The organism is Pseudomonas sp. F007 (genome assembly GCF_057814275.1).
Genome location: NZ_JBVATA010000005.1, coordinates 115343 through 230685 on the forward strand (window position 1 = coordinate 115343; position 115343 = coordinate 230685).

The window sequence follows — 115343 nt, forward strand, 5'->3', positions numbered from 1 at the left end:
GATGGCGCTACTGCGCACCCTTGGCGAGGCCTGGCCGGCCGCAGTGGACCGGGCTACCCTGATTGCCCGCGCCTTCAATCTCAAGCTCAGTGACGAGTCTCATCGCGCGCGCCTGCGAGTAGAAATCGGCCGTCTGCGGGTGCTGCTCAAACCCCTAGCCGAGGTCAGCGCGACGGCCCACGGCTATGCCTTGATCACCCGCGGTCAACCCGGGGTGGCGGTACTGGCGTGGCCACAGGACAACCCCCACGGCGACGTCCTGGCCCTGCTGATGGACGGCCAGGCCTGGTCCAGCTCAGCCCTGGCGCTGGCCTTGGGTATCAGCCAACGCGGCGTGCAGCGCGCACTCGAGAGCCTGGCCAGCGCCGGCAAGGTGCAGGCGTTCGGCCGGGGCCGGGCAGGGCGCTGGCTGATCCCGCCGCTGCCGGGATTCGCGACGACATTGTTACTCACGCCGGCGCTGCCCAATGATTAGGCTGCAGACTCAAGCCCAGATGAGGATGTCCAGATGAAACAGTCAGGCGCAAGAATCGATAAAGAATACGGCCCCTTCGACGGTGTGCAGAGTGTCCATGGCGTGACCTGGGACGGCGAGCGTGTGTGGTTCGCCAATAATCAGGGACTCACTGCGTTCGATCCGCAGGACGGCAAGACCCAGCGCAACTTCACCATGCCCGCCGATGCCGGCACCGCGTTCGATGGCCGGTACCTGTACCAGATCGCCGAGAACTCGATCCACAAGATCGATCCGCAGACCGGCGCCATTCTCAGCACTATCCCCGCGCCGGGCGGTAGCGATTCCGGGCTGACCTGGGCCGAGGGTTCGCTGTGGGTCGGTCAGTACCAGGACCGCAAGATTCACCAGCTCGACCCGCAGACCGGGAAGATCCTCCGTACCCTGGAATCGAATCGTTTCGTCACCGGGGTGACCTGGGTCGACGGTGAGTTCTGGCACGGCACCTGGGAGGGTGAGGAAAGCGAAATCCGCCGGATCGATCCGCAGACTGGCGAAGTGCTCGAGAGCCTGCGCCTGCCTGAAGGTGTTGGTGTGTCGGGGCTGGAGTCGGATGGCGGCGAACGGTTTTTCTGTGGCGGTGGCAACAGCGGCAAGGTACGGGTGGTTCGCCGCCGTTGAACCCGGTCAATGCTCCTGCGCCAGCGCCTTCAGGTAATCGCCGAAACCACCCCGGGCCCGGCAATCCAGGCGGCTGCTGGTGCGCACACCGTTGAGCGCGGTCCAGACGATGCTTGCGCCGCTGCGCTGCAGGTCCTCGATCAGGTAGCGATCCTCATGCACCGCCAGGGGCCGGAAGCCACCCACGCGCCGATAGGCTTGCGCACACACTCCAAGGTTGGCGCCGTGGATGTGCCGATGGCCTTCACCGGGCTGGTAGAGGTTCTGGTAGCGCTGGCGCACCTCGGCAGAATGCTGCGGGTCCCACTCCTCGATACTCACCGTGCCGCACACCGCATCGGCATTGAACGCCAGTTGCTGGCGCAACCAGTTGCGTGGCACTCGGCTGTCGGCGTCGGTGCAGGCCAGCCAGCGCACGCCCTGGTCCAGCAAATGGGCGGCACCGGCGTGGCGGGCGTAGCCGACATTGCCGGCGTCGATGGCCAGGGTCTGTACCCCGCAGGCGCGGGCAATTTCCCGGGAACGGTCGGTGCAGGCGTCGAGCACCACCAGGATCCGCACCTCTTCACCGGCGTCATCGGCCGCACACAATAGGGCTTCGAGGCAGTCCCCGAGCAGGGCTTGTTCATTATGGGCAGGGACGACGACGCCGATCATAGGCATTGCTCCTCAAGGTCCAGGCCGCCGGGTTGGCGACTCCAGAGTTCGAGCCGGAAATCCGCTTCCTGGTGCTGTACCAGGCGCGTCAGGTGAAGTCGCGCCTGCAACTGCTCGTGCACCTGATGCCCAGTCTGCGGGCACTCGGCCATGGGCTGCAGGAAATGGCAGGCCAGCAGTGAACCCTGGGCACTCAGGCTGGTTTGGGCCTGGTCGATGACCTGTTGCCAGTCGCCGCTGTCCAGGTAATAGCCAAACTCGCTGAGGATGATCAAATCGAACTCGCCCGCGGGCCAGTCAACGGGCAAATGCCCCTGAATCACCTCGACCTGCGGCTGCGTATGCAAGCGCTGGCGGGTCAAGGCCACGGCGCTGGCGCTGGCATCCATGCACAGCAGGTGCTCGCTGCGGGCCGCCAGCAGAATGCTCAGTTCGCCATTGGCGCAGGCCGGCTCGAACACCCGCGGGTAACGCTGGCGGGTCAGTGCCGCAAGGGTCAAAGCGCGCTTGCGTTGTTCGTACCAGCGGTGGCGCAGGGCCCAGGGGTCGGGATTGGCGGCGAACATCCGCTCGAAAAAACTCGTATCCAGGCTCATAGGAACACCAGTTCGAAAGGTTGCAACAGGCGCTCAAGCGTCGCCGGCGAGAGAATCGCCGGGCGCCCGGTGCTCGGGTCGGCCGACACCTGGCTGCGGTGGGCAGCGAGGGCCGCGCGTTTGCGTTTGAGCCGGTGCGCCGGCAGTGCCAGCTTGCGCGCGCGCAGCCAGGGCAGGCGCGGATCCTCGGGGTGCGCCCAGTGCCAGGCCCACACCGGAACCTCCAGCAGTTGCGCCTGACATTGCCAGGCGGCACTGGCACAGGCACGGCCCACGGCTTCGTGATCGCAATGGCCGTCGTGGCGCCAGGTGGTGAGCACGCGGTCGCCGCTGCGCAGGCTTGCACAGAGCTGTTGCAGCAAGGCGTCATGGCTGTCGGCAACCGCGCTGTCGGCCAGGCCCAGGCGCAGCCATTCGACAGTGCGCGGATCGAAGCCCAGGTGCGACAGGGCGTCGGCGCTTTCTCGCGGCCGCTCGACACGCAACCGTTCCTCTGGCCACAGCGCCGAGCCGGGATGACTGCCGGTGCCGTCGGTCACCGATATCAGGAGCAACTCGCTGTCGTCCGCGGCCAGATGGGCCAGCAGGCCACCGCACATCAGCACCTCGTCGTCCGGGTGCGGCGCCACCACCACCAGCCTGCGGCCGGCGGGCAACAACAGGTCGCGGGAAATGTTCGGCACCCCTTGCAAGGCCCGCGACGCTTGCCATTGGGCGAGGGTGGTGCCGGCACCGTGAAAGGTTTTGTCTGCATCGGCGCTCATAGGCCCCAACCCTGGCGCCCATCGGCGCCCAACTGTCGACCCAGTTCCGCCAGGTCACGCTCGGCATGGCTTTGCCGGATGAACACCGGCAAGTCGGCGCTCAGGCGAGCGAACTGCGGATCGCGACAAAAAGGTGTCGCCCCCAAGGCCCGGCCGACATGCCAGAGCACCTGTTCCACCGCGGTTTCGACCTGGGCTCGAGTGCGGCGCACGGTCAGCTCGGCATCGGCGTCGGGCTGGTGATCGATCCATGCTGCGCACTGCCGCAGGCTGGCGGCGGCGCCGATTAGTGCCGCATCGACGGCTCCCAAATGGGCCTGGGCGTGCGGATCCTCGCGCGGACCACTGCACTGTTTGCGCAGACGCTCGGCCAGCGCCTGCGCCGCGCCATACCAGCAGGCGGCGATCCCCGCGCCGCCCTGCCAGAAACCCGGACGCTGGACATAGGCGCCCGTGTCGCCGACGCAGTCCGCCCACGCCTGGTCGAGTTCGACATTGACGCTGGCGGTGAGCGCCATGCCGCGGGCTTGCCAGTCCTCACTGCGCAACTGAATGCCCGGTTGCGCCAGGGTCAGCGCCACCAACTGCGGCCGCTGCTGTTCGTCCCAGGCGGTGAGCAAGGCGTGCTCGATCTGCAGCGCGCCGGAGCACCAGGCTTTGGTGCCGCTCACGCGTACTCGGCCCCGTTCGCGGGCGACGATCCGCACTTTGGCGTTCGGCGGTTCAGCGGCCCAAACCCCCCAGATACCCGCCTGGTTCAAGGCCTGTGCGTGCAATTCGGCGAGTATCGCCTGGGCGTCGGTGTGCCCTTCGTACAGCTTGAGCAGCGCCAGGTCGGTGCCGGCAACCTGCGCCAATCTGCGCCAGCGTTGCAGCGTCTGGCCATGACCGGGCAGCGGCAGGTCGGCGTGGCCTGCCTCGATGCAGGCGTGCAACAACTCGGGCACACGCCGGTCCAGTTCGAGAGGGGCCGCACGCCCGGCGAATTCAGCGAGCAATTGGCTCATGGAGTCCTGCACAGTCGATACGTCCATCATCCTTCTCCCCACTGTCTACGCGGCGGCTGTGCCTGCATATGCATTGTGAGAGGTGGTTCTTTGCGGAGTTCAAATTCTTTGCGCCGGGCTGGATGCCCCGTCTGTCGGCCATCGAGGAAATATTCCAAACCTTCGACACGACCTCGCTTCCTACCTGTACAGGCTTTGATTTATCACGCTAACGACCCGGAGGTCGGCCATGTCAGCGCACAACTCACGCAACCAGTTCGCCATGCAAAACCCCCTCACGCAGTACCCCCAACCGCCGTTTCCCGATCAGCCGCAAGCGGCACCGGGCCTGGACAGCAAGATGATCCCGGAACCGGACCACGGCGAAAAAACCTACCAGGGCTCGGGCCGACTGGCCGGGCGCAAGGCCTTGATCACCGGCGCCGATTCGGGGATTGGTCGGGCGACGGCTATTGCCTTTGCCCGTGAAGGCGCGCAACTGGTGATCAATTATCTGCCGGTGGAAGAGCCGGACGCCCGGGAGCTGATTGCGCTCCTCGAAGGCGAAGGGCACGCGGTCAAGGCGCTGCCGGGTGATTTGAAGGATGAGGCGTTCTGCGTCGGGTTGGTGCAACAGGCGCATCAACATTTGGACGGCCTGGACATTCTGGTGAACGTTGCCGGCAAGCAGGTGGCGCGCAAGGACATCCGCCAGATCAGCAGCGAGCAGTTCGACGCCACCCTCAAGACCAACGTCTACGCGCTGTTCTGGCTGTGCCAGGCGGCCGTCGGGCTGATGCCGGCCGGGGCGACCATCATCAATACCGCGTCGATCCAGTCCTATCAGCCGTCGGCAACCTTGCTCGACTATGTGACCACCAAGGCCGCTATCGTCGCCATGACCAAGGCCCTGGCCAAGCAGGTGATCGAGCACGGCATCCGGGTCAATGCCGTAGCGCCGGGGCCGATCTGGACCGTGTTGCAACCCAGCGGCGGCCAGCCCCGGGAAAAAATCGCCGACTTCGGCGGTCACACCCCTATGAAGCGCCCCGGTCAGCCCGCAGAATGCGCGCCACTCTATGTGTTCCTGGCCTCCCAGGAATCCAGTTACATCACCGGCGAAGTATTTGGTGTGACCGGGGGCAATCCGCTGCCGTAGCCATGGCTTGTCATCTATTCTCATCACCTCGGAACCCTGCATGCGACCTGCCATGAGCGAACAAGCGAAGAACCCGCTGGAACAATCGCGCCTGAAACTGTTGATCGACTCGGTGGTGGACTACGCCATCTACATGATTGACCCCGAAGGTGTGGTCTCCAGCTGGAACGCCGGCGCGGCACGGATCAAGGGCTATACCGAGGCAGAAATCCTCGGCGCCAATTTTTCCTGCTTCTACACCCCGGAGGATCGGCGCAACGGCCTGCCGCAACGGGCCTTGCGCACGGCGGTCGAAGAGGGCCGCTTCGAAGGTGAAGGCTGGCGGTTGCGCAAGGACGGCACGCCGTTCTGGTCCCATGTGGTGATTGACCCGATCCGCAGCCCCGAGGGCACCTTGCTCGGCTTCGCCAAGATCACCCGCGACCTCACCGAGCGCAAGGCTGCCGAGGAAACCCTCAAGCAGAGCGAGCAGCAGTTCCGCCTGCTGGTGCAGAGCGTTACCGACTACGCGATCTACATGCTCGACCCCGAGGGCCGGGTGAGTAACTGGAACCTCGGCGCGCAGCGGATCAAGGGTTACATGCCCCATGAGGTGGTCGGCCAGCATTTTTCCCTGTTCTACACCCCCGAGGACCGCGAGAACGGCGAGCCGCAGCGGGCGCTGGAAGTGGCGATCCGCGATGGCCGTTTCGAAAAGCAGGGCTGGCGTGTGCGCAAGGACGGCACTCGATTCCTCGCCCACGTGATCATCGACCCGATTCGCGGCGAGACCGGTAAACTGCTGGGCTTTGCCAAGATCACCCGCGACATCAGCGAGTCGGCCCAGGCCCAGCGCGAGCTGGAAAAGGCCCGCGAGGCGCTGTTCCAGTCGCAGAAACTCCAGGCCATCGGCCAACTCAGTGGCGGTATCGCCCACGACTTCAACAACCTGCTGACGGTGATCCTCGGCAACCTGGAGTTGCTGCGCAAACGCGCCGGCGACGATCCGAAGGTCCTGCAACTGCTGGACAATGCCGCCCTCGGCGCCCAGCGCGGCGTGTCCCTGACCCAGCGCATGCTGGCGTTCGCCCGTCGCCAGGAACTCAAGACCGAGTCGGTGGCCTTGCCGCGCCTGCTGGAAAACATCACCGGACTGTTGCGCAGCTCCCTCGGGCACCTGGTGACCATCCAGTGTGACTTGCCACCGGACCTGCCGCCGATCCTGGCCGACGTCAACCAACTGGAACTGGCGATCCTCAATCTGGCGACCAACGCCCGCGACGCGATGCCCCAGGGCGGACGGATCCTGATCCAGGCGGTCGACTCGCAACGAAGCCCGGTGCTGCCCCGCGGTCTGCCAGACAAACCTTACGTCTGCCTGTCGATCAGCGATAACGGCCAGGGTATGGATGACGCTACCCTGGCCCAGGCTACCGATCCGTTCTTCACCACCAAAGGGGTCGGCAAGGGTACGGGGCTGGGCTTATCGATGGTGCATGGCCTGGCTGAGCAACTGGGCGGTTGCCTGGTGCTCAAAAGCGAACCGGGGCAGGGCACCTGCGCCGAACTCTGGTTGCCGCAGGCGATTGCGGCGGCGTCCGCGGTCACCCCGGGGGCCCAGCCGGAGGTGTCGGCACCGAGGCGCTTGCGTGTGTTGCTGGTGGACGACGACAACCTGGTCCTGACCAGCACCTCACTGCTGCTGGAAGACCTCGGCCATCAGGTGATCTGTGTCACTTGCGCCACTGAGGCCTTGCACGTGTTCAAGAAGCGCGACGATATCGACCTGCTGATTACGGACATGGCCATGCCGCTGGTGGACGGCGCGCAACTGGCGCAGGCGATTCGCGCGTTGCGCCCGGACTTCCCGATCATCCTCGCCACCGGCTTCGCCCAGCGCCTGGACGGCTTCGTCGCCAACCTGCCGCGACTGGCCAAGCCGTTCAATCAGTTGGCCCTGATGGAAGTCCTCAACAAGGCAATGGGTTGAATCGGGGCGGTCTTCAGGAGGACAGGTTTTTTTCCTTGTAGCGTTCATAGCCGACGAGCAGCGGCTGGGTGCTCAGGCCGTGCAGCAGGATACTCAGGGCAACCACCGACAGGGTGAAGCCGGTGCAGAGGTTGGCAATGTCGGGGTCGAGGCCGTGGTTCAGGGCGTAGAACAGGTAGAACAGGCTGCCGATCCCGCGGATGCCAAACCAGCCCACCAGCAGCCGTTGCCGGCGGTCCAGCAGCGAGCCCCAGGGCATGGCCAGGACGCTCAGCGGACGGATCAACAGAAACAGTGCCAGCGCCACCGGCAGGGCGCGCCAGTCCCAGTGATTGAGCAGCACCACCCCCAGCAGGGTCACCAGGAACACCTCCATGGCGCGCTCGACAATGCTGCCGAACGCCAGCATGTCACCCATCATGATCCCGGCTGCCACCTGGCTGTCCTCGAGGTTTTGCCGGTCACCGTGGATCGCGTGCTCGGGCTCCACGTGCTGGTGGCCGACCACCGGCTGCACCAGATGTTCGGAGGGCGTGTGGGCGCCGGTCAGGGTGACTTCGGCCTGGCGCAAGCCGAGGCCGGCGGCGAACACCGAGAGAAAGCCGTAGCCGTTGATCGCTTCGGCCGCGACATAGGCCAGGGCGATCAGGGCCAGGCTGAGGTAGTCGTTGGGTGATGAAGTGCTGTCGTCGTTGCGCAGGCGCAGTGACAGGGTCAGGCGCCCCAGGCCGCGGCCCATCCAGTAACCGGTCAGCAACCCCGCCGGCACCGCCCAGAGCAGGTCGCCCAGCACCCAATCGGCCAGCCAGCCGCTGTCACCGGGTTCGTGGCGCAGCAGCAACAGACCGAGGATCACGAACGGAAACGCCACGCCGTCGTTAAGGCCGGCTTCCCCCGACAGGCCGAAGCGCACCCGGTCGTAGTCCTTGGCGTCGTTGACCTGGACCAGCGAGGCCAGTACCGGGTCGGTGGGCGCGAGGATTGCGCCGATCAACATCGATGCGCCCCAGGGCAGCGCCAGCCCGTAATGCAGCAGCAGGCACACGGCGCCGATGGTCAGCAGCATCACCGGGCCGGCCAGCCCGAACGCAACGCGCCACGCGCGCTTTCCCAGGGCCAGGCGCAGCTTCAGTCCACCGACAAACAGCGAGAATAGCACCGCGACTTCACTCAGGTGTTCCAGCCAGAAGGACGCGTCCTTCAGGTCCAGTTGCAACAAGCCCAGGCCGCCCGGCCCGATGGCGATGCCCAGCAGCAGGCACACCGCCGAGGTAGTCACCGGCAGCCAGCGTAACCAGGAGGAGGTCAGTGCCAGGGTCAACAGGACCATGCCCAGGACGGCCAGCCACAGGATGAAATTCATCGGTGAGTCCTCTGTTCATCCTGTGACAACGGGTGGGGTGGAGGAATTCGATTTGGCCGGTGGGTGGGTGTGGCGCATACCCTCGTAGGAGCTGGCTTGTCGGGCCGCCGCATCGCAGCGAAGAGGGCGTGTCAGCCAGCGATGATGTCCTGTGCCACCGCCTTCGCCAGCAAGCTGGCTCCTACAGTAAAGCGAGCATTCGCGGTGGTATGAATAGGTTCGACGTCAGGAAGCCAATCCAACTCCCCCCAGCTTTTTCCTTGCCCCCAACTACATAAATCATCATTTCGCTAAACCCCCGCCCCGAACAGAATGCGCCCAACCCCCCACCAACTTTCAGAAGTGCGCAGACATGACAGTTGAAAACATCCAAATCGATACCCTCGTTGTCGGTGCCGGCCAGGCTGGCGTGGCCATGAGTGAGCACTTGGGCAAGCTCGGCGTGCCGCACCTGGTGGTGGAGCGCAAGCGCATCGCCGAGGCCTGGCGGACGGCGCGCTGGGATTCGCTGGTGGCCAATGGTCCGGCCTGGCACGACCGGTTCCCGGGCCTGGAATTTCCCGGCCTCGACCCGGATGCCTTCGCCACCAAAGAACAGGTCGCCGAGTACTTCGAAGCCTATGCGCGGAAAATCAACGCGCCGATTCGCACCGGGGTCGAGGTGCAAAAGGTCCAGCGCAATGTCGAGCGTCCTGGCTTCACCGTGCAGACCAACGATGGCGTGATCGAGGCCCGGCACCTGGTGGTCGCCACCGGCCCCTTCCAGCGTCCGGTGATTCCGCCGATTGCCGGCGAAATAGCCGGGGTCACGCAGATTCACTCCGCCGACTACCGCAACCCGGGGCAACTGGCCGACGGCGCGGTGCTGGTGGTGGGCGCCGGTTCGTCGGGGGTGCAGATTGCCGATGAACTGCAGCGTGCCGGCAAGCAGGTGTACCTCTCGGTGGGCGCCCATGACCGTCCACCGCGCAGCTACCGCAACCGCGATTTCTGCTGGTGGCTGGGGGTGCTCGGCGATTGGGATGCCGAGGCCATGCAGCCGGGCAAGGAACACGTAACCATCGCTGTCAGTGGCGCTCGCGGTGGCGAGACCATTGATTTCCGCCGCCTGGCCCAGCAAGGCATGACCCTGGTTGGCCTGACCCGCGCCTTCGACGGCGGCGTCGTCAGCTTCGAGGCGAACCTGGCCGAGAACATCGCGCGTGGCGACGAAAACTACCTGGCGCTGCTGGATGCCGCCGACGCCTACATCGCCCGCAATGGCCTCGACCTGCCGCTGGAACCTGAAGCGCGCCGGATGCTGCCCGATCCTGACTGCATCACCCAGCCGATCCTCGAACTCGACCTGCACGCGGCAGGGGTCAGCACGATCATCTGGGCCACCGGCTACACGGTCGACTACCGCTGGCTGCAGGTCGATGCCTTCAAGGACAACGGCAAGCCGCAGCATCAGCGCGGCGTGTCGAGCGAGCCCGGGGTCTACTTCGTCGGCCTGCCATGGCAGTCACGGCGGGGCTCGGCATTTATCTGGGGGGTCTGGCATGACGCCAAGCACATCGCCGATCACATCGTGAAGCAGCGCAGCTACCTGGCCTACCGCGATGCCGGACAACGCCAGGCCGATGCCGAACAATCGATCATTTCACTGATGCAGCCCGCCAGCCTCATGGGAGTCCGTTGATGCCTACTCACACCCGCATCCGCATGTTCAATACCAAAGACACTTACCCCAACCAGACCCTGGACAACGACCTGTGCCAGGCCGTACGCGCCGGCAACACGGTGTACGTGCGCGGCCAGGTCGGCACCGATTTCGATGGCCAGCTGGTGGGCCTCGGCGACCCGCGAGCGCAAGCCGAACAGGCGATGCGCAACGTCAAGCAGTTGCTGGAAGAGGCAGGCAGCGACCTCAGTCATATCGTCAAGACCACCACTTACCTGATCGACCCGCGCTACCGCGAACCGGTGTATCAGGAGGTCGGCAAGTGGCTCAAGGGCGTGTTCCCGATTTCCACCGGGCTGGTGGTCAGCGCCCTCGGCCAGCCGCAGTGGCTGATGGAAATCGATGTGATCGCGGTGATCCCCGAATAAGGAGTTGGTCATGACTTTTTCCATCGTTGGCCGCTGTGCCGAAACCGGGCAACTGGGGATCGCTATCAGCTCCTCGAGCATCGCCGTCGGCGCCCGTTGTCCCTGGCTGCGCGCCGGAGTGGGAGCGGTGTCGAGCCAGAACATCACCTTGCCGGCGCTGGGCCCGCAGATTCTCGACGGCCTGGCTGGAGGATCGGCGCCGGCCCAGGCCCTGGACCACGCCCTGACGCGCAATGGCTATAGCCAGTTCCGCCAGGTCGCAGTGATCGATGCCCAGGGCCGTACCGCGCTGTTCAGCGGCAGCCAGGCGCTGGGCACTCACCATGCCCTGGCTGGGGAACAGTGCGTGGCGGCTGGCAATTTACTCGCCGAGCGCGCGGTAATCGAGGCCATGGTCGCGGCCTTCGAGCAGAGCGAAGGCTGTCTCGCCGCGCGGCTGTTAAGTGCCTTGCAGGCCGGGCAGGCGGCGGGAGGCGAAGCCGGCGAGGTGCATTCGGCGGCGCTGTCGGTGGTCGAGGACCTGACCTGGCCAATCGTGGATTTGCGGGTCGACTGGGCTGACGAAGATCCCATCGGCCAGTTGGCTGAGTTGTGGCGCGCTTATCAACCGCAACTGCAGGACTATTTGACCCGTGCCCTCAACCCGACCCTGGCGCCCAGTTACGGAGTGCCCGGCGATGAGTGAACTGCGCAGTCGCGCGCTGCTCGCGAAGCTGGTCGGGTTTGCCACGGTCAGCCGTGATTCCAACCTGGATTTGATCGAGTTCGTGCGCGACTACCTGCACGGTCTGGGCGTGGCGTGCGAGCTGATCTACAACCCCGAGCGAACCAAGGCCAATCTGTTGGCCTCGATTGGTCCGGCGGTGGCCGGTGGGGTGGTGCTGTCCGGGCATACCGACGTGGTGCCGGTGGAGGGCCAGGCCTGGACAGTCGAGCCGTTCTGCCTGAGCGAGACCGATGGCAAGTTGTACGGCCGTGGCACTGCCGACATGAAAGGTTTTATCGCTTCGGTGCTGGCCGCCGTTCCGCTGTTTCTCGCCGCCGACCTGCGCCGTCCGGTGCATCTGGCGTTGTCCTATGACGAGGAGGTGGGCTGCCTCGGCGTGCGCAGTCTGCTGCAAGTGTTGCCACAGTGGATTGCCGCGCCGGCGCTGTGCCTGATCGGCGAGCCCACCGAACTCAAGCCGGTGCTCGGGCACAAGGGCAAGCTGGCGATGCGTTGCCATGTGCGCGGCGCCGCCTGCCATTCGGCCTACGCGCCCTATGGGGTGAACGCCATCGCCCAGGCCGCGCGGCTGATCGGCCGGCTCGACGAGATAGGCGCCACCCTGGCTGAACCCGAATTGCGCGACGAGCGTTTCGATCCAGCGTATTCCACGGTGCAGGTCGGGGTGATCGAGGGTGGCACCGCGCTGAACATCGTGCCGGCCGATTGCCGCTTCGATTTCGAAATTCGCGCCTTGCCGGATTTCGCGCCGCAGACCGTCGTCGATGAATTGCAGCACTACGCCCAGACCTCGTTGCTGCCAGCGATGCAGGCAGTGCAGGCCGACACCGCGATTCGCTTTGAAGCACTGTCGGCCTATCCGGGCCTGGCGACTTCCGCCGACAGCCCGGCGGCGCGGCTGCTGGCTCAGCTATGCGGCAGTGATGCCTACGGCACTGTGGCCTTTGGCACCGAGGGTGGGTTGTTTGACCAGGCAGGCATCCCGACGGTGGTCTGCGGGCCCGGGAGCATGGAGCAGGGGCACAAGCCTGATGAGTTCGTCAGTGTCGAGCAGATGGTGGCCTGTGATCGGCTGATGGATCGATTGGCGGATTGGCTGTGTACTGGTGATCTTTGAGATGGTGATAACACTGAGGGTTAAACTGTGGGAGCCAGCCTGCTAGCGATGAGGACTCCAGCTACACCGCATCAACTTCATCGCCAGCAGGCTGGCTCCCACAAAGAGTTCGCGCCGATAGCGGGGGCACCCCTCAATCCCCCAACGGCACCACCAGCGTCAACCAACTGTTCCAACCATCCGGCCGGTTCTTCGCGTCGAACTCGTAATAACCCTTGAGATTGACGTACCACAGATCCTTGCCGATCTTGAAAAAATGCCCGGCCTGGGGGCCAATACCGCTGACCCGGGACTTGAAGTCGCCCAGGGTCGCGCCGCTGCCACTGTCGCCGGTGACCTGATGGTACACGTAGCCCACCAGCCCGAGTTGGGTCTGGTCGGTGATGAAGTGCGAAGCACTGAGGTCGAGGTGGGCGTCGATGCCGTTCTGGTAATGGGTGTCGGAGTTCTCCCAGTTGTAGGTCATGCCCATGACCGCGGAAAACTCGTTTTTCTTGTCGAACCAGGTGTAGCCGCCACCGGCATCCAGCGCTGCGTGCCCGAGGCCGATGTTCACCAGGCGATCCGGATCATAGGCGCCCACCGGCAGGTTGCCCATGCTGTAGACCATCAGGTTGTGCACGCCGTAATTCCACTTCAGCGTGCCCAGCCCATAAATGTCGCTGCCGCCCTTGAGCGCGTCATCGGTGCCGCCGGAGAAACCCCGGCCGGTGGGGCCGGTGCGGGTCAGGTCAACGCTGGCTTCACTGCGACCCACCGCGGCAATCACCGAGATCGCGGCCTGGGCACCCAGCAGCGGTTCGGCAAAGGTATAGGTTGGACTGGCGAATAACAGATCGGCGCTGGCATCCAGGCCAAAAGTGGTGCGCCCGCCCCGTGGCACGGCCTTGTTGCGGTCGTCGCTGGCACTGACGTGGTAGTACGTGAGCGGCAGGCTCCAGCCCGGCGTGGTCGGCGCCGCAGCCAGCGCGCCGAACTGTCCGGGCAGCCAGAAGCTGATGCCGCCGTCATCCGCCAACGCGGGCATGCTTGCCAGCGCTATCGCCAAACCTGGCAAAATCCTTGTGTTCAGTGTCATCGAGCTCTCGTTTCTCGGCTTGCCATAGTACGGCGTAGGATTTATAGCTCAGTTACTGCAGGAATACATAGCGCATTGGACAGCGAGGCGATTCAACGCCTTGCGTCGTCATTGCTGACGTCTTCGCGGGCAAGCCCGCTCCTACAGGTTCCGGGTCGACTGCTCATCCACACAGCAACGATTGCGCCCGGCGCGTTTCGCCGCATACAGGCAGGTATCCGCGGCCTTCAGCAGGGAGGCGGGGCTGACGCTCTCGCGGCTGGGCTGGCAGGTGGCGACGCCGGCGCTGGCGGTGACCTTGCCCAAGGGGTGTCCGGCATGTTCGATCTGCAGGGCGCGAATCGCCTGCAGGATATCCTCGGCCACCTGCAGCGCGCCGCTGCTGTCGGTGTTGGGCAGCAGCACGGTGAATTCTTCGCCGCCATAGCGCGCGGCGAGGTCGCTGGGGCGCCTGATCGCCTCGTGGATTGCGCCACCCACCGCGCTCAAACAGTCGTCACCGGCAGCATGGCCGTAGCAGTCGTTGTAGCGCTTGAAGTGATCGACATCGAGCATGATCAACGACAGGGCCGAGCCGCTGCGTTGCGCCAGGCGAATCTCATCGGCAAGCGAGCTGTCGAGCCAGCGCCGATTGCCCAGGCCGGTCAGGCTGTCGGTCAACGCCATGTCGTGCAGGGACTGGTGGGCGCGGCGCAACTCCCGGGCAATGCGCATTCTTTGCCGCAACTGACTGAGCACGATCAGGCCGAAAATGCCGAACGCGGTAATCAGCGACAGCAGCACGATTCCGGTCTTCAGCAGATCTTCGCGCCAGGGCGCAATGATCGATTCGCGCGACAGTCCGGCCTCGACCACCAGCGGATAGGACTGCAGGGCGCGGTAGGCATACAGACGTTCAGTGTCGTCCACCACCGCCTTGACTTCGGCAAAGCCCTGATCCGCCAGTGGCAGGTAGCGCTGGAAGATCTCGCTCTGCGCCAGGCTCTTGCCCACCACATCGGCCACGAAGGGCCGGCGCACGAGGATCGTGCCGTCGCGCAGGGCCAACACCAGCGCGCCCTTGCCATCGATCTTGAAGTCGCCGTAGTAATCGACGAAATAACTGACCTTGACCGTGCCCAGCAGCACCCCGGCGAAGGAGCCATCGGGATTGTTCAGGCGCCGCGAGATCGGGATGATCAGGTCCTCGGTGGAGCGGCTCTTGACCACCTGGCCGATGCGCATGCTGCGGTCGTCATGGCTGCGGTGGTACTGGAAATAATCGCGGTCGGCGTTGTTCGCCGGATCGGGAATCGCTTCTTTGTCAGTGACTATCCATTGCCCATCCGGGCCGTAGATAAACAGCCCATGCAGCTGCGGCATGATGGTCGATTGCAGCACCAGCAACTTGTGGATGCGTTGCACATTGATGCTCTGCAAACCGTCGCCTTCGACCCGCTCGGCCAGGGCGGCGGTCAGCACGTCCATCTGGCGGATGGTGTCTTCGGCGTGCTGGGCGGTGGCCCGCGCCAGGTTGGTCACCGAATCGCGGGCGGTGGCGAAGGCGGCGCGGTAGTCGCGCCAGGTGCGCCAGCCCTCGACGGCGAGAAAGGCGACAATCACCGCCAGCATGAAACTGACGATCAGGCGGAAGGTGGCTCGGCCCCTGATGGGGCTGGCCGGGGAGGGTGGAGTGAGGTGATCGAGGCTGGGTGCTGGCGGCTTGCGACCGGGCATTCGGGTGTCCTTGTCAGGAGCAGGTCAATGCAGTCTAGATCAGGCTGCTATAAAGGATGCCCGTGGCCGCCGAGACCTTTGTTAGACTCGCAATCTTTTGCCCAGAGGACCCTATGCAGATCAACGGTGAACGCGCCGCCACGGCCTGTGGGTTGGTGGCGATTCTTTTATGGAGCACGGCGTCCGGGTTGATCAGGAGCGTCAGCGAGATTTTCGGCCCCTTGGGCGGGGCGGCGTTGATCTACAGCCTGGGCGCGATAATGCTGGTGATGTTCCTCGGACGCCCGCGCCTGCGTTCGACTTCGACCTTTTACCTGATCGTCGGCACCGCACTGTTCGTTGCCTATGAGGTGTGCCTGTCGCTGGCCCTGGGCTATGCGAGCAACAGCAATCAGGCGATCGAACTCGGGGTGGTGAATTACCTGTGGCCGTGCCTGACAGTGTTGCTGGCGATTGTCATGAACGGGCAGAAGGCGCGTTGGATCATCGTGCCCGGGACGGCGCTGGCGCTGTTCGGGATTGTCTGGGTGGTCAGCGGCAACGGCCTGTCGCTGTCCGGGATCGTCGCCAATGTGCAGTCCAACCCGCTGAGCTACAGCCTCGCGCTGGCCTGCGCGATCACCTTCGCCCTGTACTGCAACGTCACCCGGCGCTATGCCGGCGGGCAAAGCCTGGTGGTGCTGTTTTTCATCATCACGGCGCTGTTGCTGTGGACCAAATACGGTTTCAGCAGCGAGGTGCTGCCGGCGTTCACCCTGGGCGGCTGCCTGCAACTGCTGGCCGCCGGGATTGCCATGGCCGGCGGCTATGCGTTGTGGAATATCGGCATCATTCGCGGCAACCTGACGTTGCTCGCGACTGCGTCCTATTCGGCGCCGGTACTGTCGTCGGCCTTTGCCGCCGTGTGGCTGGGCGCCAGCTTGACGATGCAACTCTGGCAAGGGGCGGTGCTGGTGACGGTGGGCTCGCTGATCTGCTGGCTGGCCACTCGCGAACGCAATGCTTCAAAAACCGAGTGACTGGTACCAATCCGCGTAAGGCGAGTGGCGGACCTGACGCTGGTTGAAGTCAGGGCTGCCATCGTCCCACCACACCGGCCCGCGCTCCCCCAGCGCGACCTTGGCCTGATCCACCGCGGCGCGTGCCGCCGCCAGCTGTTCGGGATCCGCCGATTGTTTCGCCGCCTTCACCGCCCGCCGTGCGTCCATCAACTGCTTGACCAACTGTTGGCGCAGCGCTTCATCCAGGGCCGGATTGGCACACCGCCAGAGCTGGCCCTTGACCACGAAGTAACGCCCGTCGGGGGTGCTGGGGTATTTCATCGGTGCTCCTGTTCACATGCCGTTGGCAAACTCCGGATCGTCCGGCTTGAGCCGTTGATTCAACTCGGCCATTGCCTTGGCATACTCGGACAGGACCTTGAGCGACCAGTCGGCACGGCGGCGGATCCGTTGATCTTCGACATCGACAGCCTCGACGCCGTTCATCACCGCTTCCACCTGACGCACGATTAGCTGCTCGGGCAGGTAGCAGATCCGGCAATTCTTGTAGCTCGAGGCGCGCAGCTCGGACAGCGGGTAAGCGCCGCCCTGGCCCGCGGAAATTGCCGGCTTGTGGCCCATCTCGCGATAGCCGGCGTGGACGAACAGGTTTTTCAGCGCCGGGCAGGCCATGCCGTGCCATTCCGGGCTGAGCACCACCAGCGCGTCGGCCTCGCGCAGTAGGGCGCCATGGTCGGCCCAAATGCCATGTTCGTCCTTGGCCGGCCATAACGGCAGCGGAGCCAGGCCGAGGTCGATGATCCTCGGGGCAGGGCATAGCTGCAGGGCTTGCAGGCGTTCAGCGAGGTAGTGGGCGACTTTCGCCGATTGACTTGCAACCTGGCTGGAACCGGCGATCAACACGATATTCAGGCTCATTGCGCCAGTTCTCCTGCGGGTGCTTTTTGCCCCTTGGTTTTTTTCCGGCGCGCCAGTGGCCAGAACAGTTCTTCCTGCCAGGTCACCGGGCGCATGTTTTCGATGCCGTAGTGTTCTGGACGGCGGCGGGTGATTTTTGCCGAGCCGAACAGCACGTCCCAGAAGAACAGCAGGTTGCCGAAATTGCCCTTGTAGTGGGTGACCCCATCGTCGGCGTTCAAGCCGTGGTGGGCGGAGTGAGTGGCAGGGGTGGAGATGGTCCGCTCCAGCAGCCACATCAGCGGGCGCAGCAGGCGGATGCGGTACAGCTTGTCGTCCCAGGGCACGCTGCTGTGGGCGGCGAAAATCACCAGCATCTTGACGATCAGGTAGCCGAAATACACCGGGGCCAGGCCCATGTACAGCAGCACGCCGGAGAACCACAGGCCGGGCATCAACAGGTAGTAGAAGCTGTTGTTGCGGTAAACGATGCGGATGCTCATGTACGGCGCCGAGTGATGGGCGCGGTGCAGCGAGTAGAGAAACGGCACCTTGTGGCTGAGACGATGCCACCAGTACTGGGTCATGTCGTCGAGCACCAGGAACAGGCCCAGGCCGAGCGCCCAGTGCAGGCCGCTGAGGCTGTTTTTCAATTGCGGGGCGAAATAGCCGAGCAGGGCAGCGCTGAGAAAGGTCACCAGCGGCAGGGTCACGCCCATCAGCAAGCCGGAACCGAGGATTTCAATGATCACGTCACGCCGTTGGCCACGGGGTTGGCGAAAGCAGGCGCAGGCGATTTCGAGGAGGATAAAAGCGATCAGGATGGCGGCGATGATCGGGATCGGACTGTTGGTTATTGTTGTTGTATTCATGGCACTCTCTGGTTGCGGCCGATAATGGCAATGCCCTCCAATAAGAAACCATGAGCCCTGCACCCGCCATGCGCGAAACGGACAGAATCCCCCGAGAACCGGCCAAGCCCTCGCCCGAACGCTTTCACCGTGGTCCATTGGGCCGGGTGCTCGAGCGTTACCTGCAAAGCCGCAGCGCGCAAGAGCGCAGTAACTACAGCATGGTCGCCCTGGAGCAACTCTGGGCCAGGGCCGCGGTGCACGATCCGGCGATCGGCCTGCACCTGTTCGGCCATTTCACTCGCCAGGACTGGCACGTGCTGGCCCATGCCTGCCTGTACAGCGCCACCCATGAGGAGGCGATTCGCTTCTGGGCGCGTTATGCGCCGCTGGCGTCGGACATGGACAGCATCGTGCTGCTCGAGGAGGGCGATGAACTGGGCGTGGAACTGCGCATCGACGCGCCGTCCAGCCTGGTGCGCTATGTGGTCGAGCACTACTGCGTGATGTCCCTGAGCGTGCTGCGCATCGGCACCGGCGTGACCTTGACGCCCTCACGCGCCTGTTTCGCCCATCCACGTCCGGTTTATCACACCGAATACGCGCAATGGTTTGGCGACACGGTCCAGTTCGACTGCGGGTACAACCGGCTGTATTACCCACGTTCGACCCTGAAGATTGAACTGCAGACCCACAATGCCGGGATGATGGAGGTACTGCGCCAGGAGCTTGATCGGCGCCTGGCCCAGCAGCAGCGCCTCAGCGGTTGGGCGGGCAGGGTGGCGCAGGGGATCCGCCAGCAATTGCTGGCCTGCCAGGCGCCCAGCCTCGAAACCCAGGCCCAGGCCCTGCACCAGAGCCCGCGGACCTTGCGCCGGCGTCTGGAAGAGCAGGGCCTGAGCTTCCGCCAGTTGCTGGATCAGGTACGCGCGGAGCTGGAGCAGTACCTGGAGTTGCAAGGCAACAGCCGCACGCAGATTGCCGGGCAGCTGGGCTACAGCGATCTGGCGGCCTACCTGCATGCGCGTAAGCGCTGGCGGGGGTGAGTCAGATACACCGCATCAAATTTTATCGCTAGCAGGCTGTGTATCAGTCTGCAGATTTATTGAAAGTGCCAACCTCATCGCGACGATAAGACGATTCAACAGGCTGGTGATCAAGGCGAACAACCCGGGAAGAGCAATCCTCTGGATTGCTTGCCTGATTCTCTGTCTGTCCATGTCAACAGGTGATGTGCAGCGACCACCGATGGTGCGAATGGCCGGAACCTGTAGGAGCCAGCTTGCTGGCGAAAAAAACCGAGACCGCCGCGCGCATCCTGACTGCACGCGTCATCATTGACGTCCATCGCCACGGTGCGACGATTCGACAAGCTGGCTCCTACAGGGATTTGTGAGCGCCACAGTATTGATGCCTGGCCCAAGACCTGTAGGAGCTGGCTTGCCAGCGAAGGGTCCATCAGCCACACCGCATCAATTTCATCGCCGGCAAGCCGGCTCCTACAGGGTTCTGTGCAAGCCCTGCAACACCGGGTGCAGGCGCTCCAGGGTCGGTGGACTGCACACCTGCATCGGCTCGCGCAATTCATTGGCCATAAAACCCTGGACACTCAACGCCGCCTTGACCACCGCCGGATTGGGCTCGGCGAAGGCGATCTGGATCCACGGTAGCAACTGGCGGAAGCTCGCACGCGCCGCAGCCAGTTCACCGCGCTCCATCTGCTGCATCAACCGCACATACCGATCGGCATGAACATTGGCCGACGCCGAAATCGCCCCGGCGCCGCCGAGGGCCAGGTGACCGAGAATCTGGATGTCTTCGCCGGTCAGCACCTCGACCTGAGCATCGGCGATCAGCGCCAGGGTGGTCTCGATATCGCCGCCGCAGTCCTTCACCGCCGCAATGTTCGGATGGCGCACGATCCGCCGCAAGGTCTCGCGCTCGATCCGTGCACCGGTGCGATAAGGAATGTCGTAGAGCACCAGCGGCACCGACGACGCATCTGCCACACGTTTGAAAAAGGCTTCCAGGCCTTGCTGCGAAGGGCGGATGTAATAGGGGGCCGGCACCAACAGGCCGGCCAGCTCACGGCGCTGGATCTGCTGCGCAAAGGCGAGGATGTCCTGCAGATTGTTGCCACTCAGGCCCATGATCACCTGGCTGGAAGGCGCCCATTGCAGCACTGCATCCAGCACCGCCAGTTGCTCGTCCTCGCTCATGGCCGCTGCCTCACCGGTGGTGCCACACACCACCAGGCCCCTGACGCCATCCGCAAGCAGCTTCTCGACCAGGCCCTGCAAGGCTTCGAAATCGACCTGCCCGCCACGAAACGGCGTGGCCAGTGCTACCCAGATCCCGCGAAAATCAGACATGCATGTACTCCCTAGTCAGACCGATTAGTCGTCGTCAGAGGAGTGATGGGAATCAAGCAGGGGGAAGGGTCGCCGAGTGCTTTGTGTCCTGTCAGCTCATCTGACGGGACAGCGCCCCGGTCAAATGAGCGACTGTTTCTTCGATTTATTGGCAACCGACACGCATGCGCACGCCTGGGCAGGAAAGCCCGGGGCAGTCAGCAGAGAGTCGGTGATGCGGATCATGGAGGATCGCTTGCCAAAATGTGTTGCCGGATAATGCGCAGCCTCGTTGCGGGAAGTCAACGAGGATTTGCGCCCTGATCGAACAAGGCGCTTGCACGCTGTTGACCAACCGAAGAACAAACCTGCCCGGCGTGTCCGTCCATTCAGTTGCCCGAGCGAGCCAGCGCTGTGTCTGAAATCGACACCGGCAGCTGCTGCATTCACCCAGAAAAACCATTGGATTAACGCTAGCAGCAGGCTGGTGAAAACCCCAGTTTCAGCTAGCGTGAAGGAACCAGCAATTCAGCCTGCGCCCAATCAGGGCGGGCCACAAACGCCGCGCATCGGAGACGACTGCATCATGGCATCCACCCGCAAGGCTGCGCGTAAAACCGCTGCCAAAAACCCGGTAACTCCCACATTCCGCTCACGCGATGAACGCCTCGCTGACGGTAAGCGTTTGCGCGACAAGGTCCCCAGGGAAGAGCACGCCAAGTGGCAGGCGCCCGGACGACAGCGCAACGCCGTGGCGATCCTTGAACAGTCCAACCGTGACCGGCTGCAGGAACTGGTACCGATTCGCTACGGACGGATGTTGCGCAGCCCCTTCACCTTTCTGCGGGGCTCGGCGGCGCTGATGGCCCATGACCTCTCCAAAGGGCCGAACATCGGTGTGACGGTGCAGGCCTGCGGCGACTGCCACCTGCTGAATTTCGGCCTGTTCGCCACCCCCGAGCGCAACCTGGTGTTCGACCTCAATGATTTTGACGAAACCCTGCCGGCGCCCTGGGAATGGGACATCAAGCGCCTGGTGGTGAGCTTTGCGGTGGCCGCGCGTGACGGCGGGGCGACTGACGCCCGTGCGCGCAAGATTGCCATCGCCTGCGCACGCGGCTATCGCGAACAGCTACGGCATTTTTCAAAGATGAAACCGCTGGAAGTCTGGTATTCCCGTCTCGACGCCCAGGCGTTGCTGGACACCGCGCCGGACGCCAAGGCCCTGAAATTCCGCCAGCAACTGTTCGAGCGTGCCCGCGAGCGGGTCATGGAAAGCGTCTTTCCGAAGATCGCCGGGCAGGTCGCCGGCCAGCCGCGCATCGTCGACCAGCCACCGGTGATCCAGCACGTCGCAGACCCCGAGTTCATGGTGCGGGTGCATCAGGGAGTGGCGGCCTACCGGAAAAGTCTCAGCGACGAGCGCCGGGTGCTGCTCGATCGCTATCGCCTAGTGGATGCCGCACTCAAGGTAGTCGGCATCGGCAGCGTCGGTACGCGCTGCTACATCGCGTTGTTGTTTTCCGAGGAAAACCACCCGCTGATCCTGCAGTTCAAGGAGTCGTGCCGCTCGGTGCTGGAGCCCTATGCAGGCAAAAGCCAGTTTGACAATCAAGGCCAGCGGGTGGTGATGGGGCAGCGCCTGATGCAGTCTTCCAGCGACATTTTCCTCGGCTGGGTGCGCGGCCCCGCGGGCTATGACTTCTTCGTGCGGCAACTGCGCGACATGAAAATGTCAGTGCCGCTGGAGAACATCAGCGCCACCCAGCTGGAACGCTACGCAGAACTCTGCGCCCTGACGCTGGCGCGGGCCCATGCGAAATCCGGCGACGCGTCGACCATCTCCGGCTACCTGGGCAAAAGCGAGGTGTTCGACGAAGCCCTGGGGGATTTTGCCTTGCTCTATGCCGACCAGACCGAACGCGACCACGCGCAACTGCTCAAGGCTGCGCAGAGTGGGCGGGTGCATGTCTTGCATGAGGAGTGACACGGATGCTCGATTTTATCCTCCACGCCCTGCGTTCCAATCCGGAAATCGCCGTGTTCCTGGCCATCGCCCTGGGCGTGCTGATCGGCCGAATCCACCTTGGCAGCTTCCACTTGGGCTCGGTAGCCGGTGCCTTGCTGATGGGCCTGCTGATTGGGCAGATCGGCATTGAGGTGCCGGCAGGGCTGAAGTCGGTGTTTTTCGTGATGTTCATCTATGCGGTCGGCTTCAAGAGCGGCCCGGAGTTTTTTGGCAGCCTCAATCGCGGCACGCTGAAACTGGTGGCGTTGTCGATTGTGCTCTGCGCCACGGCGTTGGGAGCGATCCTGCTGATGAACGCGATCTTCGATTTTGACGCCGGGTTCACCGCCGGCCTTGGTGCCGGCGCTTTGACCGATACGGCGATCATGGGCACCGCCACCAGCGCCATCAATCAATTGGCAATCGACGAAGCGGCCAAGGCACAACTCAACAGCCACATGGCGATCGCTTACGCCATCACCTACCTGTTTGGCACCATCGGCCTGATCGTGTTTGTCGGCAGCATTGCGCCGAAGTTGCTCGGGGTGGACCTCAAGGCCTCAGCCCGAGAGCTGGAACTGGAGTTGGGCATCGCCAAGGACGAGGACGCGATCAGCGTGCCCTATACGCGGATCGTGGTGCGTGCTCATCGGGTGTCGGCCGAGGGCCAGGCCAATGGTCAGCGCATTGCCGACCTGGAGCGCCAACATGAGTCCCTGAGCATCGAGCGGGTGGTACGGGCCGGGCAGGTGATCGAGCGCGACGAGGGCTTCGTGCTGATGGCCGGGGATATCGTCGGTGTGTACGCGCTGCGTGAGGCGGTCGGCACCCTCGGTGAGTGGGTCGGGCCGGAAATCGATCACCCCGAGTCTTTGTCATTCGCTACCCGCCAGGCGGACATTGTCCTGACTGCCAAGGAGTTTGCCGGCAAGACCATCCATCAAGCCCGGCAACGCCTGGAAAATTCCCGGCGCCTTGGCTGCTTCCTGATTTCCATCACCCGCCAGGGCTATGATCTGCCGCTGTTGCCCAACACCGTGCTGCGCCGTGGCGACGTGATCAGCGTCACCGGGCGCACCGCCAGTGTCGACGCGCTGGCGCAACGTCTGGGCCGGGTGCGCGAGAGCAACTACAAAAGTGACATCGCCATGCACACCCTGGGCATGGTGCTCGGCTCCTTGCTCGGGCTGCTGTCGACCCATATCGGCATGATCCCGGTGGAACTGGGCGTTGGCGGCGGGGTGCTGGTCGCGGCACTGGTGATTGGCTGGTACAACTCGCGGCATCCGGAAATCGGCGCCTTGCCACCGGCGGCGCAGTGGGCGTTTTCCGAGTTCGGCCTGACCGCCTTCGGCGCGGTGGTCGGCCTGTTGGCCGGGCCGGCAGCCTTTGCGGCGATGCAGGAGCAAGGTTTGGCGCTGTTGGTGTCGGGCGCGGTGGTGACTATCCTGCCGCCGCTGGTGGCCCTGTATTTCGGCCGTTATGTGCTGCGCCTGCACCCGATGATTCTGTTTGGCGGCTTGGCCGGGGCACAGACCGAGGCGGCGTCGATGAACAAGATCATCGAGCAATCCGGCAGCAACACCCCGGTGATCGGTTTTACCGTGTGCTACGCAATCTCCAACGTGCTGCTGGCGGTGTGCGGGCCGATCATTGTGTTCATGGTGGCGGGCTAGTGTTCAGAATCCGCTTTCACGCATGAACACCGCCGCCAGGTGAGTGGCACCGTCGGCCAGCAGGCTGCGCCGTTCGCCTTCGATCTTCAGGTGACCACGGGTTTCACGCAGGCTCGGCAAGGGCTCATCCAGTTGAACCAACACCTGGAACAGCGCGCTGCCCGGCACCAACGCGTGTTCGGCGTCGGTGGTCACCACCGGGCCACCGAAACGCGACGACAGCATGCGATGGGACAGTTGCCCGGCGCGGGTGCTGCCGATCTGCAGGACGTGACCGCGCAGCGGGCTGGCCTGGCCGTCCGGGTAGAAGCGCACGGGGTCACCGACCGCCATGCGGTGGACCTGGTCTTGCGCGACGTAGGCATCGACCTGCCAGCTGCGTGGGTCGATGAGGATCCCCAACGGCTCCTGGCGACCGATCCACTGGCCGGGTTTCCAGTCCGGATTGACGTCCATCCAGATCCCGGCAAACGGCGTTTGCAGGTTCAGCCGGGCCATTTCCGAACGAGCGGCGCGAGCCTCTTCGAATTGCACGTTGAGACGCTGGCGGGTCACCGCATCCTCGGCCAGCCCAGCGGGATCGGCCAGCAGCCCGGATAGCCGAGCCGCATAGCTGCGGGCATTGGCTTCGCTGCTGCGCAGGCGCGAGGCGATGTCCGGCTCGTCGAGTACCACCAGATTCTCCCCGGCCTGGACCGGGCCGCCCGTGCGGATCGACTGCACCCGGGCCGGGTAGGGCGCATAGACCCGCAGTTGCTGCTCAGCGCGGGCCACGCCCACCCCATCGATCTGGCTATGCCAGGGAATCGCCAGAACCCCGAGCAGCAGTATCAGCGCGCCGTAGAACAGCAGCTTGCGTTTGCCCGGCACGGCGGCGCGTTGTTGCCACCAGTGTTTCAACTCGCGCAGCACCGGCATAGCGATAAACCAGGACAGTTCGACCATGAACAGGATGATCCCCAGCAGTTTGAAAAAAAACAGGTATACCGCCAGGGCGATCCCGAGAAACAGCACCAGCCGGTAGAGCCAGGTGACGATGGCAAACGCCACCAGCAGCCGGCGTTGGCGTGGCGGGAAGGCTTCCGGCCAGGCCTCCTGCAAGCCCAACAGATTGCGGCGCAGGGTGACCCGGGCCAGCGCCGACGAGCGCTCATGCAGGTTGGGAAAATCCAGCAGGTCGGAGAGGATGAAGTAGCCGTCGAAGCGCATGAACGGGCTGGCATTCAGCGCCAGGGACAGCAGCCAACTGGTGGTTGCCAGATACAGCAGTGCGTTGCGCAGGGCGCCTGGATCGCACAGCGCCCAGCCCAGTGTGGAGAGTCCGGCCAGCGACAGCTCGGTGATGATTCCCGCCGAGGCAATCGCCAGGCGTTGCCGTGAGCGGCTGAGCTTCCAACTTTCGCCGGTGTCGGTGTAGAGCATCGGCCACAGCACCACAAAGGCAATGCCCATGTGGCCGACACGCAACCCCAGGCGGGTCGCCACCAACGCATGCCCCAATTCATGCAGGGTCTTGGCGACGATCAGTGCCAAGGCAAAACTGAACAGGCCCTCGGTGGAAAACGACTCGACCACGGCATGGGTGAACACGTCCCACTGCTGCAGCACGAGGATGATCCCCAGCAGGCTCAGGCCCAGTACCAACAGCCCGGTCAGCGGGTGGAACAACCAGCCCAGGACGCGAGCCAAGTGCTGCAACGGCTGTTGCGGACGCAGCAGCGGAATGCGGAAAAACAGGTAGTGGTGCAGCCACCAGCGCCAACTCAACCAGCTGCCTTCTTCACCTTTGGCTTGCAGTTTGGCCAGGGCGGCGGGACCGGCCCGCAGCAATTGGTGCTGCTCGAGAAACTGGCGGAAGTCGAGGACCTGTTCGACATCCGGCTTGAGCGCAGTGCCTTCGCCGATCTGTTGGCTGATCTGCCGTGGCGATTGGCCCCAGCGCAGCAGGCACTCGAACTCCAGCCAGCCGATGCGGTAGAAGCGATTGATCACCGTGTCCTGGATCACCCAGGCCGGTTCGCCATTGCTGCCGTGGGCGGCTTCGCTCAGGCGCAGGTCTTCGCGCAATGGCGGTACCGGCAGATCGGCGGGATCGAGCATTACCAGCCGCTCCAGGCACGCAGCGTCGCCAATGGCCGACGCAGCAGGTAGTAACCGAGCATCACCCGGCCGCCATACAGCTTGGCAGTGCCATGCAAGCCGAGGCGCGCGTGTTCCGGCGTGCCTTCAATGCTTGCAAGTAGACGGTAGGCAACCACGCCCTCATCGCTGGGCCGTGCCTGGTAGCTGGTCTCGAGGATCGTGCCCTTGAGCGGACTCAACGGGTACGCGGTGAGAAACAGCGTGACCTCGGCCCCGGGTTCGAGGGCGATGGCATCGGCCACCGCCAGTTGGATCTGCATTGCCGGCTGGCTCGGGTCGGCCACCTGCATGATGCGCTCACCGGTGACCACCGGCTTGCCCAGCCAGTCGTTGGGGTCGCTGAATACGGCGACCCCGGCACGTGGTGCCAGGACCTGGGTGCGCTTGAGTTGGGCCTGCACCGCCGCCAGTTCGGCCCGGCGTTGCTGGGCTCGGCCCTGGAGCAGGGTCAGTTCGCTTTTGCTTTGCGGGTTGTCGAAGGCGCGCTGGCTGGCGGCGAGCAGTTCGGCGTCGGCCACCGCGACTTCCTTGCCGAGCACTTCGGCGCGGCTGCGCAGAGTGGTTTCGTCGAGGGAGAACAGCGGCGTGCCGAGCTCCACCGGTTGGTTGGGACGGACTTTGATCTGTTCGATCACGCCGTCGATGGGCGAGCTGATGATCTGTGCCTGGCGCGAGACGATCTCTGTCGGCGCCAGGGCGGTTTGCCGCACGGGCAGGAACAGCAGCGCGCCGAACAGCAGCAACGCCACGAGGGTCTGTCGACGGCTGGGGCGCCAGCGACTCAAGCGGCGCTGGCGAGTCAGCGCCGCCCAGCAGTAACCCCAGGTGCCCACCAGGCCCTTGAGGTGCTGCCACAACACCGGTGGCGGTTCGCGGTCGAGCAACAACAGCAGCAGTCCCAGGCGCTGGCCCTGATTGGCAATCGGAATGCACCACAGGCCGGTCGGCCACCATTCGCTCCAGCCGTCGCTGATGTCCGCCGGCGGTGCGGTACTGTCCTGGCTCAACCACAGGGGCTCATCCTCGGTCACCTGGGCAGCGACCCAGCGGCTGGCCCGGCGCAGCCAGACCAGGTAGGGCGAGTCTTCGCTGGGCCGCGACAGGCCGGAAACGTTGAGCAGTTCCAGCGACTTGTCGTGCTGGGCAAACACCAGCGCCTGATGGAATTTGAGCAGCGGGTGCAGATCATTGGCCATGCTGAACGCCAGCGCATTCAGGGTATCGGCGGCCAGCGCCTTGTCCCGCAGGGCGTCGAGTTCGAGCAGCAGGTGAGGGTGGGGCAACGACTCGTTCATGGTCATGGCTGGGCACTGTCGTGCTGGGCCGTTTCCTCGTTGAAGCGTGCGGTGCCGCTCATGCCGGCCATCAATTCCGGGTATTTGTTGTCGAGGCGCGCTTCCAGCTCGACGGTTTGCGCCACCGCATCGACCCGCGAGTTGATTGCGCTGATTGTGGCTGTGTAGCTCTTGCCGGTCTCATGGATGTTGACCTGCAACGGCAGGCCGGGCTTGAGGGTTTTCAGCAGGTTCGACGGCACGTTCAACCGTACCTTCAGTGCGCCGTCGCTGACCAGGTCGAACAGCGGTGTGCCGGCGGTGACGGTCTGGAAGGGTTTGACGTAGACCTTGGCGATGCGCCCGGAAAACGGCGCCAGCACCTGGCAGTAACCGCTCTGGGCCTGGCCCATGGCCCGGGCGCCGTCGGCCTTTTGTACTTCGGTGTTGGCCATCGACACTTCAATGTCGCCCACCGCATTGAGTTTGCGCAGTTGCTTCTTGGCCTCCAGATTCTGCCGGGCCATGGTCAGCTCCGCGGCGGCAACATTGCTGCGGGCATCGGCTTCGCTGCAGTTGAAACGTGCCAGTAATTCGGCCTTCTTCACCTGCTCGCCAAACCCGGCGGGCAGTTCCGCCAGGGTGCCGCTCATCTGGCTGGACAGGGTGGTTTCCAGTTCGGCGGCCAGCAGCACGCGAATGGCGCTGGCGCTTTCCGGCGCGGGGCTGTCGTCGGCGTGCACCGACAACAGGGGACAGACCAACAACAGAGCCCCGGCCAGGGACTCAAGGGCGGTTTTGCGCATTCGGCGTTCCTTGCTGAGTGATGAGCAGGCGTTGCTGCTCCTGTTCGTTCAATGTGCGCTGGATTTCCCGGGACAGGGTCTTGATGTCGTGCTTGTCGATTTCGTTCGGCAGCACGTCCAGGCCAATCGAGTTATACAGCCGACCCCAGGCCGCCTGGGCGCTGGAGAACGCCGCCTCGCGCTGGTAACGCGAAAGCAGGTAACGGCCTTCGGAGCGAATCACCTCCAGCTCAGAACCCAGGGCGCCGGTTTTCGCCGCCTGGGCGTAGTCGAGCAGGCTGCGGTCGACCCGCAGGCTTTCCTCGGTGAACTCCACTTCCTGACGTGCCAACTGATAACGCAGGGTGCCGACTCACACTTGAGTGAGGATCGCCATCGACAGCGCGACGCGGCGGGTGTCGTCGGTCTCGCTCTGGGACTGCTGGGCGGCATTCAGTGAAGGCAGTTGCAGCAGGCGCAGCAGGTTCATCGACACCTGCACCCCGGTGTTCATCCAGTCGCTGTTGTACAGGTACTTGTTGGAGTCATAGCGATAGCCGAAGTCGACGCTGACGTTGGGCCAGAGCTGTGCCTTGGCAATGTCCAGGTCCTTCTGGTTGACGCGTTTGCGGTACCACTCCTCCATGATTTCCGGACGGTGCTCCAGCGACAGCTGTTCGAGCTGGGCCATGCTTTGCCGGACTTCCGGCAGGCGCGGATCGGTGCTGTCGGCGAGGACCATTTTCGAGCCCGGCGGCAGCGACATCAGGGCCGCCAGTTCGGCCTGGGCGAACTCCAGGTCCTGGCGGCGCACGGTCAGCAGGTAGATCGAGTCGAGCAGGGCGCGTTGATAGGCGAGGATCTCCTGCTGCGGCAGCAAGCCCCGTTGCTCGGCCTCGCGGGCGGAGGTCAGCGCGGTGTGGGTGCGCATCAGCAGCTTGTCGACTTCCGGCATCAGCCGTTGCGCGCCCAGGGCTCGCCAGTAGGCATTGCGCACGTCCTGCAGGACGTTCTGCGCAACCTTGCGCCGGCGCTCCTCGGCCATCAGGATCTGGTCGGATTTCTGCTGGGTGCGGTAGTAGGCCACGCCGAAGTCCAGCAGGCTCCAGCTCAGGCCCAGTCCATAGAGCTGGCGATAACGCTCTTCGGAGGTCGAGGGCCGCAAGCTGACCTGGCGGTCTTCGATGCCGATCGAGGTGCCGCCGGAGTCGTTGTTGCGTCCGGCGTAACCGGCCGAGGCCACCAGTCGCGGGAGCATTTCGTGGCTGGAGACGTCGCGCAAGTCCGAGGCCAGGGCGCTTTCCATCAGTTTCAGGCGGTAGTCGAGGTTGTATTTCAAGGCCCGGGCGGCCGCATCGTAGAAGGTCAGGGGCGCGGTCACCGGTTCCTGGGCGGAATACATGCGCGACTGGTCGGCGAGCATACGCTGACGGTTTTCCTCCTCGGTACTCGGCTTGGGTTCCAGTGAAGAACAGGCACTGAGCAGCAGGGTCGAGACAATCGCCGTACTGAGAATCCGATGGGCATTTTTCTGCATGTGCATTCCCTTGTGTGCTTGGAAAATGGTGGGCCAGTTCACGTCAGTTGCCCTTATTGGTCGGGTGCAGGCGCTGGCCGGCGTTGCGCAGTTGCGCGCTGAAACCGCGTCCCTGCTGCTGTGGGTGGCGCTCCTCGACCTGCGCCGGGCCACGCAGCATGTCGTGTGCCCCCGTGGCAAACAGCGACGGGTCGCCAAGCAAGCCGTCGGCGGTCAGCTCGGTGCGGCCCTGGCGACCGAGGATCCACAGCAGGTCGAGCTCGCTTTCGATGCGGCTTTCGCGTACCGCTGCCGCGACGAACTGACCGGGCACCACGCCCAGGCCATCGCCCAGCGAGTCGCTGCGCAGTTCGCCCGTCAAGACCAGCGCCATGTTGCTGCCGTCGGTATCCCAGGAGGAGAGTTCATTGAGCCGTGCATCACGCTCGACTACCGGGGTAATGAAGATCGCCGGTTGCGGGTCGGGAGGCAGCAGGTTGCGGTTCTGGTTGTTCGGGTCGCGGGCGAACACGTCGATGGCCGGTGCCGGTATGAACGGCGTGGCGATGTCCAGGGTGATCCGCAGTTCGGCCTGGTCGCTGGCACCGCTGAGGTCATTGACGGTGTAGGTGAACACGTCCTGCAGCACCTGGCCGAGACCGGCTGCGGCGAGGACTTGCGGGTTGCTCTGATCGATGGTGTAGGTGTAGCTGCCATCGGCATTGAGCACCAGGGTGCCGTAGAGCCCGGCAATCGGCTGGCCGATCACCCCGGCGTTGCCGCTGCCAGACTCGGCGCCGCTGCGCACCGCAACCACTTGCAGGCGGTCGTTGCCGTCGACGTCGCCATCGTTGGGCAGCACGTTGCCGGTGGCTTGCGGCGCCGGTGTCTGGTCGCTGGCGGTGTTGCTGTCGTTCTGCGCTACCGGGGCATCGTTGGCACCCTGGATGACCACCGTCAGCCGTGCATCGGCAGTGGCGCCTGCGGTATCGCGCATGCGGTAGGTGAAGGTTTCGCTGAGGGTTTCGCCGGCGGTGCGCAGGGCCTGCACGGTGGGATTGCTGTTGTCGATCAGGTAGCTGTAGCTGCCATCGGCATTCAGGGTCAATTGGCCGTAGCGGCCAATCAGCACCTGGCCGGCCGCGGCGGACTGGCCGGTTTCGCTGCTGACCTGCAGCACCTGTTTGCTCTCGCCATTGGCCACGCTGTCGACATCGCTGTCGTTGCTCAGCACATTGCCGACGCCATTGCTGCCGGGCGTGCCGTTGGCCACGCCGCCGGCTTCCACCGCAATGGCACCGTCATCCACGGCGACCGGGGTGTCGTTGCGGCCGTCGACGGTGATCTGCAACTGTGCCTGGCTGGTGGCACCAAAGATGTCGACCAGGGTGTAGCTGAACACTTCGCTGAGGGTCTGGCCGCTTTGGCGCAGGGCTTGTACGACCGCAAGGCTGTTGTCGAGGGTGTAGGTGTAGCTGCCGTCGGCATTGATCAGCAAGTCGCCATATTGCCCGCGCAAGGGTGTACCGAGAGTGCCGACGGTGCCGATGTCGGTAATGGGACCGGTATGGATGCCGATCAGATGCAGGGTATCGCCTTCGTTATCGCGGTCGTTGTCCAGCACGTTGCCGTTCGGGTCGATGCCGGGCTGGCTGTTGCCGATGCCACCGGCCTCGATCGCGGTGGCGGCATCGTCGGCGGGAATCGGCGCGGTATTGCGGCCACGGATGATGATATGGATTTCGGCCAGATCGTTCTGCCCACCGCGGTCGGTCACCTGGTAGGTGAAGTGTTCGTCGAGGAATTGCAGCGGCCCCAACGCCAGGACGGTCGGGTTGAGGGAGTCGAGGTTGTAGGTGTAGTTGCCGTCGGCCCCGATGATCAATTGCCCATAGAGGCCATTGACCAGGGTGCCATTGCTGTTGTCGGTGCCTGGATTCACGCCTGCCAGGCTGCCGCCCCCCGCTTCAGTGCCGAAACGGATGCCGGTGACCAGCAGGCTGTCGCCCTGGTCGACATCGGTGTCGTTGGGCAGGACATTGCGCGTCGGATTGACCCCGTTGCCGGAGCCGTCATCGGCCACCGCCAGGGCCAGGTCGTTGTTCGCCACCGGCGCATCCCAGGCGCCGTCGATGCGGATGCTCAGTTGTGCGACGTCGCTGGCGCCGGCGGTGTCGCGCAGGCGGTAGGTGAAGGTTTCCACCAGGGTGTCGCCGACTTTCAGCGCCTGCACGGCGGCCAGGTTGTTGTTGACGACGTAGCTGTAAGTGCCGTTGGCATTGATCGTCAGGGTGCCGTACAGGCCGGTCAGGCTGTGGCTGATGCCGACCGTGTCGAACGCACCGCCAGCGGCTTCCGAACCGGTGCGAATGCCGTTGACCAGCTTGAGGTCGCCGGCATCGACATCGGTGTCGTTACTCAGCACATTGCCGGAGGGATCGAGCCCCGGCGTGCCATTGAAGGTGCCGCCGGCCTCGATGGCGACGGTGCTGTCGTCGACGGCCACCGGGTTGTCGTTGGCACCACGAATGGTGATGGTCAGGGTCGCGGTGCTGGTGGCGCCGGCGAGGTCGCGGATACGGTAGGTGAAGGTGTCGGTCAGGGTCTGGGCGTTAGTGCGCAGGGCCTGCACTTGCGGGTTGTTATTGTCGACCACGTAGCTGTAATTGCCGTCGGCCCCCAGGGTCAGGGTGCCGAAAGCGCCTGCGAAAGCGGTGCCGATCACGCCCACCGACGCGCCCTGGTTGAGCCCGACCACCGTCAGGACTTCGCCATTGCCGTCGACATCGCTGTCGTTGGCCAACACGTTGCCGCTGGGGTTGACGCCGGGAGTGGCGTTGGCCAGACCGCCAGCCTCGATGGCGGTGTTTGTATCGTTCTGGGCAATCGGCGTGTCATTGCGCCCTTGAATGCTGATGTTCAGGGTGGCGACATCGGTGGCGCCACTGGCGTCGATCACCGTGTAGTTGAAGGCATCGGCCAGGCTGTCGCCGGCGCGCAGTGCCTGGACTTCGGCCATGGAGTTGTCGAGGCGATAGCTGTAGCTGCCATCGGCATTCAAGGTCAGCCAGCCATAGGTGCCGCGCAGTTCACTGCCCAGGGTTCCGGCGGTGCCCGCGCTGTTTTCGACGCCGGTACGCACCGAATCTACGGCACGGGTTTCGCCATAGTCATGGGCGGGCAGGTCGCCCGGCACTTCGCCGCCGTCGACGTCGGTGTCGTTGGTCAGCACGTTGCCGACCGGGTCGACCCCTGGCTGGTTGTTGTTCAAGCCGCCGGCTTCGATGGCCGTCGCGCTGTCGTCGGTGGCGATCGGGTTATCGTTCTGGCCGCGAATCAGCACGAAGATATCGGCGGTATCGGTTTCCGGGGTCGGCCCGACTTCATCGCTGATGGTGAAGATGAAGCGTTCCAGCAGCAGATCACTGCTGGTGCGCAAGGCTTCTACATCGGCATTGTCGTTATCGACTTCGTAGGTGTAGCTGCCGTCGGGGAAGATGGTCAGCCGGCCATACAGCCCCGTGACGGTGGTACCGCTGGCGAGGACGGCGACGGGTGGCCCGCCGTCGACCTGGATGAAGGTCACGGTCAGCGGGTCGCCGTCCGGGTCGGTGGAGTTCACCGTGGCATCGCCGGACGGATTGACCCCTGGCGTACCGTTGGCGACGCCACCTGCTTCGGTCGCGATCGCGATCACGTTCTGTGCCACCGGTGGATCGTTGACCCCATGCACGGTAATCACCAGTTGCGCGGTGTCGGTCAGGCCGTTGGTGTCGGTGATCCGGTAGGTAAAGAACTCGGTGAGTGTTTGCCCGGCCGAGAGTGCCTGGACATCGGCATTGGTGCTGTCGACGTCGTAGATGAACGAGCCGTCGGCGCCGAGGGTGAGGGTGCCGTACAAGCCGGTGACCACCGTGCCATTGGCCGAAGTGGTGCCGCTGGCGACGCCATTGAGGGTGTCCGTCAGCGGGTCGTAGCTGGCTTCGCTTTTATTGATCACGCCGTTGACCAGCAACTGGCTGCTGGGGCGGTCGGTGGCGTCGACGTCGGTGTCGATGCCGTTGCCGCCCGCTTGGTCGATGGGGCCTGGGCGACTGGGGAACAGGATGACGTTGCCGGTCGGGTTGACCTCGGAGTTGATGCTGTTGGTGGGCTCGGCTTGCGCCTCGGCGGCATCGTCACTGGCCACCGGGTTGTCGTTGGCACCCTGGACCACAATCCGCAGCTGCGCGACATCGTCCAGGCCGCCGGTGTCGGTCAGTCGGTAGCTGAAGAACTCGACCAATTGCTGACCAGGGCTCAGGCGCTGCACGGTGAGATTGTTGTTGTCGACGATGTAGGTGTAGCTGCCGTCGGGGTTGATGGTCAGGCTGCCGTACAGGCCGACGACTGTGGTCGCGCCGGTCACCGGGGTAAAAGTGCCAGTGCCGGCCTCGGCCACCGGGCGCACCGCGGTCACGGTGCGGGTCTCGCCATTGGCCACGCTGTCAACGTCGATGTCGTTGTCCAGCACGTTGCCCGTGGCGTCGCTGCCCGGCGTGCCGTTGGACACCCCGCCGGCCTCGATGGCCACGCCGTCGTCGTCGACGCCTTGCGGGGTGTCGTTGGCGCCCTGCAGGGTGACGGTCAAGATGGCGCCGGACTGCGCATCGGCCAGGTCGGCGACCACGTAGCTGAAACTCTCGACCAGGGTCTGGCCGACCAGGCGCAGGGCCTGGACCGCTGGATTGTTGTTATCGACCACGTATTCATAGGCGCCGTTGCTGCCGATCAGCAAACGCCCGTATTGGCCGGTGATCACCACCACCCCCGAGACCGGCACCGCAGTGCCGGCCACCGAGACCAGGTGCAGGCGGTCGGCATTGGTGGCGATGTCGACGTCAATGTCGTTGCTCAACACATTGCCACGCGGGTCGATACCCACCGTGCCGTTGTGGGTGCCGCCGGCCTCGAGGGCTGTCGCCACATCGTTGACTGCAATCGGCGTGTCGTTGACCGGGGCAAGGATAATTTGCAGGCTGTCGGTGTCGCTCAGCGCATCGCCTGCGCCGCCCGGAATGCCGTCGCCATCGGCGTCGCCAAAGTTGCCTTGATCGTTAGTCACCACGGTCAGGGTGTCGGTGCCGTTGAAGTCCTGGTTGCCCAGGTAGCGCAGGCTGGCCAGGGCGAGATTGAGGTCGGCCTGGGTGCCGCTGAGAGTGAGGTTGGCGCTGTTGGCCCCGCTGACGGTAACACCCGGCACCGTGGCGCCGAGGAACAGCGTGCCGTGGGTCACGCTCAGGGTGATGGTGAGGTTGCGATCGTTGATGTTGGGGTCACGGTCGGCGTCAATGTCGGCGACGCTGATGCCGGTGATCGCCAGTACCACGTCTTCCTGGCCGTTCTGGGTGCCGGGGAGGCTGTTGACCGGCGCGTCGTTCTGTTCGACATAACCGGCGTTGGCCGCCTGGCTGTCGGCATCGCCCAGGGTCAGGGTGACCTGGCCGAGGGTCCCTGCATCGCTGTCGACCCGCACCCGCAGGTCGCCCAGGGGTTGCGGGTAGCTGATCAGGCCGGCCGGCACGTCGATGCGGAATACCCCCAGGGGCAGCACGCCGAAATGGTACTGGCCGTTGGCGTCGGTCAGGGTGCTGAACGTCAGGTTGTCGCCGGTGGTGTCGAGCAAGCCGTCGGCACCGGCCCAGGTCAGGGTCACGGTCTGCCCGCCAAGGCCGGCGCCATCGGGCGTGGCGCTGGCGGTGGGCGAGGCAGTGTCGTTCCACAGGGTGCCGCTGATGATTCCGAGGCCGGCCGTGTCGCGCAGGATGTACTGGTTCGGCCCGACGCTGCTGCCGTCACGCTCGCCGTCCACCGTACCGTCGACGCCGACGCTGTTGCCGCCCCAACTGGTGAAGTCTTCCGGCAGGCTGCTCCAGGTCAGGGTCGCGTTGCTGCTGGCGACAATGGCCGAGTTGGGCACGGTCACCTGGTAGCGCACTTGCACCTGGGCGCCGACATCCAGTTGGTCGAAATTGACACTGATCCCGCCCGTGGTGCTGAACGTCACGCCGGCCGGCAGGTTGCCCGGGCCAAAGCTGACGCCGTTGATGCTGACACTGACCAGGGTGTAGTTGCTGCCGCCGGCGAAGCTGTCGACGATCTGCGCGTCGAACGCCGCGAGGCCGCCGTTCTGGGTGAAGCTCAATTGCACCGTAGCGTTGCCGGTGGTGCCGGTGGGGTTGGGATCGAAGGCGACGATGCTCTTGTCGAGGCCGCTGAAGCTCGGCTCGACCAGGGTTTCGAACACCGTGTCGCTGTTGGCACGTCCGGCGCCGTTGACGAACTCCCGCGCGGACACGCCGAGTTGGGCGCCGGCGACATTGCTCGCGATATTGCTCACGCGTACGTTGAACTCGATGGAAATACCTTCCAGGTCGTCGTCGGTGCCATTGCCGTTGACCACGTTGCCCAGGTCGAAGGTCACGGTCTGGCTGCCATCTGGGTTGGTCACAATGTTCAGGCGGCTTGGGTCGAAGATACCGGTGGGCGCCAGGCCCGAGAGGTCCGGGGTGATCGGCAGCGCTTCGGGGCTGTTTTCGTTGCCGTCGACATTGAGCGAGCCACCGACGATCAGGTTAGCGTCGCTGCTCAAGCCGCCGTTGGAAATAAAGGCAATGCGCAGGGCGTTGACCAGCGCATCCGGGGCGATGAACTCGAGGCCGTTGGCCAGGGTGATCTGGATCTGGTAGTTGGGGTTGTTGCCTTCGGGCACCAGCACCACCACCCGGTAGCGGATGACTTCGCCGACCGTCACCTGCTCGACCAGGCCGTTGGTCGGGTTGGGCGCAGCGGTGTCCGGCAACCCGCCGACCCGCGACACCTCGATGGCCTGGGCCACCGGAATGACCAGGGTCGAGGCATTGCGGTAATCGTTGAGCGTGCCGCCATTGATCAAACCGTCGACGCCGCTGCGCTCGCCGGTCACCGTGCCATCGAGACTGGTCCATTGCACCGCTGCGACGTTGGCGAAATTCGACTGTGACGCGGCAGTCGCGTTGACGATGCCGGTGATGCTGAGGACGATGCTGCCGCCCTTGGCGATGTCGATATTGGCGCCGTTGACCGTGCGCAACTGTCCGCCGACCAGCTCGAAATCGACGCCGCCGTTGTTGGTTGCGCCGTTCTGGTAGAGCACCCCGGTCAAGGTCAGGCCGTCGAGCTGGCTGGGCAGGTTGTCGAGGAAACTGATGTCGAACGCGCTGAAATCGTTGCCGGTGTTGCCATTGCTGATAGTGATGGTGAAGCTGACGGTGTCGCCCTGGTCATAACCGCCCAGGCCGGCGATCGAGGTCAGCACCTGAGTCACTTGCAAAGTCGGTTCGCGCACGGTCACCGTCGGCAGGCCGCCGCTCAGGGCAACGTTGCGATCCACCGGCACAGTGCCGTTGGGCGTGTCGCTGTCGGGGTCGCTGAAGGTCAGCTGCGCATTGTTCTGCAGGGAGACGTTGGCCTGGTTGGGCAGGACGTTGTCGGCCACCAGTTGCAGGCGGATCACGAAGGTGTTGTTGCCGGTCTGGTTGTCGGCGGCCACGCTGGAGACACTGAAGGTCCAGCGCGCATCCACGCCATCGCCGCCCAATGCGCCACCGACACCGGCAAAGCCGCTGACCACCACGCTGCCGGCGAAGTCCGCGCCGAGGGCGCCGCTGCCAGCGCGGGTGGTGATGATCTGGTAGCCGAGACCGTTGTTGAACGTAGTGTCCAGGCGCATTCCCGGTGGGATCAGGTCATCGATGCGCAGAGTCTGGGTGCTGCCTTCGGGCAGCGTAACAACGATGTCGTAGCGCATGCTTTCGCCGATCACCAGGTCGCTGCCGGTGGTATGGCTGGCGCTGGAGTCGCCGTTGTCGAGGCTGCCATCGGCAAACACCTTGCTGATGACCGGCGCGGCGATCTGCTGGTTGGCCAGGTCGCTCAAGTCGACCGGGGTAAAGTCGGTGCCACCGTTGACGCTGGCGTAATTGCTCAGGGTCGCCGTCGATTGCAGGGAGCGACTGGCTTCGATGGTATTGCTGACCAGCACGTCATAACTGATCACCACCAGGTTGGCGCCGCTGCTGTCGGCGGCAGTACCGCTGCGTCCGGCAAGCAAGGACGCCTGGCCGCCGGCGTCGAGGAAAGTGATCTGGTTACCGGTGACGCTGTAATCGGTGCCGAGCACCAGCAAGGTGCCGTCGCCCCGGTAGATCTGCAGGTTGGCGGCGGCCAGGCTGCCGCCCACGAAACTCAGGCCGCTGGGCAGGGTGATGCTGGTGGTGACATCGAAGGCGCCGCCGCCACCGGTGTTTTCGATGGCGGTCACCAGGCGCAGGCTGTCGCCGCCGTCGATATTGACGATGTTGCCGTCCACCGCCGCAAGATCGGTGACGCTGCCGTTGAACGGTACGCCACTGCTGCCCGGCGGGTTCCAGCTGCCGCTGGTGTTGCTCACCGTGCCGTTGGAGCCGGACACCACGCCATGCTTGATATTCAGCACCGGCTCGGCCACCGAGACAATCGCCACCACATCCGAGGAAATCAGCGTGCGGTCGGTGAGGGTGGTTTGCTGGCTGGATTGCGCCAGGACGTCGAGGGAACGCTGGTCGGCGAAGGGTTGGTCGCCAACCCGTACGGTAAAGCGCACGACGATGCGACTGCCGGTGGTGTCGGCGGTGACAAAGCTGCCGAAATCGAACACCAGCGAGTTACCGACGCCACTGGTGACGCTGATCACGCCACCGGCATTGGTGTTGCCCGGTCCGACCTGCCATTGTCCGACATCGCTGCCGGTGGTCCAGGTCACGCCGCTAACATCGAACAATGGTAGCGGCAGATACGCCGTCAGCTTGAATTGCTCGTAGTCGCCGGTGACCAGGTCGTAGCTGAGTTCGAAGGTCACTTCATCGCCGGGGCGCAGTTCGCCGTTGCCGGGTGGCGTGCCGTTGTTGACTTCCACCAGGCTGATGTCGACGGTGCTGGTGGGAATGGTGCTGGTGGTGGCGGAGCCGTCGGTTTCGCTTTCGCCGGTGAGGTTGAACGGGTCGAGCAGCAGCGTGCCGTCGACCACGGCGCTGTTGCCCAGGTCATCGCCTTCGTTGATCTCCGAATGCGGCGCACCCGATGGCGGCTTGTAGGTCTGACCGACAATCGCCGAATAGCTGAGCACCGCCAGAACTGCACCTTCGAGGGTGTCGTCGAAGGCCAGGTCGCCGTTGAGCCAGCCGCGTATGTTGAAAAATGCATTGCGCAGCGACTGGCCGATATCGAACGCCATGGAGGTGCTGCCGTCGGCGTTGATCACGGTGCTGATGACCAGGGCGATCGACTGCGCCACGCCATTGATGGTCACCGTGAGGGTCGGCGTGCCGGTCAGGGTCTGGCCGTCACTGAGCTGGTCGCGCACGATCAACTGGCCTTCGTTGAAGAAGTCCTTGCCGAAGGCGAAGTAGTCGGAGATCGCCAGGTTGAGGCTGTACTGCAAGGTGTCGCCCGGGGTGATGCCGGCATGGCCGACATCGACTTGCACGGTGGCGGTCTTGAGCAAGGTGATGGATTTGGCGATGAACTGCACCGGGTCGCCGCTGCCACTGAAATCGATGGTGGTGTTCGGCGCGGTGACGTCGCGCGGATCCAGTGGCACCCATTGGCCGGAGGCGGTCGGGGCGGGCAGTGTGATGGTCACGGCATCGCCGGACACCGGGTTGATGATGGGTTGGCCGTCGGCATCGACTTCCGGCACGTAGAACGCGACAACGGTGTCGGTCTGCGCCGCGAGGTTGTCGTATTGCACAGTGAACGCATCGATGAACACGTCGTTGGCGGCGATCAGCACGGCGATTTCCGCAGGATTGCTGACCACGGTGCCGTCGTGCAGGGTAATCGAGGTCAGGCGTCCGCCGGGCCCCGGGGTGATGGCGGTGACCTGGATGTTGTCCGGTAGCGGTTGCGTGACGATCACATTGGTCAGGGTCTGGCCCGGCGCGGGGGTGACGGTGACGGTCAAGGTGCGGCCATAGTTGGGGCCGGTGGCGGTTTCGCCTTCCGGAGTGTTCAGCGTCTGGTCGAAAGTGATCACCGTCGGATGCACGACGAAGGCCGCGGTGGCGGCTTCGATCAGGCTCGGGTCGTTGAGCGGGTTGTCCAGGGCGTCGTTGCCGAACTCGAAGCCGCCGCTGGCGCGGATAGTCAGGTCCGGGCTGCCATCGGAGAAGCTGGTGTCGGCCAGATTGCTCAGGCTGGCAGTGATCTGCACCGGGATCACCGGTTGCAGGTTGCTGACGCTGGCGAACGGCAGCTCGATGACCACCAGGGTGTCGCCGGCACGCATGCCGTAGGTCGCGGCGTTAATCACGATGAAGTTGCCGCTGGCGTCCTTGGCCAGCGGGTGGGTGGCGTTGCCGGCGGCATCGAAGGTCACCGAGTGGGTGATCAGGTTTTGCCCCAGGTAGCTGGCGGAGACAAAGCTCACGCCGTCATCGCCGTCGCGCCCGGTTGCCGGCAGCGCCAGGTTGATAAAGGGCGCAAAACCGACCTGGGTCGAGGTGTTGCTGAAGTTCACGGTGAAGGTAAAGGTATCGCCGAGCAGCACGTCGCTGCCGCTGGTATCCAGGGTTGCACTGGGCGCGGCATCGGCCAGCAGGCCGTCGAAGTTGGCCATGGCGAGGCCGCTCAGGGCGATGCTTTTGTCGATATCGCCGACCCGGGTTTCTAGGGTCCAGTCGCCACCTGCGGCGGCGCTGCCGGTGTCATTGCTGGAGGCGGCGACGTCGGCGCCGGTCCAGCGCGCGAGTTCGGTCACCAGGGTCCTGCCAGCGGCGCCGGCGCCAACGTCACAACCATAAAGCTGGATGTCCGCACCCTGGTTGAGGTTGTTGCGCCATTGCTCGAGGGTTTGTCCCAGTTACCCGATGTTGTCCGCAGTGACCGTGCGATTGCCCAGGGTGAACTGTCCGGCGGCGCCGTGGGACATGACCTGGATCGAGTCGACCTTGCCCAATTGCGCCAACGCCGCGGAAATCGCCGCCAGGCCATCTTCGCCGCTATTCACCACAATGGCCGTGACGTTGCCCGGCAGTTGCGCCAGCAGTTGGTCGCGGTTTTCGATGCGGCTGTCGAGCACCAGCAGGCTGCGGGCGGCCGATGGCGCCTGCTCAGTGGCAGCACGCCCTTCGGTCGCCGTGGCTTGGGGAACATGGGCGTCGGTCGGGGCGGGGGCGCTGGGATCGGAGTGGGTCTGCTCGGTGGCCGCCGAGGCCGCCGCACCGTCGAACAGAATTCGCGGTTCCAGGGCCAGTGCCTGGCGCTGCGGACGCAAATGGGCGGCGAAAACTGGACGCTCTGATTTGTGCATCGTGTGGCCCTCGAACTGCGCGGTAAACCATTCCATTGATAGACAAGCCCGCTACCGGACAAATGGAGCGTAGGAGTTTTCTGACGGTTTACAACGTGGCTGCGAACTCATCGCAGTGAGGATGAAGACGTCAAACTGTTGGCGGGGTGTGGCTGTGAAAGCGGTAGCGGCGACAAGGTGTTGATTGGCCTTGTCGCCGGGTCAGGTTCCGCCTGCGCCAGACACAGGCAGAGCCTGGATCACCAGATTTTGAAGGTGTAGTCGATATTCACCCGCGTTTCGTTATCACTCCTGAAGGTTGACGCCGGCCCTTGCTGGTTTCGGTAGAACGCTTCTCTGAGCCGAAAGCCCAGGCCTTTCGCCGGGCCGGACTGGATCACATAAGCCAGTTCGAGGTCTTTCGATGACTCGGTGAGATCATTGCCGCCCAGCGCGGGTAACTTGATGTTGTCGCCGTGCAGGTAGCGCAGCATGCCCGTCAGGCCAGGCACGCCAATGGCGGCGAAGTCGTAGTCGTACTTGACCACCCAGGTTCGCTCCTTGGGGTTGACGAAGTCCGCACTCATGGTGCCGTCGCTCAGTACCACAGGCTCGCCGCCGGCGATGTAGGGAAAAGCGCTGTCGCCAGACTGCTGCATGTAGCCGAGCCCGAGGCTGTGACCGCTCCAGAGATAGCTGAACATGCCACCGATATTCAGGTTGTCGACCTTGCCGGCCCTGGCCTGGCCATCGTCGCGACTGTTGAACAGGCGAATGTCCGATTTCAACTTGCCCGCGCCCAGCGGCAGCGTATGCAACACGCCGAAGAAGTCCTGGGTATAGATGTCGCGCAACTGCGCATGGATCAGCCGCAGGGTCAGGTTGTCGGTCCAGCGGTAGTCACCGCCATAGAAGTCGAACCGTTCGGAGCTCGCTCCCGCTCTGAAACGACCATTGGGCGATGCCAGGGCAATCGGCTGATAGTCGGTGGAGTCGCGCAGATTGACCCGATCCATGCGCCCGGCATGAACCGTCAGTTTGTCTACGTCATCGGAGATCAGGTAGGCCCCACGGAACGATTGCGGCAGTAGCCGGGCGGGGCTGGCGTTGATCACCGGCAAGGCTGGAAACTGGGTGCCGATGGACAACCGGGTCCTGGAGATCCTGCTTTTCAGTGCCAGTCCCAGCTCCGAGTATTCGTCCCGTGCCTCGCGGGTCACCGGGTTGTACGCCAGCAATTGGGTGCCAGTGCGATCAGGCGACGAGTCGAGCTTGAACCCGGCCAAGCCCGTGACATCGACACCAAACCCCAGCGTGCCCTCGGTGAAACCGGAATTGGCCTTGAAGATAAACCCCTGGGCCCATTCGCGTGCAGCGGAGTAGGGGCTTTGTCCCTTGTAGTCGCGATCCAGGTAAAAGTTGCGGGTGGTCAGCGTCGCGCTGCTGTCCTTGACGAAGTCGGCCAGCGCACTTGGCGCCAGCAACGCCGCGAGCAGCCCCAGGCCGGTCGACCTGAAGTTGAAAGAGTTGATGCACATGAAATATCACCTTCTTGTTGTTATGGGTGATCCGCTCAGGCGGCAGGCTTGAGTGCAGCCCGTACCGTTAAATGACTGTTCATCAGCCACACCGCGACGGCCGCGACCACAAATGCGCAGGCGAACAGCAGGTAGAGATCGGCGGGCCGCCAACTGGCATCGATCAAGCGGCCAGCCACCAGCGGCGAGAGGATTGCCCCGATCCGGCCCATGCCGATGGCCCAGCCCAGTGCCGTGACGCGCTGCTCGGGCCCGTACAGGCTCGGTGTCAGCGCATACAGGCCGGCCACGCAGCCATTCACCAGAATCCCGATCATCAGCACCAGCGCGAACGCCAGGTTGAGGTTGTCGGTGAAGTGCACGAAAAGTCCGAGAAACAGGGCGTTCAGGCACAGATAGCTGATCAGCACCCTTGGCAACCGATAGCGTGCCGCAAGCAGGCCGATCAGCGATGTGCCGACGATTCCGCCGACATTGAGCAGTACCCCGGCCGTGATGCCCTGCTGATTGGAAAGTCCGGCTGAAACCAGCAGCTTGGGGGTCCAGCTCATGACGAAATAGAAGCCGAACATGACCAGGAAGAATCCCGCCCAGACCAGCAGGGTGGAGCGCAGCAGTTCCCTGGAAAACAGTCCGGCAAAGGTCGCGCGCCAGGAAGCCTGGGTACTTGACTGTAGCGGCGGCATGGCGGTGACTGGCTGAATTCCGACTTGGCTCAATAGTCGATTGAGCCGCTGCAGGGCATTGCGCGGCTGCCGCGCGACGAGAAAGGCGATGGACTCGGGAAGCAGCCAATACATGACGGGCAGCACCATCAAGGTAACGATACCGCCGTACAGGAACACCGCGCGCCAGCCCAGGTGCGGAATGATCTGCGCGGCGATGAGGCCGCCGATCGTTGCACCCAGGGCGTAGGCGGTGGATTGCAGGCTGATCGCCAGGCTGCGCCATTTGCGGTTGGCATATTCCCCGGCAATCACGTAGCTGCTCGCCAGCACGCCGCCAATACCCAGGCCCGTCAGGAAGCGCAATCCGCCAAGCATGCTCACGGACGATGCCTGTGACGACGCCAACATCCCCAGTCCGGCGATGGAAATGCACAGCAGAATCAGCGGGCGACGGCCAAAGCGGTCAGCCCAGGGTGCGATAAACAACGAACCCAGCGCCATGCCGATCAGGCCGGCGCTCAACAGGTAACCCAGTTGAATGCCACCAAGCCCCCACTCGATGGATACGGAGGCGGCGGTGAACGCCATTACCAGTACATCAAAGCCATCGAGCATGTTGATCAGGAAACACAGGGCAATCACCACCCACTGGAAAGCCTCCATGGGTTTTTCTTCCAGTTGCACACTGATGGACCGACTCATGGGGTAGCCCTCCGGTTTTTTTGGGCCTGGGGTTTTGTGCAGGCGAACGGGTTCGTCCTGCTGATGAGGAGATTTGAACGATTCATTGGGCACCTTATTGTTTTTGTCGGGCGTGCAGCGCATGGCTCGGCCAGGAGCACCGAGCGGTAACGGCATACCGATCCCTTGGCGTGGATCGGCAGCAGTGGGTCAGTTCAGGCGACAGTCAGTGATGGGTGGGCCATCAGGACTGTTGGCGCAGTTGTTCGATAATCCTCCGGGCGCGATTGGCGCCCACATCGACATGGATATCGACCATCGGCCGGTCGCCGAACTCGAGCATGTTCTGGTACTGCGCTTCGATCACCCCTTTGTCCTCGTCAAAGGTCAGCACCGTCTGTTCGACCACTTTGGCGGCTATGGCTTCGCGGTTGTCCTTGGGGTTGGTGGCCATGGTCCAGAAGTAGTGGCTGGTGGTTTCGGTTTCCGGGGTCACGCCGTGGAAACCGCGCATGTGGAAGCCGCCACGTTGCGGGTCATCCAGTGACTCGGTGCCGGCGTCGGCGGCGCCGGTCCAGATCCGCAGGTGGCTGACGTGGAACTCGATTTCCTGCCAGCGATCGACCTTGCCCTGGAACGGGTAGGCGGCGGTGTAGGTGGGCGGCGGCACCGAGCCGGGCATGTGGCGGGTGACCTTGACGTGGGTGTCGTCGCTGTCGACACGCATCTGCGCGTTCATGTGGATGCTGGCGTTGCCGCCGATGGTGCGCAGGTGCACGTAGCCCAGGTGGCTGAGGTCCAGCAGGTTGTCGTGGATCAGCTGATAGGGCGCATCGTAGTGATAGGCGCCGCCTTCAAAGAGGTATTCGTCGTTGCTGTGAAACTCATAGGCCGGCGGCTCGCTGGAGGGCTGCGGTTGATCGGCATTGCCGAACCAGACCCAGATCAGTTGATCGCGCTCGCGTACCGGGTACGCCGGGACCTTGGCTTTCGACGGGACTTTCGCCTGGCCCGGCACTTCCAGGCATTGGCCGTCACCATTGAACAGCAGGCCGTGATAACCACAGCGCACGCCGCGTTCTTCCAGGGTGCCATGGGACAGCGGCAGGGCTCGGTGGCAGCAGCGATCTTCCAGCGCTGCCGGCTGGCCATCGGCGGTGCGGAACAGCACCAGCGGCTTGCCAAGCAAGGTCCGGCCCAGCGGCTGGTCCTTGAGCTCCCAGGCGAATCCGGCAACGTACCACTGATTCAACGGAAATTTCGGCAAGGCGGCGGGTGCTGCAACTTCATGGGCGAGTGTCGATGTATTCATGACGATCTCCAGTGATCAGGCTTGTTGTTATCGGTAGTCATAGGTCCAGCACCAGGCGTGGACTGCGCGAGCGCGAACAGCAGGGGGTGAAACTGTCGTTGCGAGCGTGCTGCGCGGCGCTCATCCACTGATCGCGGTGCTCGGGCTCACCGGCCAGCAGCGCAGTAATGCAGGAGCCGCAGATGCCTTGTTCGCACGAGCTTTCAATCGCCACATCGTGCTCCAGCAGCACTTCGAGGGCGGTCTGGTGCGCTGGAACCTGCAGGATTCGGCCCGAGCGCGCGAGCTCGATCTCGAAGGGCTGATCACCTTCGAGCACCTGCGGCGGCGCGGCAAAGTCCTCGCGGTGGATCTGCTCATCGCTCCAGCCGCAGGCCTTGGCGGTGCTCTGAATGTGCGCCATGAAACCCGCCGGGCCGCAGACGTAGAGCTGGTCGTCCTGGCTGGCCGCCGCGAGGATCCGTGCAGCATTCAGGCGCTGCTCCGGCGGACCGTCATCGACATGCACCTGGACGTGGGCGGCGAACGGCGCCTCGCCCAGCAGCTCGGTGAACGCCAGGCGTTCGAGGGAGCGGCCGCAGTAGTGCAGTTCAAAGGGCTTGCCGGCGGCGATCAGGGCGTGGGCCATCGCCAGGATCGGCGTGATGCCAATGCCGCCGGCGAACAACAGGTAACGCTGGCCGCCGAGGTCCAGGTCGAACAGGTTGCGCGGGGCGCTGATGACGAGTGTCGAACCCTGAGCAATGTCAGCGTGCATGCCCCGGGATCCGCCCCGGGAGGCGGGTTCATTGAGCACTGCAATCAAATAACGGCCGCGCTCATGGGGGGCATTGCACAGCGAATACTGGCGGGTGAGGCCGGGCGCGACCTGCACATCGACGTGGGAGCCGGCGCTGAAGGCCGGCAGTTCCGAGCCATTGGCCGCGATCAGTTCAAAGCTGCAGACGCCGTCAGCTTCAGGGGTTTTACGGGAAACATAAACTTCGAGCATGAGTGTGACCCCACCGCAGGTGTGCAGTGTTTCAAAGGCTATGGAGGGTGTGCCGGGATTAGCGGGGCAGGGCAATCAGGACGGCGGAGGAGGGAACAGGCAAGTCATGGCAGGGAACCTCGCAGTTCTTATTGTTGTACGGCGCGCTTATGATGCAGGCGCGCAATCGTGGTGTGATTGTCATCCTAAGCTTTTTAGTTGCGGTGTCAACTAATTCAATCGACGTGCAGGAACCGTTTGTCATGACCCCAGCCTCGCCCCTCAATCTGGATCGCTACGTTCCCGCGCTCCTGACCTTCCTCACCAACAAAATGTCGAGTGGCGCGTCGGCCTGCTATCGCAAGCATTTCGGCATCGGCATTGTTGAGTGGCGGGTGTTGTCGATGCTCGCGGTCGAGGACCGGATCAGCGCCAATCGGGTGGTGCAGGTGGTGGGCCTGGACAAGAGTGCGGTCAGCCGTTCGTTGCAGGCGCTGGAACGTGACGGCTATGTCTCGACTGTGGTCGATGCCAAGGACGCGCGGCGCTACACGGTGTCGCTGACGGCTACCGGGCGTGAGTTGCATGACCGGGTGCTGGTGGTGGCGCTCAAGCGTGAAGAGCAATTGCTGTCGGCCTTGAAGGAAGACGAGGTGGATCTGCTGATCGGCTTCCTGCACCGGATGAGCGGGCAGTTGGATGCGGTGAATGCGATAGAGCCGGATGTTCAGGGGTAGTGGATAACGCCCCTGACCCTCTCAACAACCGGTGTTCTTCTCAAGGTCGATCTTTATCTGATCAGCAATAAGCTCGGCAAGGTGCCGCACCTGCTCGGTCAATGTCTGCCGCGAACGGTGCACCAGTCCGATATCCCGGTGGAAGGTGTGGGGTCCGAGATCGAGCGCGCGTACCCCTTGCGGCCAGTCCTGATGGGGCGCTGTCTGCGGCACCAGCGCTACCCCCAGGCCGTTTTCAACCAGTTTGACGATGGCATCCAGCTCATCCAGTTCGCACACTTCATGCAAGGTGAAATGCATCTGCCGCAGAAAACGATCGACCTGTCTGCCGCCGAACGAAGATCGGTCATACCGAATGAATGGCTGGTTGCAGAGTAGCGTCGACCAATCCTCTCCCGACATCTCGCGTGGCACGATCAGCCGATAGGGTTCAAGCGCCAGTGTGGTCCAGCGCAGGTCGCTCTGCAGGCTGAAGGGCGGGCGAATGATCGCAGCCATGTCGATTTCGCCAGCGTCCACCAGGTTGACCAACTCCATCGACAGGCCGGGGATTACCCGCGTGCGGCACTGCGGGCAGTGTCGATGAAACCTGGCCAGGGCATCCGGTAGATAGGAGCGCTGCACTGACGCGATGGCGCCGATGTTCACCAGGACGCTGGCAGCCGGTCCTGTCGTGCTCGTGCCGAGGTTGTCATACAGGCGAAGCAGGTCTTGCGCTTGCAGGAGTACTTGATGGCCCCTTCGGTTGAGGTGTGCCGAGCGGCCCTTGCGGTCGAAAATCTCGAAGCCCAACTCGGCCTCCAGACGTTGGATCTGCGCACTGACGGCCGCCTGGGTCAGGCCGATCCTGTTGCCCGCAGCGGCGAAAGTACCTTCCCGGGCAACCGCGATGAGTGTCTTGAGTTCTTTGATCATTCACAAATATTAATTGTGTTTCTAAGAAATATATATTGATTTTTTTACTGGGTGGCCCGTCCTACGATGCACCCATCCCCCGGCAGCTGACGAGCCTATTGCTGATGTCGGTGGGCGGCGGAACGTTAAACGTCGCTTGATGCGCGGTTCCTCACCAACAATAAAATCCATTGGAGTTCTGATGAGTCTCTCGCCTTTCCACCTCGCAATCCCTGTTTACGACCTTGCTGGCGCACGCACTTTCTATGGTGAAGTGTTCGGGCTCGAAGAAGGTCGCTCCAGCAGCCAATGGGTCGACTTCAACTTTTTCGGTCACCAGCTGGTTATTCATGAACATCCAAAGACCGCTTCGCAAGAGAGTGTCCACAGTAATCCGGTAGACGGCCACGATGTGCCAGTCCCGCATTTCGGAGTCATCTTGGGCTGGGAGCAGTGGGAGGCCCTGGCCGAACGCTTGAAGTCATTCGGGACCGAGTTTGTGATTGAGCCGTACATTCGATTCAAAGGGCAGGTCGGCGAGCAGGCCACCATGTTCCTGTTCGATCCGTGCGGCAACGCCCTGGAGTTCAAGGCATTCAAGGATATGAGCCAGCTGTTCGCCAAGTAATCAAAAAACGCCCGGCACAGCGCTGCTGTGCCGTTGGATCTCAAGTGAGCTGGAAGCTCATGACTCTAGCAACTGCAAACGCAGTCCTCTCATTCAAACAAGAAGGCTAGACATGAAACGTATTCCCCTGGTGTGGCAAATAGTTGCCGGGCTATTGCTTGGCGTGCTCGTCGGTTGGTACTTCAATACACACCCGCAGTATCAGGCGTGGGTGAGCGCTGAACTGTTGAAACCCCTTGGCGACATTTTTATCAAGATGATGAAGATGGTGGTCGTGCCCATCGTGTTCTGTTGCATGATTCTCGGCATTGCCGGCGGCGGCGATAACAAGTCCTTTGGGCGTATGGGGGTCAAGTCGTTGACTTACTTCTTTGCGATCACCGGCCTGGCAATTGTTATCGGCTTATGTTTCGCCAACCTGTTCGAGCCCGGAACGGGCACGGATATTTCGGGGATATCCCATGGCGCTGCAGCAATTACCCTGGAGCCGTCCAAGGGCGCCCTGGTGATCTTGCAAAACATTGTCCCTGACAATGTCGTTGTCGCAATGTCGGAAGCGAAACTGCTCTCGGTTTTGTTCTTCGCGGTCCTGTTGGGCCTGGCATTGAACGCGCTACCACCGGAAAAAAGCGCACCCTTCATCGCGGTTATCCAGAGCCTGTCTGATGCGATGTTCAAGGTTGTCTCGATCGTCATGGCGTATGCGCCCATAGGTGTGTTCGGCATGATCGGCGCTACTGTCGCGACCTTTGGCTTTGCCTCGCTACTGCCGCTGCTCAAGCTGATTGGCGTGGTCTATCTGGCACTGATTGTGTTTGCCTTGGTGGTGCTGGGCGGTATTTGTTATTTGATCGGCGAGAACATCTTCACGTTGATCAAGTATTTTCGCGATGAACTGATCCTTGCGTTCTCGAGTGCCGCGTCGGCAGCCGTCATGCCGCAGTTGATGAGCAAACTTGAAAACTATGGCGTGCCACGGCGCATCGTCAGTTTCGTGGTGCCGGTGGGTTACGCCTTCAATCTCGATGGCGCGTCGATATTCCTCGGAGTGGCGACGATTTTTGTCGCGCAACTGTATGGCATCGAGCTGTCGCTGTCGCAACAGATTCTGCTGGTGGTGACCATGGTGCTGACCTCCAAGGGTGCTGCCGGTGTCCCTGGATTTGCCATCATCATCCTGTCCGCCACCCTGGCCTCTGCCGGTCTTCCATTGGAAGGGGTCGCGCTGATTGCGGGGATCTTCAGGATTATCGACAGCGGGACCACGACCTTGAACGTACTGGGCAATGCCGTTGCGCCCTTGGTTATCGCCAGGTGGGAGAGGGCGGATCTGGAGCCCTGCCGATTGGACCCACTGACGCAAAAAAACTGACACGACGTCGTCAGTCGAGCATTGAGGGTGATTGCCAGCTGAATTTCCATATCCCCGCGGCCATACGGCGCGGGGGAAACATGCCATCAGGAGTAAATCATGAGCAACCCAACCTACGTCGAGGAATACAACGCAATCGTCGAGGTGCTGAGTCAGTACAACGAAGGGGGCGCCAAGGCCGACAGCGCATTGATGAAGCCTGCTTTCAACGAACAGGCGACCATTTTTGGAGTCGATGAAGGCAAGCTCACCGGCGGTGCCATCCAGAAGCTGTACGACGTGATCGACAACGCTTTCCATCCCTCGCCGAACGCCAAGGCCGCCATCGTGCGCATCGACATCGTCGGCACTGCTGCCAGTGCCCGGATCGATACCGACAACGTCTCGGGATTTTGCTTCACTGACTTCTTCAACCTGCTGAAGGTCGAGGGCAAGTGGACGATCGTCAGCAAGATCTACCACACCCATCCGAGCGCCTGACCCTTCGTTCACCAGGGGCGAGTCGGGTTATCCCTCGCCCTCTACACGCTTCGGTCAGAGCCGATACTCGTCACGTCGCAGCACCAGTATCGTGACCTCGTAGACCAAAACGATTTTTCCCTCGGCAGTAGCGACCTCAACCTTGAATACCGTCCATCCACGCTCCGGGTTGCGGGTGTGTGGCAACGAGCGAACGACTTGTGTGGAGAGCTCGAGGCGGTCGCCCGCCACCACCGGGGCGACCATCCGCACACCATCGATCTTGCCCCCCGCCACGACATGGGTCTGCAGCAGCAAGGCATCGCACATCAGGCGTTGCGAGATCGCAAAGGTCTGAATGCCGCTGGCGCAATGCACGCCCAGCGGGCTGTCGCGGGCGAGATCGGGGTCCATATGCATGTCGAGCGGATCATACTCGGCGGCGAAGGCGATGATCTGTTGGGTGGTGATGGGGGCCGATTGCCTGGCGGTCCAGGTTCTATTCAGCGTCAGGTCTTCCCAATAAAGCGTTTTTTCTGCCACGTTGACTCCTGGGTTCCGTGTCCATTCTGGCGGGGCATGATAGCGGCGCATCGCCCGATCGCGCAGAATCGATAGTCTCGCAGCCCAGCGCCCCCGACAATGTCCGCAGGCTTCAGCCTGGCTGGATGATTTGGACAGTGCGCAGCGTATGTTCAGGCATAGGCTGTACAACAATGGAAAAAGGAGAACGCAGAATGGACGTTAAATGCACATCGATTGAGGACGTACGTCGGCACATCGATCAAATCGACCGCGAGGTGGTGGCTTTACTGGGTAAGCGTGGCAAGTTCGTCACCCAGGCGGCGGCTTTCAAGAAAACCACCGATGACGTGCGTGCACCGGCCCGTGTCGAGCAGGTGATCCACAAGGTTCGCGCCCTGGCCGACGAAACCGGCGCTTCGCCTGAAGTGGTGGAGAGGGTCTACCGGGCGATGATCGCGGCCTTTATCGAGGAAGAGCTGCGCACGCATGCTGATCTGGCAGGCCGCCAGGTACTTCGGTAAGCCCGAGGTTGAGGGAGCCTGCTAGCGATGAAGTTGATGCGGTGCTGCTGATTCCCCCTTCGCTGGCAAGCCAGCTCCTACAGGTTTTGTGGTGGACGCTGGATAAATGTGCAACGCATGACTCTGTAGGAGCCGGCTTGCCGGCGAAGGCGGTGTGTCTGATGTACCGAGGTGTCTGGTTCGCTGGCAAGCCAGCTCCTACAGGTTCTGTGGTGGACGCTGGATAAATGTGCAACGCATGACTCTGTAGGAGCCGGCTTGCCGGCGAAGGCGGCGTGTCTGATGTACCGAGGTGTTTGGTTCGCTGGCAAGCCAGCTCCTACAGGTTCTGTGGTGGACGCTGGATAAATGTGCAACGCATGACTCTGTAGGAGCCGGCTTGCCGGCGAAGGCGGTGTGTCTGATGTACCGAGGTGTCTGGTTCGCTGGCAAGCCAGCTCCTACAGGGGGCTTGAAAATCTGCAATGGCCGAGACCCTCATGAAATTTCCCGAGCATTTAGCCCAACGCGATGTCTACCGGCTCAGGAGTCTCGACACCACCGTCGAGCAATAGCCAACCAAGAGGAACACCCCATGAAAGTGCTGATGGTTCTCACCTCCCACGACCAACTGGGCGACACCGGTCTGAAAACCGGCTTCTGGCTTGAAGAGTTCGCCGCGCCTTACTACGTGTTCAAGGATGCCGGTGCCGAAGTGGTGCTGGCGTCGCCGGCAGGCGGTCAGCCGCCACTGGATCCGAAGAGTGCATTGCCTGACTCCCAGACTGAAATGACACGTCGCTTCAACGCTGATCCAGCGGCCCAGCAGGCGTTGGCCACGACCGTCAAGCTCGATACGGTCAATGCGATGGACTTCGACACGGTGTTTTACCCTGGTGGCCATGGTCCTCTGTGGGACCTGGCCGAGTCGCAGACCTCCATCGACCTGATCGAGTCCTTCGAGCGTGCGGGCAAGCCGATCGGTTTTGTCTGCCATGCGCCGGGGGCGCTGCGTCATGTACGGGCGGCGGATGGCGAGCCGCTGATCAAGGGGCGCCGGGTCACCGGTTTCACCAATGGCGAGGAAGCGGCCGTGCAGTTGACCGATGTGGTGCCGTTTCTGATCGAAGACGAGTTTCAGCGTCTGGGCGGGCTTTATGAAAAGGGCGCCGATTGGGCACCCTTCGTGGTTGAAGACGACAAATTGATCACCGGCCAGAATCCCGCCAGCTCCGAAGCAGTGGCCAAGGCACTGCTTGCTCAGTTGAAGTGAGGGAAACCTGTAGGAGCGGGCTTGCCCGCGATTGCGGTGTGTCTGAAACACCGCGGCGCCTGAATCGCCAGCAGGCTGGCTCCTATAGAGGCTTTTACAACGCCGCTCTCACCTGCAGTCCAAACACCAGCGCATTGTCGATGTCCTGCCCGGAAAACGCCCCCGGCTCGATGATGTACTGCAGGTTCGGGCGCAGGGTCAGCCAGGAGGTGGCCTGGTAGCCGTAGCCCAGTTCGATCAATTGTTCGGCGCTGTCCAGGTCAGGGAACGCCGAGCCGTTGGCCTGCGCGGTGTCTTGCTGGACATCGCGGCTGCGTGGATTGGGCACCGCACGGCCGTAGCCCAGAGCGAGGGTATCCCGGGGGCGGCTGACGAACGGTTGGTACAGCACCAGGCCGGTGCCGTACCACTTGCTGAACGGCGAGGCCGCCTCGCTGGCGGCCGAGTACTGACCGAAGGCATGCAGGCTGCGAGCGCTGGACGCTGGCGAACGCCACAGGGCTTGATCCACAAGAAGGTAATGGCCGCCACGGCCAGACACCTGGTCATCGCTGCCGATGCGCTTGGCGTCTGAGCTGTCGTAGTAGTAGCCGACCTTGTACTCGCCAGGCAATTCGCCGGCGCGCTTGTACACCAACTCGACGGGAACCACGGTACCGGTGGTGTGCTTGGGCCCCAGGTGCCAGGCGCGGCTGGAGTTGCCGTTGCTCTCGGGGTCGACATTGAACGCCGAGACACGCAACTGCCAGGCAGGCGACAGGTCGTATTTGACCCGCACGCCCAGGTGGGCATTGGGGTAGTTGGTCCAGCCGCTGCCGCCGGACATGTTCAGCGGATGGCCGCAGAACCCGGCGTTCATGAAGTTGCAGAGGATGCCGCTGTCGAGGCCACCGAGGTCGTTGCCCATGGCCATGTAGCCCAGTTTCACGTTCAGCGCCGGGGTCAGCAGGTTGCGTTCATAACTGAGTTCGGTCAGGCGGGTGTAGAGCCCCCCGTAGTTCTCCTGGATCGGCAAGCGGTTGCCCACCAGGTCCTCGGAAGCGCTTTGGCCGCGGCGGTCGTTGATGCTCAACTGGACCTTACCCGCGTTGTCCAGGCCATACAGCTTGTCCAGGTCGAAGCGGGCGCCGAGCTTGATGTTCTGCGAGTAGCGTGCCGAACGATGCAGGCCGCCATCGGCGTTATAGGCGGTTTCGCCGCTGTAGTCGCCGGTCAATGTGACGCCATCTTCCTCCATCTGGTGGCGCAGGCCGCCCCAGTCACCGCTCAGGGTACTGCGCGAATCGTTGGCGGCAAAAGCGGGCAGGGCGGTAGTGCAGGTCAGGCCAATCAGCAGGCCTGTCGTCGAAACGCGAACAGCGAAAAACATGAAAATCTTCCAGATCCAATCTTCAGCGATAGCGCAATGCAACGCGGCACCCGCAGGTGCCGCGCCGATTACAGTGTGAGCGCCCGCGACCGAGGCGAGCGCTGATGCTTATGGCAGGGCGTAGGCCATGACGTAGTCGCCACGATCGGTCGACTGGCGTGCGCCACCGGCGGTGATCACGACGTACTGCTTGCCGGTCTTCGGCGAGACGTAGGTCATCGGGCCGCCCTGGCTGCCCACCGGCAGGCGCGCTTTCCACACTTCTTCGCCATTGCCGCTGTTGAAGGCGCGCAGGTAGAAGTCCTGGGTGCCGGCGATGAAGATCAGGCCACCCTGGGTCGACAGGGTGCCGCCGAGGGTCGGCAGGCCAATTTTGATCGGCATGTGCATGCGGATGCCCAGGGGACCGGTGTCTTCAACGGTGCCCACCGGCACTTGCCAGGCGACCTTTTGGGTCTTCATGTCGATCGCGGTCAGGGTGCCGAACGGCGGTGCCTGGCAAGGAATGCCGGCCACCGAGAGGAAGCGGTTCTTGTTCACCGCATAGGGCGTGCCCTTGAGCGGCACCGCGCCCATCCCGGTGTTCAGCGCTTCGCCGCCGCCCGCCGCCTGGCCTTTGTTCTGCGAGGGGATCATCTGAATCCACAGGCCCAGGCGCATGTCGTTGACGAAGATGAATCCGTGCACCGGGTCGGTGGAGATGCTGCCCCAGTTCATCCCGCCCAGGGAACCCGGGAAGCTCAGGGATTTATCGGTGCCCGGCGCGGTGTACAGGCCGTCGTAGCGCATGCCCTTGAAGTCGATGCGGCACAGCAGTTGGTCATACGGGGTGGCGCCCCACATGTCCGACTCGCTCAGGTGCTGGGCGCCGATCTGCGGCATGCCCACCGATTTTGGCTGGGTCGGCGAGTAGGGCTCGTTGGGGATGTTGGCGGCCTTGACCGGTACTTCCTTGACCTCGGTCAGCGGCTTGCCGGTGGCGCGGTCGAGCACGTAGATCTGCCCGGCCTTGGTGCCGATGACCAGCGCCGGCACGGTTTTGCCGTCCTTGGTGAAGTCGATCAGGCTCGGCTGCATCGGCAGGTCGAAATCCCAGAGATCGTTGTGCACGGTCTGGTACACCCAGCGTTCTTCACCGCTGCTGGCATCCAGCGCGAGGATCGAGGCGCCGTAGGTGTGATCGAGCTTGCTGCGTTCTACACCGTAGATGTCGGTGGACGAGCTGCCCATCGGCAGGAACACGGTGTTGGTCGCCGGGTCATAGGACATCGGCGCCCAGCTGTTCGGGGTGCTGCGCACATAGGTGCTGCCTTCGGCCGGTGCATTGCGATCCTGCGGGTTGCCCGGATCGAACGCCCAACGCTGGGCGCCGGTGATCACGTCGAAACCACGGATCACGCCGCCAGGCATGTCGGCCTGCACGTTGTCGGCGACACGACCGCCGACTACCACCGTGGTGCCGGCCATCAGTGGCGCGGAAGACAACTGGTAGTAGCTGTCCGGCACATCACCCAGACCGGCCTTGAGATCGACCTGGCCGTTGTTGCCGAAACCCCGGCAGAACTCGCCGGTGTCGGCATCGACCGCGATCAGGCGGGCGTCGATGGTGTTGGTCAGCAAACGGCGCTGGCAGTTGGCTGCTGCCGCCGGTTGCGCCTCGATGATGGTCGAGCTGCTCGGCTGGGCAATCGGTTGGGTGGCATCGAAATACGCCATGCCACGGCAGCGCTGCCAGACTTTCGACTGGGCGTTGATCGAGTTTTTCCACAGCTCTTTACCGCTGTCGGCATCGAGGGCGATCAGGTTGTTGTGCGGGGTGCAGATGAACACCTTGTTGCCGATCTGCAGGGGAGTGAGCTGGTCTTCGGCACCGTTGCCATCGCTCTCGGCGACGTCACCGGTGTGGTAGGTCCAGGCCACTTGCAACTTATCGACGTTGCCGCGATTGATCTGGTCCAGCGCGGCGAAACGGCTGCCGCCTTCGGTATTGCCGTAATGCGCCCAGTCCTTCTGCGCCTTGGCCGGCTCCACAGGCGTCAGGCCCGGGCCGGTACCGTTGGCAGCCACCGTGGGGTGGGCGACGAACATATTGCCCGCAGCCACCGCCAGGGCAATCGCCAGTACGCCAGCGAGCGCATAAGCGCCGCGACCGGCAACACCGCCATCGGCGCGCTTGAGCAGGGGATAGACCAGGGTCACCGCCAGGCCCACGGCGCCGAACATGAACAGGCGCGAGAACAGCGGCCAGAACACCAGCCCGGCATCGCTCACCGCCCAGATCGCCGTGCCCAGCAGGAACACGGCGAACAACCAGGCGCCGGAAGGCTTGCCGCGGGCGACCAGCAGGCCGGCAACAGCCATCACCAGGCCACCCACCAGGAAGTACCAGGACCCGCCCAGGCTGACCAGCTTCACGCCGCCCGCCGCCAGTGCCAGGCCGAGCAGGGCGATGATCACCCCCAGCCCGATCACGATGAATTTCGCTACGCCCGAGAGGCGTTGATTGTGCTTCACGTTGAATGTCCCGTTGAAATGAGGCGGTCAGTATATAGATAGGTAACTATCTAGTTAAACCACAAATTCACGGTCGAGGGTGCTTCGCAGGTCGTGGTCGTGCCTGATCGAAGAATCTGCAGTACCTCTTATCAATAGCGTTGAACTCTGCTTTTGTCGCCTCCGTCCCATGCTAGGAGGGACTCAGGGTCATCCTGTACGGCTTTTTTACTTGCCATCGAGAGGTAACACTCATGAATAGCATCATCTACATCATTGGCCTGGTGGTGGTCATCGCCATCGTCGCGTCGTTTCTTGGACTTGCTTGAGTCCAGTGCTGCGGCCAGGAATTGTAGGAGCCAGCTTGTCGAATCGTCGCACTGTGGCGATGGGCGCCAACGATAACGCGCGCATCCTGAATGCACGCGGCGTCCTCAGCCTCATCGCGAGCAGGCTCGCTCCTACAGTTTTTTTGCTGGTCTATGTGGGACTCAGCCTGCTGGGGACGAAGCCGGCACAAACGCAGCAATCATGACCCTCAATTCCCCCGGTAAGTCGAAAAGCCATAAGGGCTGAGCAGCAACGGGATGTGGTAGTGCGGGACGGTGCCGTCCACTTCGAATATGACCGGTACTTCGGGGAAGAAACTGGACGTGTTGTGCGCCTTGTACCACTCACCGGTTTTGAAGGTGACACGGTAGGTGCCTTTCTCCAGATCCCGACCTTGCGGATAAAGTCCGGTGACGCGACCTTGCTCGTTAGTCGCCGCGCTGTTGAGCATGTCCCAGTTTTTCCCATCCTGTTTTTCCAGGGTGACATTGACCCCAGGGGAGGGCAGGCCATCCTGCAAGTTGAGGACGTGCACACTCAACGGATTGGCTGCCGCCAGGGCAATGGATGAAATGGCACTCAACAGCGCGCCAGCGAACAAGCTTTTCAATACAGTCATGGAGATCTCCTTAGTGCTTGAGGGTAGGTAGGACTTTGTTGATGGCGGCCATTGCGCAGCCTTCATCGTTGGCCGCGCCGCCGGCACCGGCTACGCCAATGGCGCCGATGACTTGCCCCTCGACGTTCAATGGCACGCCGCCACCGAGCAGTAACAGTTCATCAAGGGTGTTGAGGTTTTCCGCATCCGGATTGGCACGAGCACGTTCTGCCAACAACCGCGTGGAGGTCTTGGTCGACAGGGCGGTATAGGCTTTGCGTTGCGCCGCCAGGGTGTTGTGCGGACCGACGTCGTCATCCCGTTGCACGGCAACCAGATTGCCGCCGCGGTCAACCACGGCGGCCACGGCTGTGCGGCCATCGGCGTGGCAGGCGGTGAGTGCGGCATTCAACAAATCGTTGGCCAGCGCCAGTGATACGTCCTTGCGCTGGGCAATTTGATCCGGGGCTGCAACGGCGAATCCGGAGGTCATTGCCAGGGTGATCAGCAATGAAGTTGGTAGGCGGGTACGCATGTTTTTTCCTTGGTTGATTCTGGCTGGGTCAATGCCCGGCATCATGCCCAGCCCACCCCGTCAGGATGATTACCCCTTGATTACCAACATGTAATGAAAGAACGCAGCGAACCGGGCTAGCCTATGCACCAGTCCTGGAGGAAAAAATGCGCATCCTGGTGGTGGAAGATGAAACGAAAATGGCTGATTACCTTCGAAAAGCCCTGACTGAATCCGGCTATTCGGTAGAGATCGCCCTCAACGGGCTGGATGGCCAACATCTGGTGCAGGAAAGTGAATTCGATCTGATCATTCTGGATGTCATGTTGCCGGGCCTGGACGGTTGGCAGTTGCTGCAAATCATTCGGCGCAAGTGGCAGACCCCGGTGCTGTTTCTGACCGCACGGGATTCGGTGGATGACCGGGTCAAAGGCCTGGAGTTGGGGGCCGATGATTACCTGGTAAAACCCTTTTCCTATGCCGAACTGCTGGCCCGCGTCCGCACTTTGTTGCGCCGCGGTCCTCCACGTGAGGTCGAGCATTTTCTGGTGGCCGATCTGAGCCTGAATCTGTTGCAACGCAAGGTCACCCGTAATGGTGAACGCTTGATCCTGACCAACAAGGAGTTTGCCCTGCTGCATCTGTTGGTCAGTCGTGAAGGGGAAGTGCTGTCGCGCTCGCTCATTGCCTCGCAGATCTGGAACATGAACTTCGACAGTGATACCAACGTGGTCGATGTCGCCATTCGCCGCTTGCGGGCCAAAGTTGACGATCCTTACCCACGCAAGTTGATCCATACCGTGCGCGGTATCGGCTACATGCTCGAGGTGCAATCCTGAAACTCTATCCCCGTGCCCTGAGCTTGCGCCTGGCGATGATGTTCGCGCTGGTCAGTGTGCTGCTGCTGGGCGCTATCGGTTTTTATCTGTATCAGTCGCTGCAACGAGAAATTGCCTGGCGCGATGACCAGGCGTTGCTGGGTCGCCTGGAGCGCGTGCAAGCGTTGATCAACGACAGCGCCAGCATCGAGCAACTGCGCAATCGACCCAAGCTCTACGAAAACATGCTGGGCAACAGTGACAATCTGCTGTGGATTGTCGACGACAGGGGGCAGGTGCTGATCGAAATCAATCCGGTAAACATGAGCCTGCCCACGTTGCCTGCCGCCTCCCAGGCTCGATTGGCGGACGGTAATGCTTCGTTGTCAGTACGACTGGCCTGGAAAGATGTCACTCAGGAAGGGCGGGGCCTTACCCTGATTGCTGGCAAGTTGCTGAGCGAGCGCGAGCAGATGCTGGCGGCTTACCGGCTCAAGCTCTGGCTAGCCATGTCGGTCGGCGCATTGCTGGCGTTTGTACTGGGCGGCTGGGTCAGTCGGCGAGGTTTACGCCCCGTGCGGATGCTGGCCAGGCACGCGGCTGCCATTGATGTGCAACATTTGCACCTGCGCCTGAATGAATTCAATCAACTGAGTGAGCTACAAGCCCTCAGCAGTGCACTCAATCAAATGCTCGCGCGCCTTGAAGATGGTTTCGCCCAGCTATCACGATTTTCCGAGGACCTCGCCCACGAGATGCGCACGCCACTCAGTAATCTGATGGGGCATACCCAACAAACCCTGAGGTACAGCCGCTCGATCGAGGACTATCAGAACCTGCTGGTGTCCAATCAGGAGGAATATGAGCGTCTGGCGCGAATGATCGACAGCATGCTGTTTCTCGCCCGAACCGAGCATTCAAACGCAGCCTTGAATGACCAGGTCATCGACCTCCATGACCTGGTTGAGCAACTCTGCGAGTATTTCGAAGGCGTCGCCCAAGAGCGCGAAGTAACGCTGATTAATCAGGCCCAAGGCGAGTTGCGGGCTGATCCAGTTCTGATCCGTCGAGCCTTGGCTAACCTGCTGTCCAATGCGCTGCGTTACGGGGCACCCGCTACGCCAGTGATCATTAGCAGTCTGGCGAGCGAAGACAGCATCGAACTCGCAGTTCACAACCAGGGTGTGCCCATCGCAGCGCAACACCTACCGCGACTGTTTGAACGCTTCTACCGATGCGACCCGTCACGCAATCAGCCAGACGACTCCGGTGGCCTGGGATTGGCGATTGTGCGCTCAATCATGCAATTGCATGGCGGACAAGTGACCGTCGATAGCGATCAATCAGGCACCCGTTTCAGCCTGGTGTTCCCGATTCGACGCGCTTGAGCGGTTCCTGAGCAGGATTGAAAAATTTAGCGCACAGGCCACGCACAGCCAGGCCAGGTACGGAAACAGGATCAAGCCCGTGATCAGGTCCAGCCGTATGGCCATCACCACCATTGCCGCGACCACCAGCCAGAGCACGATGATAATCAGCATACTGGCGAGAATGTTGTGCGCCCCGAAGAACACCGGGGTCCAGAGTGTATTCAGCGCAATCTGCGCCGCCCATAGGGCCAATACCACCTGACTGCCCGGCATCAAACTCAGCCGGTACCCAGCCCAGGCGAGTAACAGGTAAATGACCGACCAGGCCAGCGGAAACGCCCAAGCGGGTGGGGTGAATCCGGGTTTGGCAAGGGATTCGTACCAAGGGCCAGGTTTGAAAAAGAAACCTGTGCTGGCCGCGGCGGCGCAGGCCAGGAGGAAAATGAAAAAAGTCATGACCGTTCCTTAGTGAAAAGCTGTTGTCGTGAGTCGCGGCTCAATGCTTGCCGGCTAATACAGAGGACTCCTGCTGCGCTGAGAAGTTTGCTCTGCGCAATGACTTTAGTTCTCTGCGAAACAGTGGCCTCGATCAGGTAGAGTGCTGATCCATTCAATCGTTGTGTGACACATGAATCGTCCGCTGTTCATTGCTCTGGATGGGCCCAAGGGTGCCGGCAAAACCACCTTGCTGGAGGCCGTGACCCAAGTCCTGCGGGCCGAAAACCACCAAGTCATCCGCCTGTGCGAGAAAAAAAGCGATCCCTTCCGGGGTGAAACCATGGCCCTCGTCAACCAACTGGTGCGCAGCCCCGACCGGACTCTGGAACGGCAGGTTTGCGAGCGTTTTGCCGACAGCCGGGCCTGGATCTCCGAACACGTTCTGCCCAAGCAGCCGCAGGGCAGCATCATCCTGATCGATCGCTGGTACCCATCGGAGGCCGCATTCCGCCGGCTGATCCCGTTTTCCGAGATTCTGCAGTTGAACCTCGAGCGCAACGTGCAGGTGCCCGATCTGCATGTCGGGGTGGTCACTGATCCTGAACTTTCGTGGGCGAGGGCAGCGGCGCGCCGACGTGGGTTGGGCAGTACGGTGATTCACAAACTCGAAGAACAGGTCGCCTGTACCCGGGCGTTTGAGCGCGCCGTTGCCGATAACGGTTGGGTGTTGTGTCGCAATGAGGGGACGGTGGAGGAGGCGACGATGCAAGTGGTGGCAGAGATTTATGGTGTCATTCGGTGAGTGACTGCGCCTGGGGTTGGCTTGAGGCGCAGCGCTTTCAAATTGACTCACCTCGATCCAGCTTATCGAGCAGTGATTGGCCACGGTGCCATAGTGCCTTTTGCTTCGTATCATCCATGCGGTCCAGGTTCTTATAAATCATCCCCATGCGCTGATTACTGCGCAGGGCATCGCTGTGGCGCATCAGGAAATGCCAATAGAGCGAATTGAAGGGGCACGCGTTATCAGTGGTGCTCTCGCTCACTTTGTAGGTGCAGTCATTACAGTAATTGGACATGCGTTTTATATATTGGCCACTTGCACAATAAGGCTTGGAGCCCAGGTAACCGCCGTCCGCGTGCATCACCATGCCCAGGGTATTGGGTAGCTCTACCCAGTCGAAGGCGTCCATGTAGATCGCCAGATACCAGTCGCATATCTGATGGGGAGCGATGCCGGCTAGCAAAGCGAAGTTGCCGGTGACCATCAGTCGTTGAATATGGTGCGCGTAGGCATGCTTCAAACTTTGGCCGATGGCTTGGCGCATACAGGCCATTTGCGTTTCGCCTGTCCAGTAGAACTCTGGGAGCGACCTGGTATTGCCGAACGCATTGCCCTCTGCATAGCCAGGCATTTTCAGCCAGTAAACGCCGCGTACGTATTCTCGCCACCCAATCAGCTGGCGGATAAAGCCTTCGGCGGCATTCAGCGGTATGTGACCCGACCAGTACGCCGATTCTACATCGCTGCACAACTGGTGGAGATCCAGCAGGCCGATGTTGAGCGCGGCGCTTATACGGGCGTGAAATAGAAATGGCTCGTCGGCGGCCATGGCGTCCTGATAGTCGCCAAAGGCTGCCAACCCCCAGTCGAGAAAATAGTCCCACAGGGCTCGCGCTTCGCTGTGGGTCACAGGGTAGTCAAACGTGTCGACGCTGCCGTAGTGGTTGGGGAATTGTTCCGCTACTAACGAAATTACATCCTGGGTGATTGCATCCGGCTTGAAACGAGCGGGTGGGGGAGGCGTCACCTTCTTTGGCAATGCCTTGCGGTTCTCCGCATCGAAGTTCCAGGCGCCGCCGACTGGACTGCCGTCGCCATTGAGCAATAGCCGGCTTTTGCGGCGCATCTCACGATAAAAGAACTCCATGCGCAGCTGTTTTTTATCTTTCGCCCACGCGGAAAATTCGTCGCGTGTGCAGAGAAAGCGCGTATCACAATGCCAGTGTATTTCCAGGCCACAGTCCTTGATGGATTGCTCCAGGCGCCAGTCACCGCACTCTGTGACGTGTATTTCCTCAGGCCCAAGCAGTGCCTGCCAGCGATGTAACTCGCCGGGCACCGAACCGCTGTTGTCCGGATCACTCAATGTCACGTAGTGCACTTGGGCTCCGCGCTCACTTAGCGCCTCTGCAAAGTGGCGCATGGCGCTGAAGATCAGGACGATTTTTTGCGGATGATGGGGAACATGACTGGCCTCTTCCATCACCTCGACCAACAGCACCACATCGCGCTTGAGGTCGAGGTGCTGTAACGAGGCCAGGTTGAAAGATAACTGGTCACCCAAGACAAGGCAGAGGCGCTGCGGCGCATTCATGAGTCAGAGTCCACTGATTACGCAAGGTCGCCAAAAACTGAACGGTGACCAATGATTGAAATTCATACCCATCGAGCGGCTGGGGAGGTGAGTCGAACTTCATTGAGCTCGAATACTTGTACAAGGATAGTGTTTTGTACAGGTTCTGGCGAGATCTGATGAGGGCGATCGTCGAAGTGGAAGGCCGAAGCCGTTGAAAATGCTACTGGAGTACATCTGTACTCCGGCCACCTATACGCTTATGTAGATGGTACCGACACCTATCTGTTCAGTGAGCAACACGTCAGTGCCTTCGCTTTAGAAAATGAACGCGCGTGGATGATGCGCTCTATGGCGTAATAATAAAGACTCAACGATATCTGAAGTTCAGGAGGACATAACAGATCATGGTTGCTGTTAGACCGACCAATATGTACTCGATGCGGGGAAGGAATATAACTGACCCACCTAAAGAAAACACGATCAAGGTGTTTTGCAGTATATATTTCCTTATTTTAGGTACGGCTATGAAATAGCCATATTGCTTGCCCAGGAAAAATAAGGCCATGCCGATGATTGACATGATCTGGAAATCACGTATCGCGACGTCATTCAGGATGGCATGTTTGATCAGGTTTGCGAGAAGTGCCAACCCGATAAAAAGAAAAAGATGCGAATAGATTAAGGAGTGCCCACTCATAGTGCTTTCATTTTTGCTGAGCAGGTAAAAGCTATCAAAATAGATCCACCAGATACTGCAAACCATGACAAATCCGGTGATTGCCGCCATCACATTGTAACGATCCCATTGAATGTCAGATAACCCGCCAGACAGGCTAATGACTGACTCACCCAATAAGATAAGGGTCAGTAACCCCAGTCGTTCAACCAAGTGTTCTGTATGGGCCGGCAATGGCTTTCGTTTACTCCAGGGAACTACAGGAAGCAGAATATCAAGAAATATCCCAATGTAAGCGACAAGGTAACGCATAGGTGGGTCAAAAAGAATGGATGAAAGACTTATAACTGCGCTAACTAACAGGGCGAAGCCTAGCCTGGAGGAGAATTCGCTACGGTCATCGCGATTACGTATTGACGAAATGTACATGGTGCTGATGATGGCACGTATACCAAAATAGCAGGCAATCACCAGCGGATAGTTGACTTCCAGTTCCTCCCCAATCCGTGCAGAAAGCACAATGAGCAGTAACATGATAAACAATGTTGCCAGTCGTTGGAGGTAACTGTCCGTATCAAACCTGTTGGAGTAAATCGTGTGGCTAGACCAGACCCACCACAACGGAACAAAAAGCAGTAAAAATGTCCATAATTGCTCATGTTCAAAGTGGCCTTGATGAACATGTCCGAGTGTATGCGTAACCTTGCCAATCGTCACAACAAAAATCAGGTCAAAAAACAACTCCAACCATGTGGCGTGTCGATTTTTGTCATAATACTTCAAGGGTTTCATTCGCTGTTGGCTCCGTGTGCACCTCTTTGATGTAGAAGGAATCTAACGTTGGTTCGTCCTCGGTTCCGGTGTGGTTGATGCCAGGCCTATGTCACTGTCTCGCATTATCCACGCACTAACAAAAGTTCAATCACCTGACGCATCTCGGTGAACTCGGGAGCCCCGTCATAACGAAGCCCATCAATGTAAAACGCTGGGGTGCCATTCACGCCGCTGCGTACGCCGCCATTAAAATCAGACTTTATTTTGGGCACGTAAGTACCGTCTTGCATTGCAAGATAGAGTTCTTCGTCGGAGAGGCCGTGTTTTAGAGCGATGGCCCGAAACAGCGGCAGGCCCAATCGATCCTGATTTTCATACAATTCGTCGTGAGCCTCCCAGAAGAATCCTCGACTCCCGGCAAACTCAGCGGTGACAGCTGCAGCCATCGCATGGGGGTGAGCGGTGGTCAGTGGAAAGTTACGGAATACGAACAGCAAGTCATCGCAAAAATGCTGTTGCAGATTCTTGACCATCCAATATGCTTCACCGCAATAGGGACATTGCTCAAGGAGCTGAAGCTCTCTGGGGAAGAGATCAAAGGCTACATTGATCAACATGCGCAAAGAGGCACGGCGCAGACCCAGTCCCCGGTGGATCAGATGAGCATCTCGCCACGCCTGAAGAAAGTTTTCAATTCTGCGTTCCAGGCATCTCGTGATTTAGGACACTCATACGTTGGACCGGAGCATTTGTTGATCGGGCTTGCCTCGGTACCGGAAAGTATTGCCGGGACATTGCTGAAAAAATACGGCGTAACGCCTGAAGCCTTGCGGCAGAAGGTGGTCAAGGTGGTGGGTAAGGGCGCCGAGGATGGGCGAGTCGACACCCCGACGGGAACACCGACACTCGACAAGTTCGGTCGCGACCTGACGTCATTGGCGCGTGAGGGCAAACTGGATCCCGTACTGGGGCGTGCGCAGGAAATCGAAAATACCATTGAGGTGCTGGCGCGGCGCAGGAAGAACAATCCGGTCCTGATTGGCGAACCTGGCGTCGGTAAAACGGCCATCGTTGAAGGGCTTGCACAGCGAATAGTGAAGGGCGATGTCCCTGAGATCCTGCGTGGCAGACGGCTTGTTGAAGTCAACCTGAACTCAATGGTTGCGGGCTCCAAATACCGTGGTGAATTTGAGGAGCGAGCCAAGCAACTGCTTGATGAGGTCACCGCGAAAAGCTCGGAGCTTATTCTGTTCATCGACGAGTTACATACGATCGTTGGCGCGGGGCAGGGTGGTGAGGAGGGCGGTCTGGACATTGCCAACGTGCTGAAACCCGCATTGGCGCGCGGGGAGCTGAGTTTGATCGGTGCGACGACACTCAATGAGTATCAAAAACACATCGAAAAAGACGCGGCGCTTGAACGACGTTTTCAGCCTGTGCTGATATCCGAGCCCACCGTAGAACAGACCATCATTATCCTGCGGGGGCTGCGCGACAAGCTTGAGGCTCACCATCAGGTCACATTCGCCGATGAAGCATTTGTGGCGGCAGCAGAGCTGTCGGATCGTTACATCACCTCACGCTTTCTACCGGATAAAGCCATTGACCTGATCGACCAGGCAGCCGCCCGCGTTCGAATCAGTTCGTCCTCACGGCCAGCCAGCATTCAGGAGCTGGAAGCCGAAATCACGCAACTTAAACGTGAACAGGATTATGCATCCTCGCGCAAACGTTTTGATGAATCCAAAGGATTCGAAGAGCGCATTGGTCAAAAACAAACGAAACTGGGAGAGGAAACTGAAGCCTGGCAGCGCAAGACAGGCTCCGAAACCCTTGAGGTCACCCTGGAGTCAATTGCCGAGGTGCTGTCCCGACTCACCGGAATTCCCGTGACCGAGCTTACGCAGGAAGAGCGTCAAAAACTGTTGAATATGGAAGACGCTTTGCGTAGTCGGCTGGTCGGACAGGAAGATGCTGTGCTCGCGGTCAGCGATGCCGTTCGGCTGTCTCGAGCCGGCCTTGGCCAAGCCAACAGGCCTATTGCCACGTTTCTCTTCCTGGGTCCTACGGGCGTCGGCAAAACCGAACTTGCCAAAGCGTTGGCGGAAACGGTGTTTGGTGACGAGCAATCGATCATTCGTATTGATATGTCGGAGTACATGGAGCGTCATGCGGTTGCTCGGTTGATCGGTGCGCCACCCGGTTATGTGGGATACGACGAAGGCGGTCAGTTAACAGAGCGTGTCCGTCGCAAGCCCTATAGTGTGATTCTGCTCGACGAGATCGAGAAGGCGCATCCGGATGTCAGCAACGTATTGCTGCAGGTATTCGACGACGGGCGTCTCACGGACGGCAAGGGAAGGGTTGTGGACTTCAGCAATACGATCATCATTGCCACCAGTAACCTGGGTTCTCCCGTCATCATGGAGAACCTTCAGCGCCCCGAAGGTGAGCGCCTTACGGATAAAGCGTTACGTGATGAATTGATGGGGGTCTTGAAAGGGCATTTCCGTCCCGAATTCCTGAACCGTATCGATGACATCATCGTGTTCCACGCTCTGACCCGCGACGACATCCGATCGATTGTGACCATTCAGCTTGATCGGGTCATTCGAACCGCAGCGGCACAGAACATCACCGTGAAGATTGGTGGTTCACTCATTGATCATCTGGCGGATGTTGGTTATCAGCCTGAGTTTGGCGCACGCGAGTTGAAACGTCAGATTCGTCAGTTGGTCGAAACGCACCTTGCGAAGGAGATGCTCGCCGGCAAGCTGGAAGCCGGCGACAGTGTCGAGCTGGTTTATGACAAGGCGCGTAGCGCCGTGATCTTCAATAAAGCGGGAGTGGGTACGCCAAAAACCACCGAAAACAGTAGTCCTCCGCAACCGCCAGATAATCTGGCACCGACTGCACAGACTGGGACTTAGCCTCACCACAGTGACGTAGCACTGGGAGTGCGCCTGTCGACCATCACATGCCCACCTCGCACAGAGGTGGGCAGCCACTTCTTGTAGAAGGCAATTCTGACATGGTTCATGATTTAACATAATATACATTATGCGAAGTATCCTGTATTCCCGCCAGGGTCAGCCCAAGTCAGATTTCAACCTGTGACAACCCAGTCCCACCCCGATTCCCTCCGAACGCAAATCTAAAACAACTCATCCAACTGCTCAAAGAATTCTCGCCTCGCTGATTCATCACACTCACCCAATCCTTCAAGGAAAATCTCTGCGGCGTTTTGTGAGATGTCTTCGCTCAAGTTGCGATGGATAAATGCAATATCCAGCCAACGGTCTGCGATGCCGCCGCGCCCCAGGTCGATGAAATGCAGTTGGTCTTTGGCATCGACGAAGACATTGGCGTCGCACAGATCGCCGTGACTGAATACCGGTTGCTCATTGGGCATTGTGGCGCGTAGATGAGACATGAGGAGTTCGGGGGTATTCAGGTTTGGCCATTGGTTGAGGTCGTGTTCTTTGGCGTGCAGGTCATGTGCGAGCAAATACTGGAGTTCTGTCAGGCGTACGGTAGCGCTGCTGTCGAATGGGCAATCAGCGATGGACACCGCTTGCATTTGCCTCAGCGCTTCGCGAAACAACTCCAGGGCCACGGCTGGATTGTGCAGGCGATTTCCGATCGGCTCGCCTGGTACGCATCGCGTGATCATGAATTCGCTCTGGTCGGTGTCGGCAACGACAACAACCTCCGGGACGTCTAATCGCCCATCCAGCCATTGCAGGACACGGGCTTCGCGCAAGACGCTGTAAGTCGTGGGCGCGAAGGTTGCAGCGCTGGTTTTGAGAAAGAAGCGTTCACTGCCACGGTCGAAGCTGAAAACACTCGCAGGCGATTCACCTATTTCGTCGGCTATAAGTGCGGAGTAGCCAATGAAACGTGCAATTTCTATGGGTAATTTACTTGATCTATTCATACGTATTGGCGCTGTACCCTGCCCTTTATCTATCCATCCTAGTTATAACTCAACTAAACAACCATTTAGTTGAGTTATTTAGGGGCGCCCAGTTCAGGACGATGACTTGGTGTGACCTCCCCTATTGTGATGGTTTTATAAATGATTACGCATTCCTTTCTCGCTGACTTTTACGCAGCAATGAGCGCATGGGCATGGTCTATAAAAACCTCGATCGTATGACTGAATCGAAGCAGCAAGCGCTCTGGAAACGGGGCCAGAAACTGCTCGCCAAACTTGATGCTGGGGAGTTGTTTTGAAAAAGAGTGAACTGCCCGTAAAGGCGTGTGCGGTCTGCGGATTGCCTTTCGCCTGGCGCAAGAAATGGGCGCGCTGTTGGGCTGAAGTGCGCTACTGCTCGCAGCGTTGCCAAAGGCGCAGAAGCAGCGGACGCCATGTCATCCCCCCCCCAACTGCTGGATGAACTCGAAACCCTTCACGAAAACCAGCTCGCGCCTGCCGGCGCTATTGGGTCGATAGCGATGCGGATTGATCAAAGGGAGATCCACAAGCGTTTCCAGTACCGCTCGTGGCGTAGTTCACCAGCCTGCGACCGACGCTGGTAAAAGTCATTCCAAGTGAATAGTTGGGGATTGGCGCGATGGTGGGTTCGGACCTCGAGGCCTGGCCACAATCGTGTTCGGTGTCAGGGTCCTGGAATATCCGTTAAACGCGTACGGCGATGTGTACTATTTTATTGAGTGTTGTACTCCATGGTCTGAGTGCCAATCCTGGGTTGCTCGGCTGGCCAATCGTTAAATTGACAATTGTCAGATAGACCGCTTGCTACCGAGGTAGCGTACTTCGTAGATGAGCATTGCAAGCTTACTTTGATCAGACCAAGGAGTATGTGATGGCCGACTCGAACAAAAAAATGAGCCTCATGGGACTGACCACCCTGGTGACCGTGAACATGATGGGGTCAGGCATCATCCTGTTACCCACGAGCATGGCCCAACTGGGTGCCGTGTCGTTGTTGTCATGGGTTGTGACCGCTATCGGCTCCATGGCAATCGCCTACTGTTTCTCCCAGTGCGGAATCTTCTGCCCGCGACCGGGTGGTTTGTCTGCCTATACCGAAGAAGCGCACGCCAAGTCCGGTTTTTTCCTATGCTCGTACCTTTATTTTCTTTCGCTGGCGATTGCCAATGTGGCCGTCGCGATCTCCGCGGTTGGCTACATGACGGCTTTTTTCCCCTGGCTCGGAAGTGGCGCCGTGCCGCTGTTTGTCGGTACGGTCAGCTTGCTCTGGTTGACCACCGTAGCCAACTTTGGTGGGCCGGGCATTACCGGGAGGATCGGAGCAATTACCGTTTGGGGCGTCATCATTCCGGTCGCAGGCTTGAGCATTATCGGCTGGTACTAGTTCAAACCTGATGTTTTTGCCGCCGCCTGGAACCCGAACAACCTGCCGATCCAGGATGCCATCAGCAAGGCCATACCCTTGACGTTGTGGGCCTTCCTCGGCATGGAGTCGGCCGCGCAGGCGTCCGACGCCGTCGACAATCCCAAACATACGGTGCCGTTGGCTTGCTTGCTGGGTACGTTGGGTGCGGCGATTGTCTATGTACTGTCGACCACTGTCATTCAAGGCATCATCCCAAATACCGAACTGGCCAATTCATCGGCGCCCTTTGCACTGGTCTACGCACGGATGTTCAACCCCGCTGTCGGCAATATCATCATGGTGCTGGCCGTTATGGCCTGCGTCGGCTCACTGCTGGGCTGGCAGTTCACCTTGGCCCAGACTGCAAAAATGACCGCGGATCAACGGATGTTTCCGTCAGTCTTCAGCAAGATCAGCAAACGAGACGCCCCTATTTTCGGAATGATTGTGTGCGCAGTGCTCCAGAGCCTGATGGCGCTGTCGACCATTTCACCTGATGCAAGTACTCAGTTTGCAAAACTTGTCAATCTGGCTGCAGTGACCAACTTGATACCCTACGTGACGGCCGCGACCGGCCTGTTGGTCATGATGTACAAAGCTCGCGTCAGCACCAGCGTATATGTACGCAATACGCTTTTGTTACTGATTGCCGTAGCCTATTCACTTTACGCCCTCTTCGCCTGTGGTAAGGATGCAGTGTTCGGTGGCGCCATAGTCCTGGCATTCGGCTTTCTACTCTACGGTTTCCTCGCCAGACGTTTTGTTCAGGAGGAGCCATCTTCGAGAGAAACAACGGGTCAAGCGTAACGTTAACTTCAGGGTTCATCGGTGGCTGAAATCGGGGTCTCAGGATATGAATATAAAAACTGTCACCATTGTTCCTTTTCTGGTTGCCAGCCTTCTGATGATGGGGACGCCATTCGCCTCCGCTAAAACTCTGGAACGCGTCGAAGCGAGCAATACCTTGACCCTCGGCTATGTGCCTGACTTTGCACCCTTCAGTCTGAAATCCGGCGACACCGCCAGTGGCTACGCCATTGAACTGTGTTTGAAAATCACCGAAAAACTCAAGGCCCGGTTACAGCTCCCTGAGTTGCAGGTGCACTACATGCCCGTAAGGCTCGATGAAATCATCGATGCGGTCAGTTCGGGCAAAGTTGACATACTGTGTACACCGACGCCCCCTACCCTGTCACGACGCAAATCCGTCAGTTATTCCGTACCGATCTACACGGCAGGACTCTCGTCGGTGGTCCGCCAGGATGCACCGGAAGGGTTGTTTAATGTGCTCAATGGCAAGGTTGCACGTACCGGCCCGACCTGGCGGGCAACCATCAACGGTGGGTTGGCGAGTGCAACGTTCGCTACCGTTGCGGGTGGAGTCACCGAAACCTGGATTCGTCAGAAGATGCAATCACTGGGGATGATGTCAAGACTGGTCACTGTAGAGAATACAGACGCTGGATTGAAACTGGTCAGCAAAGGCAAAGCCGATGTGTTCTTTGCTGAACGCATGTTACTGCGCCAACGACTGAGCACACGGAGCGCCTCCGAAAATCTGATCTTGCTCGACCGTATATTTGAATACGCACCGACTGCGATGGCCCTCGACCGAGATGACGAAGATTTCCGCTTGTTCGTCGATACCGCGCTCAGCGAGATGTACCGTTCAGGCGAAATCGAACAGGCCTATAAAAAACACCTTGGGGGCATGAGCGAGGAGGAAAAACGATTGATCAATATCTACGCTATTCCCGAGTGAATTAAACGACCGTTCACGGCGTTTCGGGATAATTACAACGCTCTTAATACGCAATGAACTCCCCGTTTGGCCAAGCAGGTTTAACACTTTCCGTGGAATATCCCCTGTGCGGGAGCACAGAGAACGAATGACACTTATTTTCAAAAATTGCACTACTCTCCCACCTTTGATTATTAGCTTCGATTGTTAATTCCCAAATGTTGTCAGACGCCGCTTATCGGCGGCATTGGCGGACTATACTTGCTTTCACCCTCGAGTCGGTGCGCAAAAATGAATGATTCCAACTCGAATCAAACGCACCACCTCAAAGCTGCTTGTTCTAATTGCAGCGTTATAGAATTGTGCTTGCCCATTGGGCTGACAGGTCAAGAAATAGCGCAATTGGATACGCTGATCGTCCAGCGTTTCAGGGTCAGAAAAGGCGCCGCACTTTACCGCACAGGCGACCCATTGCGCTCGTTGTACGCTGTACGGATCGGCTCATTTAAAACCAGTGTGCTGTCTATCGATGGTCGTGAGCAGGTGACGGGGTTTCAGATCCCAGGGGAGATGCTCGGACTGGACGCTATTTGCAGCGATCAACACGCGTGCAATGCCATAGCCTTGGAGGACAGCGAGGTCTGCCCCATCCATTTCGCGCACCTCGAAAAACTTGCCCGAGAGTTACCTTCGCTTCAGCACAACTTGAACAAGATTTTGAGTCGGGAGATCGTGCGTGATCACGAGATGCTGATGATGCTGGGTAATATGAACTCGGACGAACGCCTTGCGGCATTCCTGCTTAATTTTTCGCAGCGACTGAGTATCCGTGGCTATTCATCCAGTCAATTTGTACTGAAAATGCGTCGAGAGGAAATCGGTTCCTATTTAGGACTTCGTTTGGAAACGATCTGTCGCGGTATCGCCCATCTGCGTGATCAAGGATGGGTGGAGTTCAACGGACGCGAGGTGACTATCCACGATTATGAGGGACTCAAGCAGTTGGTCTTCGGCTGCCATCGCCACATTCGTTGATGTTCGAATTTGACATGACTGGATCAGTCGTCATCTTCATCAAAGCGACGGCGCCTGCTCGGGTAAGCGTGGAGCACAAACGGTGAGATCAACGCTCGGGAGCTCGACACTATTGCGATACTCCGGCACCGACACCGACCACCCTAACTCCAGGCTGATGCGTCGGCGCAGCACATCCGACGCGTTAGGCTCGCCATGGACGACAAAGGTATGTTTCGGCGGTCGTTTGAACCCACGCAGCCACTGCATGATTTCATCAGCGTCGGCGTGTGCGGACAGCGTTTGCATCGGCACCACCTCGGCACGGATCGGTACATCCTCGCCGTGGATTCGCACCGAACGCACGCCCGCAACTATTTGCGCTCCACGGGTGCCACCGGCCTGAAAACCGGGCATCAGCAGGGTGTTACTCGGATTGGGCGCCAGTGCCTTGAGGTGATGGACCACCCGCCCACCTGTCGCCATGCCGCTGGCGGCAATAATCACCGCGGGGGTGCGTAGCTGATCAAGCGCTCTCGATTCATCGACCGTGTTTACGAATTGCGCCACATGGCACATGCCTTCGCAGTCTTGCGCAGATAATCTGTGCTCGCTCCGGAAACGTTGGTACAACCGCGTGACATCGGTGGCCATTGGACTGTTCAGGTAGATGGGAATATCGGGGATCACCCGTTTGCACTTCAACTGATACAGGTGATACATCAGCAGTTGAGCGCGCCCAACCGCGAAAGATGGCACGAGGGTAATTCCTTGGCGCAGTGCCGTGCGGGTGATAACGTCGGCCAATTGCGTCTCTGGCACCTCGACCGGATGTAGCCGATCACCGTAGGTAGACTCCACCAGCAGATAGTCTGCTTGCTCGACCCTTTCGGGAGCCAACAGCAATGGATCGTCCGGCCGGCCCAAATCCCCTGAAAACACCAGGGCCAGGCCGTCGGCTTTCACTTCCACGGTGGCCGCCCCCAAAATATGCCCGGCGCCACGAAACAGAATGGTCATGTCCGGAAGTATTTTAACGCTGCGGTGCAGTTCCACCGGACACAACAGTTTCAGTGCCTGGCTGGCGTCTTGCTCGGTATAAAGCGGCAGCGCCGGGTGATGCTTCGAGACGCCATGCCGGTTGGCGAACTCAGTTTCCTCTTCCTGCAGGCGACCACTGTCCAACAGCAGGATTTTCACCAACTCACAGGTAGCGGGCGTGGCATACACCGGGCCGCGATAACCATTGCGCACCAGAACGGGCAAATAGCCGCTGTGATCAAGATGGGCATGGGTCAGCACTATGGCATCCAGAGCGCTGACTGGAAGCTGAAATGGATCGCGATTGTGCAGCCGCAATTGCTTGTAGCCCTGGAACAGACCGCAATCAACCAGCACATGTTGGCTGCCATGCTCCAACAGATACTTGCTACCCGTGACCGTACCTGCGGCACCTAGAAATGTGATTCGCATGGCCTTTGACCTTGATCATTCAGAGGAACGTTATTGATTGCTCCTTACGGCTCTGGGTCAGTTGATTTTTATCAACTGTAGGTGCGATAGCACCTCTTCCAACCGAATCAGCGCAGAGGTTTGACGATCATCAAACTGCACGGCGCCCGGTTCAGCAGGCTCTCGACGGTATCGCCAATCAGTCGTGCAGGCGTGTGATGATAAACCGTGCCCAGCACCACCATGTCGAAGGCATGCTGCTGTGCAAACAACCCAATGACCTTGTGAGGAATACCCGTCAGCAGATGTCGATGTGCATCCTTGACGCAATAGCGCTCGGCAAGCACATCGAAAGCCTCTTGCTGAGTGTCTTCGATCGCAGCCCTCAAACTGTCATCAAGGCTGCCCGTCGGCACACTCATCAGTACACCACTGATCTCTGACCAACGACTGACATTAAGCAGGTGCAACTCGGCGCCGCAACTGGCCGCCAGGGTCGAAGCCAGATCGACCAGTCGGTCATTCAAACCCTGTGTGAGCTCCTCAAGATGGGACAAATCGATCGCCGCCAGGATTTTCAAGGGCTTGGGGTTTCTGGCACTGGTCACGAAATGCAGATGCGTCGGACACTCGCGCAGCAGGCGCCAGTCCAGAGGGCGGTGAAAGGCTCGGTCGAGTGATGGCACGTAATGGGTGTCCTTGATCACCAGGTCCGGATTGAAGTCACTCACATAATCCAGCAGGTTGGTCAGGCTCGACTTGGCCCAGACCACTTCGGTGCTCACGCGCAGCCCGCCGCATCGATAAAAACGTGCCTGCTGCTCCAGCCAATGACGATGCACTTGCAAATAACCTTCTCGGGCCTTGGCCATCGCGTCGTGATCCAGCAGCCCGGCTACCGCCAATGCCTGAACATAATCGAATGCGACAATGTGCAACAACGCACCGGTTGCACATGCCAGGGCACGTGCACGCTCAAACGCCGGGGTATGGGTCATTTCGCTTGGAGCGAACAATAGAATGCGTTTGAGCTTGAGCATCACGCACCTCGCCCTGGGGCCTGTCTGCCCGTTGATTATTGGGTGAACAGACGAGGGAAAATCTGACTTTTATCAACGAATCAACCGCTGTCGGCAATGGCAGGACTCCGGCGCTCTGCTGGCCCACGCATCAGCTTCGCGTTGGTCTACTCCTTCATGGTGCACGCCGGTAAATGGGGTCGCTTGATCAGCGATTGGCCCTTACCGCCAGAATGCTGCCGGGCACTGAGTACAGCGCTCGTTCTGTGTTGCTACCGATCAGTCGGTCAACACCGGTGCGGTGCACCGTGCCCATCACCACGACATCGGCCAGGTACTGCTCGACGAACTCACTGAGTACCGGCACCGGCAGCCCCATGACGAAATGCCGGCGCTCGGGTGGTACGCCATATCGCAGCGCCAATTCAACAAACGCCTGATGCAACGATTGCCGCAACTGCTCGACCAGGTCCACGCCCCAACCGCCAACAGCCAATGGTGCGTCGCCATTGAAAACGGGCGTTAAATCACAGGCGTACAGCAGGTGTAACGGTGCATCGCATTGCAGGGCCAAGGCGTTCGCCGTCTGAATAATGGTGTCGTTCAATCCGCTGATATGTGTCGAAGGGTCGAACGGGTCGACTGCTGCGACAACCCTGTGAGGCAGGCTGTATCGGACTTGGTTGACCAGGTGCACAGGGACCGGGCATTCACGCAACAAGTGGCAATCAAGGGGGGTAATGAACACCCGCTTCAGCACGGGTTCAAGGGTGACATCCTTGATCAGCAGATCGGGCTTGAGATCCTCGACCGTCTTCAAAATGTCCAACAGTGGATGGGTCGTCAAGATGGCTTTAACCGTGGCCTGCAGCCCCAGGTCGCTGAGCCGGTCCAACTCCTCGGCCTCCCAGCGGCGATAGCGCCGCAAGTAGCGCTGTTGCTCTGCCTCGTCGATCTGGTCTTGCCATAAATGCACCACCGGCACCGGTTCGACAAAGGCCCGCACGTCCAGCACGGCCCCGGTCGTCCTGGCCAATGCGACCGCGCGCAGCTGGGCAGGAGACTGATGCAGGGTTGGGTCAGCAATAAGCAGAAATCGTTGATAGTGGCCCATCACACACCTCCGTTCGTCTCCGGTCATACCGTGCCGGGATGGTTGAAGACTGCGCGCCTTTATCCGCAGCGGTTTGATTTACATCAAGTACGGGTCAACCCGTGTTGCAGGCACAACTGTCTGATCCAGATCAGATCAGGGCGCCGACAACGGTGTAGAAAAGCAATCACACGTGGCACTTTTGCCCCGTCCTCGGCTTGCCAACCACACGGGAGGAGTCCCTCATGCTTACCGCCAAAGACCACAATGATCGGGCCGCGGCCGCGTACACCGCGGTCACTGGGCAACATTGGATTGAAGCGCTCAAGGACGGTCGCCACGTGCTGATTCGGCCGCTGGCGCAAAAGGACCGCGACCGTGAATATGCCTTCATCAAACGGCTATCCGCCGAATCCCGACACATGCGTTTTCTCGCGCAGATCAACGAACCCGCGGCTGCGATGCTCAATCAGTTGATGGACACTGACAATAAACGGCGTGTGGCCTATATCGCCCTGGTCCATGACAACGGGCGACTGATCGAGATTGGTATCAGCCGTTACGCAGCCACCGGCGAGCACAAGTGCGAATGTGCCGTGACGGTCGCCGATGAATGGACCCACCTGGGGCTGGGTACACTCCTGATGGAACACCTGATCAAAGCGGCCCGAAAAAACGGCTTTCACCAGATGTACTCGGTGGACGCCTCCAGCAACGCGCGGATGCGTGATCTGGCCAAGGCATTGGGTTTCGACGCGCACAACGATCCCGACGACAGTCATCAGGTCATTCACCGGCTTGCCTTGTAAAAAGTCGCCCCGCGATGTTCCGGCCATTGGCTCATCACGGGGCGATCATCCGCTCAGGATTGCACCCGTGTCCCTGGCTTTATGGCCAGCACACTGCACGGCGCCCGATGCAGGAGTTGCTCGGCCGTGGTGCCCAGTCGCTTGCTCAACCCCTTGTGCTGCAGCGTGCCCATGACGATGACATCGATGTCGTGCTCACCGACAAATTCACAAATACTCGGTACAGGGGCTCCCTCTATGTAGTGCCTGCGCTCCGGCGGCACACCGTGGCGCTCAGCAATGGCCGCAAATGCTGCATGCTGGGCCGCTCCCAACTTGTCATAGATCCCGGTGGCCAAAGGCAATGCAGCAAAGCCCATGTCCTGGGCGTATATCGTCGTCCAGTCATACACATGCAACAGTTCAAGATTGGTACCACAGAGCGCCGCGAGCTTTTCGGCGGCATCGATAATCTGGTTATTGAACACCGCGTCCTGATTCTCATCCCGCAGCACATCAATGATGGCCAATACGTTTCGAGGTCGGGCATTCAACGCCGTGGTCACCAGGTGCACCGGCACCGGGCAATCACGCAGCAGTTGCCAATCCAGCGGGGTGAAAAACACGCGTTTGAATGCAGACTCTTCCTGGGCGTCCTTGATGATCAGCGTCAAGGGCATCTCATTGATGAAGTTCAGGATTTCCTCGAATGGCTGCTGAACCCAGACCACCTCGCTCGTGACCTCCACGCCATGTTTGCTCATCAATCCGGCTTGATCGGTTAGCCATTGGCGATGGACTTGCAGATAGCCATCCCGGGCCAACGCGAATTGCTCCGGAGCGAACAACCCGGCCACCGCCAAGGCCTGCGAATAGTCGAACGCCACGATATGCACGGGCAACCGCATCACCTGCGCCAACGCCGCGGCCCGATCAAAGGCTGGGGTGCGAGTCATGGCGGGAGGAGCGATCAAGAGTAAACGTCGAGTCTGCGACATGGGGCACCTCGGCTCGCGGCCATTTCAATCCCGTGACAACGTCACAGATTGATCTGTTGCGGGTATTGAACAGCTGATCGTCGTTACTCCACGGGCTCGGCGAAAACGCGCTTGCCATCGGCGTAAGCCGTTTGACGGCCGAGGGTCCGTCTTGTGTTGTCTATCCGGCGATCAGCACCTGGCCAGACATGAGGTGCGTCGATGCGAGCCTTGAGTACGCCCACAAATGCCTGCGCTTCTCCCAGGCTGTTGAAGTTCACTTCATAGGCATCCATGCACACGACCCAGCAATGGCTTGCCGGTTTCTCCGTGATATCAATGATCATAGAGTCCTCCTTATTGCATCGAGCATCAGCTTTTCGCAGGTAACCCAAGGGCTGCAGGAGCCCAAAGACTGCGCTGAAGACGCAGACGAAAGATTGATAATGGTCAACCATTTGCCCATGGAGTGAAATCCGGATTACCACGCGTCGGCGCACTACCCTCCTTTCCCTTCGACTTGACAAAGATCAAACCCGGCGCCCGGAACGGCGGCAGCCTAAAAGCAATTTCATCGTTCAACAGCGCCCCAGCCATCGGCGCATGTGATTGCACGATGACCTACCGGAGATTTGTCATGACTGATCAATCACGTTTCATGTTGGTCGTCTCGCCACTGATGGAAAACAGCCCAGCGTTCGCCCGGGCCGCCGCGTTGGCCAAAGCTTCGGCCGCCGCCCTGCACATCGTGGCGTTCGATTATCTGGAAGGGCTGGCGACCGCCGGTATGGTTAACGGACAAGCACTGGAGCAGATGCAACTGGCCTATGTCGAGCGCCATCGGCAATGGCTCGAGGACCACGCTCGCCCCTTGCGCAAGATCGGTGTGCACGTCACCACCGAAGTCGTATGGGTCGAAAGGCCGTTGCAGGAAATCCTCATACATCTCAACGAACAGCCGATGACCGTTCTGATCAAAGCGCTGGAACACGAATCACTGTTGTCACGCCTGATGTTTACGCCGTTGGATATCCACCTGCTGCGTGAGTGTCCGGTACCGCTGCATTTTGTCAGTCATGTGCGCAATGTGTTGCCGCGCAAGATCGTCGCCGCGGTAGACCCGTTTCATTCCGATGAGCAGTACAAGGGCTTCAACGACAGAATTCTGCGCGAGGCGGCCAAGCTGGCCAGCACCTGTAACGCCGAACTGGACGTGCTCTACGCCCATGACCTTTCCCGTATCAGTGCGGACGAATTCGGTTTCAGTAATGGCTCGACGTTTTTCTCCTCGGCGAAAGCCAAGACATTGTTCGATGCGCAGGCTGCGGCGTTTTGCGACCTTTCTGACCGTAACGGCATCCCGCCGGAGCGCCAGCACATGATCATGGGCAATCCGGCGAAAGTGCTTTTCAGCTACGCGCAGGCCTACGACATCGATGTGATTGTCATGGGACGCGTGGGTCACCGCGCAATGGAGCGTCTGGTTGGCAGTACGGTGGAACATTTGCTGTACAAGTTGCCCTGCAGCGTGTGGGTGGTTTCCCCGGAAAAAATCTGAACGATGGAAAACGCGGTATCAAACAATGACCTGGAATCATTGCGTTATGGGGAGCGCGATATCTGGAGCTGAGCTTCAATCCTGCCGCCAGCATCCCAATCAGAGGGCCGGGAATCGCGCTCAAGCCCACTCCGCCCTAGTCGCCAACCCAAACAACTCCCGCAATCCCCCAATCCCCAACTTGCGATACAAACGCTTGATATAGGTGCTGGCACTCATCGGCCTCACACCCAGTTGTTCGGCAATGTCTTCCACTTCAAGCCCGCACATGATCAGCCGCAGCAACTCCTGTTCACGGAAGGTCAGTTCGACATGCTGTTGCCGAATCACCCTTTCGGTCAGCAACAACGGCAGTTCATTGGCTTGCAGATAAGCGTGGTAATGCAGGCGCACGGCCTGGATCAGCAAGGGTGCGATGGTTTCCAGGTAGTGCATCTCCCCTGCCGAAAAATGCCCGTGTTCGCGGCCTCGGTAGAAGTTCACCGAGAGCCAGCGGTTGCTCTCGCAATGGGTGAGCAAGGCGACACGCTCGGAAATCTGCGGTTGTTCGTAGCAGATACGCCGGTATTCGCCGTGGCTGATGTCGTCGATGGCCTGGCGCTGGACGATGATGTTCGCCCCGGCCGTGCCTTGGTTCATGGCCTGTTGATTGCCATCCTGGGCATAGAAACGCTGGGCGTATTTGTTGGAGATGACCGGCAGCGAGACTTCTCGTGCGCGGTCGGCGAACGAGAATACGTGCGGGTTGCGTCGTTGTGGGTAGGCGAAGATGGTGCATTGGGCCAGCGGAACGCTGGGCCCAATGACTTGCAGCAAGTCCGCCGCGAGGAATTTGCTGCGGTTCAGGCCGATTCTCGCCAGCAGATTGGCCGCGTGCCCCATGTTCAGCCTGTGATCACTGCTGCTGGAGCGTAATGGCCAATACTGCATGACGATTTACCTGAGAGTCTGAGCGCTCGAAGGCGCGACTTTACCACCCTTCAGCGCGCCGCCGGCACACCGACTCGTCCGCCGATCGGCAGGCGTAACGCCAACAAGGCACCGAGGATCATCAGGATCGCGGCATAGGCGAAGCCGGAGCCGAAGCCCTGGGTCAGGTCCTTTAGCCAGCCGATCACCAGCGGATTGACCGCCGAACCGATATTGCCGATTGCATTGATCACCGCGATGCCCACGGCGCGGGCCTGGAAGCTCAGGCTTTGGTCAGGGGTGGTCCAGAAAATCGACATGGCCGTGTAGGAACCGCTTGCCGCCATGCACACACCCAGCAGTTGCAACGGTGGATAGGCGGACAACGCGGTGAGTATCCACCCCGCCGCTGCCAGCAACATCGGCAGCACCAGGTGCCAGCGGCGTTCGCGGGTGCGATCCGAATGCAGGCCCCAGATCACCATCAGAACAATGGTACAGACCTGCGGAATGGCCGCCAGCAAGCCAATTACACCGTTACTGCTGGCGCTGTTGAAGCTTTTCACGATCAATGGCGTCCAGACCGCGATCATCGCCAGGGTGTTGACCAGGCAAAAGTACACCACGCAGAACAGCAGGATCTGTGGCGACAACAGCTCGCTCCAGAGACTGCGCGGACGGCCTCCGCTGCCCTGCCCCGCATCACTGCGCTCCGCGGCAAGCGCCTGTGCAAGCACTTGCTGCTCTTCCCGGTCCAGCCATTTGGCCAGCTGCGGACGGTCATCGAGGTAGTAGAACACCACAAAACCCATCAGTACCGAGGGCAAGCCTTCCAGCACGAACAGCCACTGCCAGCCTTTCAAGCCCCATATTCCGTCCATGCCCAGGATCAAACCCGACAGCACCGAACTGAAACCGGCAGTGAATGGCATGGCGATCATGAACAGTGCGTTGGCCCGGGCGCGGTAGGCCGCCGGAAACCAGAAGGTCATGTACAGCAACACGCCTGGCAGGAACCCGGCCTCGGTGATGCCGACCAGGGTCCGTAATAAATAGAGGGAAGTGGCGTCGGTGGCCAGCGAGGTGCAGGTGGACGCCAGGCCCCAGGCGATCATCAGGCTGCCGATCCAGCGCCGCGCGCCGATCCGGGCCAGCGCCATGTTGCTGGGAATGCCGCAGCAGATATAGGCGATATAGAAACAGGTCGAGGCCAGGCCAAACTGGGTGCCGGTCAGCCCGAGGTCGCCCATCATGGTCAGGCCGGCGAAGCCGATGTTGATGCGATCGAGGAACGACAGCACGAAGCAGACGAACAGAAAAGCCAGCAACCGCCGGGAGACTTTCTTGCACACCTGTTGGCAGCGATCGTGGGCGCCGGCCGCGGCCGAGGCAACCGCAGAGGCAATAGGACGGTGAGTCATCGAGGTACTTCCTGATTGTTGTTATAGGAAGGCGCACCGGCCCGTGAGCACGGGCCGGCGGCGATGGAGCGAAGGTCAGAGGTCGAGCGCGGCCTGGCGCGTCAGTTCAAGGAATGCCCTGCCCTCGCCTATTTCTCGAGCGCTGAGCAGCGCCAGCTTGACCAGGAACAGTTGGCGCTGATCCTCGGCGATTTGATCGAGGGTTTCGGCAAGGTGGTCGTAGATCTGCTCGACGTCGGTGATGTTCAATTGCGGCTTGTTCATTTTATTGTCCTCACTCATGACCCAGGGCCAGGTCGACCGCTCGGCGCAAGGCGTCGCCGTCGAGTTGCAGCCAGCGTGCGCAGACGTGCTGGTCGGGACGCGCCAGATAGGCACTGCCTGCGGGCGCGGCGTATTTTTCGCTGAAGTGGCCGTGGTGGTCTTCGATCACTGCGTCTGCGCCAACGACTGTGGACTGCCCGGCGCTGGCCACCGCCAACACCTGCAACGGTACGCCGCGCTCGCGCAAGATTTGCACCTGGGCCTGGACCTCGGCCGGCAACTGCGCAGCATCGGTGAAATACAGCAAGCAGAACGCGGCGCCCAGCTTGTCGAAAAGAAACGCCTCGTCGGCCAGCTTGACATTGAGCAAGGGCGCACCCTGATGCGGACCGCCGCCGAAGCGCCGGTTGTCATCGTCCCCGCAGTTGAGGGCTGAATCCATATAGTCGTGGGGCCGCGATGTGCGCCAGTGATACAGCGGGCGAACGAATGCCTGGGTCAGCGACAGCGACAGCACGGCGTCGCGCAGCAATCGATAGCCTGCAGTCGGCGGCGTCATGAACCGGGTGCTCTTGCCCGCTTCGGCGATGATTTCTCGCGCGGCCCCGACCCGCTCCTCGCTGTAGGACGCCAGCAGGTTCGGGCCGGCCAGGCCTTTGATCGACAGCGCGAGTTTCCAGCCCAGGTCGTGGCAGTCCTGGAAACCGGTGTTGGCCCCGCGCACGCCGAAGATGGGTAACAAGTGGGCAGCGTCGCCGGTAAAAATCACCCGGTTGTGCAGGTAGTCCGGCAGGGTCAATGCGCGGGCCGAATACACCGAGCACCAGTCCATTTCCCACTGCGGATTTTCCACTCCGACAATCTTCAGCTGGGCGTTGATGCGCTCGCGCAGGGATTCGGGCGCGAGCGCCTGCTCGGGCGTTTCATCACGGGGCAGTTGATAATCAATGCGCCAGATGTTGCCCGGCTCGCGGTGCATCAGCACGGTGTTGCCAGGATTCCAGTGCGGATCGAAATAGGCCAGGCGTTCAGTCGGCAGGTCCAGCTCGATCTTGATGTCGGCGATGACAAAACGCCCTTCATAGGAAGCACCTTCCAGTGGCAGGCCCATCAGGCTGCGAATGGCCGAGCGCGCGCCGTCGGCGGCGATCACCCAGTTGGCTTGTAGTCGATAGGCGCCCGCTGGCGTGTCGATAGCCAGTGTCGCGTAGTCAGCCGCCTGGGTCATGCCCTCGACCTTGTTGCCCCAGCGCAACTGCACCAGCGGATTGGCGTCGCAGGCCTCGACCAGGAATTGTTCCAGGCAAGGCTGCTGCAGGTTGGTCATGGGCGGGAAGCGATCGTCCGGATCATGGGGCGCGTCCATGCGGAACACCCGCTGGTTGCGATAGAACGAGTTGCCCGAGCGCCAGCCCAGGCCTGCTTCGGTGACGCGCTCGGCGACGCCGACCTGCTGGAGGATTTCCAGCGAGCGACGAGTGAACACGATAGCGCGACTGCCTTCGCTGACCTGGCGTTCCGACTCGAGCACGATGGACGGGATGCCATAGCGCGCCAGGTCCAGGGCGGTGGTCAGGCCGATTGGCCCGGCGCCGACAATCACCACCGGGTGACGCTGGACGGGTTCGACGCCGACGCTGGCAGTGTGGGCAGGGTAAACCTGGTAATCGAAATAAATAGAGCGACGAGGCTCGGCGAGGGGGGTGTGCATCGCGATGCATCTCCGGTTTTTATGGTTATGGGCGTGAGCCGGTGCGCAAGTGGAGATGACTTTAAGCGGAGCGCGGTGACGGGGATGTCCCCTTTAAGGGACAACTTGAGCGGACAGCAATGCCCTGAATACTCAGGGCATTGGCGGGATGACGTGGACTAGGGATTCGGCTCTTTCGACATATTGTCGACGCGCATGATTGCCTGGGTGGCCAAGGTGATGCACTTCTTGTCGTCGTTCGCCGCATTGGCCGCCTCGGCGTCGGCCTGCATTTGCCGGACCTGAGTGGCGTTATTTTCCGAGGTGGCAGGCAAGGTGGTGACCTTGTCCCTGAGTTCCTGCAGCTTCAGGGTGCACAGGTCGTGGTCGGAGGCGAAGACGGGAGATGCCAGGGTGGTGATGGCGATGAGCATGCCGATCAGGACGGTACGGTTCATGGGTGTCTCCTTTCTGTACGGATGCGGTTTTTCTGTAGGAGCGAGCTTGCTCGCGAAAAATCTGAGACCGCCGAGTGCATCCAGACAGTACGCGTCATCGTTGAAGTTCATCGCGAGCAGGCTCGCTCCTACAAGGGTTTGAGCCTGCCATTTCCGTGCAAGTTCAACCTTCAGTACAGCCACCAGGCACCATTTTCGCCATTAACATGCGATAACGCTCAATTATTCAATGTCATAAACCCTTTCAAAATAACAAAATCAGGCGCGATAAATAGTATGTAATTACATGGTACGTATCGTACGAATAAAAGTGTAATCAAAACGCCTCAGCCGACCGCTAAAAACCCTCAATTCCCGACGCAAATTCATGTTTTCCAAGGTTTTTTGCTGTTTTCAGCGATTTGCGCTCTACTTTCACCCAGCACCCTCCTCCAACGCCTACCTCGGAGAACGCCCCGTTGAACAAGGTTGACCGCTACCTCAAGGCCGGTACCCGGGAAAACACCCGGCGCAGTTACCGTGCGGCGGTGGAGCATTTCGAGGTGACGTGGGGCGGTTTCCTGCCGGCCACGGGCGACAGCATCCTGCGCTACCTGGCCGAATACGCCGATCAGCACACCGTCAGCACCTTGAAGCAACGGCTGGCGGCGCTGGCGCAATGGCACATCACTCAGGGTTTTCCCGATCCGACCAAGACCCCCAGCGTGCGGCAGATGATCAAGGGCATTCGCACCCTGCACCCGGCCCAGGAAAAACAGGCACCACCCCTGCTCCTGCAACACCTGGAGCAGACCGTGAACTGGCTGGAGAACGACGCGCAGCAGGCCGCAGCGCGCCATGACCATGGCACCGTGATGCGCAATCGTCGGGATATCGCCCTGGTGCTGATCGGTTTCTGGCGCGGTTTTCGTGGTGATGAGTTGTCACGCCTGCAGGTCGAGCACATCCAGGTCGAGCCCGGCGCCGGCATCACCTTTTACCTGCCCCACAGCAAAGGCGACCGCCAGCACCTGGGCACCACCTTTCGCACGCCGGCGCTGAAGAAGTTGTGCCCGGTCCAGGCCTATTCCAACTGGATCGGCGCGGCAGGCATTGCCTACGGTCCGCTGTTTCGCAAGCTTGACCGCTGGGGCAACCTGGCCGAGGACGGACTCAACAGTAACAGCCTGATCCCGGTGCTACGTCGAGTGTTCCAGCGTGCCGGTGTATCGGCGCAGCTCTACACCAGCCACTCCCTGCGTCGTGGGTTTGCGACCTGGGCGGCGGCCAATGGTTGGGATATCAAGGCGATCATGAGTTACGTCGGCTGGAAGGACGTGAAATCGGCGCTGCGCTATGTCGACGCCTCGTCCTCCTTTGGCGAACTGGCCGCCTCCGCTCAGGCCATCGAGGTGGTCAGCGAGACGTCGAAGCCCAAAGACATCGGGCAACTGGCGCAACAATAGTTTTCTCGCAGACCTCAGTCCCGCCTAAGTTTCGATGCGTAGCCTTGTCCCCAGCGCCAACCCGGGCGCGGCCAAGGAGACCCATCGACATGAATCCCCCACTCGCCGGCTGGCTGAACAAAGTACCCGAGGTGACGCTGTCATTCTGGGTCATCAAGATTTTGTCCACGACCGTCGGTGAAACTGGCGCCGACTTCCTCGCGGTCGATGTCGGCCTCGGCGCCGGCCCGACCACCCTGGGCATGCTGGTGCTGCTGGCACTGGCGCTCTTCAGCCAACTGCGCACCCGTGTCTACACGCCCTGGATCTACTGGTTGACCGTGGTACTGGTGAGTATCGTCGGGACACAGATCACCGACGTACTGACCGATCAACTGGACGTCAGCCTGTACACCAGCACGGCGGTGTTCTGCGTACTGCTGGCGGCCAACTTCTGGCTCTGGTACCGGACCGAGCACAGTCTGTCGATCCGCGACATCGTCACCCCCAGGCGCGAGCTGTTCTATTGGGCAACCGTGCTTTGCACCTTCGCCCTGGGTACCGCCGCGGGCGACCTGGCCACCGAAGCCCTGGGCCTGGGCTTTACCCTCGGCGTGGCGATTTTCGGCGCATTGATCGCCCTGACCCTGATTGCCTGGCGCCTGGGCGGCAATGTGGTGCTGTGCTTCTGGATCGCCTACATCCTCACCCGGCCGTTCGGTGCCTCACTCGGCGACCTGCTGACTCAAGCCAAAACCTACGGTGGCCTGGGCATGGGCGCCACTTGGACCAGCGCGATCTTCCTCTGCGTCATCGTCTTGTTGGTTGGCGTGGCTCAACTCAACGTCGGCAACCGCAAAGCCGCTACCCGATAAACCGATCAATCTCTCAAGGAATCATCATGGCTCGCACCCCTACCACCGTTCGCCGTCTGGCTATCGCCGCGACCATTGCCCTGATCGGCCTGACCGCCGGTTGCTCGAAACCGCCAGAGCCCGCTCACACGACGGCCAGTCCGGATACCCCAAGCGCGACTCACCAGACCTCCAGACTGGGGGACCTGAGCGCCTTTCGCAGCATTGCCGACGACGTCGCCGCCCTTACCGCGAAAAACCAGCTGCCGGCCGCCAAGGCGCGGATCAAGGATCTGGAAACCACCTGGGACTCGGCCGAAGCCGGTCTCAAGCCACGCGCCGCCAGTGATTGGCACATCGTCGACAAAGCCATCGACCACGCCCTGGACGCCTTGCGCGCCAGTCAGCCGAACCTCACTGACTGCCAGCAGGCGATGGCTGATCTGCTCAAGGCTTTCGACTCGATGAAGTAACCGGCTCGCACCGCATGACGCAAAAAGCACCGTATCTTGTGCTTCAATGCACATCGGACAGGCGCTGGCGGAAGGAAGTAGAGATGCGCATATTGTTGGTGGAAGACGATCAGATGATCGGCGCGGCCATCCAGGGCGTCCTCAGGGATGCCAGTTATGCCACCGACTGGATTCAGGACGGGCCTGGCGCCCTGGCGGCCCTGCAGGCACAGCACTATGACCTGGTGCTGCTCGACCTCGGTCTGCCGGGCAAGGACGGCCAGGAGGTATTGAGCTGTATACGAGCAGCCAACAACCCGGTACCGGTGTTGATCATCACCGCCCGTGACCAGCTCGAGGAGCGGCTGCGCGGGCTCGACGGTGGTGCCGACGACTACCTGCTCAAACCTTTCGAGATGGCCGAGCTGCTGGCGCGGATGCGTGCGGTGCTGCGGCGCAAGGGCGGCAACGCCCTGTCGGTGCTCGGCAATGGCCTGGTGACCCTGGACCTTGTGTCCAAGGAAGCGCGCACACCCGAGACCGACGCCGTGCTCCTGTCCAACCGCGAATTCGCCCTGCTCCAGGCCCTGCTGATGCGCCCCGGCGCGATCCTCTCGCGCAGCGACCTTGAAGACCGCATTTATGGCTGGGGCAATGAGGTAGAGAGTAATGCCGTGGAGTTTCTGATCCATGGCCTGCGCCGCAAACTCGGCAGCCAGGTGATCAAGAATGTCAGGGGACTGGGATGGATGGTGGCGAAAGAGCAATGAGTCAATCAGTGCAATTTCGCCTGGCGCTGGCGTTGTCCCTGGCGATCCTGCTGGTGGCGGTCCTGGCAGGCGTCTTCGCGTTTTTCTCGGCATTGGACGAAGCCCACGAAATGCAGGACGACGCCCTGCACCAGGTGGCGATGCTGGTTGACCGTCAACAGATGAGTCCGCGCTATCCCAACGGCCCGGCAACCCCGGGCGACGACGAAGAGTCGCGCATCATCGTGCAGTACCTGGCCGACGGCAGCCAGGCCAGCGGTAACGACGACGAAGTGATCCCGCTGCCATTCCCTACCGATCTGTCTGATGGCCTGTCGACCCTGACCGTCGGCGGTGAAGCCTTCCGTGCGCTGGTCAGGACCACCGCCAGCGGCCAACGGATTGTGGTTGCCCAGGAAACCGGGGCGCGAGACAAGGACGCCCGGGAAAGTGCCTGGCGCAGCCTGTTGCCATTCCTGATTCTGTTTCCGGTGCTGTTGCTGGTGGTCAGTGACCTGGTGCGCAAGCTGTTCCGGCCGATTGCCGCGCTTTCGGCGGAAATCGATCAGCGCGCCGAACAGGCCCTGCACCCGATCGACGAGCGTGATGTGCCCAGCGAAATCAAACCGTTCGTGGTCGCCATCAATCGCCTGCTGCAACGGGTCGACACCAATATGGAGACGCAGCGGCGCTTCGTCGCCGATGCCGCCCATGAACTGCGCTCACCCTTGACCGCCTTGTCATTGCAGGCAGAGCATCTGGCGGCAGCGGAAATGTCGCCACTGGCCCATGACCGCCTGCTGCCGTTGCGTCGAGGTATCGAACGCGGCAGGCAATTGCTGGATCAACTGCTGGCGCTGGCCAAGGCGCAGTCCGCACCGCTACCGGCGAGCAGCGCGGTCTCGGTACATGGGGTCTATCGCCGGGTACTCGCCGACTTGCTGCCGCTCGCGGAGGCCAAGCACCTGGACATCGGTGTCGAGGGCGAGCAGGACCTGCAGGTGCTGATGCATGAAGTCGACCTGATTACCCTGGTCAAGAACCTGGTCGACAACGCCATTCGCTACACCCCCGACGGCGGCCGGATCGACCTGTGCCTGGCGCTTGATCAGGGTGCCGCCAGGCTTTCGATCAAGGACACCGGCCCGGGCATCCCGAGCGAAGAACAGCAGCGCGTGTTCGATGCGTTTTACCGCGGCCTGGGGACTCAGCAAATCGGCTCCGGGCTGGGGCTGTCGATCGTCAAGGCGATTGCCGAGCGCGCCGGGGCCCGGGTCACCCTGGAGCTGGCCGATCCGGCACGGCAACGCGGACTCTGGGTGTCGGTGTGGTTGCCGCTGGCCCCGGCTCAGTCCTGACGCAACCACTCGATGAACAACGCAAACAGCTCCGACTGCGAGCTGATCGCCAGCTTCAGGTAGAGGTTCTTGCGGTGCATGCGCACGGTTTCGATGGCAATGCCCAACTGCTGCGCGGTGGATTTCACCGAGTGGCCGCGCAGGATCATGTGCGCCACTTGCCGCTCCCGTTCGGTCAGCACATCGCAGCCAAAATGCTCGAAGGCCTGCTGGATGCTGCGCTTGATATCGGTCGGCGTGCGAGCGTCTGAAGCACCCTGCTCGACCAGCGCCGGATTGCGCCGGGCGAATTCGCGGATGAACTCGGCGACCATGGGTTGCACCGCCCGCAGCACATCCAGTTGGCTGTGGCTCAGGGTCTCGCCACCAAAGCCCTGGAACAGGCTCAGGGATACCTTGCTCTGGTTGCCGACGTCGACGATGAAATAGCTGTCTTCCGAGCAGCCGGCCTTGAGGTAGTAGGTCTTGTAGTAGTCGCTGTCGAAGAAGTGGTCCGGGGCGATTTCTTCCAGGTGATAAAACCCTTCGGCCAGCCCTTGCTCCACCGCCAGGCAGAATGGATCGAGCAGGTAGCCCACGGAAAAATAGCGGCCAATCACCGAGTCGCGGTACTGCTCGGGAATCCCTTGCAGGTACAGCGACAACGGCGGCTGGTCCTTGCGTTCGAGGCTGATCATCACCGACTCGATCGACACCAGGTGCCCGATGGCCTGCGCCAGATAGCGCAGGGCATCGTCCTGTTCGATGTGGGCGAAGGCTTGCTGGAGCCCGGCGTGCCATTGATGCAGGGCACGCCAGGGCAAGGCGATCAGAGTCTGGTCGTGGGCTTTGCTCATGCCCCGCAGTCTAGCGGGAGAGCTCATGCCGGGCAAAGCCCCGAGACGCTGGCTCATGCGCCGTCGTACAAGCCGTTGGCCGTCAGTTCCTCGGCCGCTTCGAGGATGCACTCGCGCAAGGTTTCGACAATTTCATCGACCTGGGCGTGGGTGATGATCAACGGCGGCGACATCACGTTGAGGTGCATGATCGGCCGCACCAGCAAGCCCTTGGCCTGGGCCCGCACATGGATTCGCTCGCCGATGTTCACCGCGTCCGGGAACAGCGCCTTGCTCTGCTTGTTGGCGACGAACTCGACGCAGGCCATCAACTTGACGCAGCGCACATCGCCCACCAGTGGCAAGTCACGCAGGGTGGCCAGACGTTGCTCCAGGTAGCTGCCAACGTCGCCAACATGGGCCAGCAACTGCTCGCGCTCGATGATCTCGATGTTTTTCAACGCTGCCGTGCAGCACACCGGATGGCCGCTGTAGGTGAAGCCGTGGGTGAAGCAACGGCCCTTGCCCGGTTCGGCGATGACCTTCCAGATCCGCGAGGAAAAGATGCACGCACCCAGCGGCAGGTAGGCCGAGGTCAGGCCCTTGGCAGTAGTGATGATGTCGGGCTGCACGCCGAACACCGCGTCCGAGGCGAACCAGGTGCCGAGCCGGCCGAACGAAGTCACCACTTCGTCGGCGACGAACAGAATGTCGTGGGCCTGGCACACCTCCCACATACGCCGCAGGTAACCCTCGGGCGGAATAATCACCCCGCCGGAGCCCATGATCGGTTCGGCGAAGAACGCCGCGACCTTGTCGGCGCCGATGCTGTGGATCTTGTCTTCGAACTCCTGCACCAGGAATTCGAGGAACTGCGCCGCGTCCATGCCTTCGGGTGCACGGTACGGATTGGGGTTGGAGATGTGGTGAATCCGCTCATGGGCGTAATCGAACTCCGGCACCCGGTCGGCAGCCTTGTTGCCGATCGACATGGTCAGGCAGGTGGAGCCGTGATAAGCGTTGTAGCGGGCGATGATGTGCTTCTTCTCTGGCTTGCCCCGGCAGTTCTGGTAGTACTGGATCAGCCGGTAAGCGGTGTCCACGGCGGTCGAACCACCGGTGGTGAGGAACACGTGATCGAGATCACCGGGGGCCAGGCTGGCGAGCTTTTCGCAGAGCTCGATGGCCACCGCGTTGGACATGTCGGAGAACGGATTGGAATACGCCAGTTGCCGCACCTGGTCGGCAATCGCCAGGGCCATTTCTTCGCGGCCCAGGCCAATGTTGGTGCACCACATCCCACCAACAGCATCGAGGAAGCGGTTGCCTTCGGTGTCGTAGATGTAGGCGCCGTCGCCGGCGACGATGTTCAGCGCGCCCTGCTCGGCATGTTCATCGAACACGTGGTAGCCGTGCATGTGGTGGGCCTTGTCGGCCTTGACCAGTTTGGCCTGATCGAAGTGGGCAAAAAAATCGTCGGTTGGAATCGCCATGAATAAGTACTCGCAAAAAGAAAAGTCGGCAGGTCAGCAGGGAGTCGCCCTTACTTCCCGGTTTTTACCGTGCTCCAGACCCGGGTGATCGCGCGCATGTCCTTGGCGTCCTGGGTCTTCTGGGCAAACAGCCGGGCGCGGGTGGCGTCGTCGGGGTAGATCGCCTGGTTGTCGCGCACATCGGCATTCACCAGGGCGGTCGCCGCACTGTTGCTGTTGGCGTAGTGGATGTAGTTGGTGACGTCGGCCATGACCTGCGGTTGCAGCAGGTATTCGAGGAATGTGTGGGCGTTGGCCACGTGCGGCGCGTCGCCGGGGATGTACATGTTGTCAAACCAGATCAGCGAACCTTCCTTGGGAATGAAGTACGCCAGGTTGATCTTCAGCTTGGCTTCTTCGGCCCGCGCCTGGGCGGTGGCGTAGTCGCCGGACCAGGTCATGGCCATGCACACGTCGCCGTTGGGCAGGCTGGTCAGGTAGTTCACCGAGTCGAATTTCTTGATGTACGGCCGCACCGCCATCAACACGTCCTGGGCGGCCTTGAGGTCGGCCGGCGCGGCACTGCGCGGGTCGCGTCCCAGATACGTCAGGGCCAGGGGGATGACTTCGGTAGGCGCGTCGATCAGGGTCACGCCGCAGTCGGCGAAGCGTGAGACGACCTTGGGATCGAAAATCATCGCCAGCGAGCCGATCGGCGCATCGGGCATGCGCGCCTTGATCATGTCGACGTTGTAGGTGATGCCATTGCTGCCCCAGGTGTAGGGCGCTGAATAGGCGACGCCGGCGTCGTAACCCTGCAGGTCCTGCAGCACTTTCGGATCGAGGTTGCTCCAGCCCGGCAGTTGCTGCTTGTCCAGTGGCTGGAACACCTTGGCCTTGATCAGCGGCGGCACCAGGGAGGCGTTGAGCACCACCAGGTCGTAGCCGGAATGACCGGTGAGCAGCTTGGCCTGCACCGTCTCGTAGGCATCGAAGGTGTCGTAGATGACCTTGATGCCGGTGGCTTTTTCAAAATTCGCCAGGGTCTGTTCGCCGATGTAATCCGCCCAGTTATACAGCCGCAGGGTCTTGGCATCGTTGACATCGGCGGCATGCACCGCCAGGGACAAGGGAGCAAGCAACAGACTGGACCACACTCGAAGTGCCTTGCGCATTGCACATTCCACCTTATAAGCAGGCTCTGCTCTGGATGAGCGGACGTCCCTACTATTGGCGCAATGGGCGCGCGGCACCATACCCCGAATGGGGGTAAGCGCTAATACCCTGTAGGAGCTGGCTTGCCAGCGAAGAACCTGAGGCCGCCGCCTACTTCCAGGACAGCTACGTCATCGTTGGCCACCATCGTCGGAACGCCGCCCGGAGCCGGCTCGCTCCTACAGGTGATCTTCATTGATCAGACGGCGAGAATGCTGCAGGACGCCTGGTACAACAGGTGCTCGGTGGTACTGCCGATCAGTTTCTCCAGACCCCGGGACTGGTTGCGGCCCATTACCAGCACGTCGATATCATGCCGATGGGCGAATTCGGCGAGTACCTGCACCGGGTCGCCGGAGATGAAGTGGCGCCGCTCGGCGGGCACGCCAAAGTGCTCGGCGGTGCGGATGAAGGCGTTTTCCAGGTCCTGGCGCAACGACAGGGTCAGCTCGCCCAAGGTCAAACCGGCGGCGCTGACCCCAGCGAGGAAATCGGCGGCAATGTCGCAGGCGCTGACCAGGTGCAGCTCGGCGTCGCACTGCAGCGCCAGGCGTTCGGCCTGCTTGACGATGCGCTCGTTGAGTTGCTGGTTCTGCGCCGACTCGTTGGCGCTGTCGATCGCTACGACTATCTTGCGCGGCAAGGTGCAGGCGCGGTCGCCCACCAGATAAGTCGGCACCGGGCAATAGCGCAACAGGTGCCAATCCATCGGGGTGAAGAAGGTGCGTTTGAGCAGGGGTTCCTGCTGGACTTCCTTGATCAGCAGGTCGGGTTGCCACTCAGTGACGTAGGCGAGGATGTCCTGCTTGAGATCATCGGACCAACTGGCCTGCTGCGTCACCTCGATACCCTCGCTGCGCAAGCGCTGCACCTGCTGCTCGAGCCAGTCACGCTGTTCCTGCAGGTACTCTTCCCGCGCCGTGGCCCAGTTATCGTCTTCCAGCAAGCTCAGAATCCCCGGCGACTTGACCAGCGCCACAATATGCAGACTCGCCCCACTGGCCCGCGCCAGCGCGCCGGCGTGCTGAATGGTCGGCGACAGGCGCAGGGCCGGGTTGATGATCAGCAACAGGCGTTGGTACTGGCTCATGGTCTGACTCCTGGGTCATATACCTCAAGTATTGACCCAAGGGTGCGCCTTTGGAGGAAGGCGGTGTTGATCGGGGTCAAGTCCGGCGCAAACCAGTCGGATGTTCACAAACCCTGTAGGAGCCAGCCTGCTGGCGATGGCGGTGCATCAGACAAACCGCGGTGTTTGATTCGCTGGCAAGCCAGCTCCTACAAAGACTGGGGGCGATCACAACATCTGCGGTCACCACAAACCTGTGGGAGCAGCTCGGGCGGCGTTCCGCCGCTAGCTATGGCGGTGGATCAGTCAGCAATTAAATTGCCCATGGCCCCTACGGTCATCACCCCGCTGAAAGTGGGTATAGCCGCTCATCAAACTCCGACAGTTTTGGAAACACCAACGCCCGATCATCACTCAACTGCTGCAACCGCTGCCCATAATCAAGCAGAAACTGCTGACGCGCCTCATCACTGATATACGGCACATGCCAGGCCACAAACGGCTCCAGCACATCAAACCCGACATAAGCCAACGTCCCACGCAGGAGCGGTCGCAGCATGTCCTCCAGCGGCCCATGAATCGCCCCCTCACCAAACATATGCTCGCGTCCGCCCAGGGTCACGGTGACCAGGGCCTTCTTGCCCGCCAGCCCACCCTGGTCGTAGAAGCGTTTACCGCCGTAGCAGACCCCCGACACCAGCACCCGGTCGATCCAGCCCTTGAGAATGGCCGGGGTGGAGAACCAGAAGATCGGGAAGTTGAGGATCAAAAGGTCAGCCCACAGCAGCTTGTCCAGTTCGGCCTGGATGTCTGGCGCGATCGACTGGTTCTTCACCCCCAGCCGTTGCTCGAGGGCATAGACCAGGTACTCGGGGTTTTCCCGTGAGGTGAAGTCGGCGGCGCTGGCCACCGGGTTCCAGTTCATCGCGTAGAGGTCGCTGACCTGCACTTCGTGGCCCTGGGCTTGAAGGGTGGTTACGGCCTGGTCGCGCAAGGCGGCGGTAAAGGATTGGGCTTCCGGGTGGGCGTGGACGATCAGTACTTTCATGGTGATTCCTTAGACTTTTTCCAGCGAAGGGGTAGACGATTGAGGTGTACGACTGGCGAGCAAACGGTCGAGCCAGTCCGGGTCCATTTGCGGTTCGGACGAAAACAGCAAACCGGTGTAATCCTGATGCGGCGGCGTGAAGATCTGCTGGCGTGAGCCATGATCGACCACCCTGCCCCGTTGCATCACCAGCACTTCATCGGCAATCGCCCGCACGGTGGCGACATCATGGGTGATGAACAGGTAGGCCACACCCAATTGCTGCTGGATGCGGTTGAGTAACTTCAGCACGCCCTCGGCCACCAGTTGATCGAGGGCCGAGGTCACTTCATCGCAGATGATCAATTGCGGATCGGCCGCCAGGGCCCGGGCGATGCAGATCCGCTGCTTTTGTCCGCCGGACAGTTCGCGGGGCTGGCGCTCCATGTAGATTGCCGGGTCGAGCTCGATCATTTCCAGCAACTCGGCGACCCGCGCACGCATGGCCTTGCCTTTGAGTCCCAGGTAGAAGGTCAACGGCCGGCCGATGATATCGACGATGCGCTGGCGCGGATTCAACGCGGTGTCGGGGATCTGGTAGATCATCTGGATCCGCCGCAACTGCTCCTTGCTGCGCTGACGGAAATCCGCTGGCAGCGGCTGACCGTCATACAGCACCTCGCCATAGGTCGGTGGCAGCAGCCCGGTGATCAACCGCGCCGTGGAGCTTTTGCCGCTGCCCGATTCACCGATCACCGCCAGGGTCTGGCCCCGATAGAGGCTCAGCGACACGTCGTGCAGCACTGGATGCTGACCGTAGCTGGCGCAGCTGTTGCGCAGTTCCAGCAAGGGTTGCTCTTGCTGCGGCAGAGCCTTGGGCTCGGTGCGGAAGCTGCGCACCGCCCACAGCGACTTGGTGTAATCCTCCCGAGGATTGCCGAGCATGCTGCGGGTCTCGGCTTCTTCCACCAGCTTGCCGTGGCGCAGCACCATGATCCGGTCGGCCATCTGCGCAACCACTGCCAGGTCGTGGCTGATGTAAATGGCGGCGATGCCGTAAGTGGCGACGGCTTGGCGAATCGCCGCCAGCACTTCGATCTGGGTGGTGACATCGAGCGCGGTGGTCGGCTCGTCGAAGATGATCAGGTCCGGGTGGCAGGCCATGGCCATGGCGGTCATCACGCGCTGCAACTGGCCGCCGGAGACCTGGTGCGGATAACGCTGGCCGATCTGCTCGGGATTCGGCAGTTGCAGCACCCGATACAGCTCCACCGCTTCGGCCTCGGCCTGGGTGCGGCTGATGCCACCGTTGCACACCGCCGTCTCGACGTGTTGATCAATCAGCCGATGGGCCGGGTTGAATGACGCGGCAGCACTCTGCGCAACGTAGGCAATACGCAGCCCGCGCAACTTACGCAGGGCTTCGGGCTCGGCCTTGAGCAGGTCGATGCCGTCAAACTGCACCGAGCCGCCGGTGATTCGGCAACCGTCGCGGGTGTAGCCCATGGCGGCAAGACCGAGGGTCGACTTGCCGGCGCCCGACTCACCAATCAGCCCCAGCACTTCACCGCGTTGCAGGGTCAGGTCGATGCCCTTGATCAGCGGGTGCCAGGCGTCGTCGTGGTGACCTTCGATGTGCAGGTCGCGGATTTCCAGCAAAGGTTTGGCAGTAGTCATGCTCAGCATTCCTTGAGACCGCTGGACTTGTGCAGCATCCAGTCGACGACGAAATTGACACTGACGGTAATCAGGGCCACGGCTAGGGCAGGCAGCAACGGGCTGATGTCGCCGAAGGTGATCAGCACCGCGTTGTCCCGCACCATGCTGCCCCAGTCGGCGGTGGGCGGTTGAATGCCCAGGCCGAGGAACGACAGCGCGCTGATGAACAGGAACACGAAGCAGAAGCGCAGGCCGAACTCGGCAATCAACGGCGCCGCGGCATTCGGCAGGACTTCGCGGGTCACCAGCCACCACAGGCCTTCGCCGCGCAGGCGCGCCGCCTCGACGAAGTCCTGCACCACCACGTTCATGGCTACCGCCCGCGACAGGCGAAACACCCGGGTCGCGTCCAGCAGCGCGATCACCAGTACCAGCGAGGTCGCGGTGGTGCCCACCACACTGAGAATCAGCAGGGCGAAGATCAACTGCGGGATCGCCATCAGGATGTCCACCACCCGCGACAGGCCCTGGTCGACCCAGCCGCCCTTGATCGCCGCCACCAGACCGCCAAGGCCGCCGAGCAGGAACGCCAGCACGGTGGTCAGGAACGCGATGCCCAGGGTATTGCGTGCGCCGTAGACCAGGCGGCTGAACATGTCGCGCCCGAGGTTATCGGTGCCCAGCAGGAACTCACCGCCCCAGGGCGCGAAGCCCTCGCCCACCACCTGGGTTTCGCCAAAGGGCGCCAGCAGCGGCGCGAACAGCGCCACGAGGATGTAGGCGAGGATCACCAGCAGGCCGAACTGGGCACTCAGCGGCGCCCGCAGCAGTTGTTTGAACAGGCTCATGGGCTACCCCTTCGGATGCATCAGGCGTGGGTTACTGGCGATGGACAGCACATCGGCCGTGGTATTGAGCAGGATGTAAGTGGCGGCGAAGATCAGGCTGCAGGCCTGGACCACCGGGATGTCGCGCTTGGCCACCGAGTCCACCAGCAACTGGCCGAGCCCCGGATAGACAAACACCACTTCGACCACCACCACACCCACCACCAGGTACGCCAGGTTCAGCGCGACCACGTTGACGATCGGTGCCAGGGCATTGGGCAAGGCGTGGCGGAAGATGATCCGCGACTGGCTGATGCCCTTGAGCCGGGCCATTTCGATGTACGGGCTGGCCAACAGGTTGATCAGCGAGGCGCGGGTCATGCGCATCATCTGCGCGATGACCACCAGGCTCAGGGTCGCCACCGGCAGTATCGAGCGCTCCAGCACCGTGGCGAACGAGGCGTCCGGCGCCAGGTTGGAAATGCTCGGGAACCAGTTGAGCTTCACCGCGAACACCAGGATCAGGATGTAGGCGACGAAGAACTCGGGGAACGACACGGCGCTCAGGGCCGAGGTATTCAGCAAGCGGTCGAACCAGCTGTTGCGATACAAGGCCGCGAGCATGCCCAGCAACAGCGCCAGCGGCACCGAGACGGCGGCCGCCAGCAAGGCCAGGCTGAAGGTGTTGCCCAGGCGTGCGCCGACCAGCTCGGCGATCGGCCGTTGGTTGGCCAGCGACACCCCGAGATCACCTTGCAGCAGGTGCCAGATCCAGTGGCCGAAACGGCTCAGCGGCGGCATGTCCAGGCCCAGTTGGGCGCGAAATGCGGCGACGGTCTCCGGGGTCGCCGATTGGCCGAGCATGGCCTGGGCGATATCCCCAGGCAGCATGCCGACCGCGAGGAAGATGATCACCGAGACCGCAAACAGCGACAACAACCCCAATGCCAGCCGCTGCGCCAGCAGTTTGTAAATACTGTTCATTGTGCAGTTCCTTGAAATGGGCAGGCCTTTGAAGACTGCGAATTACCCCTGTAGGAGCTGGCTTGCCAGCGAAGGCGGCCTGAAGTTTTGCACTGACAATGAAGACGCCTTCGCTGGCAAGCCAGCTCCTACAAGGGATCTTCATGGGTTTGGCGATTTGCTTACGCCTGCCACCACCGCTCGATCACCCGCAGCCCATCCAGCTCGCCATAGGGCGCGGTCTGGCCGCCGTGGGCCACGCGGTTGGAACGGGCCGCCACCGAGCTGGCGAACAGCGGCACGATCGCCCCGCCGTCGTCCCTGCACAGCGCCTGCATTTCGTTGTACATCTCGCGGCGCAGCGGGTCGTTCATCTCGCCACGGGCGGCGTTGAGCAACTGGTTGAAGCGCGGGTTGTCCCAGTGGGTCTCGTTCCATGCCGCGCCCTTGGCGTAGCCGATGCTGAACATGCGGTCGGCGGTCAGGCTGCTGTACCAGAACGACGTGGTGAACGGCTGCTTCATCCACACGTTGGAGAAGAACCCGTCGGCCGGCTCGCGCACCACGTCGATCTCGATCCCCGCCGCACGTGCCTGCTCCTTGAACAGCACCGAGGCGTCCACCGCGCCGGTGTACGCCGCATCCGAGGCTTGCAGACGCACCTTGAGTGAATCCAGCCCGGCCTGTTTCAAGTGGAAACGCGCCTTGTCCGGGTCATAGCTACGCTGCTCCAGCGCGGTGTTGATGAATCGGCTGCCGGGCTGGATCGGGTGATCGTTGCCCACCAGGCCGTAGCCATGCAGCACCGAAGCCAGCAGGGTTTCGCGGTTGATGGCGTGTTTCATCGCCAGGCGCACGTCGTTGTTCTGGAACACCTGACTGTCGGTGAGCATCGGGAAGGTGTAGTGCTGGGCACCCTTGGTTTCCTCGATCACCAGGTTCGGATTGCGCTTGAGCAACGCCACGGTTTTCAGGTCGACCTTGTTGATCACATCGACTTGCCCGGTGACCAGCGCATTGATCCGCGCGGCGCCGTCAGCAATGGCGATCAGCTCGGCGCTGGCGAAATGCGCGCGACCGGGCTTCCAGTAATCCGGGCTGCGTTCCAGGGTCATGCGCACCCCCGGCTCGAAGTCCTTGAGTCGGTAGCCGCCGGTGCCGACGCCCGCTTGCCAGTCCGGCAGGCCGTCCTTGCTCGGCATGATCACCAGGTGGTAATCGGCGACCACATAGGCGAAATCGGCATTGCCCGACTTCAGCTCGAACACCACGCTGTCACTGCCATTGGCGCTGACCGTGGCCACGTCGCCGAGCACAGTCTTGGCCGCCGAGGTGGATTTTTCCCCCAGGTGATGCTGGATCGAGGCCACCACGTCATTGGCCTCGAGGCTCTTGCCGTTGTGGAAGGTCACCCCCGGACGCAGCTTGAAGGTCCAGACCCGGGCATCCGGGGTCGAGGTCCAGCTCTCGGCCAATTCGGGAATCGCCGTGCCGTCGACGCCGATTTCGCTCAGGGTGTTATAGACCGCCGAGAAGCCGACGAAGGTGAAGGTATCGGCCCAGGAGCCGGGATCCCTGGAGTCGGTGGTGCTGCCGCCGGCCAGACCCAGGCGCAACACCCCGCCCGGTTTCGGCGTGGCCTCTGCGGCAAAGGCGCCGACTGGCAGGCCCATGGAAAACGCGCCGGCCACGGCGGCCGCGGCAGCGCTGTACTTGAGGAAGTCGCGACGCGGGAAAGCGGATTGCTGAGTAATTTTGTTGTTGTTATCGCTCATTGGATTGCCCCTGATCACACGCTAAATGAAATTGGCAGCACGCAAGACACCGGGCCTGGGCCCGGTGCTCATACATCTCGATCGGTTAACCGTCACACCTGGATCGCCTTCACTTCGACGAATTCGTTGAGTCCCTCCTCTCCCCATTCCCGGCCATTGCCGGACTGTTTGTAGCCGCCGAACGGCGCCTGATAATTGAAGGCCGCGCCGTTGAGGAAGCACTGCCCGGCGCGCAGTTGCCTTCCCAGGTGCAGGGCGCGCTCGGCACTGCCGGCCCAGACCGCGCTGGACAGGCCGAACGGCGAGTCATTGGCCAGCTGGATCGCTTGCGCCTCGTCGGCATAGGGGATCAGGCACAGCACCGGGCCGAAGATTTCTTCCTGGGCGATGCGCATGCGGTTATCGACGTCGGCAAACAGCGTCGGGCTCACGTAAAAACCGCGCTCGAAGGCCGCCGGGGTGTCGCCACCGCAGAGCAGGCGTGCGCCCTCCTCCTGACCGATGCGGATGTAGTCGAGCACGTTGCGCCGTTGTGCAGCGGAACACATCGGCCCGAGGAAACTCTGCGGGTCCAGCGGATCGCCCATGACCAGGCTGCGGGTTTCGGCCAGCGCGATGTCCACGGCCTCGGCATAGCGGCTGGCCGGCAGCAGCATGCGGGTCAAGGCGGTGCAGGTTTGCCCGGAGTTGATCATCACGTCCTGCACGCCATAACGCACGGCGGCAGCAAGGTCGGCGTCCTCGGCGATCAGCAACGGCGACTTGCCGCCGAGCTCCAGGCACACCCGTTTGACCGACGGCGCGGCGGCCTGGGCCACCCGCACCCCGGCGCCGGTGGAGCCGGTGAACGACAGCATGTCGACGTCCGGGTGTTTGGCCAGGGCTTCGCCGACCTTGGAACCCGGGCCGCTGACCAGGTTGAACACCCCGGCCGGCAAGCCAATGTCGGCAATCATCTGCGCCAGCAGAAACCCATGCAGCGGGGTTTCCTGGCTCGGTTTGAGCACCACGGTGCAGCCGGCAGCCAGTGCCGGGGCCAGCTTGCCGATCAACTGATGCAGCGGGTAATTCCACGGGTTGATAAAAGCGCAGACGCCCACCGCTTCGCGGATCACCAGCGAGTTGCCGACTTCGCGCACTTCGTCCATCAACGCAGCCAGTTCGACGTACTGCTCAAGCCCGGCAATCGGCCCCTCGACCTGTACCGAGCGGCACCATTGCACCGGCATGCCCAGTTCAGCGGTGATCACCGCCGCCATTTCATCGCCACGGCTGCGCAGTTGTTCGGCCAACGCCCGAATGTAGCCGGCGCGCACGCTGGACGGCGTGCGCGACCAGCTGGCGAACGCCTTGCGGGCGGCTGCTACGGCGGCGTCGACATCACGCTCGTCGCCCAGCGGCACGCTGCCGGCAATCTCTTCGGTAGCCGGGTTGATCACCTCGGCGATGCCCTGCCCCGACGGGGTTTGCCAGCGGCCATCGATAAACAGTGTGGTGTGATTAAGCATCCTGCTTTGCCTCCATCAATTCCTCAGCACACCGGGCGATGCGCTGACAGGCATCGCGCAACGGCGCTTCGCCCACCACCAGCCCCAGGCGGATATGCCCCGCGGCACTCGGGCCAAAGGCTTCACCGGCGAGCACCGAGACGCCGTGACGGTCCAGCAGGCGATCGGCGAACGCCTGGGCGCTGAGGCCGGTGGCGCGGATATCGAGCATCACGAACATCCCGCCATCGGGCTTCAAGGCGCGCACGCCGGGGCAGTCGGCGAGGCTGGCGCAGACCAGGTCGCGGCGCTGGCGATAGGCGTCTCGCATCGCCGCCAGTTCTGGCAGGTCACTTTCCAGGGCGATCACCGCCGCGTCCTGGACGAAATCCGGCGAGCCATAGAGCATGCACAGCGCCAGATTTTCCAGATGGCTGGCAAGTGCCGGCGGCGCCACCACCCAGCCGACTCGCCAGCCGGTCATCGCGTGGGATTTCGACAGGCTGTTGAGGGTCGCGGTGCGCTCGGCCATGCCCGGCAGGCTTGCCGGGCTGACGTGCTCGCCGTCGAACAACAGTTCGCTGTAGACCTCGTCGCTGATCAGCCACAGGTCATGGCCGATGCACAGCTCGGCCAGCGCCTGCCAGGTGCTGCGCGGCAGGCTCGCCCCCGACGGGTTGTGCGGGCTGTTCAAGGCCAGGGCGCGGGTTCGCGGGGTGATGCGCGCAGCGACGTCTTCGGGCAACACCCGAAAGCCGTTCTCCGAACGCACCGGCACCGGCACCACCACTGCGCCACAGGCGCCGAACACCGCTTCGTAGGTCACGTACATCGGCTCGGCGACAATCACTTCATCGCCTGGATTGAGCACACATTGGGCGACGCTGAACAGCGCGCACTGGGCGCCGGCCAGTACCGTCACCTGGTCCGCCGAGACCACCTGGCCACTGCGCTGCTGGTGCCGGCGGGCAATGGCTTCACGCAAGGCAGGCTTGCCGCGCACGTCGGCGTAATGGGTGTTGCCGGCCAGCAGGCTGTCGATGGCGCCCTGGACAATCGGCTGCGGGGTATCGAAGTCCGGGTCACCCACCGACAGCAGCAGGATGTCGTGGCCCTGTTCGCGCAGGGCCAGGGCGCGGTAGTGAATATCCCAGGCGGCCGCGCCGTCGCCGGCGATGCGTTGGGTCAGATCGGAAAAGCGCATGCGGGTGTCCTCCTCGGATCAATGGGCGCAGGCGTGCTTGAGTTCGATCAGCGTCACGCCGTTGCGCTTGAAGCCGTGGCGCAGATCGGTCTGCAGTTCGGCCAGGCTCTGCGGCTGACTCACGGTGCAACCGAAGGCGCGGGCCAATGCAGCGAAGTCCGGATTACGCGGCAACACGCCAATTGGCTCGATGTCCAGGCCGAGCATGTCATCGCGGATCTGGCCCAGGGCGTCGTTGTTCCACAGCAGCACCACCAGCGGGCTGTCCAGTTCTTCGACGGCCGTCGCCAGTTCCTGCGCGGTGTAGAGGAAGCCGCCATCCCCCACCAGCACCAGGCCGGGCCGCTGGGGCGCGCCGAACTTGGCGCCGATCCCCGCCGGCAGGCCGTAGCCCAGGGTGCCGTAGCCGGTCGGATGCAACCAGCTGCGCGGCGCCCGCGAATCGAAGGCGTAGTTGCCGGTGTAGGCCAGTTGCGTCATGTCGGTGCTGATAAAGGCGTTGTCCGGCAGCTCGGCGGCGATGCGTTGCAGGATCGCCTGGTGGATCGACTGCAACCGGCCGTGGCCGCTCTTCACCGCCTCACGCAGTGCCGCCACAGCGGCAATCGCCGCGCTGGCGTCGCGCACTTGTCCGGGCAGGCGCTCGAGCAGCGCGGACAGGGTGTGCTCGGCGTCACCGTGCAAGGCCACGGCACAGGGGTAGAAGTCGTTGAACTTGCGCGGATCGATGTCGACCCGCAGCACCTCGCCATTGACCGGCAGGCGCTCGCGCCAGAAGTCGGTGTCGGCCATCTCGGTGCCGACCGCCAGCACCACATCGGCTTCGGCGATCAGCTTCCAGCCCGGCTCCACGCACAGCGACGATCCGGCGTTCAGCGGCGCATCGGGTGGCAGCAGACCTTTACCGGCGACGCTGGTGAACAGCGGCGCGGCCAGGCGGGTGCTGATTTCCTGCAAGTGCACCGCGGCATTCAAGGCGCCGCCACCGGCGATGATCATCGGCCGTTTGGCGTTCTGCAGCTTGGCAACGGCCTGTTCAAGCACCACAGCCGCTGGCGTGCCGCGACCTGGGCGGCGCACGACTTCGTTGCTCCAATCGCGAGTGATGGGGGCGGCCAACACGTCCAGCGGTACGGAGATGTGCACCGGGCGCGGCCGCTCGCTGTCGAACACCGCATAAGCGCGGGCGATCAATTCGGGCAGGTCTTCAGCGGTCAGGGCCACCGCCGAGAACGCAGTGATAGGCGCGGTCATGGCGCGCTGATCCTGGCACTCATGGAGAATGCCCCAGCCTTTGCCGAGGCTGGCGGTGTGGTTGACGCTGGAAATCACCAGCATCGGGATCGAGTCGGCATAGGCCTGACCAATGCCGGTGGCGGCGTTGCTCACGCCGGGGCCAGTGATGACGAAGCACACCCCCGGCTTGCCGCTGACCCGCGCATAGCCGTCGGCCATGAAACTGGCGCCCTGCTCGTGCCGAGTCAGCACGTGGCGAATGCCGCTGCCGGGGAGTCCGCGATACAGCTCCAGGGTATGCACCCCGGGAATGCCAAACACGGTGTCGACCCCGTAGTTCGCCAGTAGGCGCACCAGGGCCTGGCCGCCGGTCAAGGTTGTCTGTTGCATGTTCAGTTCCTCACGCATGGCCGAGGCGAATCAACGCGTCGACCGCAGTCGTGCCAGCGGCGCCGACCAACAATGGGTTCACATCGAGTTCCAGCAGTTGCCCGGCGTTTTCGCAGGCATAGTCGCCGACCGCGCGAATCGCCGTGACCAGGCTGTCGAGGTCCGCCGCTTCACGGCCGCGAAAGCCTTGCAGCAGGGCGGCGCTGCGCAGGCTCAACAGCGCGTTGCGGATCGCGCCATCGGTGGTTGGCAGCAACAGGCAGCGACTGTCCTGGAGCAGCTCCACCAGCACACCACCGGCGCCGATCACCAGGGCCAGGGCGAAATCATTCTCGCGTTTGATCCCGACAATCAGTTCGGCCAGCGGCGGTGTCGCCATCGGCTCCAGCAACAGTTGTTCGACGACGACGTCAGGCGCGTAGGCTTTGATACTGGCGCTCATTTTTGTCAGGGCGGCGCCAAGGGCAGCTGCGTCCTTGAGATTGAGCGCCACGGCACCGGCCTCGGTCTTGTGCGGCAGTTGCGCACTGACCGCCTTGAGTACCAGCGGATAACCGAGCTTTTGCGCATCCTGCAGTGCATTGGCCGGCGTGCTCAGCACACCGTTCGGCGTCGGCAGGCCAAAGGCGCGCAACGCCTGCTTCGACTCCCACTCATTGAGCAATTGCCCCTCGCCGCAAAGCGCTGACGGGCACAGCGGCACCAGCGCCGATTCACCTAGCGCCAACAAGGCCTGGCGATTTTGCTGATAACCGGCAATCCGCCCCCAGGCAGCCAGGCCATCCTCCACCCCTTGCAGGGCCGCTACGCCTTGGGCGTGCAGACGTTCACGGGCGTGAGCTGGCAGCAGTTCGGGAAAGGCCGAGGTGACGAAGCCCGTCTTGCCGTGGCGCAGCAGCGCCTGGCAATACAGGTCCAGCAGCAGGTCGCATTCCTTGCGTTCACCGGTGAATTCAGCTGGGTAATCGAGCACCAGCATTGCCGCGTCGGCCTCGGTGCGCAGAGCGCTGTCGAGCATGCAGTTCAGGGCCTCGCCGTCGCCCCAGATCGCCGTGGTGAAGTCCAGCGGATTGACCAGGTTGGCGTAGCTCGGCAGGACCTGCGCCAGTTCGCCGACTTGGCCGTTGTCGAGCTTTGGCAACGTCAATGCATTGCGTTCGGCGTAGTCGGCAATCAGCCCGGCATCACCGCCGGAACAGGCCAGGGCGATCAGACTGTTACCCGTCGGCAGGTTGCCGCAGGCCGCCGCCTTGAGGGTTTCGACAAAACTCACCGGACCGCTGACGCGGATCACCCCGAGGCGCTCGAACAGCGCGTCATACAAGGCATCGGAACCAGACAGCGAGCTGGTGTGACTCAGGGCCAGCTCGGCACCGATCTGCGACACCCCGGTTTTCAAGGCAATGATCGGGATGCCTTTCTCCAGCGCCTTGTGCGCGGCGCGGGCAAACCCTGGGACGTTTTTCAGGCCTTCGAGGTGCAGGCCGATGGCGGTGACTCGCGGTTCGTCGAGCAGCACGTCCATCAATTCGGCGACACCCAGTTGTGCCTGGTTGCCCACCGAAGCCATGTAGGCCACCGGCAGCGAGCGGTCGCTCATCGACAGGTTGTAGGCGAAGTTGCCGCTCTGGGTCAGCACCGCCACGCCCTTCTCCACCGCCTGGCCGCCATGGGCCACCGGCCACAGCGCCGAGCTGTGCAGGTAATCCAGCAGGCCGTAGCAGTTGGGGCCGAGCAAGGCCATGTCGCCGGCCGCCTGTAGCAACTGCTGTTGCAGTGCCTGGCCTTCGGCGCCGGTTTCGGCAAAGCCCGAGGCGTAGCAGATCGCTCCGCCGGCACCGATGGCCGCCAGTTCGGCGACGCAGGTCAGCGTCAGTTCGCGGTTGGTGGCGATGAACACCGCATCCGGACCGCACGGCAGCTCGGCGATGGTGCGCACGCAGGGCACGCCTTCGAGGCTGTCGTGCTGCGGGTTGACCAGCCACATGGCTCCGGCATAGCCGCCTTCGGCACAGCGTTTGAGGGCGCGAGCCATGCTGCGGCCGCCGACAAACGCCACCTGTTGTGGCGCGAGCAGGCGTTTGAGATTGTCACGAATTGTCTGGGACATGGCAGTTCTCCGGAACCGATCAACGCAGCAGTGGGCGCAGCAGCTCGCGGGAAATGATGTGGCGCTGGATTTCCGACGTGCCTTCCCAGATCCGCTCGATCCGCGCGTTACGCCAGATGCGCTCCACCGGGCCCTCGTCCATCAAGCCCATGCCGCCGAAAATCTGCACCGCCTCGTCGGCGGCGCGGCCCAGCACCTCACTGGCAAACAGCTTGGCCATGCCGGCTTCGCCATCGGTCATGCTGCCCTGGTCCATTTTCCAGGCGGTGTGCAGGGTCAGCAGTTCGGCGGCGCGAATTTGCGTGGCCATGTCCGCCAGCTTGAACGACACGCCTTGATAGCTGCCGATCGGCTGGCCGAACTGTTGGCGGTCCGCCGCCCACTGCAGGGATACATCGAGCGCGCGCTGCGCCTGGCCGACGCAGTTGGCGGCGACCATCACCCGGCCAGCGGTCAGCCAGGCATTCGCCACTTCCCAACCCTGGCCCACTTCGCCGAGGACTTTGGACGCCGGCACGCGGCAGTCGTCGAAGAACATCTCGTAGGTGTGATAACCCCGGTTGCTGACGCACTTGGGGCCCCGGCGGATGGTCATGCCCGGGGTGTCGCGGTCCACCAGGAACGAGGTCACGGCGTTGCGTTTGCGGCCGTTGTGCTCGTAGGTGTCGGTGACGGCGAAGACGATGGCGAAATCGGCGTGGCCGGCGTGGCTGATGAAATGCTTGCTCCCATTGAGGATGAAATCGTCGCCCTCACGCACGGCGCGGGTCTTGATCGCGTTGGCATCGGAGCCGGCGCCCGGTTCGGTGAGGGCGAAGCAGTCGATCTTCTCGCCCTGGATGCATGGCAACAGGTAGTCGTTGATCTGCTCGCCCTTGCAGGCCATGAGGATTTTCGACGGCCGTGCGACGAACACGTGCAGTGCCCAGGAGACCTTGGACAGCTCGCGCTCAATCAGCGCCTGGGACAGGTAGTCGAGGCCGCCACCGCCGACTTCTTCGGGCATGTTGAAGGCATAGAAACCGGCGGCAATCGCTTTGCCTCGGATTTGCGCGGCCAGCTCCGGTGAGACTTCGTCGGCACGGTCGACCGCCTCTTCATGGGGCAGCAACTCCTTGGCGACAAAGCTGCGGACGGCTTCCACCAACATTTCTTGTTCTTGGGTCAGTTGGAAATTCATGCGGTTACCTGTGGTTCAGAGCAAGGTTCAAGGATTCGCTGGCAAGCCAGTTCCTACGGGATCTGTGGCGGGTTAGCGACCGATGAAGCGTGCGGGGCGTTTTTCCATTGCAGCGCGCAGGGCTTCATTGCCGTCCTCGCTGCGACCGCAAAGCAGGCCGGCTTCCAGCTCAGCCTGCAGCTGTTCGGCGAGACTGCGTTCGGCGCCTTCGCACATCAGCTTCTTGGTCTGGGCGAAGGCGAAGGTCGGGCCGTTGGCCAGGCGCGCTGCCAGCTCACCGGCAACACTTTGCAGTTGCTCATCGGCGCAGACTTCACCCACCAGGCCGGCCGCCAGGGCGCGCTCAGCGCCCCAGAGTTCGTCGAGGAACAACAAGCGCTTGGCCTGCTCGCTGCCGATCAGCCGCGGCAAGTGCCAGCTGGCGCCCGCGTCCGGCGAATAGGCCATGCCGGTGTAGCCGGCCTTGAAGCGTGCCGACTGCGCGGCGATGCGCAGGTCGCAGCACAGGGTCAGGTCCATCCCGGCGCCGACCGCCGTGCCGTTGATGGCGGCGATGGTGGGTTTTTCCAGGCTGTGCAGACGGGTCATCAGGGCGTGGGCGGTTTGCGTCCAGCCGTAGGTTTCCAGAGCGCCGCGAGCTTCGGCTTCGGCCCATTCATCGAGGTCGGCGCCGGCACAGAACGTGCGGCCGGTGGCGGTCAACACCACTACGCGTACCGCCGGGTCGGCATTGTGGGCATCGAGCAAGGCGTGCAGGGCTTTCAGGCTCGGGATATCCAGCGCATTGCGCTGGGCAGGACGATTGAGGGTGATCCAGGCAACGCCTGCTTCGACCTGGCTGAGCACGGACGACTGAGTAGTCATGGGAGTCCTCGAATTATTGTGTTTGGCGTGAGGTGCGGCGACTTGAGGCAATACTAAACGAGTGTTCAGTAAGGCGGCAATCGCTGGCCAGATTCGTTGTAACAACCTGCGATAACGTTCAAGTGTTTGATTTAGCTGGGTTAATAGGTGCTACCAAAACACCGGCGGATGCCCCTGTTACAACTTTGTACAACTGACCACAGCGATGCGGCAGCTCTGGCAAGTTTTCAGCGCTGACGTACACTGATAGACCCGGCTCAACGGATCGAGGGCGGCCTTCGCCACGCCGGTAGCGTCTACTGATCTGAGTGATGCCAGTATGAAAACGCTTACGTCTCTGGGTAGCTGTTTCTTCGCCTGCGCCCTGTGCAGCGACTGGGCCAGTGCGGCCGTCAACAACCGGTACTACACCACCGGATACGATTGCGCTGTCACCGCGATCAGCATCGAAAAGCTGATCTGTCGCGATCCGCAGCTGGCGCGCATGAACGTCGAAATGATCCGCCTGTATCGCCTGGCCCTCACTGATGAGCACTCGCAACCGCCACCCGACAAAATTGTCACCGACCAGCGTTTCTGGCTGCTGGCCCGTGATCAGTGCGCCAACGCCATTTACCCCAAGGTCTGCACCATCGAACGCTATGCCGAGCGGGCGTTCGAGTTGCGCCGCGGCTCGGCCATCGTCCGCACCAAAGACCCGGATCGCCTGACGGAAGGCCCGGTGGCGTTTCGCTGCAACGGACAACACGCGCCCATCACTGCCACTTACTTCAATGCCGGGCCGAATGTGGTCTATCTCAAGTGGGCGGACACCTCGATCACCCTGAGCCAGGTCTCGAGTGAAACCGGCACGCGCTATAGCAACCAGGGCAACGAGGACAATTACAGTTTCTGGCAGAACGGTGCTCTGGCGATGTTGTACCGGCCTGGCGCTCCGTCAGTCATCTGTAACCTCGAACCGGTGGGATGAACAGGAGGTGTCAATGCGCCAGATACTCAGCAAGGAACCCTGGTGGGAATTTCCGCCACAACCCGGCCAGGATGAATCGGAACTGGACTGGGGCTGGCTGGTGACCTGGAATGAAGGCGAACCGCGCTTCGAGTTCGTCAAGCAACGGCCGTCAGACAACGAGATCCGCAATCGCAAGAGTTGCCGGATAACCTCACCGGAATAATCGTACGCGGGCCTGACTCGGAGGCCGGCCCGCGGCGCATCTTTCAGACATTCACAATCCGCTCGAATCCGCCAAAGATCATGCGCTGGCCGTCGAACGGCATTTGATTGCCCTCGGCCTGCAGGCGTGGGTCGGCCATGAATTTAGCCATGGCGCTGTCGCGGGTCGGGCGGTCAGGCCAGATAATCCAGGAGAACACCACGCTCTCCCCTGCTTCGCGCTTCACCGCCATCGGGAACGACGTCACCTTGCCTTCCGGCACATCGTCACCCCAGCACTCACTGACATTCAGCGCGCCGTTCTCCTTGAAGATCACCGCCATGCGCTCAGCGTGCTGGCGGAACGCCTCTCGTTTGGCGGTGGGCACTGCAATGACAAATCCATCAACGTAGGACATGGTCGTTCTCCTGATCAACATGGGGTGTGCTGTTTAGTCGGCTGGCCTGGCGGCGGATCGACACCGGCCACCCACCACCCGACCAGCGGCAGTCTCAGCAGCCGTTAATTAAAATGATTCACATCGCTTAATACTTGAAGATTAGTACTTTCAATTTTTTCACATTAGTTTCACCTCCGCCCCACCTGCCGCTCGGCAAAGTGCCAACTATTAATCGGCCATTCATGGCATCCAACCAATTGAACTGATTGTTTAAAGACAACCAATGACGGGTGAACTCCGTGACCAATAGCGCGTTGTCAACAACGTTCTTGCAAACACTTCGCAAACATCCGTTGTTGAAATGGATACTCGTCCTGTTGGTGCTAGGTGCTGCCGTCCTGGTAATGGGACTGATGCTGTGGCCACGCTCCCCAACCTTGCTGGCGCAGGGCAATCGTCTGGCCGAGAGCCGTCTCGTCGAACAGTGGCAGGCTGGCGATCTGGTGGTCCTGGTACGCCATGCCGAACGCTGCGACCAGTCGAACAACCCCTGCCTGGGTCCGCCAGACGGTATTACTCGCGTCGGTGAGCAAGCCTCTGCCGATGTGGGCAAGGCCTTCAGGCTATTGGGCCTGGAGCGCACGGACGTGTTGACCAGCCCCACCACCCGGACCGTGCAAACCGCACATTCGATGTTCGCTCGCGAGGTCACCCAACAGGAATGGCTGGCAGCCTGCGGCGAGACCCTGCGCGATGAAGTCGTGGCGCACAAAAGCGCCGGACGCAATCTGGTATTGGTGACTCACAGCGGCTGCATCAGCGAATTCGAGGCACAAAGTGGTTTCAGGCGTGCCATGAAAGCCGCCTACACCAGTGCATTGTTTGTGGCGATCAGGCCGGATGGACAACTTCAGGTGCTGGGTACTTTGAATACCGAAGACTGGCCTATCGTGCTGAAAAATAAATAGCAACAAATTAGCCCGGTTTATCCAGTGAATTAACCCTGCTTACAGCATTTGGACAGTTTTCACTTCCTAGAATCCTACCCGCCATGTAACCAACTTTTACAACCGTACAGCGCGCTGCTGCGCGGTTGTGCTCATGTCTTTTGCCAACAAGGTTGCCTCATGAAGAGCACTTGCACCACGTTCACGTCGTTGCACGCGGCGAATGTTACGGACTTGACCACCCGGCGCTGGGCATTGGGCGGACTGTTTGTGGCCTTTGTCCTGTTCTACCTCTTGCCCTTGGTGTCCCACGGCCTGTGGATTCCCGATGAGCCACGCTACGCACAGGTCAGCCAGGAAATGCTGCACAGCGGCAACTGGCTGGCGCCGCACTTCATGGGTTTTCGCTACTTCGAAAAGCCCGCAGCCGGGTACTGGATGATTGCCCTGGGCCAGGCGATTTTTGGTGAAAACCTGTTCGGCGTGCGCATTGCCTCCGCCCTCAGCACCGGGTTGAGTGTGTACCTGGCGTATCTTCTGGCCGGACGCCTGTGGCACGACCCGCGCAAATCCTTCGCCGCCGCCCTGCTCTACATGAGCTTCGGCCTGATCGCCGGCCAAGCCGGATACGCCAACCTCGATCCGCAATTCACCTTGTGGGTCAACCTGAGCCTGGTGGCGCTGTGGCTGGCCCTGAATAACCTTACGGCACGTGGCCGCCTGGCTGCCTGGGCACTGCTCGGCATTGCCTGCGGCATGGGTTTCATGACCAAGGGCTTTCTCGCCTGGTTGCTGCCGGTGGTGGTCGCTGTGCCCTATATGATCTGGCAAAAGCGTTTTGCCGAACTGTTGCGCTACGGGCCCTTGGCGATGATCGTGGCGATCGCCGTGAGCCTGCCCTGGGCCCTGGCGGTGCACAGTCAGGAACCGGACTTCTGGCGCTTCTTCTTCTGGAACGAGCACGTTCGCCGTTTCGCCGCCGATAACGCCCAGCATGCCCGGCCCTGGTGGTTCTTCCTGCCGATCATGGTCGCGGCGAGTCTGCCATGGGCGGCCCTGCTGCCAACCACGCTGGCCCAGGCCTGGAATACCCGCCGGCAATCCACGGTGGGCTTTCTGTTGCTCTGGTTGTTGCTGCCCCTGGGCATTTTCAGCCTGAGCAAGGGCAAGTTGCCCACCTACATCATGCCCTGCCTGCTGCCGCTGGCCTTGTTGATGGCCAGTGCCCTGATCGAGCGGATCAACCAGGGCAAAGGCCGGGTGCTGCGTATCAACGGTCTGCTCAACGTGACCATTGCCACTGTGGCGCTGGTGGGCCTGATTTATCTGCAACTGCGCAAGCCGATCTTCGGTCACGAGGAAATGTTTACCCTGTCCCTGGGCTTTATCGTGCTGGTCGGCTGGATTCTCGCCAACGCGCTGCAGGCATTGCGTCCTTTGCAGTTGTGGGCCGCGCCGGCGCTGGGCATCTGGCTGCTGGTGGCGCTGCTGCCGGCGTCGATGCCGGCTTCACTGGTGCACGACAAAATGCCCGATCAGTTTATTGCCGAACATCAGCAGGCATTGAGTGAAACCCGTTCGCTGCTGAGTAACGACCTGGGCGCCGCTTCCGCTCTGTCGTGGCGCCTGAATCGGGCGCAGGTCGACCTGTACAACACGGTTGGCGAGCTCAAGTACGGCACCTCCTTTCCCGAGGCCCAAGCGCGCAAAATCGACCTGGCTGGCATCGGGCAATGGATGAGCGCGGCGCGCAAAGAGGGCTCCGTCGGCGTAGTGATGCGGGTCAACAGTGCCCTTGAGGAACAGGAAGTGTTGCTGCTGCCCACCGACGGCCAACGCTATGAACGGGGCAACCTGCTCATCCTGATTTTCCCCCAGCAGCCATGAGCGCGGAACCCTTGATGACTTCACGCCACGACGATCGCCGCGCTCTGATACTGCTGCTCGCCACCAGCGCCCTGTTGCTGCTGCTGGGTCTTGGTACTCGGGAATTGTGGGGGCCGGAGACCCGCTGGGCGAATATCGCCCTGCAGATGCTGCAAAGCGGCAACTACTTCGATCCCACCCTGATGGGCCATGCCTATTACGACAAACCCCTGCCCTCCTATTGGCTGATCACTGCCAGCAGTTGGCTGACCGGTGGCCTGGGCCATTGGTCGCTGCGCCTGTCGTCGGTGCTGGCGGCGTGGTTGAGTGTGTGGCTGGTGTACTTGATCGGCGAACAACTGTTTCGCCGGGGCACTGGGTTGGTGGCGGGCTGGCTGCTGGCAACCACCTTCTATTTCGTGTTCTGGGCGCGGGTGGCGACCGCCGACATCCTCACCTTGTGCGGCGTCCTCGCCGCCGTCTGGTGGTACTGGCGCGGGCCGGATGACACGCGACTGAGCCGCTATTGCGGGTTCTTCCTGATACTTGCCGTGACCTCGTTGTTCAAGGGCCTGATCGGATTCATCCTGCCCGGCTTGCTGCTGCTCCCCCATCTCCTGAGCGCGGGACGCTGGCGCCGCCACCTCAATCTGCGCCTGTGCGCCGCCGTGCTGTTGGCGGTGCTGATCTATGCGGTGCCGTTCTGGCTGTCCCATGTGTATGGCGCCCCGACCTACCAGCAAAGCGGCCTGGAACTGGTGTTTCGGGAAAACGTCGTACGCTTCTTCCAGCCATTCGATCAGTTCGGACCGATTTACACCTATTTGATCTACCTGCCGGTCTATACCCTGCCGTGGGCGCCGTTCTGGTTGCTGGGAGTGTGGGTGGCGCTGCGCAATTGGCGGACCCTGGAGCCCAATACTCGATGGCTGGTCCTTGGCCTGGGCTTGTTGTTCCTGTTCTTCACGGCCAGTGGCAGCCGCCGCAGTTATTACGTGTTGCCGCTGGTGCCCTTTGCGCAGCTGCTGGCCGCGTGGTGGATCACCCGGCGCTGGGCGCTGCGGGCTGCGTCTGGCGAGGTGACGGGCAAGGGGCTGCGGATCGGCATCGCCACCACCACGGTGCTGCTGTTGCTGGTGCTCGGGGTGATGGCGCCCTGGAGCAACCTCGGCGGTGGGGTCACACAGTTCGGTGCCGATGTCAGGGAGCAAGCCAGCCGCATTGCTCCCTGGGCGCAATGGCGGATAGTCATGATCGATGTCGACAACAAGGTGCCGCTGGCGCTGCAAAACCAAGGTGCGCCGTTTTATTACGTCGACGCCGGACAGGACTACCCCCGCGAGGGCAGCAGCGCACAGTTCATGGCCTGGCTGGAAAAAACCAGTGGGCAGGTGTGGGACCCGCAACGCACTGTGATTGTCACGCAGATGCGCCGCGACCAGCCGCTGCCGCTGGATTACCTGAGCGCCGATCACCAGGTCGTGGTCAGCCAGCCGGACAACGGCGAACGCCTGCTTTCGCCGCGCAAGGAAGGGACGGTGGCGTTTATTCCTGGTGGTCTGTAGCGGTGGGCCTGCTTGCAAACCCCTGTAGGAGCTGGCTTGCCAGCGAAGGCGGTGATACAGCCGACATCATCGCTGGCTGACACTCCCTATTCGCTGGCAAGCCAGCTCCTACAGTGGGTTTATGTCGATCACAGAGGCTGTGGTGCCTGCACAATCTGCAGGCCAGCAGGAAATGACCTTTACATGTCGTACCGCAACACCAGCCCCATGGTGCGAGGTGCACCGACGTCGACGGTGTTGCCGGCGCGGTTGTTGGTCATGTATTCGTGGTCGAAGGCGTTTTTCAGGTAGCCGGACACCGCGACGTTTTTGCTGATCTGGTACTCGGTGTTGAAGTTGACCAGCACGTAGGCCGCACTGTCACGCTGGCCCGAGACCTGACCCGTTGAGTCGAACTCGTACTGCGACGGCGCGCCATCCTGGTAGACGACGTCACTGTTGAAGGTCACGCCGTTGGCGAAGCGATAAGTACCACCGACCGTAGCCTTGTACTTGGGCGAGTACAGGAACGATTCGCCGCTCATGTCCTGACCGTCGCCGGTGACGAAGTCCTTGTACTTGCCGTCGGTGTAGGCGGCGCCGAGGTTCAGCGTCAGTTGCTCGTTCAGGTCCTTCTCGACAAACACTTCCAGGCCCTTGATGTCGCTGCGCCCGGCGTTGAATACGTTGACGAAGCGGTCGTCGTCGCGGCTGACCACGCTGACCTGCTGGTCCTTCCAGTCGGTGTAGTAGAGGTTGGCACGGGCACGCAGGCTCTTCTCCTGGAATGCGCCACGGTACGACAGCTCGTAGCTGGTGGTGTATTCCGGATCGTAGGCCTGGTGACCGCTGCCGGCGCGAACGTTGACGCCGCCGCCGCGATAGCCCTTCTGCACCATGAAGCCGAGGTACTGATCGGTGGCCAGTTCATAGTCGATGCCGCCCTTGGGCAGGACTGCATTGAACGAATTGCTGACCTTGGCCGGCGCCGAGAAGTCGTCTTGCTTGATGTCGGTGTCGTTGGTTTCGTGATCGAAACGCAAGCCGGTGAT

The 115343-nt window shown here is 61.6% G+C and carries 93 protein-coding genes and 4 pseudogenes (2 of these 97 running past the window's edge); 39 read left to right on the forward strand and 58 right to left on the reverse strand.

Annotation, left to right across the window (positions count from 1 at the left end; all coding sequences use genetic code 11):
* A protein-coding gene (locus tag ACZYR5_RS13435; protein ID WP_489090458.1) for a helix-turn-helix domain-containing protein crosses the window boundary here: on the forward strand, positions 1-475 show its final stretch. The gene continues 746 nt to the left of window position 1, outside the view; only the last 475 of its 1221 coding nucleotides appear in the window; its start codon lies off the left edge, out of view; the stop codon is at positions 473-475.
* A 33-nt stretch (positions 476-508) separates the two neighbouring features.
* Positions 509-1135 carry a Vgb family protein gene (locus ACZYR5_RS13440; RefSeq protein WP_489090459.1) on the forward strand — a complete coding sequence of 209 codons (627 nt, stop codon included), beginning with the start codon at positions 509-511 and terminating at the stop codon, positions 1133-1135.
* A gap of 6 nt (positions 1136-1141) precedes the next feature.
* Here the strand turns inward: ACZYR5_RS13440 and ACZYR5_RS13445 are convergent, their stop codons facing one another.
* From ACZYR5_RS13445 to ACZYR5_RS13460, 4 genes are read right to left on the reverse strand one after another with little or no spacing between them, the layout of a single operon-like run.
* Positions 1142-1792: a glycosyltransferase family 2 protein gene (locus ACZYR5_RS13445; RefSeq protein WP_489090460.1), complete on the reverse strand. Its 651-nt coding sequence runs from the start codon at positions 1790-1792 to the stop codon at positions 1142-1144.
* Positions 1789-2388 carry a class I SAM-dependent methyltransferase gene (locus ACZYR5_RS13450; RefSeq protein WP_489090461.1) on the reverse strand — a complete coding sequence of 200 codons (600 nt, stop codon included), beginning with the start codon at positions 2386-2388 and terminating at the stop codon, positions 1789-1791. The genes ACZYR5_RS13445 and ACZYR5_RS13450 overlap by 4 nt, the downstream gene beginning before the upstream one ends.
* Complete coding sequence (locus ACZYR5_RS13455) at positions 2385-3152, reverse strand: PIG-L deacetylase family protein (protein ID WP_489090462.1); 768 nt, start codon at positions 3150-3152, stop codon at positions 2385-2387. Before ACZYR5_RS13455 ends, ACZYR5_RS13450 begins: the two co-directional genes overlap by 4 nt.
* A complete protein-coding gene (locus tag ACZYR5_RS13460) occupies positions 3149-4186 on the reverse strand; it encodes an acyl-CoA dehydrogenase family protein (RefSeq protein ID WP_489090463.1) in 1038 nt (345 codons plus the stop codon). Before ACZYR5_RS13460 ends, ACZYR5_RS13455 begins: the two co-directional genes overlap by 4 nt.
* Before the next feature lie 202 nt (positions 4187-4388).
* Here ACZYR5_RS13460 and ACZYR5_RS13465 point away from each other — a divergent pair, with 202 nt between their 5' ends.
* Entirely contained in the window at positions 4389-5297 is a 909-nt protein-coding gene (locus tag ACZYR5_RS13465) for an SDR family oxidoreductase (RefSeq protein ID WP_489090464.1), read from the forward strand.
* Between the two features lie 52 nt (positions 5298-5349).
* A complete protein-coding gene (locus ACZYR5_RS13470; RefSeq protein WP_489090465.1) occupies positions 5350-7266 on the forward strand; it encodes a hybrid sensor histidine kinase/response regulator in 1917 nt (638 codons plus the stop codon).
* A gap of 13 nt (positions 7267-7279) precedes the next feature.
* Here the strand turns inward: ACZYR5_RS13470 and ACZYR5_RS13475 are convergent, their stop codons facing one another.
* Entirely contained in the window at positions 7280-8629 is a 1350-nt protein-coding gene (locus tag ACZYR5_RS13475) for a cation:proton antiporter (protein ID WP_489090466.1), read from the reverse strand.
* 352 nt (positions 8630-8981) lie between these two features.
* Between ACZYR5_RS13475 and ACZYR5_RS13480 the strand changes: the two genes are divergently transcribed.
* The 4 genes from ACZYR5_RS13480 to argE are packed head-to-tail and all read left to right on the forward strand — an operon-like array spanning position 8982 to position 12564.
* The gene (locus ACZYR5_RS13480) at positions 8982-10310 is read left to right on the forward strand and encodes a flavin-containing monooxygenase (protein WP_489090467.1); all 1329 of its coding nucleotides are present in this window, start codon (positions 8982-8984) and stop codon (positions 10308-10310) included.
* Positions 10310-10720 carry a RidA family protein gene (locus tag ACZYR5_RS13485; RefSeq protein WP_003182257.1) on the forward strand — a complete coding sequence of 137 codons (411 nt, stop codon included), beginning with the start codon at positions 10310-10312 and terminating at the stop codon, positions 10718-10720. The genes ACZYR5_RS13480 and ACZYR5_RS13485 overlap by 1 nt, the downstream gene beginning before the upstream one ends.
* A 10-nt stretch (positions 10721-10730) precedes the next feature.
* A complete protein-coding gene (locus ACZYR5_RS13490) occupies positions 10731-11405 on the forward strand; it encodes a DUF1028 domain-containing protein (RefSeq protein ID WP_489090468.1) in 675 nt (224 codons plus the stop codon).
* Positions 11398-12564, forward strand: a complete 1167-nt coding sequence (gene argE / locus ACZYR5_RS13495; RefSeq protein ID WP_489090469.1) for an acetylornithine deacetylase — start codon at positions 11398-11400, stop codon at positions 12562-12564. Before ACZYR5_RS13490 ends, argE begins: the two co-directional genes overlap by 8 nt.
* Positions 12565-12697: 133 nt before the next feature.
* Here argE and ACZYR5_RS13500 read toward each other — a convergent pair whose 3' ends face one another.
* Both ACZYR5_RS13500 and ACZYR5_RS13505 read right to left on the reverse strand, forming a co-directional pair.
* On the reverse strand, positions 12698-13642 hold the full coding sequence (locus ACZYR5_RS13500; RefSeq protein WP_489095170.1) for a SphA family protein: 945 nt from the start codon (positions 13640-13642) through the stop codon (positions 12698-12700).
* Between the two features lie 141 nt (positions 13643-13783).
* Positions 13784-15358, reverse strand: a complete 1575-nt coding sequence (locus tag ACZYR5_RS13505) for a sensor domain-containing diguanylate cyclase (protein WP_489090471.1) — start codon at positions 15356-15358, stop codon at positions 13784-13786.
* A 113-nt stretch (positions 15359-15471) separates the two neighbouring features.
* Between ACZYR5_RS13505 and yddG the strand changes: the two genes are divergently transcribed.
* Positions 15472-16377, forward strand: coding sequence for an aromatic amino acid DMT transporter YddG (yddG, locus tag ACZYR5_RS13510; protein WP_489090472.1), 906 nt, complete (start codon positions 15472-15474; stop codon positions 16375-16377).
* On the opposite strand, the gene ACZYR5_RS13515 is transcribed toward yddG, so the two are convergent.
* The 3 genes from ACZYR5_RS13515 to ACZYR5_RS13525 are packed head-to-tail and all read right to left on the reverse strand — an operon-like array spanning position 16363 to position 18128.
* Positions 16363-16680 (reverse strand): hypothetical protein, encoded by a 318-nt coding sequence (locus ACZYR5_RS13515; RefSeq protein WP_489090473.1) that lies wholly within the window; start codon positions 16678-16680, stop codon positions 16363-16365. The two genes, yddG and ACZYR5_RS13515, sit on opposite strands and share 15 nt — an antisense overlap.
* Before the next feature lie 12 nt (positions 16681-16692).
* Positions 16693-17277, reverse strand: a complete 585-nt coding sequence (locus tag ACZYR5_RS13520; protein WP_489090474.1) for an NADPH-dependent FMN reductase — start codon at positions 17275-17277, stop codon at positions 16693-16695.
* Positions 17274-18128, reverse strand: coding sequence for a sterol desaturase family protein (locus ACZYR5_RS13525; RefSeq protein ID WP_489090475.1), 855 nt, complete (start codon positions 18126-18128; stop codon positions 17274-17276). The genes ACZYR5_RS13520 and ACZYR5_RS13525 overlap by 4 nt, the downstream gene beginning before the upstream one ends.
* Before the next feature lie 68 nt (positions 18129-18196).
* Between ACZYR5_RS13525 and ACZYR5_RS13530 the strand changes: the two genes are divergently transcribed.
* A complete protein-coding gene (locus tag ACZYR5_RS13530) occupies positions 18197-19153 on the forward strand; it encodes an AraC family transcriptional regulator ligand-binding domain-containing protein (RefSeq protein ID WP_489090809.1) in 957 nt (318 codons plus the stop codon).
* Between the two features lie 453 nt (positions 19154-19606).
* Here ACZYR5_RS13530 and dapA read toward each other — a convergent pair whose 3' ends face one another.
* Positions 19607-20479 carry a 4-hydroxy-tetrahydrodipicolinate synthase gene (dapA, locus tag ACZYR5_RS13535; protein ID WP_489090476.1) on the reverse strand — a complete coding sequence of 291 codons (873 nt, stop codon included), beginning with the start codon at positions 20477-20479 and terminating at the stop codon, positions 19607-19609.
* A 565-nt stretch (positions 20480-21044) separates the two neighbouring features.
* Here dapA and ACZYR5_RS13540 point away from each other — a divergent pair.
* Together ACZYR5_RS13540 and aspT are read left to right on the forward strand one after the other, a co-directional pair.
* Complete coding sequence (locus ACZYR5_RS13540) at positions 21045-22445, forward strand: DUF2252 domain-containing protein (protein ID WP_489090477.1); 1401 nt, start codon at positions 21045-21047, stop codon at positions 22443-22445.
* A 5-nt stretch (positions 22446-22450) separates the two neighbouring features.
* Positions 22451-24142, forward strand: a complete 1692-nt coding sequence (gene aspT, locus ACZYR5_RS13545; protein WP_489090478.1) for an aspartate-alanine antiporter — start codon at positions 22451-22453, stop codon at positions 24140-24142.
* Positions 24143-24145: 3 nt separating this feature from the next.
* On the opposite strand, the gene ACZYR5_RS13550 is transcribed toward aspT, so the two are convergent.
* The 9 genes and pseudogenes from ACZYR5_RS13550 to ACZYR5_RS13590 form a co-directional block, all read right to left on the reverse strand.
* Positions 24146-26242, reverse strand: a complete 2097-nt coding sequence (locus ACZYR5_RS13550; protein WP_489090479.1) for a site-2 protease family protein — start codon at positions 26240-26242, stop codon at positions 24146-24148.
* On the reverse strand, positions 26242-27585 hold the full coding sequence (locus ACZYR5_RS13555; protein ID WP_489090480.1) for an efflux RND transporter periplasmic adaptor subunit: 1344 nt from the start codon (positions 27583-27585) through the stop codon (positions 26242-26244). The genes ACZYR5_RS13550 and ACZYR5_RS13555 overlap by 1 nt, the downstream gene beginning before the upstream one ends.
* On the reverse strand, positions 27582-28364 hold the full coding sequence (locus ACZYR5_RS13560; RefSeq protein ID WP_489090481.1) for an efflux RND transporter periplasmic adaptor subunit: 783 nt from the start codon (positions 28362-28364) through the stop codon (positions 27582-27584). Before ACZYR5_RS13560 ends, ACZYR5_RS13555 begins: the two co-directional genes overlap by 4 nt.
* Positions 28345-29880: pseudogene (locus ACZYR5_RS13565) on the reverse strand (TolC family protein). Before ACZYR5_RS13565 ends, ACZYR5_RS13560 begins: the two are co-directional and overlap by 20 nt.
* Positions 29881-29923: 43 nt before the next feature.
* Positions 29924-41227: pseudogene (locus ACZYR5_RS13570) on the reverse strand (cadherin-like domain-containing protein).
* A gap of 239 nt (positions 41228-41466) precedes the next feature.
* A complete protein-coding gene (locus tag ACZYR5_RS13575; RefSeq protein WP_489090482.1) occupies positions 41467-42744 on the reverse strand; it encodes an OprD family porin in 1278 nt (425 codons plus the stop codon).
* Between the two features lie 35 nt (positions 42745-42779).
* A complete protein-coding gene (locus tag ACZYR5_RS13580; RefSeq protein WP_489090483.1) occupies positions 42780-44114 on the reverse strand; it encodes an MFS transporter in 1335 nt (444 codons plus the stop codon).
* A gap of 223 nt (positions 44115-44337) precedes the next feature.
* Complete coding sequence (locus ACZYR5_RS13585) at positions 44338-45405, reverse strand: Rieske 2Fe-2S domain-containing protein (protein ID WP_489090484.1); 1068 nt, start codon at positions 45403-45405, stop codon at positions 44338-44340.
* 37 nt (positions 45406-45442) lie between these two features.
* Positions 45443-46396 carry a PDR/VanB family oxidoreductase gene (locus ACZYR5_RS13590; protein ID WP_489090485.1) on the reverse strand — a complete coding sequence of 318 codons (954 nt, stop codon included), beginning with the start codon at positions 46394-46396 and terminating at the stop codon, positions 45443-45445.
* Between the two features lie 242 nt (positions 46397-46638).
* On the opposite strand from ACZYR5_RS13590, the gene ACZYR5_RS13595 reads away from it, so the two are divergent.
* Positions 46639-47112: a MarR family winged helix-turn-helix transcriptional regulator gene (locus ACZYR5_RS13595; RefSeq protein ID WP_489090486.1), complete on the forward strand. Its 474-nt coding sequence runs from the start codon at positions 46639-46641 to the stop codon at positions 47110-47112.
* A 21-nt stretch (positions 47113-47133) separates the two neighbouring features.
* Here ACZYR5_RS13595 and ACZYR5_RS13600 read toward each other — a convergent pair whose 3' ends face one another.
* Complete coding sequence (locus ACZYR5_RS13600; RefSeq protein ID WP_489090487.1) at positions 47134-48027, reverse strand: LysR family transcriptional regulator; 894 nt, start codon at positions 48025-48027, stop codon at positions 47134-47136.
* A 181-nt stretch (positions 48028-48208) separates the two neighbouring features.
* Between ACZYR5_RS13600 and ACZYR5_RS13605 the strand changes: the two genes are divergently transcribed.
* The 3 genes from ACZYR5_RS13605 to ACZYR5_RS13615 all read left to right on the forward strand — a co-directional run bounded on the left by ACZYR5_RS13605 (position 48209) and on the right by ACZYR5_RS13615 (position 50486).
* Entirely contained in the window at positions 48209-48634 is a 426-nt protein-coding gene (locus ACZYR5_RS13605; RefSeq protein WP_489090488.1) for a VOC family protein, read from the forward strand.
* A 112-nt stretch (positions 48635-48746) separates the two neighbouring features.
* Positions 48747-50006 (forward strand): cation:dicarboxylate symporter family transporter, encoded by a 1260-nt coding sequence (locus ACZYR5_RS13610; RefSeq protein WP_489090489.1) that lies wholly within the window; start codon positions 48747-48749, stop codon positions 50004-50006.
* A 99-nt stretch (positions 50007-50105) separates the two neighbouring features.
* A complete protein-coding gene (locus tag ACZYR5_RS13615) occupies positions 50106-50486 on the forward strand; it encodes a nuclear transport factor 2 family protein (RefSeq protein ID WP_489090490.1) in 381 nt (126 codons plus the stop codon).
* A gap of 54 nt (positions 50487-50540) precedes the next feature.
* Here ACZYR5_RS13615 and ACZYR5_RS13620 read toward each other — a convergent pair whose 3' ends face one another.
* Entirely contained in the window at positions 50541-51008 is a 468-nt protein-coding gene (locus ACZYR5_RS13620; RefSeq protein ID WP_489090491.1) for a MaoC/PaaZ C-terminal domain-containing protein, read from the reverse strand.
* A 194-nt stretch (positions 51009-51202) separates the two neighbouring features.
* Between ACZYR5_RS13620 and ACZYR5_RS13625 the strand changes: the two genes are divergently transcribed.
* Both ACZYR5_RS13625 and ACZYR5_RS13630 read left to right on the forward strand, forming a co-directional pair.
* On the forward strand, positions 51203-51511 hold the full coding sequence (locus ACZYR5_RS13625; RefSeq protein ID WP_489090492.1) for a chorismate mutase: 309 nt from the start codon (positions 51203-51205) through the stop codon (positions 51509-51511).
* Between the two features lie 574 nt (positions 51512-52085).
* A complete protein-coding gene (locus ACZYR5_RS13630) occupies positions 52086-52763 on the forward strand; it encodes a type 1 glutamine amidotransferase domain-containing protein (protein WP_489090493.1) in 678 nt (225 codons plus the stop codon).
* A 94-nt stretch (positions 52764-52857) separates the two neighbouring features.
* Here the strand turns inward: ACZYR5_RS13630 and ACZYR5_RS13635 are convergent, their stop codons facing one another.
* Complete coding sequence (locus ACZYR5_RS13635; RefSeq protein ID WP_489090494.1) at positions 52858-54132, reverse strand: carbohydrate porin; 1275 nt, start codon at positions 54130-54132, stop codon at positions 52858-52860.
* Positions 54133-54240: 108 nt separating this feature from the next.
* Positions 54241-56646, reverse strand: a complete 2406-nt coding sequence (locus ACZYR5_RS13640; protein ID WP_489090495.1) for a glucose/quinate/shikimate family membrane-bound PQQ-dependent dehydrogenase — start codon at positions 56644-56646, stop codon at positions 54241-54243.
* A gap of 343 nt (positions 56647-56989) precedes the next feature.
* On the opposite strand from ACZYR5_RS13640, the gene ACZYR5_RS13645 reads away from it, so the two are divergent.
* Complete coding sequence (locus ACZYR5_RS13645) at positions 56990-57160, forward strand: hypothetical protein (protein WP_489090496.1); 171 nt, start codon at positions 56990-56992, stop codon at positions 57158-57160.
* A gap of 3 nt (positions 57161-57163) precedes the next feature.
* Here ACZYR5_RS13645 and uraH read toward each other — a convergent pair whose 3' ends face one another.
* Positions 57164-57574: a hydroxyisourate hydrolase gene (gene uraH, locus ACZYR5_RS13650; protein WP_489090497.1), complete on the reverse strand. Its 411-nt coding sequence runs from the start codon at positions 57572-57574 to the stop codon at positions 57164-57166.
* A 10-nt stretch (positions 57575-57584) separates the two neighbouring features.
* A complete protein-coding gene (locus ACZYR5_RS13655) occupies positions 57585-58088 on the reverse strand; it encodes a GlcG/HbpS family heme-binding protein (RefSeq protein ID WP_489090498.1) in 504 nt (167 codons plus the stop codon).
* A 146-nt stretch (positions 58089-58234) separates the two neighbouring features.
* On the opposite strand from ACZYR5_RS13655, the gene ACZYR5_RS13660 reads away from it, so the two are divergent.
* Both ACZYR5_RS13660 and ACZYR5_RS13665 read left to right on the forward strand, forming a co-directional pair.
* A complete protein-coding gene (locus tag ACZYR5_RS13660) occupies positions 58235-58906 on the forward strand; it encodes a heavy metal response regulator transcription factor (RefSeq protein WP_489090499.1) in 672 nt (223 codons plus the stop codon).
* Positions 58903-60273 carry a heavy metal sensor histidine kinase gene (locus ACZYR5_RS13665; RefSeq protein ID WP_489090810.1) on the forward strand — a complete coding sequence of 457 codons (1371 nt, stop codon included), beginning with the start codon at positions 58903-58905 and terminating at the stop codon, positions 60271-60273. Before ACZYR5_RS13660 ends, ACZYR5_RS13665 begins: the two co-directional genes overlap by 4 nt.
* Here ACZYR5_RS13665 and tspO read toward each other — a convergent pair.
* On the reverse strand, positions 60229-60711 hold the full coding sequence (gene tspO / locus ACZYR5_RS13670; RefSeq protein WP_489090500.1) for a tryptophan-rich sensory protein TspO: 483 nt from the start codon (positions 60709-60711) through the stop codon (positions 60229-60231). The two genes, ACZYR5_RS13665 and tspO, sit on opposite strands and share 45 nt — an antisense overlap.
* 172 nt (positions 60712-60883) lie before the next feature.
* On the opposite strand from tspO, the gene ACZYR5_RS13675 reads away from it, so the two are divergent.
* A complete protein-coding gene (locus ACZYR5_RS13675) occupies positions 60884-61495 on the forward strand; it encodes a dTMP kinase (RefSeq protein ID WP_489090501.1) in 612 nt (203 codons plus the stop codon).
* A 37-nt stretch (positions 61496-61532) separates the two neighbouring features.
* Here the strand turns inward: ACZYR5_RS13675 and ACZYR5_RS13680 are convergent, their stop codons facing one another.
* The 3 genes from ACZYR5_RS13680 to ACZYR5_RS13690 all read right to left on the reverse strand — a co-directional run bounded on the left by ACZYR5_RS13680 (position 61533) and on the right by ACZYR5_RS13690 (position 65120).
* Positions 61533-63071, reverse strand: coding sequence for a cryptochrome/photolyase family protein (locus ACZYR5_RS13680; RefSeq protein WP_489090502.1), 1539 nt, complete (start codon positions 63069-63071; stop codon positions 61533-61535).
* A gap of 349 nt (positions 63072-63420) precedes the next feature.
* The gene (locus ACZYR5_RS13685) at positions 63421-64521 is read right to left on the reverse strand and encodes a low temperature requirement protein A (protein ID WP_489090503.1); all 1101 of its coding nucleotides are present in this window, start codon (positions 64519-64521) and stop codon (positions 63421-63423) included.
* Between the two features lie 104 nt (positions 64522-64625).
* Positions 64626-65120 carry a DsbA family protein gene (locus ACZYR5_RS13690; protein ID WP_489090504.1) on the reverse strand — a complete coding sequence of 165 codons (495 nt, stop codon included), beginning with the start codon at positions 65118-65120 and terminating at the stop codon, positions 64626-64628.
* Between ACZYR5_RS13690 and ACZYR5_RS13695 the strand changes: the two are divergent.
* Positions 65013-67433: pseudogene (locus ACZYR5_RS13695) on the forward strand (ATP-dependent Clp protease ATP-binding subunit); the annotation flags it as partial. The gene ACZYR5_RS13690 and the pseudogene ACZYR5_RS13695 sit on opposite strands and share 108 nt — an antisense overlap.
* A 224-nt stretch (positions 67434-67657) precedes the next feature.
* On the opposite strand, the gene ACZYR5_RS13700 reads toward ACZYR5_RS13695, so the two are convergent.
* Positions 67658-68440 carry an APH(3') family aminoglycoside O-phosphotransferase gene (locus ACZYR5_RS13700; protein WP_489090505.1) on the reverse strand — a complete coding sequence of 261 codons (783 nt, stop codon included), beginning with the start codon at positions 68438-68440 and terminating at the stop codon, positions 67658-67660.
* Between the two features lie 295 nt (positions 68441-68735).
* Between ACZYR5_RS13700 and ACZYR5_RS13705 the strand changes: the two genes are divergently transcribed.
* The 4 genes and pseudogenes from ACZYR5_RS13705 to ACZYR5_RS13720 all read left to right on the forward strand — a co-directional run bounded on the left by ACZYR5_RS13705 (position 68736) and on the right by ACZYR5_RS13720 (position 72642).
* On the forward strand, positions 68736-68903 hold the full coding sequence (locus ACZYR5_RS13705; protein ID WP_489090506.1) for a DUF2256 domain-containing protein: 168 nt from the start codon (positions 68736-68738) through the stop codon (positions 68901-68903).
* A gap of 429 nt (positions 68904-69332) precedes the next feature.
* Positions 69333-70673: pseudogene (gene potE / locus ACZYR5_RS13710) on the forward strand (putrescine-ornithine antiporter).
* A gap of 46 nt (positions 70674-70719) precedes the next feature.
* Complete coding sequence (locus ACZYR5_RS13715) at positions 70720-71628, forward strand: amino acid ABC transporter substrate-binding protein (RefSeq protein WP_489090507.1); 909 nt, start codon at positions 70720-70722, stop codon at positions 71626-71628.
* 270 nt (positions 71629-71898) lie between these two features.
* A complete protein-coding gene (locus ACZYR5_RS13720; RefSeq protein WP_489090508.1) occupies positions 71899-72642 on the forward strand; it encodes a helix-turn-helix domain-containing protein in 744 nt (247 codons plus the stop codon).
* Positions 72643-72681: 39 nt separating this feature from the next.
* Here the strand turns inward: ACZYR5_RS13720 and ACZYR5_RS13725 are convergent, their stop codons facing one another.
* From ACZYR5_RS13725 to ACZYR5_RS13735, 3 genes are all read right to left on the reverse strand, one after another.
* Complete coding sequence (locus tag ACZYR5_RS13725; RefSeq protein WP_489090509.1) at positions 72682-74094, reverse strand: MBL fold metallo-hydrolase RNA specificity domain-containing protein; 1413 nt, start codon at positions 74092-74094, stop codon at positions 72682-72684.
* A 107-nt stretch (positions 74095-74201) separates the two neighbouring features.
* Complete coding sequence (locus tag ACZYR5_RS13730; protein ID WP_489090510.1) at positions 74202-75113, reverse strand: universal stress protein; 912 nt, start codon at positions 75111-75113, stop codon at positions 74202-74204.
* Between the two features lie 187 nt (positions 75114-75300).
* Entirely contained in the window at positions 75301-76206 is a 906-nt protein-coding gene (locus ACZYR5_RS13735) for a universal stress protein (RefSeq protein ID WP_489090511.1), read from the reverse strand.
* Between the two features lie 224 nt (positions 76207-76430).
* Between ACZYR5_RS13735 and ACZYR5_RS13740 the strand changes: the two genes are divergently transcribed.
* On the forward strand, positions 76431-76994 hold the full coding sequence (locus tag ACZYR5_RS13740) for a GNAT family N-acetyltransferase (protein ID WP_489090512.1): 564 nt from the start codon (positions 76431-76433) through the stop codon (positions 76992-76994).
* A gap of 53 nt (positions 76995-77047) precedes the next feature.
* Here the strand turns inward: ACZYR5_RS13740 and ACZYR5_RS13745 are convergent, their stop codons facing one another.
* Together ACZYR5_RS13745 and ACZYR5_RS13750 are read right to left on the reverse strand one after the other, a co-directional pair.
* Positions 77048-77971, reverse strand: coding sequence for a universal stress protein (locus ACZYR5_RS13745; RefSeq protein ID WP_489090513.1), 924 nt, complete (start codon positions 77969-77971; stop codon positions 77048-77050).
* A gap of 83 nt (positions 77972-78054) precedes the next feature.
* Positions 78055-78297 carry a hypothetical protein gene (locus tag ACZYR5_RS13750; protein WP_489090514.1) on the reverse strand — a complete coding sequence of 81 codons (243 nt, stop codon included), beginning with the start codon at positions 78295-78297 and terminating at the stop codon, positions 78055-78057.
* A 290-nt stretch (positions 78298-78587) separates the two neighbouring features.
* Here ACZYR5_RS13750 and ACZYR5_RS13755 point away from each other — a divergent pair, with 290 nt between their 5' ends.
* Positions 78588-79508: a universal stress protein gene (locus ACZYR5_RS13755; protein ID WP_489090515.1), complete on the forward strand. Its 921-nt coding sequence runs from the start codon at positions 78588-78590 to the stop codon at positions 79506-79508.
* Positions 79509-79628: 120 nt separating this feature from the next.
* Here the strand turns inward: ACZYR5_RS13755 and ACZYR5_RS13760 are convergent, their stop codons facing one another.
* The 5 genes from ACZYR5_RS13760 to ACZYR5_RS13780 all read right to left on the reverse strand — a co-directional run bounded on the left by ACZYR5_RS13760 (position 79629) and on the right by ACZYR5_RS13780 (position 84250).
* Positions 79629-80438: a helix-turn-helix transcriptional regulator gene (locus ACZYR5_RS13760; RefSeq protein ID WP_489090516.1), complete on the reverse strand. Its 810-nt coding sequence runs from the start codon at positions 80436-80438 to the stop codon at positions 79629-79631.
* Positions 80439-80488: 50 nt separating this feature from the next.
* The gene (locus tag ACZYR5_RS13765) at positions 80489-81838 is read right to left on the reverse strand and encodes an MFS transporter (protein ID WP_489090517.1); all 1350 of its coding nucleotides are present in this window, start codon (positions 81836-81838) and stop codon (positions 80489-80491) included.
* Between the two features lie 75 nt (positions 81839-81913).
* Entirely contained in the window at positions 81914-82102 is a 189-nt protein-coding gene (locus ACZYR5_RS13770; RefSeq protein WP_489090518.1) for a DUF2783 domain-containing protein, read from the reverse strand.
* Positions 82103-82112: 10 nt separating this feature from the next.
* Entirely contained in the window at positions 82113-83813 is a 1701-nt protein-coding gene (locus ACZYR5_RS13775; protein WP_489090519.1) for an FAD-dependent monooxygenase, read from the reverse strand.
* A 158-nt stretch (positions 83814-83971) separates the two neighbouring features.
* On the reverse strand, positions 83972-84250 hold the full coding sequence (locus ACZYR5_RS13780; RefSeq protein WP_489090520.1) for a hypothetical protein: 279 nt from the start codon (positions 84248-84250) through the stop codon (positions 83972-83974).
* 458 nt (positions 84251-84708) lie between these two features.
* Between ACZYR5_RS13780 and ACZYR5_RS13785 the strand changes: the two genes are divergently transcribed.
* The 5 genes from ACZYR5_RS13785 (at position 84709) to ACZYR5_RS13805 (ending at position 89087) form a co-directional block, all read left to right on the forward strand.
* On the forward strand, positions 84709-85695 hold the full coding sequence (locus tag ACZYR5_RS13785; protein WP_489090521.1) for a site-specific integrase: 987 nt from the start codon (positions 84709-84711) through the stop codon (positions 85693-85695).
* An 89-nt stretch (positions 85696-85784) separates the two neighbouring features.
* Positions 85785-86549: a COG4705 family protein gene (locus tag ACZYR5_RS13790; RefSeq protein WP_489090522.1), complete on the forward strand. Its 765-nt coding sequence runs from the start codon at positions 85785-85787 to the stop codon at positions 86547-86549.
* Positions 86550-86575: 26 nt separating this feature from the next.
* Positions 86576-87001 carry a hypothetical protein gene (locus ACZYR5_RS13795; RefSeq protein ID WP_489090523.1) on the forward strand — a complete coding sequence of 142 codons (426 nt, stop codon included), beginning with the start codon at positions 86576-86578 and terminating at the stop codon, positions 86999-87001.
* An 83-nt stretch (positions 87002-87084) separates the two neighbouring features.
* Positions 87085-87750: a response regulator gene (locus ACZYR5_RS13800; RefSeq protein ID WP_489090524.1), complete on the forward strand. Its 666-nt coding sequence runs from the start codon at positions 87085-87087 to the stop codon at positions 87748-87750.
* Positions 87726-89087, forward strand: a complete 1362-nt coding sequence (locus ACZYR5_RS13805) for an ATP-binding protein (RefSeq protein ID WP_489090525.1) — start codon at positions 87726-87728, stop codon at positions 89085-89087. Before ACZYR5_RS13800 ends, ACZYR5_RS13805 begins: the two co-directional genes overlap by 25 nt.
* Here the strand turns inward: ACZYR5_RS13805 and ACZYR5_RS13810 are convergent.
* The 15 genes from ACZYR5_RS13810 to ACZYR5_RS13880 form a co-directional block, all read right to left on the reverse strand.
* Complete coding sequence (locus ACZYR5_RS13810; protein ID WP_489090526.1) at positions 89078-89923, reverse strand: helix-turn-helix transcriptional regulator; 846 nt, start codon at positions 89921-89923, stop codon at positions 89078-89080. The two genes, ACZYR5_RS13805 and ACZYR5_RS13810, sit on opposite strands and share 10 nt — an antisense overlap.
* A 53-nt stretch (positions 89924-89976) precedes the next feature.
* Positions 89977-91395 carry an aminotransferase gene (locus ACZYR5_RS13815; RefSeq protein ID WP_489090527.1) on the reverse strand — a complete coding sequence of 473 codons (1419 nt, stop codon included), beginning with the start codon at positions 91393-91395 and terminating at the stop codon, positions 89977-89979.
* 50 nt (positions 91396-91445) lie between these two features.
* Complete coding sequence (locus ACZYR5_RS13820) at positions 91446-92549, reverse strand: polyamine ABC transporter substrate-binding protein (protein WP_489090528.1); 1104 nt, start codon at positions 92547-92549, stop codon at positions 91446-91448.
* Positions 92550-92788: 239 nt separating this feature from the next.
* Positions 92789-93679, reverse strand: coding sequence for a universal stress protein (locus tag ACZYR5_RS13825; RefSeq protein ID WP_489090529.1), 891 nt, complete (start codon positions 93677-93679; stop codon positions 92789-92791).
* A 319-nt stretch (positions 93680-93998) separates the two neighbouring features.
* The gene (locus ACZYR5_RS13830) at positions 93999-94706 is read right to left on the reverse strand and encodes an NAD(P)H-dependent oxidoreductase (protein WP_489090530.1); all 708 of its coding nucleotides are present in this window, start codon (positions 94704-94706) and stop codon (positions 93999-94001) included.
* Between the two features lie 9 nt (positions 94707-94715).
* Positions 94716-96362: an ABC transporter ATP-binding protein gene (locus tag ACZYR5_RS13835; RefSeq protein ID WP_489090531.1), complete on the reverse strand. Its 1647-nt coding sequence runs from the start codon at positions 96360-96362 to the stop codon at positions 94716-94718.
* A gap of 2 nt (positions 96363-96364) precedes the next feature.
* Entirely contained in the window at positions 96365-97192 is an 828-nt protein-coding gene (locus ACZYR5_RS13840; protein WP_489090532.1) for an ABC transporter permease, read from the reverse strand.
* A gap of 3 nt (positions 97193-97195) precedes the next feature.
* The gene (locus tag ACZYR5_RS13845; RefSeq protein WP_489090533.1) at positions 97196-98155 is read right to left on the reverse strand and encodes an ABC transporter permease; all 960 of its coding nucleotides are present in this window, start codon (positions 98153-98155) and stop codon (positions 97196-97198) included.
* A 161-nt stretch (positions 98156-98316) separates the two neighbouring features.
* Positions 98317-99909: an ABC transporter substrate-binding protein gene (locus ACZYR5_RS13850; RefSeq protein WP_489090534.1), complete on the reverse strand. Its 1593-nt coding sequence runs from the start codon at positions 99907-99909 to the stop codon at positions 98317-98319.
* Between the two features lie 92 nt (positions 99910-100001).
* Entirely contained in the window at positions 100002-101417 is a 1416-nt protein-coding gene (locus ACZYR5_RS13855; RefSeq protein ID WP_489090535.1) for an aldehyde dehydrogenase family protein, read from the reverse strand.
* Positions 101410-102600, reverse strand: a complete 1191-nt coding sequence (locus ACZYR5_RS13860) for a pyridoxal phosphate-dependent aminotransferase (protein WP_489090536.1) — start codon at positions 102598-102600, stop codon at positions 101410-101412. Before ACZYR5_RS13860 ends, ACZYR5_RS13855 begins: the two co-directional genes overlap by 8 nt.
* An 18-nt stretch (positions 102601-102618) precedes the next feature.
* Complete coding sequence (locus ACZYR5_RS13865) at positions 102619-104226, reverse strand: 5-guanidino-2-oxopentanoate decarboxylase (protein WP_489090537.1); 1608 nt, start codon at positions 104224-104226, stop codon at positions 102619-102621.
* Between the two features lie 10 nt (positions 104227-104236).
* The gene (locus ACZYR5_RS13870; RefSeq protein WP_489090538.1) at positions 104237-106336 is read right to left on the reverse strand and encodes an acetate--CoA ligase family protein; all 2100 of its coding nucleotides are present in this window, start codon (positions 106334-106336) and stop codon (positions 104237-104239) included.
* 19 nt (positions 106337-106355) lie between these two features.
* Entirely contained in the window at positions 106356-107516 is a 1161-nt protein-coding gene (locus ACZYR5_RS13875; protein ID WP_489090539.1) for an acyl-CoA dehydrogenase family protein, read from the reverse strand.
* Positions 107517-107588: 72 nt separating this feature from the next.
* Positions 107589-108380 (reverse strand): enoyl-CoA hydratase/isomerase family protein, encoded by a 792-nt coding sequence (locus tag ACZYR5_RS13880; RefSeq protein WP_489090540.1) that lies wholly within the window; start codon positions 108378-108380, stop codon positions 107589-107591.
* Positions 108381-108699: 319 nt separating this feature from the next.
* Between ACZYR5_RS13880 and ACZYR5_RS13885 the strand changes: the two genes are divergently transcribed.
* Together ACZYR5_RS13885 and ACZYR5_RS13890 are read left to right on the forward strand one after the other, a co-directional pair.
* Positions 108700-109350, forward strand: a complete 651-nt coding sequence (locus ACZYR5_RS13885) for an MliC family protein (protein WP_489090541.1) — start codon at positions 108700-108702, stop codon at positions 109348-109350.
* Positions 109351-109363: 13 nt separating this feature from the next.
* Positions 109364-109555 carry a hypothetical protein gene (locus tag ACZYR5_RS13890; RefSeq protein ID WP_489090542.1) on the forward strand — a complete coding sequence of 64 codons (192 nt, stop codon included), beginning with the start codon at positions 109364-109366 and terminating at the stop codon, positions 109553-109555.
* A 43-nt stretch (positions 109556-109598) separates the two neighbouring features.
* On the opposite strand, the gene ACZYR5_RS13895 is transcribed toward ACZYR5_RS13890, so the two are convergent.
* Positions 109599-109952, reverse strand: coding sequence for a DUF1428 domain-containing protein (locus ACZYR5_RS13895; protein WP_489090543.1), 354 nt, complete (start codon positions 109950-109952; stop codon positions 109599-109601).
* A 281-nt stretch (positions 109953-110233) separates the two neighbouring features.
* Between ACZYR5_RS13895 and pmrG the strand changes: the two genes are divergently transcribed.
* From pmrG to ACZYR5_RS13910, 3 genes are all read left to right on the forward strand, one after another.
* Positions 110234-110902, forward strand: a complete 669-nt coding sequence (pmrG, locus tag ACZYR5_RS13900; protein ID WP_489090544.1) for a lipopolysaccharide core heptose(II)-phosphate phosphatase PmrG — start codon at positions 110234-110236, stop codon at positions 110900-110902.
* 159 nt (positions 110903-111061) lie between these two features.
* Complete coding sequence (arnT, locus tag ACZYR5_RS13905) at positions 111062-112768, forward strand: lipid IV(A) 4-amino-4-deoxy-L-arabinosyltransferase (RefSeq protein WP_489090545.1); 1707 nt, start codon at positions 111062-111064, stop codon at positions 112766-112768.
* A 14-nt stretch (positions 112769-112782) separates the two neighbouring features.
* Positions 112783-114312, forward strand: coding sequence for an ArnT family glycosyltransferase (locus ACZYR5_RS13910; RefSeq protein WP_489090546.1), 1530 nt, complete (start codon positions 112783-112785; stop codon positions 114310-114312).
* A gap of 179 nt (positions 114313-114491) precedes the next feature.
* On the opposite strand, the gene ACZYR5_RS13915 is transcribed toward ACZYR5_RS13910, so the two are convergent.
* Positions 114492-115343 carry the 3' end of a TonB-dependent receptor gene (locus ACZYR5_RS13915; RefSeq protein ID WP_489090547.1) on the reverse strand. 1212 nt of this gene lie beyond the right edge of the window, so only the last 852 of its 2064 coding nucleotides appear in the window; the start codon falls outside the window, past its right edge — the gene reads right to left on this strand; it ends in the stop codon at positions 114492-114494.

What these genes read in the sequence shown, in the direction of transcription:
- ACZYR5_RS13440 (WP_489090459.1), top strand. Translation starts at nt 509, where the DNA reads ATGAAACAGTCAGGCGCAAGAATCGATAAAGAATACGGCCCCTTCGAC.
- ACZYR5_RS13445 (WP_489090460.1), bottom strand. Translation starts at nt 1,792, where the DNA reads ATGATCGGCGTCGTCGTCCCTGCCCATAATGAACAAGCCCTGCTCGGG.
- ACZYR5_RS13450 (WP_489090461.1), bottom strand. Translation starts at nt 2,388, where the DNA reads ATGAGCCTGGATACGAGTTTTTTCGAGCGGATGTTCGCCGCCAATCCC.
- ACZYR5_RS13455 (WP_489090462.1), bottom strand. Translation starts at nt 3,152, where the DNA reads ATGAGCGCCGATGCAGACAAAACCTTTCACGGTGCCGGCACCACCCTC.
- ACZYR5_RS13460 (WP_489090463.1), bottom strand. Translation starts at nt 4,186, where the DNA reads ATGGACGTATCGACTGTGCAGGACTCCATGAGCCAATTGCTCGCTGAA.
- ACZYR5_RS13465 (WP_489090464.1), top strand. Translation starts at nt 4,389, where the DNA reads ATGTCAGCGCACAACTCACGCAACCAGTTCGCCATGCAAAACCCCCTC.
- ACZYR5_RS13470 (WP_489090465.1), top strand. Translation starts at nt 5,350, where the DNA reads ATGAGCGAACAAGCGAAGAACCCGCTGGAACAATCGCGCCTGAAACTG.
- ACZYR5_RS13475 (WP_489090466.1), bottom strand. Translation starts at nt 8,629, where the DNA reads ATGAATTTCATCCTGTGGCTGGCCGTCCTGGGCATGGTCCTGTTGACC.
- ACZYR5_RS13480 (WP_489090467.1), top strand. Translation starts at nt 8,982, where the DNA reads ATGACAGTTGAAAACATCCAAATCGATACCCTCGTTGTCGGTGCCGGC.
- ACZYR5_RS13485 (WP_003182257.1), top strand. Translation starts at nt 10,310, where the DNA reads ATGCCTACTCACACCCGCATCCGCATGTTCAATACCAAAGACACTTAC.
- ACZYR5_RS13490 (WP_489090468.1), top strand. Translation starts at nt 10,731, where the DNA reads ATGACTTTTTCCATCGTTGGCCGCTGTGCCGAAACCGGGCAACTGGGG.
- argE (WP_489090469.1), top strand. Translation starts at nt 11,398, where the DNA reads ATGAGTGAACTGCGCAGTCGCGCGCTGCTCGCGAAGCTGGTCGGGTTT.
- ACZYR5_RS13500 (WP_489095170.1), bottom strand. Translation starts at nt 13,642, where the DNA reads ATGACACTGAACACAAGGATTTTGCCAGGTTTGGCGATAGCGCTGGCA.
- ACZYR5_RS13505 (WP_489090471.1), bottom strand. Translation starts at nt 15,358, where the DNA reads ATGCCCGGTCGCAAGCCGCCAGCACCCAGCCTCGATCACCTCACTCCA.
- yddG (WP_489090472.1), top strand. Translation starts at nt 15,472, where the DNA reads ATGCAGATCAACGGTGAACGCGCCGCCACGGCCTGTGGGTTGGTGGCG.
- ACZYR5_RS13515 (WP_489090473.1), bottom strand. Translation starts at nt 16,680, where the DNA reads ATGAAATACCCCAGCACCCCCGACGGGCGTTACTTCGTGGTCAAGGGC.
- ACZYR5_RS13520 (WP_489090474.1), bottom strand. Translation starts at nt 17,277, where the DNA reads ATGAGCCTGAATATCGTGTTGATCGCCGGTTCCAGCCAGGTTGCAAGT.
- ACZYR5_RS13525 (WP_489090475.1), bottom strand. Translation starts at nt 18,128, where the DNA reads ATGAATACAACAACAATAACCAACAGTCCGATCCCGATCATCGCCGCC.
- ACZYR5_RS13530 (WP_489090809.1), top strand. Translation starts at nt 18,197, where the DNA reads ATGCGCGAAACGGACAGAATCCCCCGAGAACCGGCCAAGCCCTCGCCC.
- dapA (WP_489090476.1), bottom strand. Translation starts at nt 20,479, where the DNA reads ATGTCTGATTTTCGCGGGATCTGGGTAGCACTGGCCACGCCGTTTCGT.
- ACZYR5_RS13540 (WP_489090477.1), top strand. Translation starts at nt 21,045, where the DNA reads ATGGCATCCACCCGCAAGGCTGCGCGTAAAACCGCTGCCAAAAACCCG.
- aspT (WP_489090478.1), top strand. Translation starts at nt 22,451, where the DNA reads ATGCTCGATTTTATCCTCCACGCCCTGCGTTCCAATCCGGAAATCGCC.
- ACZYR5_RS13550 (WP_489090479.1), bottom strand. Translation starts at nt 26,242, where the DNA reads ATGCTCGATCCCGCCGATCTGCCGGTACCGCCATTGCGCGAAGACCTG.
- ACZYR5_RS13555 (WP_489090480.1), bottom strand. Translation starts at nt 27,585, where the DNA reads ATGACCATGAACGAGTCGTTGCCCCACCCTCACCTGCTGCTCGAACTC.
- ACZYR5_RS13560 (WP_489090481.1), bottom strand. Translation starts at nt 28,364, where the DNA reads ATGCGCAAAACCGCCCTTGAGTCCCTGGCCGGGGCTCTGTTGTTGGTC.
- ACZYR5_RS13575 (WP_489090482.1), bottom strand. Translation starts at nt 42,744, where the DNA reads ATGTGCATCAACTCTTTCAACTTCAGGTCGACCGGCCTGGGGCTGCTC.
- ACZYR5_RS13580 (WP_489090483.1), bottom strand. Translation starts at nt 44,114, where the DNA reads ATGAGTCGGTCCATCAGTGTGCAACTGGAAGAAAAACCCATGGAGGCT.
- ACZYR5_RS13585 (WP_489090484.1), bottom strand. Translation starts at nt 45,405, where the DNA reads ATGAATACATCGACACTCGCCCATGAAGTTGCAGCACCCGCCGCCTTG.
- ACZYR5_RS13590 (WP_489090485.1), bottom strand. Translation starts at nt 46,396, where the DNA reads ATGCTCGAAGTTTATGTTTCCCGTAAAACCCCTGAAGCTGACGGCGTC.
- ACZYR5_RS13595 (WP_489090486.1), top strand. Translation starts at nt 46,639, where the DNA reads ATGACCCCAGCCTCGCCCCTCAATCTGGATCGCTACGTTCCCGCGCTC.
- ACZYR5_RS13600 (WP_489090487.1), bottom strand. Translation starts at nt 48,027, where the DNA reads ATGATCAAAGAACTCAAGACACTCATCGCGGTTGCCCGGGAAGGTACT.
- ACZYR5_RS13605 (WP_489090488.1), top strand. Translation starts at nt 48,209, where the DNA reads ATGAGTCTCTCGCCTTTCCACCTCGCAATCCCTGTTTACGACCTTGCT.
- ACZYR5_RS13610 (WP_489090489.1), top strand. Translation starts at nt 48,747, where the DNA reads ATGAAACGTATTCCCCTGGTGTGGCAAATAGTTGCCGGGCTATTGCTT.
- ACZYR5_RS13615 (WP_489090490.1), top strand. Translation starts at nt 50,106, where the DNA reads ATGAGCAACCCAACCTACGTCGAGGAATACAACGCAATCGTCGAGGTG.
- ACZYR5_RS13625 (WP_489090492.1), top strand. Translation starts at nt 51,203, where the DNA reads ATGGACGTTAAATGCACATCGATTGAGGACGTACGTCGGCACATCGAT.
- ACZYR5_RS13630 (WP_489090493.1), top strand. Translation starts at nt 52,086, where the DNA reads ATGAAAGTGCTGATGGTTCTCACCTCCCACGACCAACTGGGCGACACC.
- ACZYR5_RS13635 (WP_489090494.1), bottom strand. Translation starts at nt 54,132, where the DNA reads ATGTTTTTCGCTGTTCGCGTTTCGACGACAGGCCTGCTGATTGGCCTG.
- uraH (WP_489090497.1), bottom strand. Translation starts at nt 57,574, where the DNA reads ATGACTGTATTGAAAAGCTTGTTCGCTGGCGCGCTGTTGAGTGCCATT.
- ACZYR5_RS13655 (WP_489090498.1), bottom strand. Translation starts at nt 58,088, where the DNA reads ATGCGTACCCGCCTACCAACTTCATTGCTGATCACCCTGGCAATGACC.
- ACZYR5_RS13660 (WP_489090499.1), top strand. Translation starts at nt 58,235, where the DNA reads ATGCGCATCCTGGTGGTGGAAGATGAAACGAAAATGGCTGATTACCTT.
- tspO (WP_489090500.1), bottom strand. Translation starts at nt 60,711, where the DNA reads ATGACTTTTTTCATTTTCCTCCTGGCCTGCGCCGCCGCGGCCAGCACA.
- ACZYR5_RS13675 (WP_489090501.1), top strand. Translation starts at nt 60,884, where the DNA reads ATGAATCGTCCGCTGTTCATTGCTCTGGATGGGCCCAAGGGTGCCGGC.
- ACZYR5_RS13680 (WP_489090502.1), bottom strand. Translation starts at nt 63,071, where the DNA reads ATGAATGCGCCGCAGCGCCTCTGCCTTGTCTTGGGTGACCAGTTATCT.
- ACZYR5_RS13685 (WP_489090503.1), bottom strand. Translation starts at nt 64,521, where the DNA reads ATGAAACCCTTGAAGTATTATGACAAAAATCGACACGCCACATGGTTG.
- ACZYR5_RS13690 (WP_489090504.1), bottom strand. Translation starts at nt 65,120, where the DNA reads ATGTTGATCAATGTAGCCTTTGATCTCTTCCCCAGAGAGCTTCAGCTC.
- ACZYR5_RS13700 (WP_489090505.1), bottom strand. Translation starts at nt 68,440, where the DNA reads ATGAATAGATCAAGTAAATTACCCATAGAAATTGCACGTTTCATTGGC.
- ACZYR5_RS13715 (WP_489090507.1), top strand. Translation starts at nt 70,720, where the DNA reads ATGAATATAAAAACTGTCACCATTGTTCCTTTTCTGGTTGCCAGCCTT.
- ACZYR5_RS13720 (WP_489090508.1), top strand. Translation starts at nt 71,899, where the DNA reads ATGAATGATTCCAACTCGAATCAAACGCACCACCTCAAAGCTGCTTGT.
- ACZYR5_RS13725 (WP_489090509.1), bottom strand. Translation starts at nt 74,094, where the DNA reads ATGCGAATCACATTTCTAGGTGCCGCAGGTACGGTCACGGGTAGCAAG.
- ACZYR5_RS13730 (WP_489090510.1), bottom strand. Translation starts at nt 75,113, where the DNA reads ATGCTCAAGCTCAAACGCATTCTATTGTTCGCTCCAAGCGAAATGACC.
- ACZYR5_RS13735 (WP_489090511.1), bottom strand. Translation starts at nt 76,206, where the DNA reads ATGGGCCACTATCAACGATTTCTGCTTATTGCTGACCCAACCCTGCAT.
- ACZYR5_RS13740 (WP_489090512.1), top strand. Translation starts at nt 76,431, where the DNA reads ATGCTTACCGCCAAAGACCACAATGATCGGGCCGCGGCCGCGTACACC.
- ACZYR5_RS13745 (WP_489090513.1), bottom strand. Translation starts at nt 77,971, where the DNA reads ATGTCGCAGACTCGACGTTTACTCTTGATCGCTCCTCCCGCCATGACT.
- ACZYR5_RS13750 (WP_489090514.1), bottom strand. Translation starts at nt 78,297, where the DNA reads ATGATCATTGATATCACGGAGAAACCGGCAAGCCATTGCTGGGTCGTG.
- ACZYR5_RS13755 (WP_489090515.1), top strand. Translation starts at nt 78,588, where the DNA reads ATGACTGATCAATCACGTTTCATGTTGGTCGTCTCGCCACTGATGGAA.
- ACZYR5_RS13760 (WP_489090516.1), bottom strand. Translation starts at nt 80,438, where the DNA reads ATGCAGTATTGGCCATTACGCTCCAGCAGCAGTGATCACAGGCTGAAC.
- ACZYR5_RS13765 (WP_489090517.1), bottom strand. Translation starts at nt 81,838, where the DNA reads ATGACTCACCGTCCTATTGCCTCTGCGGTTGCCTCGGCCGCGGCCGGC.
- ACZYR5_RS13770 (WP_489090518.1), bottom strand. Translation starts at nt 82,102, where the DNA reads ATGAACAAGCCGCAATTGAACATCACCGACGTCGAGCAGATCTACGAC.
- ACZYR5_RS13775 (WP_489090519.1), bottom strand. Translation starts at nt 83,813, where the DNA reads ATGCACACCCCCCTCGCCGAGCCTCGTCGCTCTATTTATTTCGATTAC.
- ACZYR5_RS13780 (WP_489090520.1), bottom strand. Translation starts at nt 84,250, where the DNA reads ATGAACCGTACCGTCCTGATCGGCATGCTCATCGCCATCACCACCCTG.
- ACZYR5_RS13790 (WP_489090522.1), top strand. Translation starts at nt 85,785, where the DNA reads ATGAATCCCCCACTCGCCGGCTGGCTGAACAAAGTACCCGAGGTGACG.
- ACZYR5_RS13795 (WP_489090523.1), top strand. Translation starts at nt 86,576, where the DNA reads ATGGCTCGCACCCCTACCACCGTTCGCCGTCTGGCTATCGCCGCGACC.
- ACZYR5_RS13800 (WP_489090524.1), top strand. Translation starts at nt 87,085, where the DNA reads ATGCGCATATTGTTGGTGGAAGACGATCAGATGATCGGCGCGGCCATC.
- ACZYR5_RS13805 (WP_489090525.1), top strand. Translation starts at nt 87,726, where the DNA reads ATGGATGGTGGCGAAAGAGCAATGAGTCAATCAGTGCAATTTCGCCTG.
- ACZYR5_RS13810 (WP_489090526.1), bottom strand. Translation starts at nt 89,923, where the DNA reads ATGAGCAAAGCCCACGACCAGACTCTGATCGCCTTGCCCTGGCGTGCC.
- ACZYR5_RS13815 (WP_489090527.1), bottom strand. Translation starts at nt 91,395, where the DNA reads ATGGCGATTCCAACCGACGATTTTTTTGCCCACTTCGATCAGGCCAAA.
- ACZYR5_RS13820 (WP_489090528.1), bottom strand. Translation starts at nt 92,549, where the DNA reads ATGCGCAAGGCACTTCGAGTGTGGTCCAGTCTGTTGCTTGCTCCCTTG.
- ACZYR5_RS13825 (WP_489090529.1), bottom strand. Translation starts at nt 93,679, where the DNA reads ATGAGCCAGTACCAACGCCTGTTGCTGATCATCAACCCGGCCCTGCGC.
- ACZYR5_RS13830 (WP_489090530.1), bottom strand. Translation starts at nt 94,706, where the DNA reads ATGAAAGTACTGATCGTCCACGCCCACCCGGAAGCCCAATCCTTTACC.
- ACZYR5_RS13835 (WP_489090531.1), bottom strand. Translation starts at nt 96,362, where the DNA reads ATGACTACTGCCAAACCTTTGCTGGAAATCCGCGACCTGCACATCGAA.
- ACZYR5_RS13840 (WP_489090532.1), bottom strand. Translation starts at nt 97,192, where the DNA reads ATGAGCCTGTTCAAACAACTGCTGCGGGCGCCGCTGAGTGCCCAGTTC.
- ACZYR5_RS13845 (WP_489090533.1), bottom strand. Translation starts at nt 98,155, where the DNA reads ATGAACAGTATTTACAAACTGCTGGCGCAGCGGCTGGCATTGGGGTTG.
- ACZYR5_RS13850 (WP_489090534.1), bottom strand. Translation starts at nt 99,909, where the DNA reads ATGAGCGATAACAACAACAAAATTACTCAGCAATCCGCTTTCCCGCGT.
- ACZYR5_RS13855 (WP_489090535.1), bottom strand. Translation starts at nt 101,417, where the DNA reads ATGCTTAATCACACCACACTGTTTATCGATGGCCGCTGGCAAACCCCG.
- ACZYR5_RS13860 (WP_489090536.1), bottom strand. Translation starts at nt 102,600, where the DNA reads ATGCGCTTTTCCGATCTGACCCAACGCATCGCCGGCGACGGCGCGGCC.
- ACZYR5_RS13865 (WP_489090537.1), bottom strand. Translation starts at nt 104,226, where the DNA reads ATGCAACAGACAACCTTGACCGGCGGCCAGGCCCTGGTGCGCCTACTG.
- ACZYR5_RS13870 (WP_489090538.1), bottom strand. Translation starts at nt 106,336, where the DNA reads ATGTCCCAGACAATTCGTGACAATCTCAAACGCCTGCTCGCGCCACAA.
- ACZYR5_RS13875 (WP_489090539.1), bottom strand. Translation starts at nt 107,516, where the DNA reads ATGAATTTCCAACTGACCCAAGAACAAGAAATGTTGGTGGAAGCCGTC.
- ACZYR5_RS13880 (WP_489090540.1), bottom strand. Translation starts at nt 108,380, where the DNA reads ATGACTACTCAGTCGTCCGTGCTCAGCCAGGTCGAAGCAGGCGTTGCC.
- ACZYR5_RS13885 (WP_489090541.1), top strand. Translation starts at nt 108,700, where the DNA reads ATGAAAACGCTTACGTCTCTGGGTAGCTGTTTCTTCGCCTGCGCCCTG.
- ACZYR5_RS13890 (WP_489090542.1), top strand. Translation starts at nt 109,364, where the DNA reads ATGCGCCAGATACTCAGCAAGGAACCCTGGTGGGAATTTCCGCCACAA.
- ACZYR5_RS13895 (WP_489090543.1), bottom strand. Translation starts at nt 109,952, where the DNA reads ATGTCCTACGTTGATGGATTTGTCATTGCAGTGCCCACCGCCAAACGA.
- arnT (WP_489090545.1), top strand. Translation starts at nt 111,062, where the DNA reads ATGAAGAGCACTTGCACCACGTTCACGTCGTTGCACGCGGCGAATGTT.
- ACZYR5_RS13910 (WP_489090546.1), top strand. Translation starts at nt 112,783, where the DNA reads ATGACTTCACGCCACGACGATCGCCGCGCTCTGATACTGCTGCTCGCC.